Origin of the sequence: Virgisporangium aurantiacum (assembly GCF_016863635.1) — a bacterium.
GTDB classification, from domain to species: domain Bacteria; phylum Actinomycetota; class Actinomycetes; order Mycobacteriales; family Micromonosporaceae; genus Virgisporangium; species Virgisporangium aurantiacum.
In genome coordinates this window covers 57672-169219 of sequence record NZ_BOPG01000061.1, presented here as the reverse complement: position 1 = coordinate 169219, position 111548 = coordinate 57672, and the positions used below count along the sequence as shown (strand labels likewise).

Genomic DNA, 111548 nt, shown 5'->3' with positions numbered 1-111548 from the left:
GCGGAACTCCATCCGCTGCTCCGGGTCGAGGCCGACGGTCGGCTCGTCGAGCAGCAGCACGCGCGGGTCGTTGACGATCGCCTGCGCGATGCCGGCCCGCCGCACCATGCCGCCGGACAGCGTCTTCATCTTCGTGTCGGCCCGGTCGGCGAGGCCCACCCGCTCCACCGCCCGCTGCACCGCGCCCGGGATCACCGACTTCGGCATCTCCTTGAGCCAGGCCATGTACTCGACGAACTCGCGCACGGTGAACCGCGGGTAGAACCCGAAGTGCTGCGGGAGGTAGCCGAGGCCGCGGCGCAGCATCCGCAGGTCCCGCCGGCCGGCGACATCGGCGCCGAGCACGGTGAGCGTTCCGCCGGCCGGCTTCACCACCGTGGCGAGCGCGCGCATCAACGTGGTCTTGCCGGCACCGTTCGGCCCGAGCAGGCCGTGCACGCCGGTGTCGAGGGTCAGGTCGAGACCGTCCACCGCCAGGTGGCGTCCGGCGCGGACCCTCAGGTCACCGGCCCGCACCGCCCAGGCATACGTATCGGGAGCGGTCTCCGTCGCGCTCACTGCGCGCATGAAAGTTCTCCGTTCGTCACAAAAAGATCTTTCAGGACGGACCGACGCGCAGCCGCCGGTGATCGGCGGCCCGGGCCACGACAAGAGCCGAGAGGACGCACGTGAGCGCGGCCCAGGCCGGCCAACTGCCCCCGGTGAGCAGCACCGGGAGCCGGTCGAGCACGAGGCTCGGCACCACCACGCCCACCGCCCAGGCGCCCGCCAGCGCCACCGCGGCCCGGTCGACGCCGATCAGCCCGCCCAACGCGAGGCTCCCGGCGGTGAACGCGAGCCCCGGCAGCACCCAGAGCGCCGGGGAGTAGCCGGTGAGCCAGCCGGCGGCCGCGAGCACCGGCAGCACCGCCGCCAACGCGGCGAACGTGCGGCGCAGCAGCATCCACAGCCCCGTGCGGGGCGCGGCGGCCAGCAGTTCCCAGGCCGGATCGGTGCGCCGGTTCCACGCGGCGACCACCGGCAGCAGCGGTGCCACCGGCGCGACCAGCAGCACCACCGACCGCAGGTGGTCGAAGGCCAGTTCGAAGGCGACCGCGGCGAGCATCAGCCCGGCCGCGACCGCCAGCCACGGCAGGACCTGTGCCGCGAACCCGGTGCGCCGCAACCGGCGCCGCCGCACCGGACCGGGGCCGGCGGCGATGCCGGCGCCGACCCCGTCGGCCACCCGGTCGAGCAGGTTCCGGGTCTCGCCGTCGACGGCGCCGGCCAGCACCGACCGGCAGCCCCGGCAGGTCTCCAGGTGCGCCTCGACGGCCCAGACGGTGGCGTCGTCGACGCCGGTGGCCCCGGTGGCGTAGGTGGCGATCAGGGCAGGAGTGGGATGGTTCATGACAGCGCCTCCCGCAGCGCGATCCTGGCCCGCCGCGCACGGGTCTTCACGGTTCCTTCGGGCATGCCCAGCAGCAGCGAGGTCTCCCGCGTGGTGAGCCCGTCGAGGACCATCGCGCAGAGCACCTGCCGCAGTTCCGGCGGCAGCGTGAGCAACGCCCGTTCCAGGTCGGGCCCGATGCCGCCGGCCAGCGCCTGGTCCTCGGCCGCGGGCGCGACCGACTCGACGACCGGCACCGCCGGCACCCGCTCCTGCCGCGCCCGGCGGCGGAACGCGTCGACGAGCCGGTGCGCGGCGATCGTCCACAGCCAGCCGAGCGCGCTGCCGGTCGCCGCGTCGTGCGCGTGGCTCGCGGCCGACCGCCACACCGCCAGGAACGTGTCCTGCACGACCTCGGCGACCACGTCGGGATCGGCGCAGCGCCGCCGGAGCCGCACGGTGAGCCACGGCGCGGCCCGCCGGTACAACTCGTCGAAGGCGGCGCGGTCGCCGCGGGCGATGCGCTTGAGCAGCGCGCCCTCGTCGAGTGTGTCCAGCCCTCGTCTCACACCTGGCAAGACGACGACTCTGCCGCCCCCGGTTCTTCATTGGCTGTGACGCCGGTCACATAGGTAGGATCGGGGCGAGTTCGTGGTCACGAACTCCCGGACGAGGGGTGCCGTACCCGGCGAGCGACAAGACGGCCCGTGGAGGCTGTGATGTCGTGGCTCGTCCTCGTTCTTTCCGGTGTGCTCGAAGCGGTGTGGGCCACCGCCCTCGGCCGGTCGGAGGGTTTCAGCCGGCCCGTTCCGTCGATCGTCTTCGTGGTGGCCCTGCTCGCGAGCATGGGCGGCCTCGCCTACGCGATGCGCGACCTACCGGTGGGCACCGCGTACGCGGTGTGGGTGGGCATCGGCGCGGTCCTCACGGTCGTCTACGCGATGAGCACCGGCCAGGAACCGGTGTCGACGCTCAAAATCGTCTTCCTGACGATGATCGTCGGCGGCGTGGTGGGTCTCAAACTGGTGTAGTTCGCGGCGGGCGCGGCGGGGAAGGCTCGGGATCATGTCGAATTCCCTGTCCGCGCTCGTCCTCGGTTGCTCCCTCAAGCGCTTCGACCGAACCGTCCAGTTCGGAACTCCTGGGACGCGAGGTGCATCCCCGCGGCCGGCGGTACGTACTGGGTGGGCGAGGCGATGGGCGGCGTCGACTACAACGAGGCCGGCCCGAAGCCCGACACCACCGGCAAGGCCACGAAGACCCTGGCCGCCAACGCCGCCCACCCGGCCCACCTGCTGTCCGCGGACCCGTACCCCGCCTCCTGAGTGCCCGACTTACGGATCTTGGACTCCCAGCGGACCCAACGTCGCCGATCTTGCAGTTGTGCTCGCCGAAAAACGGGCGAATTCCGGCGAAAGGGCGGGCACAACTGCAAGATCGACTCGGGTCAGGGGGTGGGGTGGCGACCCTCCGCCAGTTCCTCGATCATCTTGGCGCAGAACGCCGGAAGGTCGTCGGGGTTGCGGCTGGTCGTCAGGCCGCGGTCGGTGTGGACCTCCGCGTCGACCCAGGTGCCGCCCGCGTTGCGGATGTCGGTCTGCAGGCTCGGCCAACTCGTGAGCGTCCGGCCGCGGACGACGTCCGCCTCGACGAGTGTCCACGGGGCGTGACAGATCGCCGCGACCGGCTTGCCCGCCGCGACGAACGCCTGGACGAACGCGACCGCGTCCTTGTCCATGCGCAGCGCGTCCGGGTTGGCGACGCCACCGGGCAGCACCAGCCCGATGTAGTCGGCCGGGTCGGCCTCGGCGACGGTGTGGTCGACCGGGAACGTGTCGGCCTTGTCGAGATGGTTGAACGCCTGCGCCTCGCCGCTCTTCGGAGCGATGAGTTCCGGCTGGGCGCCGGCCTTCTCCAGGGCCTTCCACGGCTCGGTCAGTTCGATCTGCTCGATTCCCTCGTTGGCGACCAGTACGGCCACCCGTCCCTGAATTGTCGACATGCAAATCGGCTACCCGGGGTCGCCACCCTCAAACGAGCCCAGCTCCTGGAACACCGTGATCTGCAGGCCGGCCGGTGCCTCCAGCCGGGAGTTGAGCGAGTTCCACGGCGTGCGCGTCGGCGGTGCGACCTCGGTGGCGCCGGCGGCGACGAGGTGGGCGGTCACCGTGGGTCCGTCGTCGACCTCGAAGGCGACCCGCAGCCGCGGTGCCACGTCGCGGCCGACCTCGACCTCGTCGATGTAGCGCTTCTGCGCGGGATTGGCGATCTCCAGCGTGGCCCGGCCGGCGTCGAGAATCGCGACGCGGGCCGCACCGGTGATTATCTCGGCCTCTTCGGGAAGCCCGAGGACGTCGCGGTAGAACGCGACCGCCGCGTCGTAGTCCTCGGCCTCCACCACCAGGCGCAGTTGTCGAACAGTCATGTACCGAAGTCTCCCGCCTCGATCCGTAGTTCGCGGAGCACGTCGACCAGGGTACGAAGCGAGGCGGGCGACAGGCCGGGGTTGCTGAAGACGCGGTCGTTGAGGCGCTTCGTGGCCTCGCCGGCAAGCGTGCGGCCGGCGTCGGTGATCTCCACCAGCACGGTGCGCCGGTCGGACGGGTGCTGCCGGCGCACCACGAGGCCGGCGCTCTCCAGCCGGGCGGCGGCGTTGGTGATGCTGGTCGGGTGCACCTGGAGGCGCACGCTGGCCTTCGACATCGGCATCGCGCCGCGGCTGCTGAACGACAGCAGCATGAGCAGTTCGTACCGGGCGAACGTCAACGCCAGGGGGCGGAGCACGTCCTCCACCCGGGCCAGCACGATCGCCTGTGCCCGCATGATCGAGGTGACCGCGGCCATGCCCTCGGCGGCCTCCGCCCAGCCGTGGTCGCGCCAGTGCCGGGCCGCCTCGGCGATCGGGTCCACCGGGAGCGGATCGTTCATGCGGAGCCCAGCACGGTGTCGAGGGCGAGACGCAGGGTGACGCGTTCGCCGTCGCGGCCGCCCTCGCCGAGCACCAGGCGCGGGGGGTCCGGTTCGAGCGTCACGCCGGTGACGAGCGCGCGCAGGGAGCCACGCACCGCCATGACGTAGAACCTCGCGTCCTCGGCGACCGCGATCCCCTCGTCGGGACGCAGGTACCAGCCGCGCAGACCGGTGCGGTACCGGTGCCGCCCGTCGTAGGAGCGGGCGACCAGCCGCACCGGCGCCGGTCCGCGGGAAGCGGCCACCGCCACGAACTCCCGGAGCATCTCGGCGGCCTTCTCCGACTCGGCGGCCGCGCGGCGGGCGAGGTCGGCGGCGTGCGCGTCGATCGCGCGCGCCCGCTGCTCGCTCCAGTCCGTCACGCCTCTCACCCTAGTGCGGCCTACGATCACGCGATGGACCTGCTCGCCGCGGCCCGACGCGGAGACCACGACGCGTTCGCCGGGCTGGTGGATCCGCTCCGCACCGAGTTGCACGCCCACTGCTACCGCATGCTCGGCTCGCCCCACGACGCCGACGACGCCGTCCAGGAGACGTTTCTCCGGGCGTGGCGCGGCCTGGACCGCTTCGACGGACGCGGGCCGATCCGCCCGTGGCTGTACCGGATCGCCACGAACCGCTGTCTCACGATGATCGAAAATAGGGGACGCCGTGAGCTGCCGGCCGATCTCGGCAGCGACGCGCCGCTCACCGAGGTCACGTGGCTGGAGCCCTACCCGGACGTCGAGGGCGACGTCGTCACCCGGGAGAGCGTCGGGCTGGCGTTCGTCGCCGCGGTGCAGCATCTGTCGGGGACGCAGCGCGCGGTGCTCCTCCTGCGCGAGGTGCTCGGTTTCCCGGCCCGGGAGGTGGCCGATCTGCTCGACACCACCGTCGCCGCGGTCAACAGCGGGCTGCAGCGGGCCCGGGCCAGGGTCCGGGCCACTGTGCGGGCCACAGCCGGCGACCGGCCGCCCGCGACCGGCGACCCGGACGACCCGGCCGTGAAGGACCTCGCGGCGCGCTACACCGCGGCGTGGGAGGCGCGCGACGTCGACGCGATCGTCGGCCTGCTCACCGACGACGCGCGCTACTCGATGCCGCCGCTGCCCGAGTGGTACGCGGGGCACGCGGACATCCGGGCCTTCCTGCTCGCCGGTCCCCTCGACCTGGAGTGGCGGTTCCTGCCCACCCGCGCGAACGGGCAACCCGCGTTCGCCACGTACCGCCTCGACGTCCACCAGGATCTATTCGTTCCGGGCGGCCTGGACGTGATCACGGTGCGCGACGGACGGATCGCCGAAGTGGTGTCGTTCCTCGACGCGGATTTCGCGTACTTCGACCTGCCGACCGCGATGAGTTCGGGCCGCGCCCCGGGTTAGACAGGCATGACCGAGAAACACATCAGGGCACTGATCGAACGCTGGGTCGCCGCGGTGCACGCCGGCGACCTCGATACCGTCCTCGCCGACCACACCGACGACATCGTGATGTTCGACGTGCCGCCGCCGCACGACGGGGTCCGCGGCATCGACGCCTACCGGGACACGTGGCCGCCGTTCTTCCGCTGGCAGGCGAGCGGCGCCGTGTTCGAGCTCGTCGACCTCGACGTCACCGCCGGCGACGACGTGGCGTTCGCGCACGCGTTGCTGCGCTGCGACACACCGGACGGGCTGGCCCGCAACCCGGAGACGCGGCTGCGGCTCACGCTCGGGCTGCGCAAGGAGAACGGACGGTGGGTGGTCAGCCACGAGCACCACTCGTTCGCTGATGAAAGTGGCGACGAGCAGGAGGTCCGCGACCTTCTCGACGGGTGGTCGCGGGACACGGCGGCGCGCGATCTCGACGGGCTGATGGCAACGATCGACGACGACGTCGTGTCGTACGAGTTGGGGGCGCCGCTGCGGTACGTCGGGATCGACGAGGTGCGCGAGGTGTGCCGGGCCGGGCTGGAGGCGCCCGGCGACGTGACGTTCGAGCTGCCCGACGTCGCGGTGCGCGTCCACGATGATCTTGCTGTGACGTGGGGGCTCGATCGGGTGACCGTGGACGGCGCACCGACGTGGTCGCGCGGAACCCGGGTGTTCCGGCGGACGGCTGCCGGGTGGAAGCTCGTCCACCAGCACCTGTCGTATCCGATGGACCCCGCGACCGGTTCGGCCGCGACCGACCTCACGCCCTGAGTTTTACGTCCGGCGCCGGCGCTGACCCCGCCGGCGCCGGACGGGTCAGCGGCGGTCCACCGTCAGCGACGACATTCCGGCGGTGGCCACGATGTCGAAGCGGTCGGCGGCCGCGTCCCAGCCGTCGCCGGTGACCGTGGTTCCGGCGGCGACGCCGTTCCGGGTGGTCCCGTCGACGGTGACGGCGCCCGCGCCGCTGCCGGCCGTCACCCGCACCGGCACGTCGGCCGGCAGGTGCGTCGCCCACGAGCCGGTGCCGCCGGTCATCCGCACCTCGACGGTCCCGGACGGGCGCGGCAGGGTCAGGTCGATGCTGCCCACGCCGCCGACGAACTCCACGCCGGAGACCCGCGCACCGGACAGGTCGACCGTGTCGCGCGTGGCACCGGCGACGAGCCGTACGCGCCAGGTCGTTCCGGTCCTGACGACAATCTCCACGGCCGAGGGACCGCTCTCGCCGGAGTCGCCGAGCTCGACGTGCACGACCGTGCCGGACCGGCTCACCAGGGGGCGCTGGCGGGCGCCGTCCGGGGTGCTCACCCGGTACAGGTGGCCGTCGAGGTCGGCGGCCCGGACGGTCACCGACGTCGCGCCGGTGAGCAGCTCGACGGTCGCCTCTTCGGGGTTCTCGACGGGTCCGGTCACGGTGTGACCGCCCGTTGCCCGCGTTCCGTCACCGGCGCTCCCGATCGCCGCGAGGATCAGCGCCACCACCAGGATCAGCACGAGCGCGGCCGCACCGGCGATCAGCCACTTGCGGTCGAAGCCGCGCTGTTCCGGTTCCTGATGCTCTGCCGGTTCCTGATGCTCTGCCGGTTCCTGATGCTCTGCCGGTTCCGGCGGGCGCGTCGACGTGAGCGTCATTCCGCTGAGGTACCCCATTTCGCCCGGTACTGAACCGATCTTCTTCGATTCTCAGTACGCACGCGGCGTTGTTACGGTGCCATCCATGTCGGTCGCCTCTTCTCTCGCCGCCCGGATCTCGCGCCTGACATTCCTGGACCGGACCGCCGACGAGGTCACCGAGCTCCTGATCGAGACGGTCGTCGACTGGGCGGTCGGGCAGAACTGGCGGGTGTACCGGCGGGCACGCAGCGTCGTCCCGTTACCGCCGCCGATGCACTTCTCGACGCTCGACGTCGCGTGCGCGCGTCCCGCCGGTCCTCCGGTAGTGGTCGAGGTCGACCGCTCCGACCGTCGCCGCACGCTGGACAAGCTCCGCGCCGAGGCCGAGGCCGGGCGGATCGCGGTGTGGTTGCGCTGGGGCACCGGCGCGATCGCGCCGGTTGACGGCCCGGTCCACCTGGTGACCTGCGGGGTGACGGCGAGGAGCGGCCCGAACGGCCGCCGCTTCGACCGCGTGGTGGCGACCCACCGCCCCCCACCGGACCACACCGTCTAGTCACTCACCGCTCACTCAGTTCAGTGAACGACTGTCGATCTGTTCATCTCCCTACCGTCCGTAGTCAGGGAGGCAACAGTGCTCAGACTCCGTACGGCCGCCATCATCGTCATCGTCCTGTTCGCGTTCGTTCCGCCGGCCCCGGCCGGCGCCACCGCGCCCACGTACGTGGGTGCCACCACCTCCGCCGGCGACACCGTGGGTAGCGGCAACACCTGCGCCGGCTTCCTGGAGGAGCGCGGCCATCTCGGTCCGCTGGAGATCCGCCGGGTGTTCACCTCGACCGGCGCCACGCCGCCGGCCGACGCGGTCACCTGCCACACCACGCACGGCGCGATCCTCTGGTACTCGTTCAAGACCTCGTGCACGCCGACCGCGGTCGCGGCCGGCACGTGCGATGCCGAGATCCAGGCGATCGCGGGGGCGATGCCGTCCGGAAGCTATCTGACGTACTTCCACGAGCCCGAGGACGACATGACGGGCGTGCAGTTCGTCGCCGCGTTCACGCGCGTCTATGTGGTGGCGAAGGCGGTCAACGCGGCCGTTCGCATCGTGCCGGTGCACATGTCGTACCAGTGGCGGCCGGGGTCGACGAAGGTCACCAACAACGGCACCGGCGGCGACCGGGAGATCCAGGACTGGATCGTGCCGGCCGCGTACGCCGACGCGTACGGGTTCGACCTGTACTGGCAGGCCAGCACGCGCGGCAGCGAGCCCGACGACCCGGTGTCGGTCGGGTCGGACCCGCGGATGCTGCGCTGGTACGCCGCCTTCGGCGGGCTGGGCGAGCCGCTCTCGCTCACGGAGTGGGGAATCGACGACGACATGGGCACGCGGGCGTCGCGCGGGCCGGCGATCCGCGCGTCCCGGATCTGGTTGGAGTCGCACGGTTTCGACACGATCCTGTACTGGCAGCACGACAACTGGTACCTGGGAACGGGTACCGTGCCGGCCGGCGGCTACGCCGACCCGGACGGTGTCGCGGCATACACCGAGTTCGTGACTGGAACATAGGTCCGGGGTCGGACGTTGGCCCCGGATATGACCGACAAGCCAGTGAAGATTCCCGGGCCCGACCACCCGATCACCGTCACGCCCGCCGCGTCGCGCGTCGTGGTGCGGGTCGGTGACCGGGTGGTCGCCGACACCACGCAGGCGTTGAGCCTCAAGGAGGCCACGTACCCGGCGGTGCCGTACGTACCCCGCGCCGACGTCGACATGGCCCTGCTCGAGCGCACCGATCACCAGACATACTGCCCGTACAAGGGCGACGCGTCGTACTACAGCATCGCCGGTGCGGGCGAGAACGTCGTCTGGACCTACGAGGCGCCGTACGAGGCGGTCGCGCCCATCAAGGAGTACGTGGCGTTCTATCCGAACAAGGTGACCGTCGAGGAGCTGCCGTTGTAAGGCCGACGATAACGGTGGAGCAACGAGCCGGACTCGGTGCGGTACAACGGGTTTCGATTTGATTCCCGTTCGCTGCGAACACTCGGATCTTAATCGCGTCGATACGGACGGTTCCGCATCCTGCCGGTATGCGGGGCCACTCCGAATTCACTGCCGACAATGCGCCGGGAAACAACGAGCTGGTTCACCTTGATGTTCGCCTCGCGGGCCTCGGCGCCCGCCTGGACGAGGTCGACGGCGAGATCGCGCGCCTCGGCAAGCGTGTGACGCTGCTCAACCGCGAGCGGACCGCGCTGGTCGAGGAGCGCGGCGTCCTGAACAAACGTCGCACGATTCTGGCGATCGCGCTGAGCCGCCGGTCCACCGGCACGCCGCACTGGCAGCCGGTACCGGCGCCCCGGCCCGCGCCCCAGGCCATACCACCACAACCCGTGCCGCCTCGGCCCGTGCCGCATATTGCCGCGCCGCGCATCACCGCGCCACCCGTTGTCCGGCCGCCGCAATCTCCGCCGCACACCGCCGCGCCGCCACGGGCCGCGGCGCCGCAGGCCGCGCAGCCACAGGCCGCTCCACCGCAAGCCGCGGCGCCGCAAGCCGCGCAGCCGCAAGCCGCGCAGCCACAGGCCGCGCAGCCACAGGCCGCGCAGCCACAGGCCGCACCGCCACAACCCGCGCCGCCACAACCCGCGCCGCCACCGGCCGATGAGGCGTCGGCGCTGTCGGTTCAGGCTGTGTTGCTGACGCTCGGCGGGCTGCTTCTCGGCGTCGCGGCGATCACGTTCACCGCCGTCGCGTGGACGACGTTCGGGCCGGCGGGTCGCGCCGCCATCCTCGGGACCGTCACCCTGATCGCGCTCGCCGTCCCCTGGTTGCTGAACCGGCGCGGCCTGGCCGCGACGGCGGAGACCATCAGCGCGGTGGCCCTGCTCCTCGTGGGCCTCGACGGCTACGCCGCGCACTCCGTCGGCCTGTTCGGGGTCGACCGGTTGCTGCCCGCGCCGACGTTCGCCGGCCTCGTGCTGCTCGGAACCGCGGCCGTCGCCGCCGGCTACCGGAGGCTCGCGCCGCTCCATACGCCCGGGTACGTCGCGCTGCTGGCGATGCAGCCCGTGCTGCCGCTGCTCATCGCCGGCGTCGGGGCGGGCTCCGGCGGCGGATCGGGTCACCACCCGGCACCGGCGTTGCCCGTGCCCGGGTCGGCGGCGGGCACGGTCGCGTACGCGGGGATCGGCATGCTCGCGGCCACCGTCGCGGCCCAGGACGTGGTGACGCTCCGGTGGTTGCGCCGGTCACCGGGCACGGCCGTCGACGCGGGACGCCGTGTGCTCGCCTGGCTGTTCGTCGCCGTGACGGGCGCGGTGGCGTGGGTGGCGGCGCTGCTGGCACTGGTGCCGGCTCCGTCGGCGGGAGTGGCGCTGCCGGCGAGCCTCGCGCTGGTGGCGGCAGCGACGGTCGGCGTGGCGGTGGCCGCGCTCACCAGGCCGGCGGGCCGCATGGCCGAGCTTGCGGGCCACACGGCCGGGCCGGCAGGCAACGCGGCCGGGCCGGCGGGCACCATTGCGCGTGGCCTCGCCGCCGGGGCGGCTGCGGTCGCGATCGTCCTGGCGGTGGGGGTCCCGGCGGCGTTGGCCGTGCCGGGCGTCGGGGCGCTGCCGTTCGCGATGCTCGTCGCCGGGCTCGCCCATGGGGTCCGACGGGTGCCCGGCGGCTGGCGGCGGGGCGCGGAGGTCGGCACCGCGGCGGTCGGCGGGGTGTTGTTCGTCTGGGCGCTGGTGCAGATTCCGCTGGGCGGCGACGGCCCGGCCCTACCCGCGACACTGCTCTGCTTGACAGTGGCGGCAACCGCCCTTCCCAAGAGGGCCGCCCGGCACCACGCCACCGTGGCCGGCCTGGTGGCGACCGTGCTCGCGCTCCCGTCGATGCCGCTGGTCACGGTGGCGGCGGCGCTCGCGTTCGGCGTGTCCACTCTGCTCGCCGCGGACCGTCGGGAGGAAGCGGTTCGCGGGGGCGCCGGCCTGGTCCTGGCCGTGGCCGCCGTCGGTGCGGGGCTGGCCGACGTGCGGACGACCGCGGCCGTGCTCGGTGCCCTCGTCGTCGGTGGAGTGGCGATCGCCGTCGCCGCGAGTCGGTGGCGCCCGGCACCGGACGTCGCGGGTGCCGCCGTCGGCGTCGCCGTCGCGGCCGGGCCGGGTGCGGTCGTCGCGCTGATGATCAGCGTCGGGGTGCCGGGGCACGGGGTTCGGGCGGCGGCGCTGGTGTCGGCGGCGGCGGCGGTGCTGGTGGCGGCCGGACTCGGGGCCGCAAAAGCAGCAAGAGCTGCAAACGCCACAAAAGCGATCAACGCGGGCGCGCTGGTCGGGTCCCTGAGCGTCCTCCTCGCCGGAGACCACGCCGGAGCGCTCGACGTTCTCGCCGGGGCGCTGCCCGCCGTCGCGGCCGTCGCCGGGCTCATCGCCCTTGCCGACCGCCGCCATTACGCGCACCAGGTGCTCGTCGCGGGTGCCGTCGCCGCGGGGATCGCGGTCGGGGCCGACCTCGCGGCGGGCACCCTGCCCGGCACCGGGCTGGTCGCGGCGGCGGGGCTGGTCGCCGGGGTCGCGTGGGCCGGGCGCCGCCTGCGGAAAGAGGTGCGGGCGGGCGTGTGGGTCGGTGCGGGCATCGCCGGGGCGGTGGTCGCGGCCGTCGCGGTGCCGCTCGCGGGCGGGTCGGCGTGGGCGGCGGCGCTCACGGCCGTCCGTCCACCGTGGACGTCGGACCTCGGCGCCTGGCACGGGCTCGCGGACGACGTCGCCGTCCTGGGTTGGCAGGTGCCGGTCGCGCTGGCACTGGTCGCCGTCGGTCTCATGGCCCGGGACCGGCGGTTGCCGGCACTCCTCGGCATCGCCGCCGTGGCGTTCGCGGCTCCGGCCGCGTTCGGGCTTCCCTGGTGGAGTCCGATGCTCGTCAGCGGGGTCGCCGGCGCGGGGCTCGCGCTGGTCGCCGTGCGAAAGGACAGCGAAGTCACGGCCGGCGTCGCGGCCCTGCTCGGGCTGCACGCGGCGGTCGCCTCGCTCGGCCGGCCCTGGACCACGGCCGCCGTCCTCGGTGGCACCGTCGTCGTGTGCGTGCTGGTGGCCGTCCGCTCGAGATTGGACAAGCTGCGCGACGCCGCCGTCGGCGGCGCGCTCGCCGCGGTGCCCGGTGCCGCCGCCGCGACCGCCGCCGCGTTGTCGGCGCGGCCGGCGCTGGTGCTGTCGCTCGGCCTCGCCACGGCGAGCCTGGCGCTGGGCGTCGCGTCGTTGATCGGCCTCGCGCGGCGCGCCGAACTGCCCGCGTTGGGCGCGGTGGCCGGTGCGCTCGTCTGCGTCGCCGTGTCGGCGGTGGTGCCGACCGCGACCGGTTGGGACCACCTCGCCGCCGGGCTGCTGCTCGTCGGCGCGTTGTCGCGGGTGTGGCGGCGGCGCCGGGAGAGCCGGGGCGCCGGCGGGGCGACGCTGGCGTTCGTCGCCGAGATGTCGCAACTGGTCGCGCTGCTCGTGCCGGGCGTGCCGGTGCTGACCACCGCGGCGGTCGTCCTGGCCACCGCGCTGGTGGTGCGGCGCCTGCCGGCCGGCTGGCGGTCCGGACCCCTCGGCGGCCTCGCGATCGCCGCCGCGGCCGTCGCGCTCGTCGCAGGGTTGGCCACGGTGGTGGACGCGGCCGGCACCGTCGCCACGCTCTCGCCGTGGGGCGCCGACCTCGGCCGCTGGCTGCGTCCCGAGCCGCCGGGCGTGGCGCTGCTGCACTGGCAGCCGGCTGCCGCGCTGGTGGTCCTGGCCGTCGCGGCCCTCCTGGTCCGCCGCGCATCACAAAGCGAGGGGACGCACACCGCACGGGCCGCGCCGGCATTCGTGCTCCTGGTTCTGGGTCTCGCGGCGGTGCACGCCCCGATCGGCGCCGGCCTCCCGTGGTGGACCCCCGCCCCCGTCGCGACGCTGGCCGCCGCCGGCTTCGCGCTGGCCGCCGTCCGGATCACCGACCCCGGCACCGCCCGGTTCACCGCCGGCCTGGCGGCCGTGCTGGCGGGCTACGCCGTCGCCTCGTCGCTGGCCCGCCCGACGTCGACCGCGATCGTCCTCACGGCCCTGGTGGCCATGGGCGCCGCGATCGCCGCGTTCGCCGCCCGGACAGCCGGGCCTGCGGCGCAGCCGGCCAGTGCCGACACGGCCGGAACAGCACGGCCCACGGCGGGGGAAACCGGCGCCGACGCACCGGCCCGGCCCGCGGCGGAGGGCACCGGCGCCCACACCGCCGCAACGGCCCGGCCCGCGGCGGGAGTCACCGGCGCCGCCACACCAGCCCGGCCCGCGGCGGGGGTGGTCGGTGGGGGTGCGCTGTTCGTCGCCGTGGCGCTGGCGCCGGGTGCGGCGGCGGCCTGGGTGCGGGCGTTCGGGCTCGCGGTGGCGGTTCCGCACGTCACCGTGGTGGCGGCGGGGCTGGTTCTCGGCGGGGCCATCCTCGGGCGGTACCGGTATCCGCGGTGGGCCAGGAGCGGCGTCGCCGTCGCGACGGCGAGTGTGCTGGCCATGCCGCCGGCGGATCCCGGCGCGCCGACGCTGCTGCATGCCGCGGCCGCGGCGTTGATCGGCATGGTGGCGGCCGTCCTCATCCGGACGTCCAGGGCCGCGAAGCCCGGCGTCGTTCCGTGGGTGGTTCCGGCCGCCGTCGTGGGGCTGAGCGCGGTGCCCCCGCTCGTCGACGCGCTGGTCGAACCGGGTCGTCCGGAGGGCATCGGGCCGGTGGACGGGATCCTGCCGGCGCTGGCCCTGGTGACGGCCGGGTTGGCCGGGCTGATGTGGTTCGGCGGGATGCGGCGGTGGTTGGCCGCGGCGGTCCTGACGCCGGCGGCGGCGACCGTGCTCATCGCGCCGGAGGCGCTGGCGCTGCCGTGGCCCGCCGGGGTGCTGGCGCTGCTGCTGGTGGCCGTCGCCGGCGGGATCGCCGCCGCCCGGGTGAACGTCACGGACCGGGCTGGGCTCGCCGTCGTCGTGCTTTGCTGCGCTCACGCGGTCACCGCCGGCGGAGCCGCTCTTGCCGGTTCCACCGCGAGCCGCGCGACCACCTTCACCACCCTCGGCGTCGCGGCCCTGGCCGGTCTGGTCGCCGGCGCGATCGGGCGGTACCCCGCGGGCCGGACGGTCGGCTGGTTGGTGGCCGCCGGGCACGGCCTCGCGCTGGCGACGCTGGTCGCGGCCGATCTCGGCAGCCCGCCCGCCGGGCCGTTCGCCGTCGCGGTGCTGCTGCTCGCCGGCGCGGCGGCGCTCGACCGACTCGGCCGGCACCGCGCCGAGATTGTCGCGCTGGAGGTCGGGTCGGTGGTCGCGGCCATCGGGGCGCTCGTCGCTTCGGCGGGCCTTCGGGGGACGGCCACCGCGCTGATCGGCTACGGCGCGGTGCTCGGGCTGTCGGCGCTGCGCGGCGGGCGACGGTGGTTCGCGCCGGTCGCCGGTGCGGTGGAACTGCTGGCGTGGTGGATGCTGCTGTTCGCCGCCGACATCGGGCTGATCGAGGCGTACACGTTGCCGTTCGCGCTGTTCGCCGTGGTCGGCGGCGCGCTCGGGCTGCGGCACCGGCCGGCGCTGCGCAGTTGGGTGGCGTACGGACCGGCGCTCGCGGCGGCGTTCCTGCCCAGCCTCGCGCTGGTGCTCGCCCAGCCGGGTGAGCCGCTGCGCCGCCTCGTCGTCGGCGCGGGCGCGATCGCGGTGGTCGTGGTGGGCGGGGCGCGGCGGCGGCAGGCACCGGTGGTCGTGGGCGCGGTGGTACTGGTACTGGTTACGCTGCACGAACTGGTCGTGTGGTGGGACCTGCTGCCGCGCTGGATCCCACTCGCCGCTGGCGGCCTGGTGCTGGTGACGGTCGGGGCCACCTACGAACGGCGCCGGCGGGACGTGCGGCTCATCCGGGTTGCCGTACAGGAGATGCGCTGACCGTCGCATCAGTGAAGTCACCGGCGCGCAGGATCAGCTCCGCCCGTGAGGTGAGATCGAGCTTGGTGAACACCTTGCGCAGGTGGTAGTCGACCGTGCGCGGGCTGAGGAACAGCTGGGCGGCCACCTCACGGTTGGTGGCGCCGGTGCTCACCATCCGCACGATCTGCACCTCCTGCGGCGTCAGCCGGGTCGGCGTGCCCGGCTCGCGCCTGCGCGCCGTCTCGCCGGTGGCGCGCAGTTCGGCGCCCGCCTGGTCGGCCCAGGTCGGCAGGCCGAGCCGCTCGAACGTCTCGTGGGCGGCGCGCAGGTGCCGGCGCGCGTCGGCCCGCCGTCGACGCCGGCGCAGGTGCTCGCCGAACAGCAGCTCGGTGCGGGCGGTGTCGAACGGCCGGCCGCCGCGGGCGTGCGTGGCCAGCGCGTCGGCGAAGTGGCGGTCGTCGGCGTCCAGCAACCCCCGGCACCGCGCGACCAGCGCGCTCCCCCAGGCCGAACCGGAGTGCGCGGCCCAGGTTTCGAGCCGGCCAAGCGCCTGCCGGGCGGTGGCCGGTTCGTCGGTGCGGACGGCCGCCTCGACCAGGTCGGCCGCGGAGAAGATGCCGACCATCGGGTGGGACTCCCCCGGGCCGGCGACGGCCAGCGCCGCCAGCCGGTCGCGGGCCTCGGCGGGACGCCCGGCGCCGAGATCGAGCAGCGCCAGCGCCCAGGACGCGATGCCCGCCGCCGGGCCGAGCCGCTGCCCCAGCGCCCGGGCCAGGGCCGCCGTGGCGTGCGTCCGGCAGTCGTCCTCGTGCCCGTGCACCGCGGCCAGCCAGGCAAGCACGGCCCGCAGGTGGGCGGCCGGGTTCTCCTGCCCGGTCTCCTCGGCGATCCGCAGCCCCTCGGTGACGTCGCCGGTCGCCGCCGCGTAGCGGCTCGTCCAGGCGCCGAGCGAGGACAGCGGGGCGAGCAGCCACGGCAGGGCGGTCATCGCACCGGCCGACCGGGCCCGGGTGACGGCCGCGGTGAACAGGGCGATGGCGACGGCGTCGTCGCCGAGGAAGGTCGCGCCGGTGGCGATGAGCATCGCGGCCCGGGGATCCGCTGGCGGCCCGGCGGCGGCCGGCGTTGCGGTGGCGGCCGGCGGCCCGGCCTGGCCATCCGCGGCCGGCGGGCCGGGCGGCGCGGCCGGGCCGCCGGCGCCGGAGCCCGCGCTTGCCACGGCCCGGAGGTGCCGGGCGGCCTCGGCGGGGTCGCCGCTGAGCAGGTTGTCGAGGCCGCGCACCAGTTCCGCGCTCAACGGCACGGCGCCGTCCAGCGCGGCCAGCCGCCGGCCGACCTCGTGCAGGCCGGGCGCGTCGCCGCCCAGCCAGGCCGCCTGCCCGGCCTCGGTCAGCATCCGGGCGGCGAGGTCCGGCGCGAGCGCCGCCACCGGTTCGGCGCCGGCGACCAGGACGGCGAACGCGGTCGACGGCGTGCCACAGGCGGCCTCGATCGAGCCGCGGAGGTGCTCCAACCGGGCCCGCAGCAACGGATCCCGGGCCAGCGGGCCGGCCCGGTCGAGGAGGGTCCGGGCCCGGTCGGGGGTGCCGGCCAGCCAGGCGGCGTCGGCCGCGTCGGCCAGCCGGGCGGCACGCAGTTCAGCGGACGCGGTGAGCGCCGCCGACCGTTCGTAGGCCGACGCCGCGGCGGCGTGACCGCCCCGTTGCCGGGCCCGGTCGGCCGAGTGGCACAGCTCCGCCGCCACCGACTCGTCCGGACCGAGGGCGGCCGCCGCCCGGTGCCAGGCGCGCCGGTCCCGGTCGTCCTCGCCGGTCAGCGCGTCGGCCAGCGCCTCCTGCGCCTGCCGGCGCTGCCAGAAGGTCGCGCCGCGGTACACCGCCGTGCGGACCAGCGGATGGCGGAAGGCGACGCGGTGGGCGTCCACCCGAAGGAGCCCGGCGCTTTCGGCGGCGTCGAGGGCGCCGGCGGCCGCGCCCAGCGTGGCCGCCGCGCGCAGCACCAGGGCCAGATCGCCGGTCTCCTCGGCCGCCGCCACCAGCAGCAGGGTCTGGGTCGGCGCGTCCTGGCGGCGGACCCGGTCGAGGAACACCTGCTCGACCTCCGCGCTCACCGGCAGCCGGTCGGGCAGCGGCGAATGGCCACTGAGCTGGGCCTTCGTCAGCGCGGCTGGCAGTTCGAGCAGCGCCAGCGGGTTGCCGGCCGTGCTGGCGACGACGCTGTCACGCACCGCGTCCGGAAGCTCCACCGCCGACCGCTCGGCCAGCAGCGCGCCCGCTTCGGCCCGATCGAGGCCGGTCACGGTGAGCTCGGGGAGACCCGGCGCGGCGAACCCGTCGCGGGCGGCGAAGACCAGCGCGACGCCGTCGGCGTCGAGGCGGCGGGCGACGAACGTGAGCGCGTCGGCGGACGCGCCGTCGAGCCAGTGAGCGTCGTCTATCAAACACAGCACCGGCCGCTCCTCGGCGGCCTCGGCGAGCACGCTCAGCACCGCCAGCGAGACGAGGAACCGGTCGCCGCCGGCAGCCGGTGCCGCTCCGAACGCGGCCCGCAACGCCTCGGCCTGCCGGGCCGGTATCGCGTCGATCAGGCCGGTGAGCGGCCGCAGCACCTGGTGGACCGCGGCGAACGGGAACTCCGACTCCGACTCGATCCCGGCGCAGCGCAGCACCCGCAGGTCGGCCGCCGCCCCGGCGGCGTACGCCAGCAGCGCCGACTTGCCGATGCCGGCCTCGCCCCGCAGCACCAGCGCGCCGCTGCGGCCGGACCGGGCCGCCGCCAGCAGGTCGTCGAGGACCGTGCGCTCCCGCAGCCGGCCGTGCAGCATGGCCCGATCGTACGGGGTCCATCGACACCGGTGGTTTCGCTGATTCGAGCGTCCGTTCATTTTCGACAGCATCGGTGGCCTCAAACCATGAAGGAGGAGCCATGAATTCCGCCGATGTCATCGTGGTCGGCGCCGGGCCCACCGGTCTCGCGCTGGCGTGCGAACTCGCGCTCGCCGGCGTGCGCTGCCGGGTGCTGGAGCGCCGCGCCGAGGAGCCCAACATCACCCGGGCGTTCGCCGTGCACGCCCGCACCCTGGAACTGCTCGACGCCCGCGGGATGGCCGACGACGTGCTGCTGCGCGGCGTGCGCATCGAAAACCTCGCACCCGTGCCGGGCGCGTCGCTCGACCTGGAGATCCTCGACAGCCGGTACCCGATGCTGCTCATCGCCCCGCAGAGCGCCACCGAGCGGGTCCTCCAGGCGCGGGCGAAGCGGCTGGGCGTCGAGATCGTGCGCGGGGTCGAGGTCGTCGCCCTGGAAGAGGACGCCGACGGCGTCACGGTGCAGACGACCGGTGCCGCCGAGCGGGCCCGGTACGTGGTCGGCTGCGACGGGTCCCGCAGCGCCGTGCGCCGGCTGCTCGGGGTGCCGTTCGCCGGAAAGCAGTACGAGACGCACATCCTGCTCGCCGACGTGCAACTGTCGGAGCCGCCGGAGGAGGCGATGTTCGCGCGGACGAACACCGAGGGCGCCGTCATCTCCGTGCCGTTCGGCGACGGCTGGTTCCGCGTCATCGCCTGGGACCGGGCCCGCGAACGGGCGCCGCTGACCGAGCCGGTGACCCGGGCCGAGATGGCCGACGCGTTCCGGCGCATCGCCGGTGGTGACCTCGGCATGGGCGAACCCCGGTGGACGACGCGGTTCCTCAGCGAGCGGCGGCAGGCGGCACGGTACCGCGTCGGTCGGGTGTTCCTCGCCGGCGACGCGGCGCACGTCCACTCGCCGCTGGGCGGGCAGGGCATGAACACCGGGATCCAGGACGCCATGAACCTCGGCTGGAAGCTCGCCGAGGCCGTGCACGGCACCGCCCCGGAGTGGCTGCTCGACAGCTACGAGGGGGAACGGCACCCGGTCGGTGAGCAGGTGCTCCGGCTGACCGACATGTTCAACCGGCTGGTCCTCGGCCAGTCGCGAATCCGCAACGCGCTGCAGGCGACCGCCATCCGGACCATCCTGCGGTTCCACCGCAGCCGCCTGGCGATGGCCGAGCGCATGAGCGGCATCGGCATCCGGTACCCGCGCCGGGGCGGCCACGCGTGGGTCGGCCGCCGCATGCCCGACCTGGACTGCGAGGGCACCCGCCTCTACGAACTGCTGCGCGACGGTCGCTTCGTCGCGGTGGCCCGCGAGGCCGTGCCGGGCGCGGTGACGTCGGCGCAGCTGACCGGCCCGGCGGCGGTGCTCGTCCGCCCGGACGGGTACGTGGCGTGGGCGTCCGACCGCACACCGACACCCGCCGACCTCGACGCGGCGCTCGGGGAGTGGTCGCATACTGGTGCGCGTGCCGCATCCTGAACCCCGCACCGCCCAACAGCGCAAGGCCGACACGCTCGCCCGCCTGACCACCCCCGTCCTCGACGGCTGGGTGGCCACGGCGGGCCCGGCCGGCGCCCACCTCGTCCCCCTGTCCCTGTACTGGACCGGCGCCCGCCTCGCGATCGCCGTGGACCTGGCCTCGGTGACGGCCCGGAACATCGCCGCGTCCGGACGGGCCAGGATCGGCCTCGGCACGACCCGCGACGTGGTGATGATCGACGCGACGCTCGACACCGCCGTGCCGGTGGCCGACGCCCCCGCCGACCTGGCCGACGGGTACGCCACCCAGTCCGACTGGGACCCGCGGCAGTCGCCCGACGGGTACGCGTACCTGGTTCTCGCGCCGCAGCGGATCCTGGCCTGGCGCGAGGTCAACGAGATCGCCGGCCGCACGCTGATGCGCGGCGGAATCTGGGTGATCTGACGGGAACCGCGTCGGGGTGACGCGCGTCGTAGGGCCATGAGACGCGCGCTCGTCGCTGTGCTGGTTGTGCTCGCGGCCGCCGGATGCGGTCGGCCCGCGCCGATCGTCGACTACGGTCCGTCGCCCGCCCCGTCGTCGTCCCCGCCGGTGTCCGGATCCGACCCGGTCGACGTCTACGCGGCGGCGATCAGCCGCTACCTCACCGGCTCGGAGAACTCCTTCTCCGGCACCACGTTCCCGGTGGTGTTCGTGCTCGACCGGCTCGATCCGGCGGCGGCCTCACCCCAGGCCGCCAATGAAGCCACAACCCCCCTCTCGGCCGAACAGCAGCAGCGGATCGCGACCCGTGTCGGCGGGGACGTGCGGTTCGTGTCGAGCCTCGACGCCGCCACCACCCCTGGTGAGGATTCCTGCAAGGTGGTGCGCGAGAACGGCGTCTTCATCGCGCTCGGCCCGGCGAAGGCCACCGGTGCCGACACCGGCTCCGACACCGCGGAGGTCGCGGTGCACGGGTTCGTCGCCTGCCTGGGCGCGACCTGGTTCACCTACGTGCTGCGCCGTGACCCCGCCGGCTGGACCGTCACCGGAACGACGGGCCCGATGGCGATCTCGTAGCCAGCGTCTCCGCCGCCGCGGTGAACTCGTCGGCGAACTGCAGCTTCGCGACCCACGCGGACGGGATCGCGGCGGCGCCGTCGCGGATGCCCAGCAGGCCGCCGGCGATGGCGCCGTTGGTGTCGGTGTCGCGGCCCACCCGCACGACGTCGATCACCACGTCGGGGTACGGGCGGGGGTCGAGCACGGCCGCGACGGCCAGGGTCAGGGACTCCAGCACGTAGCCGCCGGCCCCGCCGGGGAACGCGTCGCCGGGCCCGGACGCCGCCAGCACCGCCGGCCGCATTGCGCGGCCGGATTCGATCGCGTCGGCGACCACCGGGGCGTCGAGGGCGGCGGCGGTGTCGCGGCCCTCGGTGACCGCGTCGGCCGGGGACGCGCCGGCGAGCAGCGCCGCCGCGATCTCGTTGTACGCGGCGCACGCCACCGTGCAGCGCTCGTCGTCGTGGGTGATCGCGGAGATCTCCATCGACTCGCGCACGCGGCGGTCGCGGTCCGTCACGGCAAGAGCGGTGGGGACGCAGCGCATCAGCGAGCCGTTGCCGGCCTTGCCCCGGCCCGCACCCGCGTCACGCGGATCGCCGGTGCGGACGTACTTCCGCAGTCCCCAGGCCGTGGCGTTGCCGACGTCGGCCGGCCGCTGCCCCGGTTTCCGGCCCGGCCAGGCACCCTCGTACCAGTCGACCATGTGGTCGGCGGCGGTCCGCACCAGATCCGCGCCCGGCTCCAGGTACGCGAGCAGCACCGCGCGGGTCAGATCGGTGTCGTCGGTGGCATGACCGGCCGGCCAGTTGAACGGCCCGCCACCGACGATGTCGCGCACCCCGTCCGGGTACTGGACCCTGATCTCGCTCCACGCCTTGAACTCCACGGTCGCACCGAGCGAGTCCCCCGCGTGCACCCCGAGCAACCCGCCCGCAATCCCGTCCCTCGTCACCGGGCCGATCCTGCCATGAGGGAATAGCATTCCCGGATGCCGGGCATGTCGTACCCGATCGAGCGGCGTCGGTTCGTCGCCGACGCGGGGAAGGTGGCCCTGGGGGTGTTCGCCGGTCCGGCTCTGCTGGCCGGCGACGTGCTGCGCGCCGTCCCCCGGCCGGGGCCCGACGAACCGCTGCCCGCCGGCCTGTTCACGCTCGGCGTCGCGTCCGGGGACCCCGCGCCCGACGGCGTGGTGCTGTGGACCCGTCTCGCGCCGGAGGGCCGCATGCCGTCCCGACCGGTCGACGTGCGCTGGGAGGTCGCCCACGACGAGCGGTTCACCCGCCTCGCCGCCCGGGGCACCGCGACCGCCGAGCCGCGCCTCGGGCACTCGGTGCACGTGGAGGTCGCCGGCCTCGACGCGCACCGCTGGTACTTCTACCGCTTCCTCGCCAACGGTGAGGCGTCACCCACCGGTCGCACCTGGACGGCACCTGCTGTGGGCGTCCAAAAAATCCGTTTTGCTTTTGCCAGCTGCCAGAATTACCAGGCCGGCTATTACACCGCGTACCCGCACCTCGTCGCCGAGGAGGTCGACTTCGTCGCGTTCCTCGGCGACTACATCTACGAGGACCGGGCCGATCCGAAGGCCCTCCGCCGGCACGACGGCACCGACGAGCCCGCCACCATCGCCGGCTACCGGGCGCGATACGCCCACTACAAGGCGGACCCCGAACTCCAGCGGGCGCACGCCGCCGCGCCGTGGATCGTCACCCTCGACGACCACGAGGTCGACAACAACTGGCAGGGCGAGTACCCGCAGGACCCCGACCAGCAGACGCCCGAGGGCTTCAAGGCCCGGCGCACCGCCGCCCTCCAGGCGTACTGGGAGCACATGCCGCTCCGCGCGTCCGCCAGGCCGCGCGGGTCGAGCGCCCGGATCTTCCGTCGGCTCGCCCTCGGCGACCTGGCCACGCTGCACGTCCTCGACACCCGGCAGTACCGCTCCCGCCACGCCGGGTCGATCGGGGTCGCCGAGGAGCCGGGCCGCACCATGACCGGCGACGAGCAGGAACGCTGGCTCCTGGACGGCCTTCACAGCTCTTCGCGGTGGAACCTGATCGCCAACCAGACCCAGCTGGCCTCGGTCGACCACCAGGCCGGCCCGGAGGAGTGGTGGGAGTGGGACAACTGGGACGGCTACCGCGCCCAGCGCCGGCGCCTGCTGGAGCGGTTCCCGGCCGTGAACAACCCGGTCGTCATCACCGGCGACCGCCACGCCACCTGGGTCAGCGACCTGCGCCCCGACTTCGACCGCCCCGACACCCCGGTGGTCGGCGCCGAACTCGTCGGCAGCTCGGTGACCTCCGAGGGCGACCCCGACCGCGCCGCGTTCGCCAGGCACTGGACGCCGATCATGGCCGAGAGCCCGCACTGGCGCTACATCGACAACCGCCGCGGCTACTTCGTCTGCGACCTCACCCCGGACGGCCTCGACGCCGCGCTCCGCGTCGTCGACACGGTCCGCGCCCCCACGTCGCCGATCCGCACCGCGGGCCGCTTCCACGTAACCGCCGGTGTGCGGGGAATCGAGCCGGTTTAATGTTTCTTTCGCACGTTTCGGAGGTCGGGCGGTTCCAGGACGAGATCCGCCGCCGGAACCTCGGCACGCTGCTCCGCCTGGTGCACCTCGGCGGGCCCGCCTCGCGGTCCACGCTCGCGCGGCGGATGGGGCTCAACCGCAGCACGATCATGGCGCTGACCGCCGAGCTCACCGCCGCCGGCCTGGTCGAGGAGGAGCGCCCCCGGGTCACCGGACGCGCCGGGCGGCCGTCGCTCGTGGTCCGGCCGGTGCCGGAACGGGCGTACGTGCTGGCCTTCGACGTGGCGGTCGACCGGCTGGTGGCCGCCCGGGTGGGGCTCGGCGGCAGGGTCCTCGACCGGCGGGTCGCGGTGCGCCGGCGGGCGGGCGCCGACCTGGACGAGGTGGTCCGGGTCCTGGCGGCTTTCGGCCGCGAACTGTTCGCTTCCGCTTCCGCTTCCGCTGGCGCCTCCGCCGCTGGCGTCTCTGCCTCTGCCGCCTCTGCCTCTGCCGCCTCCGCCGTTGGCGCCTCCGCCGCTGGCGCCTCTGCCGCTGGCGCCTCCGCCGTTGGCGCCTCCGCCTCTGCCGCCGCTGGCGCCTCTGCCGCTGGCGCCTCCGCCGTTGACGCCTCCGCCTTTGCCGCCGCCCCCGCTGCCGGTAGCGCCTGCGTTGGAATCGCCGCCTCCTACTGCGGAATGATCCGGCCCGACGACGGAATGGTCCGCCTCGCCCCCGACATGGGCTGGGTCGACCAGGCCTTCGGCACGGAACTCGGCCAGGCCCTCGGCCTCGGCCTTCCCGTCGCGGTCGGCAACGAGGCGCATCTCGGCGCGCGGGCCGAGCACCTACGCGGCGCCGGCATCGGCTACCAGAACCTGGTCTACCTGCACGGCGACGTCGGCATCGGCGGCGGGATCATCGTCGGCGGCCGGTTGCTCGACGGCGAAGCCGGCTACGGGTGCGAGCTCGGACATATCATCGTGAACCCGGCGGAGAACGGCCGGCCGTGCAACTGCGGCTCGCGCGGCTGCCTGGAGGCCGAGGTCGGCGAGCGCGCACTCCTCGACCGCGCCGGCCACCCGACGAAGGAGGGACGCGACGCGATCCGGGACGTGATCGCCGCCGGCGACCCCGCGGTCCAGCACGTCGGCGACTGGCTCGGCATCGGCGTCGCCAACCTGATCAACCTGTTCAACCCCGGCGTCGTCATCTTCGGCGGCATGCTCCGCGACCTCTACCCCGCGGCCGCCCCCCAGGTGCAGGCCCGGATCGCCACCAACGTCCTGGCCGTCTCCCGCGAGGTCCGCCTCTGCGTCCCCACCCTCGGCGACGACGCCTGCCTCATCGGCGCGTCCGAACTCGCCTTCGAGGACCTGATGACGAACCCGCTAGCCGTCTAGCCTCGCCACCCGCCGCGGCCCCGCCGTCCGGCGGTAACTGGCGTCGAGCAGTTCGCTGATCTCGTCCCAGTCGGTGTCCTTCGACAGGTCGATCCCGAGCCACCCACTCGGCCCCAGGTACGCCGGCACGTAGCAGCGCTCGTCGGCGAGCAGCGACTCCCGCTCGTCCGGCGGCAGCAGAACCACCACCGAGTGCTCGTGCTGCTGGTAGACGCCGTCCACCTTCACCGACCCGCCGTAGTACGCGAACACCTTGGTCGTGTAGAAGGCCGGATGCCCGTGCGAGACCTTCTCCGCCGCGTCGGGAAAGGCCAGCGCGAGTGCGCGGACCCGCGTCAGCAACGGATCCCTGTCGTCGAACATGATCGGATGACCCATGGGATCAGCTTGCCGCATGCCCGGCGATCAGGCGGGTCGACTCCTCCGGCCGTTCCAGCGGCGGCAGGTGCCCGGTGTCGGGCAGGTCGACCCGGCGCGCGCCCGGCACCGACGCCGCGATGTGCACCGACAGGTCCTGCAGCCACGGCGCGTCGGACAACCCGTTCACCACGAGCGTCGGCGCCCGCACCTCCGCCAATCGCGCGACCCCCGGCGGATCCGGCACCTCCTCCACGGCCGGCGGCCCGCTCCACATCCGGTGGAACACGCCGGTCGCCATGTCCATCGCCTTCGCCCACACGTCGGCGTCCACAGTGGACGGATCCCGCCCCGGCCCGGCCACCAGCAGCCGCCCGTGCGCCAGCGCCATCGCGCGGGCGTCCTCGTCGAGCACCGCCCCGCCTTGCGCGTACGAGGCGAGCCGCTCGGCCGGCACCACCGGACGCACGTGCTCGCGCACGTACTCCTGCATCGGTTCGGGCCACACGTGCCCGGTGAGCCCCGAACAGAACAGCACCAGGCCGGCCACCCGCTCCGGCGCCGCCACCGCCACGTCGACGCAGTACGCCCCACCCATCGAACACCCGACCAGCACCGCCCGCTCGATGTCCAACGCGTCGAGCATCCCGAGCAGGTCGCGCGAGTGCGAGTGCACCCCCTCCGCGTCGACGGACCCGCCGTACCCGCGCCAGTCGTACCGCACCACCCGGTGCGTGGCGGCGAGATGCTCGAACTGGTGGTCCCACATCCGCCGGTCGGCGATCCCGGCGTGCGAGAACACCATCGCCGGACCGGATCCGCGCTCGTCGTACGCCAACCCCTCCATGCCGCGACGCTATCCGCACGTCCGGGCCGCACCCCGCCCCGTCCGCTGACAGCGCAACGCCGGGTTCGCTGTGAAATTCCTCGAATACGCCCACCGCGTCCAGCCCAGCCACAACGCAAAGCCCAGCCGCGACTACGCCCGCCACGCCCCGCCCCGCCCCGCCCCGCGACTATGCCCGCCGCGCCCTGCCCAGCCACGACCCCAGCCGCGAACACACCCGCCACGCCCTGCCCCGCCACGACCCCAGCCGCGACTACGCCCGCCGCGCCGAGCCCCCGCCATGATCCGACGCCCAGCCGCGAACACACCCGCCGCGCCCAGCCCAGCCACGGCGCCAAGCCCAGCCGCGACTACGCCCGCCGCGCCCTGCCCAGCCACGACCCCAAGCCCAGCCGCGAACGCACCCGCCGCGCCCAGCCCAGCCACGGCGCCAAGCCCAGCGTGGCGAGTACGAGCACGAGCGGCACCGGCCACCACAGCGGAAGCGCGCGCGGCGGCGCCTCCGCGGGCCGGCCCACCCATCCGCTGGACGCCTTCGACCACACGATGAACGCGTCACCCACCGGAACCAGGCCGAAGCCGTACCGCCGGGTCCACGGCGTCGACGCCGGGAAGCCGACGAGGTCGCCGTACCCGGCCAACGCCGTCGCCAGCCCGAGGTCGCCCTGCACCCGCGCGGCGCCGATGGTCACCACGGTCGCCGACAGGCTGGCGCCGAACACCAACGGACCCGAGTCCACGTCCCCGGCACCGTCCGTGCCGAGCGGAAACTCCCGCACCGCCGGCCCCAACCCGAGCGGACGCGTGACGAACAGGTCGCGGAACCGCAGGTACTGCGCCCGCCCGAAGGCCGGGTCGATCTCGAACAGGAAACGCGTGATCATGCTCTGCGACGTACCGCGCGCCACCTCCGCCGGCGCCCCCGTCCCGGGATCGACGCGGTGCGGCAGCAGCCCCGTCGCCGGATCCAGCCGCGACCTGACCCCCGCCAACCACCGGTCGGCCGTGGCGCCGAACCGCGCCGGCAGTAGAACGTCGTGCAGCCGCAGCGACGCCATCGCCACCGTCGAGTCCACCGGCCACGCCTGCCCCGGATACGCCTCCAGGTACGGCGTGCCCGCCGCGTCGAACGCGCGACCGATCCCCGCCGAGTCGGCGGCGAAGCGTTCGGCCTCGCGAGCATCGCGCCGGTCGGCCGGCTGCAGGCTCAGCACGCCTCCACGCAGCCAGTTCGTCCAACCCGCGTAGAAGATCCCGTACGACGGCGTGAGCGTGGCACTGAACGGCGCCCGCCCCTGCGGCGTGTCGAGCCGGTCGAGCGCCCAGCGCGCCTCCCGGAGCGCCTCGGCCCGCTGGCCAACCGGCTCCCGCCGCCCGACGTCCACCCACGTGAGCCCGTAGAGCGCGTGCAGGAAGAAGTACCCCTCCGGAAACGACCGTTGCGCGTCCTCGGCAGCGCCGCCGCCCAGCGCGTCCCGGATGAACGCGAGCTGCGCGCGAACGCCACTCTGGGCCGAAACGGCCGGAGCCGCCAGCCGAACCATCCCCCCGACGGACATCACGGTGACCAGCACACCGATCACCGCACCCACCCGCCGCACGCCGCCGATGCTAGCCGGGCTCGCAACCACCTCCTCCCCGTCGTCGAATGCCGCCGAGTGCCCGCCGCCACGTGCGACAAGTCACCCGGAATGGACCACCCGGCACGCTTATGTTGGCCACGTGATCAAGAACCGCCGCCGCCTCGCCCTGGTCGCGCTGCTCCTGGGCGCGGTCAACATGCGCCCGGCGGTCACCAGCCTCGGCCCGGTACTCGCCGAGGTCCGGGCCGCCCTCGGGATGGGCGCCACCGTGGCCGGCCTGCTCACCTCCGTTCCCGTCGCGTGTTTCGCCGTGGTCGGGACCATCGCCCCGAGGCTGGCCCGCCGTTTCTCCGCCCCGACCGTGGTAGCCGCGGGCCTCACCGCCGCCGTGGTCGGCCTGGGTGCCCGCGTGCTCACGAGCGGCACCGTCGGCTTCGCGGCGTCCACGGCACTGGCGCTGGCCGGGATCGCCCTGGTCAACGTCCTGCTCCCGGCCGTGGTCAAGGACCGGTTCCCGGACCGCGTCGGCACCGTCACGGGCTGGTACTCGATGGCGCTCAACGCCGGCGCGACCGCCGCCGCCGGAGTCACCGTCCCCATCGCCGGCGCCTTCGGCGACAACTGGCGAATCGGCCTGGGCGTGTGGGGCATGCTGGCGGCTCTGTCGGTCCCACCATGGGTCCTGCTCAGCCGGACCGTCACCCCAACACGTCCCGCCGGACGAGCAACTCTCACCTCCAATCCCGACGCCCGCCCGACGCCCGCCTCCGACAGCCGTCCGACCACCACTCTCCAGCCCGACGCCCGCGACTCGACCACCACACCCGGCTCCGCCACACCCGGTTCCACCACACCCGGCTCCGCCACACCCGGCTCCGCCACATCTCGTTCCGGCACATCTCGTTCCGGCGCGCGCCCGAGCGCCGGCACCGCACCCGCGCCCACTCCGGCGGGACCGATGGCCCGCAACCCGGTCGCGTGGGCGCTCGCCACCTACTTCGGTCTCCAGGCCACCTCCGCATACGTGATGATCGGCTGGCTTCCGCAGATCTTCCGGGACGCTGGGCTGTCCGCCGCCACTGCCGGCCTCCTGTTCGCTGTCACCTCGTTGCTCGGGGTGCCGTTGTCGATCGTGCTGTCGTCGCTGGCCGGGCGGCTGCGCAGCCAGAGCGGTATCGCGGTGGGAATGGCCGTGGTCGGCCTGGTCGCCTACGCCGGCCTGTGGTGGGCGCCCAACGGGGGCGCGTGGGTGTGGGCGGTTCTGTTCGGCGTCGCCAACTGCTCCTTTCCCCTGGCCTTGACGATGATCGGGTTGCGTGGCCGCGACGGCGCGACCGTGGTGCGGTTGTCGGCGTTCGCGCAGAGTGCCGGCTACCTGCTGTCGATTCCCGGACCCGTCCTGGTCGGAGTGCTGTACGACCACACGGGCGGGTGGTCGGCACCATTGATACTCATGATGCTGATCATGTTGGCGCAGATGGTCGCCGGACATCTCGCCGGACGCGACCGCGAGGTGGGATGAGATGTCCGTTCGGTCAGCCTGACACCGGGAGTACGGTTCGATTCGCTAACGGCAAGGGATCGATGGATGTAGGGGCGTCGGCGCATAGTGCAAACTGACGCAGTGGATGCGGCAGACATGCTCGGCGGGCGCTACCGGCTCGTCGAACGGTTGGGCGAAGGGGGCATGTCGGTCGTCTGGCGGGCGTGGGACGAGGTGCTCGACCGCCACGTCGCGGTGAAGCTGCTGTCGCCCCGGTTCGTCGCTGATCCCCAGTTCCGCCAGCGCATCCGGGCAGAGGCGCAGGCCGCCGCCCGGCTCGCGCACGCGAACATCGCCGGAATCTTCGACTACGGCGAGTCGCTGCGCCCCGGTGGCGAGCGGGTGCCGTACATCGTCATGGAGCTGCTCGGCGGCCAGACGCTCGCCGAGGTGCTCGACGACGGTCCGCTGCCGCTGGCCCGGGTACTGCGCATCGCCGCCCAGGTCGCGAGCGGGCTCGCCGCCGCCCACGACGAGGGCATCGTGCACCGCGACGTGAAGCCCGCCAACATCATGATCGCCACGAACGGCACGGCCAAGGTCGTCGACTTCGGCGTGGCCGCCGTCATCGGCGACCTCACCGAGCAGGGCGGCGTGCTGTTCGGCACCCCGGCCTACGTGGCACCGGAGCGGCTCTCCGGCGGCGCCGTGGTCGCCGGCACCGACGTGTACGGGCTGGGCGTGCTGCTGTACCGGATGCTCACCGGGTACATGCCGTGGTCGGCCGACTCCACCACGCAGATGCTCGTGGCGCACATGTACACCGAGCCCGACCCGCTGCCGCCGCTCACCGGCCTGCCCGACGGCGTAATCGCCGTGTGCGAGGCATGCCTGCACAAGGACCCGGAGGAGCGGCCGGCCGCGGCCGAGATCGCCGAGATCCTGTCGGCCGCCGCCACCACGGTCTCCGCCGACGTCACCCCGGTGCCGGTGGCGCGCCCGCGGCAGCGACCCGTGTCGGAGCGCACCCGGCGGGTGCGTCGACTCACCATGGCCGGCGCCGCCCTCGCGGTGGTGATCGCCGCCGCGATCGCGGCCGCCAGCGTGGGCGCCGACGACGGGCGGACGGCGTCCGGCCCCACCGACGGCGGCAACGTGCCCACCGCCGGCCAACCCGGCGGCACGCCCACCACGGTCGGCGCCGGCGGTGTCGTCGGCAGCCCGCCGCCCGGCGGCACCGCGAACACCCAACCGAACGGCGCCGCCGGACCGGGTGGTGTCCTGCCGCCCGTGACCGGCACCCTCCCGCCGACCAACCCGGAGGCACCGGCGACCGTCACCCCGTTCACCACCCGACCCGACAACGGCCAGAACGGCGGCCCCGATCCGCAGTGGCAGGAGCGGTCGGCGTCCGAGTACGGCAACGCGGTGACGGTCAGGTGCGAGGGCGCGGTCGCGAAGATCGTCGCCTACACGGCGGCCGACGGCTGGTCGGTCACCCGGTACAACCCCGGCCCGTCCGACCAGGTCAACATCAAGTTCGAGTCGGCCACCGTCGCACCCAACCGGGTCACGTTCAAGAGTCGCTGCAAGGACGGCGTGCCCCGCATCAACCCGGATGTCGCCTCCCCCTGAACCCCGGGCCGCCGAGCCGGGCCGGCCGGCCGCGACGGTGGCACTATCGAACACATGGTCGGAATCCGCCCCGAGACCGTCAGCCGCCCCTACCTGGGCGCGACGATCGACGTCGTCGACGCCGACGTGCTGTTCGCCGCCGCCCGCCAGGGCCGGATCGCGCTGCTGCACGACGTGGACCTGCCCGCTTCGGTCACCGGGATCGGGGTGACGATGGCGCTCGACCCGGGCGGATCGGCGTTCCGGCTCACCGGCACGGTCACTGCGGTCCCGCGCCAACCATTCCCCCGCTCGGAGGACATCGGTCGCGCGGTTCTCCCGGCGACGGCGGTCGCGATGCTGCTCGGCGGGGTGGCCGGGCTGGTCACTCTGACCGTTCTTGGCGTCTCGGCGTACCGCGACCGGCGCGACGCGGCAGCCGGACGCCACGGGTCCGCCGCTGATGCCGTTTCCGTCGACAAGCCCGCCCCACCGTCGACCAGCACCGCGGCCGACGCCGACACCGGCATGGTCGCGACGCTGAGCGCGACCGGGCCGCGGACCCTGACCGCCTCCGCGATCGTGCCGGCGGCCGAGGCCGACGCCGTCCAACTCGCCGCGTTCGTGCGGATCCTGCTGACCGTCGCGGTACGGATGGCGAACGCGGGCGACGACACCACCTTCTGGACCGGCCGTCGCCTGCGGCTGAGCCGCTACCCGGGCGGCCGGTCGATCCTGCCCGGATCCGACGTGTTGCGGCTCGACCAGATCGGCGGCATGGACCGCGTGGTCGCCCAGCTGCGCGAGGTGGCCCTGTCGTTCAACCACCCGGCGGCGATGGCCCGCTGGGGCACCCGCCGTCCGCAGGGGCTGCTGCTGTACGGCCCGCCCGGCACCGGCAAGACCACCCTCGCCAAGGCGCTGGCGCTGGAGATCGGCGGGCAACTGCGGGAGGTGCGTACCCCCGACATCCTCAACAAGTGGGTGGGCAGTTCCGAACGGAACATCAAGGACATCTTCGCCGAGGCGCGCCGCTACCGGACCCCGACCGTGCTGCTGTTCGACGAGTTCGACAGCATCATCAGCTACGTCGGCGCACCCGACCACTCCGCCGACCAGATGGTCAACTCGATCGCGGGCATCTTCAAGCAGGAGATGAACACGCTGATCGCGGAGAACCCGAACGTCATCGTGGTGGCGACCACGAACTTCCCCGACAAGGTCGACGAGTCGCTGACCCGGTCCGGGCGGTTCGACGTCAAGTTGTCGGTGCCGCTGCCCAGCGTGACCGGCCGGGCCCAGATCCTCACCGGCATGCTGCGCCAGCTCGTCGCCGACCACGAGACCGATGGCTTCCGGATGTTCGCCGACGACGTGGACGTCACCGAACTGGCCCACGCCACGCCCAGCATGACCGGCGCCGACCTGCGTGAGTTGCTGCGACGGGTGCGCATGGCCAAGGCGATGGCCGAGGCCAGGAACGGCGCGACGGCCCCGATCAGCCAACAGGACCTGCTCGACGCGCTGGCGGGGATGCGACGGCACGTCTGATCTCCTCTCAGCTCAAGGTGAACCGGTCTGGCGCGAACAGCCCGATCGGGTGACGGGTGGTACCGGTGGTCGCCAGGTCGGCCAGGATCTCCCCCACCACCGGGACGAACTTGAACCCGTGCCCGGAGAAGCCACACGCCACCGTCACGTGTTCGTGCTCCGGATGCGCCGCGATCACGAAGTGCTCGTCGGGCGTGTTGGTGTACATGCAGGTGAGCGCGTGCAGGAACCGGTGCGGCAGATCGGGTATCCGGCCGCGCAACTGGGCGGCCATCGCCTCCACCTCGGCGTCGGCCACCGCCCGGTCGACCGTGTCGGCGGTGCAGGTTCGGCCACCCCGGAAGAACGCCACCTTCGCGCCGTCGTCGGGGCCGCCGATCGCGGGGAAACCGTAGAACTGGACGCCCGCCGCGTCTTCCCAGATGTAGATCGGATGCCGGTCGGGCCGGAACGGATCGACCCCGCCGGCCGGCGCGAACCAGTACAGCACCTGGCGCTCGATCGTGAACGGCACCTTCAGATCGGCGAGCAGGTCGGGCGCCCAGGCGCCGGGGCAGATCACGAGGTGGCCCGCGGTGTAGGTGCCCTTGGCCGTCGTGACCCGCACACCAGTTCCCGACGCCTCCCACCGTTCGGCGGGTTCGTGGAAGCGCAGATCGGCACCGCTCCGATCGGCCCCTTCGAGGTGCGCCTTCACGGTCTCCTCCGGGCGGACGAAGCCGGCGTTCGCCTCGTAGAGCGCGATGTCGTCGGGGCCGGGCGCCAGCGTCGGGAACCGACGGCGGATGTCGGCCGCGTCGAGCATCTCGTGCGGCAGGCCCCATTCCTCGGCGCTGCGCCGACTGCCGGTGACGGTGACGCTGGTCGGCGGCCCGATCATGATGCCGCCCGTGAGGGTGATGAGGTCTCGGCCGCTCTCACGCGACAGCGCCGCGTACATGTCGTGGGAACGCAGAAGCAACGGGACGTACGCGGGGTCTTCGAAATACGCCTGACGCGTTACGCGTGACTCGCCGTGGCTGGAGCCCCGGTCGTGTGCGGGGCCGAACTGCTCCAACCCGAGCACGCGGGTTCCGCGCCCGGCCAGGTGGTACGCAGCAGCGCTGCCCATCCCGCCCAGGCCGATCACGATGACGTCGTAGCCGGTCATGGCGAGCACGGTACCGGCGCGATCTGTCGCTGCCATCATCCCGTGGGATGTGTGGAAAACCCCACCAACGAGCCGGAGTTTGCCCTACCGACGTCGATGCGTTCGCGCGAAAAGCTTTACGGGACGCGCATCCGCGAGCGACTGGGAGGAAGCGACATGAGACGACGGACCCGGTGGTGCGTAACCGTTCTGGTCACCGTGCTGGCCGTTGGGACACCGACGGGTTGGGCGGCTGCCGACACCCGACCGGCTGCCGGTGAAGCGGCGCTGGCGCGATTCCATCAGCAACGCCTCGACTGGAAATCATGCAAGGAGAACGCCGACGACGCGGTGGGCACGTCGCTCGACGAGGCAGGTGCGCGGTGTACGCGCGTCACCGTGCCCGTCGACTATCACCGCCCGGGCGGGCGCACGCTCACCGTGGCGATCGCGCGCATCGCGGCGTCGGATCAGGCGGGCCGCATCGGTCCGCTCATCATCAACCTCGGCGGCCCGGCGTTGTCGCCGTTCCCGCTGCTGCCCGACGCGCGCGCGGCGATGGGCGCCACGGGCGCGAAGTTCGACCTGATCGCGATGGACCCGCGGTTCGTCGGTCGCAGCACGCCTGTCGACTGCGGTTGGCCGCAGAGCTGGCTGCCCCGGTCAGCGGGCGCCGACCGGGAGAGCTTCAACCGCATGACGGCGCTTTCCCGCGACCTGGCGCAACGGTGCGCCCGGAAATACGGCGACGTGCTGCCGCACGCGTCGACAAACAACATCGCGCGCGACATGGACGTCATCCGCGGAGCCCTGGGTGCGCCGAGGCTGTCGTACCTCGGCTACTCGCAGGGCACCTACCTCGGATCGGTGTACCTGCAGATGTTCCCGGGACGTGCCGACCGGTTCGTGCTCGACAGCGCGATCGATCCCGACCGTCCGGGTTTCGACATCGTCCGCGACAACGCACCGGCGCGGGCGGCGGCGCTGCGGGAGTGGGCAGAACTGGTGGCCCGGTTCGACGACACGTTCCATCTCGGCGCCACCACGGAGGCAGTACTGTCCACTGTGGACCGCGTCTACGAGGTGTCGGCCGAACGTCCGTTGCGTGTCGGCCGGTTCCAGGTCGACGACACCGCGATCGCGCCGCTGTTCTCCGGTGGGCTGGTCAGCGACAGCGAGGCGACGGCCGCCGATCTCGCCACCACGGCGGGTTTGCTGGCCCGTGCCGCGAACGGCGAGACGGTCGAACCGGGTAAATCGCTCGAGGCCACGCTCACCGGGATGTTCACCGGTGACGGGTCGGCGTTCCGCAGCCAGCAGACCGCTCTGATGTGCGGCACCGCCGGGCAGAGCCGCAACGTCGAGTGGTACTGGCGCGACATCCAGGCGCACCGGGCGGCCGGGCCGCTGTTCGAGCCGCAGAGCCGGAACATCACGCCGTGCGCGTTCTGGCCGGCGCCGGCCGAGCGTCCGGTTCGGGTGCGCAACGGAGCGCCGGCGCTGATCGTCAACGCGGCCGGTGACATCGACGCCCTGCTACCGATGGGACAGGCCATGCACCGGGCACTGAGCGGCTCACGCATGATCACGCTCGACGGTGTCCGCGAGCACATGGTGTACCTGCTCCGCGGTGCCCCGTGCGTCGACGACGCGGTGAACGCGTACCTGAACACCGGCCAACTACCGCCGGCCGACACGACCTGCGCCGAGTGACCTGGCCGTAGCGGGGACGGCGGGACGGCGGTACCCGCTGCGCGGGCGGGTACCGCCACGGTCGGCCGACGCCGCGGCGAGGACCCGCAAAGACAGGAGGTTACAGTGCGAACCGCTCCCGTTCATGATCCACCAGCACCTCGCGGATCACCTTCCGCTGGACGGCGGCCTCCGCGTCGTCATCGCTCTCCAGAGCGCGTTCCAGCACGAACAGCGCCTTCCACAGTGCCCATCCGCGTCCGCGGGCCCACGTGTCGGCGTCGAGGCCCAGTGTGGACCGGTAGGCGTCGCGACTCGGGCCGGTGAGCATCGTCCAGGCCAGGACCAGGTCGCATGCCGGGTCGCCGACGCCGGAGGTTCCGAAGTCGATCACGGCGGACAGCGTGCCGTCGCGGACGAGCAGGTTGCCGAACGCGACGTCGCCGTGGAACCAGACCGGGCCGGCCTGCCACTTGCTCTCCGTGGCGTCCTCCCAGACGCGCCGGGCGGCGCCGGCGGGCACCTCGTCGCCGAGCTTTGCCAGGGCGCGCTCCACGTCCGGCGCGTAGAAGGACACGGGGCCGCCGCGGTGGAAGTTGTGCGGGCCGGGCCCGGGGCCGTCGGCGGCGTCACAGGCGCGCAGGGCCACCAGAAATCCGGCCACCGCCGTGGCGAAGGCGGTCGGGTCGCTCACGTTCCCGTCCGCGAACTGCGGGGACGCGGGTACGCCCTCCAGCCATCGGTACACCGACCACGGGTGCGGGTAGCCGAACTCCGGCCTGCCCTCGGCCACCGGCTCGGGAACCGGCAGGGGCAGGTGCGGGGCGAGCAGGGGCAGCCAGCGCTGCTCCTTCGCCACGGCGAGGGTGTAACCCTCGGCGCTGGGCAACCGGATGCTCAGCTCGTCGCCGAGCCGGAACGTCCGGTTGTCCCAGCCGTTGTGGTCGACCTTGCTCACGGGCAGGTGCGACCACTGCGGGAACTGGCTGTCGATCAGTCGGCGGGCGAGGTCCTCATTGATCTCGTGCACGGCGACAGTGTGCCAACAATCTGCCCCGATCAGGAGGGCGGGGCGAAGAACTCCAGCGCGATGTTGTCGGGGTCGCGGAGCGACAGGCCCGATCCGTAGTGTGCGTCCACGATTCCGCCGTGCGGAATGTCCAGATCGTCCAGGTGCTTACGCCATCCGTCGAGCTCAGCGCGGTCGGCGCACGTGAACGCGACGTGGTCGAGGCCGGCGCGGCGCTCGTCGAACTCGCCGGGGCGGGCGTCGGGGAACCCGTGCAGCCCGAGCAGCATGCCGCCGCCGATCGCGAACACCACGTGGTGGAACGGCCCGGTGTCCTCGTCGAGCACCGGCTCGGTGCCGAGCAGCCGGCGGTACCAGGCCACGCTGGCGGGCAGGTCGGTGACGGTGAGCGCGACATGGGTCACTGCGGGAAACTCGGGCATGGAGAACCTCCGTGTGCGAATCGATCTCGGCACACGATGCCGGCGGGCGTTGCAGTTCGGTTGCAGTACGCCGGCCGGCGAGCGGAAGCAGCGGTCAACAGACGGAAGCAGCGGTCAACAGACGGGAGCAGCCGGGGAAGGGGCAGCCAGGAAGAAGAAGTCAGAGAAGGGAGAGCGGCAGCGTCAGGCCTCGCCGCGGTTCACCACTCCGGCCTCGTAGGCGAACACCACGAGCTGTACCCGGTCGCGCACGCCCAGTTTGGCGAGGAGCCGGCCCACGTGCGCCTTGACGGTCGCCTCCGACAGGGTGAGCGTCGCCGCGATCTCCGTGTTCGACGAGCCGCGCGCCACCAGGACCAGGACCTCGTGTTCGCGGTCGGTGAGTCGGTCGAGGCGATCGTCGGTGCGGCCGGTCGCCGGGTCGGGCAGGTGGGGGGTGAACGTGTCGATGAGGCGACGGGTGATGCTCGGGGCGACCACCGCGTCTCCCCCGGCGACCGCACGGATGCCGGAGAGGAGGTCGGCCGGCGGCACGTCCTTGAGAAGGAAGCCGCTGGCTCCCGCGCGCAGCGCGGCGTAGACGTACTCGTCGAGGTCGAACGTCGTCAGGACCAGGACGCGCGAGGCGCCGGACGCGACGATCTCGCGGGTGGCGAGGATGCCGTCCATCACGGGCATGCGCACGTCCATCAGCACCACGTCGGGACGCAGTGCGCGGGTCATCGCCACGGCCTGCGCGCCGTTGCCCGCCTCGCCCACGACGTCGATGTCCGCCTGGGCCTCCAGCACCAGCCGGAACCCGAGCAGGAGCAGCGGCTGATCGTCGACCAGCAGCACGCTCACGCGACCGGGGCTGCTCTGCCCGGTCACGCGGGTCCCTCCGCTTCGAAGCGCAACCGGGCGCGGACCCGCCAGCCCGCGCCGGCGCGCGGACCCGCCTCCAGCCGGCCGCCGAACGAGGCGGCCCGCTCGGCCATCCCGGCGAGGCCGTGCCGGTCCGGGGCGACGGTGGCCTGTGCCGGCCGGCCGGCGCCGTCGTCGACGACCTCGATGTCGGCGCCGTCGGCCGTGTAGCCCAGGCGCACCCGGGCGACGGCCCGCGGACCGGCGTGCTTCAACGCGTTCGTGAGGGCCTCCTGCACGATCCGGTAGACGGCGAGATCGGCGCCCGGGCCCCACGCGCCCGGCTCACCGGACCGGGTCAGTTCGACCCGCATCCCGGCCGCCCGAACGCGGTCGATCAACGGATCGACGTCGTCGAGGCCGGGCTGCGGGCTCCGGGCATCGCTCGCGGAATACATGTCGGGCTCAGGGCTGCGGGCATCGCTCAAGGGAGGCACGCCGGGCTGGGCGCTCCGGGCACCGCCCGCGGAAGGCGGAACGGAAGACGAAGCGGGAGGCGAGACGGAGGACGAGACGGAGGACGAGACGGAGGACGAGACGGAGGACGAGACGGAGGACGAGACGGAAGGCGAAACGGAAGGCGAAACGGAAGGCGAAACGGAAGGCGAAACGGAAGGCGAAACGGAAGGCGAAACGAGAGGCGAAACGGAAGACGGACCAGAAGACGGAACGGGAGGCGAGACAGAAGGCAGAGAAGGAGACAGAGAAGGAGACACACCGGACTGCGGGTCGGTCTTCAGGACGCCGACCATCCGGCGCATCTCGACCAGCGCGAGCCGTCCCGTCGCCGCTACCTTTGCCATCGCGTCGGCCGCGCGGTCCGGGGCGGTCGGGGCGGTCGCGGCCGCGCCGTCCGCCAGAGCGACCATGACGACGAGGTTGTGCGCGACGATGTCGTGCAGTTCCCGGGCGATGCGGGCCCGTTCCGCGGCAGTGGCGAGCCGGGCCTGCTGGTCGCGTTCGCGCTCCAGTCTGGCGGCCCGCTCCTCCAACTGGTCGAGGTAGGCGCGCCGGGTGCGCAGGTTCATCCCGAGGAACACCACAGCGGCCAGCAGTGCGGACGCGGCCGTGATGTCCTGGGGGAGCGCGTCGTTGCGGAGCATGTTGATCAGCAGGCTCAGCTCGAAGACGGCGACCACCGGCCACAGCCAGATCCGCGGCCGGTAGCGGGCCACGGCGTACACGGCGAACAGCGGCGCGAACATGCCGGCCGGCACGTCGTTGTCGCCGAAGTCGACGATCCAGGCCGCGGCGGCGGCGCACGCGAACACCACCACGGGCGCGCGGCGCCGCCACAGCAGCGGCAGGCAGGCGACGATCGTCGCGATCAGTTCGCTGAGGCCGGATTGCTGGCCGGTGATGTCCTCGCGGCCGTCGAGCGCGACCATGCTGATCGCGAACGCCAGGGCGGTGACCATGATGTCCACCGCCCACGGCGGCCGGCGCGGAAACCTCATGACCACATCATGCGTCGCGACGCTTCAGCGCCAGCGCTCCCCCGGCCAGGATCGCGACGATCCACGCGGCCATCACCAGCGCCGCCGGGCCGGGCGACAGGAGCTGGAGTCCGCCCCCGCCGTCGGACTTGCCGATCGCGTACAGCGACTGGCCCGCGGCGACCGGCACCAGCGGGATCACGTCCTCCTCGAGCCGTTGCGACAGCACGGCCGGCAGCAGCGCCGGGATCACGAGCAGCACGGCGACGTACACGGTGATCGCGGCCGCGGTGTGCCGCACCATCGCACCGATGCCCATCCCGAGCAGCCCCAGCAGGACGGGCGCGCAGGCCGCGCCGGCGGTGGCGCGCAGGACGCCGTCGTCGCCCAGCCCGACCCGCTCCGCCGCGTCGGCGAACGCCTGGCTGACCAGCAACGATGCCACGCTCGCGACCGCCATCACGGGCAGCATCAGCCCGGCCAGCGCCAGCGCCTTCGCCGCCAGGACGGGCAGCCGCCGCGGCACCGCCGCCAGCGTCGACCGGATCGCGCCCGAGCTGTACTCGCCCGTCATGAGCAGGATCCCGAAGACACCCACGATCAGCGACGCCAGGTCGACGCTGAGGAACGCCCGCGCGACGGCGAGCGTCACCGTGTTCTCCGTGGCGGGGTCGAGGCTCGCCCGCCAGCCGATCAACCCGGCGACCGTCACCATCAGGACCGCGACGACACCGAGCAGGATCCAGGTGGACCGCAACGAGACCAGCTTCGTCCACTCCGACCGAAGGACGCGGCGAAATGTGACCTTCATGCCGGCAGCCCCTGTCCGTTCGTCAATTCCATGTACGCCTCCTCCAGTGACGCGCGTTGCGGCGTCAGTTCATGCAGCGCGAACCCGTGCTTGCGGGCCAGGTCGCCGATGCTCTCCGCGCTGGCGCCGCCCACGTCGAGCCGGCCGGGTTCGCTGCCGGTGACGGTCGCGCCGGTGTGCACCAGCGCGTCGCGGAGCGGTCCGGCGTCGGGCGAGCGCACCAGCACCCGCGACACCGCCACCCGCGCGATCAGGTCCGCGACGGACGTCTCGGCGAGCAGCCGGCCCCGGCCGATCACCACCAGATGCTCGGCGGTGACCGCCATCTCGCTCATCAGGTGGCTCGACACCAGCACCGTGCGCCCCTCGGCCGCGAGATCCTTCAGCAGCGTGCGGATCCAGCGGACGCCGTCCGGGTCGAGGCCGTTGACCGGCTCGTCGAGCATGACGACGGCCGGGTCACCGAGCAGCGCCGCGGCGATGCCCAGCCGCTGGCCCATGCCCAGCGAGAAGCCGCCGGCCCGGCGCCCGGCGACCCCGCTCAGGCCCACCGTCTCCAGAACCTCGTCGACGCGACGAGGCCCGATCCCGTGCGTCTGCGCCAACGCGAGCAGGTGGTTGCGGGCACTCCGCCCGCGGTGCACCGACTTCGCCTCCAGCAGCGCGCCGAGGACGCACAGCGGGGCGACGTGCTCGACGTAAGGCTTGCCGAGCACCGTGGCCGTGCCGGCGGTGGGCCGGTCCAGGCCGATGATCATGCGCATCGTCGTCGACTTGCCGGCGCCGTTCGGGCCCAGGAAGCCCGTCACCTGTCCGGGCCGGATCCGGAACGACAACCCGTCGACGGCGACCGTCGAGCCGTACCGCTTGGTGAGGTTCTCCACTTCTATCACGGGAACGACGTTATGAACGCCGAGCGCCGGGCAGCAGCGTCCACGGTCTTCGATAGCCGGGAGCGGACAAAGACCCCGGTATAACGGTCTACTCCTCAAGGAGGAGATCACAGCCGGTCGAGCGCCGACTCGATCGCCGCCAGCCGAGCCTTGACCAGCCGCACCGAGGCCGCCGGACTCAGCGCACCCTCCAACTGCCGCTCGAAGATCCGCCGGTAGCGGTCGACCATCGCCCCGTCGTCGAAGAACTCGTCGGTGATGCCCTCCCGGTACAGGACCGTGTCGCCGTCATCCAGTTCGACGAGCATGAACGGGTTCTCGAGACCGAACAGCGTGGGCGCGGTGAACGGAAGGATGCGGACGTCCAGCCGTTGGTCATCGACGGCCTCCAGCATGTCCTCGAGCTGGCTGGCCAGCAGCCGCAGGCCGCCGAACTCCCGCAGGACGACGGATTCGTCCAACACGACGGTGCACGTCGTTCCGGACTCGCGACCGATGGCCTGTTCCCGCAGACGCATGCGAAGTGTGAACCGCGCAGCTCGCTGCTCCTCCGTGAGGACGTCCGCGTAGTCGGCGAGAATGACCGCCGCCATTGCGTGCGTCTGGATGATTCCGGGCAGGATCGAAGGACCGAACGCCATGATGTGCGCGGCGTCGCTTTCGAACTGGAGCAGATTTGTCAGCGCCGGCGTGAGATGCGGCCGGATCTCGGACCGGTCCCACCATCCGCGACGTCGGGCGAGGCGGCAGTGCTGTGCGAGTTGCGCGGCCTTTTTCCCATCGGAAATGCCGAAGAAGGCCAGAATCGCCTCGAGGTCGCCGGCCGAGATCGTGACCTCGCCGGTTTCCATCCTGTTGACCTTGGAAAGTGACCATCGCAAATGCCCGGAGACGTCGGCCTGGGTCAGTCCGAGCGACTCCCGCAGGCGCCGAAGGGCCAACCGGAGGCGACGTCGAGCGACCGCGGGCGATTCGCCGTCATCCCGCTTCACCACCGGGTCAGCGATCACGGCCGACGCCCCTCCAAGGCGTCGGTGACCGCGCGCCGGATCTGAACGATGGTGTCCCTGTTCCGGCTCCGGACAAGGCACACATTGCCCGTACAGGTCACTGCCCACAGCTCGCCGACGGTTCCGGCGTTCCGGCCACCGGCGAGAAAGGCGAGTCCGGCGACGCCCAGAACGAGCGCCGGGATCAGGAACGGCGCCCCGGCACCGGACGTCAGGTCGTGGACAGCCACGGCGAAGGAGGCGAGCGTAGTGACGACGGCCTGCCCGGAACGCGGATCTGTCCACTGTGGAGCCAGCGGCAGGCGGACCTCGACGACATAGAGCGAGTCGAGGGTCGCGATCCGACGCGCCGGCCGCCCGTCGACGTGGATCACGTCGTCCGTGACGAGCACGGACGGAGTCTTGTAGTAGATGTGCACGCGCCCTCCCCAGGTGGCTTCCGCAGGGGAGGACAGGTGTCTAGTCTTAAGTTCTGCATTGCCGGTCCATCCCCGCGATGGGTCCGAAAGGCGGCGTCCGGCTCCACCCGGGCGCCGCCGCTTGGTTACACAAAGTATGGGATCGACTCCCCATTGATCACCATGCCTGAATAGCCGTACGGCTCGGTTGGCACTTCAATCCGCAACCTGCATTCCGGGCAGGTATCCATTCGCCATGTGTCAACGTGCGGCCTACCGTCGACGTTTCATGCGTCCGGCTTCCACCAGGGCAAATGGCAATTTGAATTGCCTTCGAACCAGCCATTTCTAAATGGTCACGGTTTGCGGCGCGGAGTAACCAGGAAACGGGGCACTCGTTGTAGGGTCGGACAGCCATGCAGCTGATCAACTGACCACAAGGAGCACGGGTTGAACCGAGAGGCCTTCTCCAACGAATGGAGGGTCAGTTCGCGCTGTGCGTCTGGCACATGCGTAGCCGCCTCGTATGTCAGCTCGGGCGTTGTCCTGGTCCGCGACACGAAGCTGGCAGCGGATGGTCCGATTCTCCGGTTCTCAACCGCCTCGTGGAGCGCTTTTACGGCTGGCCTCCGGCACGGGGATTTCGACCCTCGGAGACACTGACAACTAGCCCGACCCGGGCGGCCCGTCATCGCAACCCACACAACGTCAGGCTTGGCCGCTCCGCCACCATCACCGACGGCAACTGGATGAGTGCTTCGAGTGTCATCGCGCCGTCGCTGAATCCATCGACTATGGTCGATGTATGTCAAAGCGGCTCATCCTGATCGCAGCCACGGTCGCCGGCACGTTGGCCCTGTCCGCGCCGCCGGCCGCCGCACAGGCCGGTGGGTTCGACTATGCCCGTCCGGAGGTGGTGGCCTCCGGCCTGGCTGTGCCCTGGGGCCTCGGCTTCCTTCCCGACGGCAGCGCCCTCGTCGCCGAGCGCGACAGCGCCCGCATCCTGCAACTGCGGCCCGGACAGGCGCCGCAGGCGCTCGGCACCGTGCCGAACGTGGTGCCCGGCGGCGAGGGCGGCCTGCTGGGCCTCGCCGTCAGCCCCACCTATGCCCAGGACCAGTATGTCTACGCCTACTTCACGGCCGCGAACGACAACCGCATCGTGCGGTTCCGCCTCAACGCCATCGGCACGCAGCAGGTGGTGCTCGGCGGCATCGCGAAGTCGACCATCCACAACGGCGGCCGCATCGCGTTCGGGCCGGACGGGAACCTGTACGCGGGCGTCGGCGACGCCAACGTGACGTCCAACGCGCAGAACACGAACAGCCTCAACGGCAAAATTCTTCGGATGACGCCCACCGGCGGCGTGCCGGCCGGAAATCCGTTCGGCAACCTGGTGTACAGCTACGGCCACCGCAACGTGCAGGGCCTGTCCTGGGACTCGCAGGGTCGCCTGTTCGCGACCGAGTTCGGCCAGAATACCTGGGACGAAGTGAACCAGATCGTCGCCGGCGGCAACTACGGCTGGCCCACGGCCGAGGGGACGAGCACCAACCCGGCGTTCCGGAACCCGATCGTCACGTGGTCGACGGCCGTGGCCTCGCCCAGCGGCGCCGCGATCGCCAACGGCAACCTGTTCGCCGCGGCGCTGCGCGGCACGCGGCTGTGGGTGGTCCCGCTGGGTGGCGGCACGCCCGTCGCCGAACTGCAGGGTACGTACGGGCGCCTGCGTACGGTCGCGCTCGGGCCGGACGGCTACCTGTGGGTGGCCACCAGCAACCGGGACGGCCGCGGCACGCCGGCCGCGAACGACGACCGCGTGCTGCGGTTCCCGCCGACCGGCACCGGGCCGCAGCCCGGCACCGTCTACAGCGACACGTTCGAGACGGCCACCGGCTGGACCGCGAACGCCGCCGGCACCGACACGGCCACGGCCGGACGCTGGGAGCGCGGCGACCCGGCGCAGACCACGAGCGGCGTGACGCTGCAACTGGGCACCACGCCGAGCGGCAGCAACGACCTGGTGACGGGTGCCGCGGCCGGTGCCGCCGCGGGCGAGAACGACGTCGACGGCGGAACCACGTCGATCCAGTCACCGGCGATCGCGTTGCCGGCCGGCGCCCGCCTCACGTTGTCGTTCTCCTGGTACCTGGCACACCTGAACAACGCCGCCGCGGCCGATTTCCTGCGCGTCTCGGTGGTCGGCACGACGACGTCGGTGGTGTTCACCCAGGCCGGCGCCGCCAGCAACCGGGCCGGTGCCTGGGCCACGGCGACCGCCGACCTGTCGGCCTTCGCGGGCCAGACCGTCCGGCTGCGCGTCGAGGCCGCCGACGGGGGCACGGCCAGCCTGGTGGAGGCCGGCATCGACGACGTGCGGATCACGTCAGGCTAGAAAAGCCTCCACGGCCCGCGCCGCGCGAAGAACCCGGGCATCCGCGTGGCGCGGGCCGACGATCTGCAGGCCCACCGGCAGCCCGTCGGAGGAAAGACCACAGGGGACGCTCGCGGCCGGCTGCTGGGTCAGGTTGAACGGATACGTGTACGGCGTCCACGACGTCCAGTTCGGCGAGTGCCAGCCGGCCGGCACGTCGCGGCCCGCCTCGAACGCGGTGATCGGCAGCGTCGGCGTCACCAGCAGGTCGTACTTCTCGTGGAAGCGGCCCATCCGGGCCCCGAGGTCGACCCGCACCGCGGTCGCGTCGAGGTAGTCGGCGGCGGTGAGCGCCGCACCCAGGCCCGCGACCCGGAGCAGGCCCGGATCGTCGGCGCCACCAAAGCCGGCGACCACCTTCGCGGCGCCGGCGAACCACAACGTGTGGAACGCCTCCACCGGATCGTCGAAGCCGGGGTCGACCTCGTCGACCACCGCGCCCGCGTCGGCCAGCCCCGACACGGCCGCGCGCACCAGCGCGGAAACGGAGGGCGCGTTGCGGACGTACCCGAGATCCGGTGAGAACGCGATCCGCAGCCCGGCCACGCCGTCGTCGAGGCCGTCGAGGAACGACCCCGTCGGCGTCGGCATCGCCGACCAGTCCCGCGCGTCGAACCCCGACAGCACGTCGAGCATCAGCGCCGCGTCGGCGACGCTCCGGGTCATCGGGCCGGCGTGCGACAGCGTGCCGAACGGGCTGGCCGGCCACAACGGCACCAGCCCGTACGTCGGCTTGATGGTGACCGTCCCGGTGAACGCGGCCGGGATCCGCAGCGACCCGCCGCCGTCGGTGCCGACCGACCACGTCCCCATCCCGAGCGCGACCGCGGCCGCGCTGCCGCCGCTCGATCCGCCCGCGGTCCGGTCAGAGGCATGAGGATTCCGCGTGACCCCGAACCGCACGGAATCCGTGACGCCCTTCCACCCGAACTCCGGCGTCGTCGTCTTGCCGAGCAGCACGCACCCGGCCGCCCGCAGCCGCGCCACGGCAGGGGAATCGTCATCCGAAACGGAAGCAACCACGTGCGACGAGCCCCGCAGCGTCGGCCAATGAGACGTCAGCAGCAGATCCTTGACCGACGTCGGCACCCCGTCGGCCGGAGACAACGGAGCGCCGGAACGCCACCGCTCCGCCGACCGGCGCGCGTCGGCCAGTGCCCGGTCGGGATCGACGAGCACGAACGCGTTCACCACCGGGTCGTGCGCCGCTATCGCGGCCAGCGCTGCGCGCGTCACCTCGACGGGTGACAGCGTGCCCGACGCGAACGCCGCGCCCAGCGCGGCGGCCGAAAGAATCTCCACGCCATAGGATGTACCGGAGTCCAAGATCACGGAAAGGTCCACCCATGATCTTCATTACCGCCAAGTTCCGGATCAGGCCCGAGCACGCCGACCGCTGGCCGGAGATCTCGCGCGAGTTCACGCTCGCCACCCGGGCGGAGCCGGGCTGCCTGTGGTTCGACTGGTCCCGCAGCCTCGACGACCCCACCGAGTACGTGCTGGTCGAGGCGTTCCGCGACGACGAGGCCGGCGGTGCGCACGTCCGCTCGGAGCATTTCGCCACCGCGACCGCGACCCTCCCGACATACCTCGCCGAGACGCCGCGCATCGTCAACGTCACCGTGCCGCAGAGCGACTGGTCGGAACTCGGCGAGATGGCCGTGCCGGAAAGCGAATAGCCGGGAACGGATTACGGGCGCCGGGCGTGTACCCACGTGACATCCCCCGCGACCGATGAGAAGGCCCTCGAAACGGAGACCGACTTCGAGGGGTTCTACAAGGCCGAGGTCGACCGGGTCTACCGCGCGCTGGTGGTGACCCTCGGCGACCGCGACCTGGCCCGCGAGGCCACCGACGAGGCGATGGCGCGCGCGTACGCCCGGTGGCGAACGGTCTCGGCACACGACAACCCCGGCGGCTGGGTCTTCCGGGTCGGGCTCAACTGGGCCACGTCGTGGTGGCGCAAGGTCCGCCGGGAACGGCCTCTTTTCGTGGACGCCGATGCAGTGGACGCCGATGCGGCACACGCCTACTCCGCGGCGCCCGATCCGGCGGGCCTGGCGGCGTTCGCCGCGTTGCAGGCGCAACCGCGCGCGTTCCGGGCGGTGGTGGTCTGTCGTGTCCTGTTAGGACTATCCACAGTGGAGACAGCCGCCGTCCTCGGTGTCGCGGAGGGAACCGTCAAGAGCCGGCTGGCGCGGGCGCTGGCCGGCCTGCGCGAGACGTTGACGACCGAGGAGCGTGAGCCGTGAACGACATTCCCTCCGACCTGGCCGAGGCCGTACGACACGCCGCCGAGGTGGTGCCCGACGAGCGGCACAGCCTCGCCGACGTGCACCGGCGGCGCCGGCGGCACCAACGGCGTCGCGTCGGCACCGTGGCCGGCGTCGCGGCGGTGGCCGTCGCCGCCGGCGCCGCGGGCGTCCCGTTGCTGTCGCACCGGTCCGGGCCGGCGCCCGAACCGTTCGCGACCGCCTCGGCCACCGTTCCGGCCGGCCCCGCGCAACGCCTGCTGCTCACCAACGCCTACCAGGTCGTCGGCAACGTCGGCGTGCGCGGGCCGCAGGGCGTCGGAGAGGTCGACGCCGCCGGAAAGCTCGTCGGCCATCCCGTGGTGGGCGTCGACGCCGCGGACTCCGTCATCGGCCTGCCGGACGGGCGGCTGGTGATGCTCGGTCCCCACGACCTCAAGCCCGGGGTGGCCCGCGAGGACGGGGTGAACGTCACCGACCTCGAGTTCGTGCTCGTCGTCACCACGCCGGCCGCGCCCGGACCGGCGTACCACGTCAACGTCCGTACCGTCGGCGAGTCGGTGCGGCTCATCGGTGCCACGGCCACCGGCGCGTACCTGCTGCGCGACGGGAAGCGGGTGGTGTTCCACGAGTTCGGCTCCGGCGCCGAGCAGAAACTGGCGGCCGCGTCCGCCGCCGTGGTGAACACGAACCTCGGTGACGATCCCGGCCAGTTCGACGTGTCGGTGCAGGGCGGCCGCCTGCTGTTCAGCGGCGTGGCCGACGACGGGTCGGCCCAGGTGCGGGTGCACGACCTCGCCACGGGCGCCGACCTGCTCGGCGGGCCGGTCACGGTCGGCGCGCCGGGCACCGCCGTCCGGGCCGTCCGGCTCTCCCCCGACGGCCGCCACGTCGCCGTGGGGCTCTCCCGTCTCGGCGCCGACCGGACCGACTTCATCCTGGCCACGGTCCCCGTCGCGGCGAGGCCGCGGCCGCGGAGCACGGTGCTCGGGAGCACCGGCGACAACCGCAACACGCCCGGCGACATCCAGGGCATCGCGTTCACCGACGACCGCACCGTGCGGGTCGCCTGGTACGTGCTCCCGCCCGGCGCCGACCGCGTGTACGACCTCGCCGAGGTCCTGAAGGTCAACACCGCCACGGTCTGACTGGCACCAATCAGGGATTCCGGCATCGGCCGTATCCGTGAGGCTTCGAGGCACACTCACGATCGAGGAGCCAACGATGTCCTACGGATACGGCCAGCCCCAGTACGCCGCGTACGCGCCGCCGCCTTATGGCCAAGCCCGCCGGTCGGCTCCGCCGGGGGTGCACGTCCTCGCGATCCTGCAGTACCTCGCCGGTCTCCTGACCCTCGGCGTCGCCGCCCTGTTCGCCTGGGCCGCGGTCGTGTTCGCCAACGGCACCTACGAGGACTTCTCCGGCACCCCGATCGCCGACGACCTGATCGACAGCGAGGGCGCCGCCGTGGTGCTCGGTGTCATCGCCGGCACCGTCGCGTTCTTCGGCCTGATCACGATCTTCCTGGGCCGCAAGCTCCAGCGCGGACGCCAGTGGGCCCGGGTCATCGTGCTCATGCTGAGCATCATCAGCCTGCTGAGCCTGGCGGCCTCGATCGCGCTGACCCAGCGGGTCGACGTCTCGGTCGCGAGCGTGGCGTACCCCGTGCTGTGCCTGATCCTGCTGAACACGAGCGCCGCCCGATCCTGGTTCCGCTACCGCACCTGGTGATGCCGACCTCAGGACGCCCGCAGCGGTTGGACGATCGCCGCGATGCGCTTGGCGGCGTCGCGTAACCGGCCGGGTGGGTGGGCGGCGTAGCCGATCACGAAGCCCGGCACTCCGGGGCGCTGGCGGTGCCACGACAACGGATGCACCAGCACCCCCGCGGCGCGCACCTTGTCGACCAGATCCGTGTCGGCCATGCCCGCCAGGTCGGGTAGCTGGATCATCAGGTGCAGGCCGGCCGCCGCTCCCCGCACGCGGGAGAACGGCAGTTCCTGGCGCAGCGCGGTGAGCAGGGCGTCGCGGCGGGCCTTGTGCCGGGCCCGCACCAGCCGGACGTGACGGGCGAACTCGCCGGTCGCCAGCATCCGGGCGAACACCAGTTGCGGGATCGCCGGGCTGCCCAGGTCGCTGGCGTGCTTCGCCACCACCAGCTGCTCGTAGAGCCGTCGCGGCGGCAGCAGCCAGCCCAGGCGCATGCCGGGCGCCAGCGTCTTGGAGGTGCTGCCGGCGTACGCCACCCGGTCGGGGGCCGACGCCTTCAGCGCCGGGACCGGCGCCCGGTCGTAGCGGTACTCGGCGTCGTAGTCGTCCTCGATCACGAGGCCGTCGCCGGCGGCCCAGTCGAGCAGCGCGCGGCGGCGGTCGGGGGTCATCACGACGCCGGTCGGGAACTGGTGGGCCGGCGTCACGAACACGTTGCGCAGGCCGGAGGCGACCAGGTCGGTCACGCGGAGCCCGTGGTCGTCGACCGGCACGGGTTCCGGCGTGAGACCCCAGTGGGCCAGCTGGTCGCGGGCGCCGCGGGAACCGGGATCCTCCATCCCGATCGTGGTCGTGCCGGCGGCGCGCAGCACCCGCGCGAGCAGCGCCAGCGCCTGCGCCACCCCGGCGACGATGATGATGTCGTCGGGGTCCGCGCGGATCCCGCGACTGCGGGCGAGCCACCCCGCCACCTCCTGGCGCAGCACCGGCGCACCGCGCGGGTCGCCGTAGCCGAGGTCGGTGGGCCCCGCCGAGGCGAGCACGGCCCGTTCGGCGCGCAGCCACATCGCGCGGGGGAACAGGGACAGATCGGGCACGCCGGGCGAAAGATCCACCAGCGCGGTCGGTCGCTGGGGCAACAGCGGCACCGCCGGGTCCGTCGTCGGTTGGCCGGATTCCGGTGACGCGGTGAGCGGCGTCACCACCGTCCCGACGCCCGCCCGCGCGGTGACCACACCCTCGTCCGTCAGCCGGCGGAACGCCTCGACCACGACGCCGCGCGAGATGCGCAGCTCCTGCGCGAGCTCCCGGGTGGCCGGCAACCGCTGGCCGGCGGGCAGCCGCCCGTCGTCGATCGCGGTCCGGATCGCCCCGGCCAGCCAGGTGGTCAGGCCCTTCGGCGGCGCGTCGGCCGGCCGGAGCTGCAGGAAGTCGGTCCCGAGGCTGGATTGGTCCACTTCAAATGCCTGTCTGTGGTACTGGTAGTGGTCCACACTCTGGATCACGATGGTAGACATGGCCAACCCTGCGGTCTCCCCCGAGGTGAGCTCGGAGTTCGAGCGTTGGCTCGACGGCGAGTTCGTCGAGCTCAACACCCAGCTCGAGGAGGCGTACTTCCGGGCACACGTCGAGATCGTGCGCGGCGATCCCGACCTCGACGCCCGCAGAGAGGCGATCCTGTTCGACGGCGCGAAGTTCGCCGCCGCCGTGCTCGACGCGGGCGACCTGCCGACCGATCCGGTGGCCCGCTACCAGCTGCTCGGCTCGGTGGGCGGCTATCTCGCGTCGTGCCGCCGGCACCAGATCGACAAGGGTCATGCCGAGGTGCTCGCCCCCGCCTGGACGCTGGCCTGGACGCTCGCGGCCCCGCTCGGCGTGGCGCCGCGCTACGTGTTCGCGCACCAGTGCCTGTACGGGCACCGGCTGTTCACGTCGCTCGACGACGAGCGGATCTTCGTCACCTACAACGCGCTCGGCGTGCTGGCCTACCGGCGGGCCGCGCACGCGCTGCGGCAGATCCCGCCGATGGGCGTGGCCGCGCCGATGGCCGGCTACCTGCTCGCCGACGCCCGGAGCGCGCTCGACGACGTGCTCCGGTTCAACACCCAACTCGCCGCCGAACTCGACGTCGACCGGTTCTTCTACAACGTGCGCCCGTACTTCAAGTCGTACCGGGTCGGCACGGCCGAGTACCGCGGCGCCAACGCGGGCGACTTCGCCGGGATCAACGAGATCGACCTGCTGCTCGGCCTGTGCCGCCGCGACGACCCGTTCTACGGCCGGATCCTCACCGAGAAGGCGCCGTACGTGCCGCCGGAGGACCAGGAGCCGCTCAAGGCCGCGGGCACCGGCGAGTCGATCCTCGCGCAGTTCCAGCGGGCCGGGCGCACGGATCAGGTGCGCGAGAACGCCCGGATCTTCCTCGACGTGTGCCGCCTGCACGGCGCGGCCTACTCGTTCCACCACAACCGGCTGGTGCGTCCGTTCCTGGTGGAGCCGGCCGAGCACGCCCCGGACGCCGAGGACCTCACCGCGAGCGGCCCGCCGCTGCCGGTCGTCCTCGAATTTCTGGAACGGCTCGGTGACCTGCGCGCGGCGCGCAACCGGCCGGGGTTGGCCACCGCGCACGGTGACCTCGCCCGGCTCCGGGAGTCGCTCGATGCGGCCTGACGCCTTCCGCGGCCGCTTCCCCGGCCTGGCCACGATGACCCACCTGGCCTCGTGCAGCCAGGGCGCGCTCAGCGACGCGGTGGCCGGCGCCCTCGGCGAGTTCCAGAGCGCGCTCGTCGAGCACGGCAACCCGTGGCACGTGTGGATGGACCGCATCGACGAGGCGCGCCGGAGGTTCGCCGCCTTCATCGGCGCGCACGACGACGAGGTGGCGATCGTGCCGTGCGCGTCGGACGGCGCGTTCCAGGTGGTGTCGGGGCTCCGCGAGCCGGAGATCGTCTCCTGCGACCTGGAGTTTCCCTCGGTGGGCCAGGTGTGGCACGCGCAGCGGTCCGCGTCCGTGCGGATGGCGCCGCTCGACGGCGCCGGTTTCGCCACCGCCGAGGGCTTCGCGACGGTGATCGACGACTCGACCTCGCTGGTGTCGGTGCCGCTGGTCAGCTACCGGCACGGGCAGCGGCTGCCGGTGAAGGACGTCGTCGGGCTGGCCCGGGAGCACGGCGCGCAGGTGTTCGTCGACGCGTACCAGGCGGCCGGTGTGGTGGCCGTCGACGTGCGCGAGCTCGACTGCGACTACCTGGTCAGCGGCGCGCTGAAGTACCTGCTCGGGGTGCCCGGCATCGCGTTCCTGTACGTGCGGCGCGGCACCGCGCGCGATCTCGACCCGCAGCTGACCGGCTGGTTCGGCCGGGTGGACCCGTTCGCGTTCGACCCGACCGGGGTCGACTTCCCGCCCGGCGCCCGGCGGTACGAGACCGGCACGCCGTCGGTCGTCGCCGCCTACGCGGCCGCGGCCGGTCTCGACCTCCTGTCGGGCCTGGACGGCCCGGCCGTGCACCGGCATGTCGTCGAGATCACCGGAAAGCTCCACGCCGGGTTGGCCGCCGACGGCGAGCGGATCGGCTCACCCGCCGGCGACGACTCGCGCGGCCCGATGGTCGCGCTGTACGACGACGATCCCGCGAAGCTCGCGGCGTACCTCGCGGCCCGACGCATCGTCACCAGCCCCCGGGGCGACTTTCTGCGCCTGTCGGTGCACTACTACACCGACGACTCCGATGTCGACGCCGTCGTGCGGGCGGTCGCCGAATACCGTTAACTGTCGGCATGGACCTCGCGGAAAAGGTCGCGCTGCTCACCGGCGCGAGCATGTTCACGCTCGCCACCGATCCGGAACTGCGGCTGTCCGACGGTCCCACCGGCGTACGCGGGCTGAAGTTCCACGGCGGGCCGGTGGTGGCCCTGCTGCCGAACGCGACGCTCATCGCGTCCGCGTGGAGCGAGGACACCGCGTACGAGGTGGGCACGATCCTCGCCGGTGAGGCGGCCCGGCTGGGCATCCACGTGGTGCTCGGTCCGACGATCAACCTGCACCGCACGGCGCTGGGCGGCCGGCTCTTCGAGGCGTACTCCGAAGACCCGTTGCTCACCGGCAAGCTCGCCGCCGCGTACGTGCGCGGGCTGCAGGAGAACGGCGTCGGCGCCACGCTCAAGCACCTGGTGGCCAACGAGTCGGAGACCGACCGGCACACCGTCGACAGCGTGGTCGACGAGGCGACGCTGCGCGAGGTGTACCTGTTGCCGTTCGAGATCGCCGTCGAGGAGGCCGACGCGTGGTCGATGATGGCGGCCTACAACGACGTCAACGGCGTCGCCGCCACCGAGCACGACCACGTGAACAACCGCATCGTCAAGGGCGAGTGGGGCTACCGCGGCCTCATCATGTCGGACTGGTTCGCCACGAAGACCACGGCGGCGTCCGCGAACGGCGGCCTCGACCTGGTGATGCCCGGCCCGAACGGCCCGTGGGGCGACGCGCTGGTGAAAGCCGTGCGCGACGGCCTGGTCAAAGAGTCCACAGTGGACGATCACCTGGATCGGTTGCGGTTGCTGGCGTCCCGCGTGTCCCTTGAAGCGACCCCCGGCCCCGACCCCGACCACCCGACCCGCCGTCAGCAGCTGACCCGGATCGCCGCCCGCGGCATGACCGTGCTCACCAACAACGGCGCGCTGCCGCTGGCCCGCGACCGGTCGGTGGCGCTGATCGGGCGGCACGCGGTGGCCACGGTCTGCATGGGCGGCGGCTCGGCGCAGGTGAACCCGCCGTACCAGGTCAGCGTCGCCGAGGGCCTGGCCGCCGAACTGGGCGACGTCGAGGTGGTCGACGGGGTCGAGGTGCGCGAGCGTCCGGTCACCGCGCGGGGGTTCGTCACCACCGCCGACCACCGGCCCGGCGTGACGGTCACGCTGCGCGGGGCCGACGGCGCCGTCGTCGAGGTGCGGTACGCGCCCGACGCCACCACGGTCGTGGGCATGGACGACGACTTCGACACCCCGGTCGCCACGATCACGTTCACCGGCACGGTCAGCGCCGGCGGCGCGGCGGAGCTCGGCACGTTCGGCGTCGGCGACTGGACTCTTTTGCACGAGTCGTATTCGCTGCGGGCGTCGCGGGGCGGGTTCGGCGAGGAGATCCTCGCTCCGCCGTCGCGCACGTTCGTCGCGCCGCTCGATGACGCCGCGGTGGTCGAGGCCACGGTCACGCTCGCCGGCAGCGAGGGCCCGATGGCGGGCTTCGGCCGGTTCGGGCTCATCGCCCGTCCGGCGCCGCGGCCGGTCGCGGCCGTGATCGATGACGCGGTGAGCGCGGCCCGCCGTGCCGACGTCGCCGTGGTGGTGGTCGGTACCACCGAGGAGCAGGAGACCGAGGCGGTCGACAAGTCCACGCTGCGGCTGCCCGGTGAGCAGGACGCGCTGGTGTCGGCGGTCGCCGCCGCCTCGAAACAGACCGTGGTCGTGGTGAACGCGGCGACGCCCGTCCTGATGCCCTGGCTGGGCGAGGTCGACGCGGTGCTGTGGGCCGGCCTCCCCGGCCAGGAGGGCGGTCACGCGGTGGCGGCGGCGCTGCTCGGCGTCGTCGAACCGGCCGGCCGCCTGGTGACGACGTTCCCCGCCGCCGACGGCGCCGCGCCCGCCTGGTCGGTGACGCCGGTCGACGGCAAACTCCCGTACGCCGAGGGCCCGTTCCTCGGCTACCGCGGCCACTTCGCCAAGCGGGCACCCGAGCCGCTCTTCTGGTTCGGCCACGGCCTCGGCTACGGAACCTGGCGCTACGACGACGTGACGCTCTCCCGCGACCCGCTCGCCGTGTCGGTGACCGTCTCGAACACCTCGACGCAGACCAGCCGCGAGGTGGTGCAGGTCTACTTCGAGCCGGCCGAAACCGACCAGCCGGTGCGCCTGGTCGGCTGGCGGGCCGTCGAGGTGGTGCCGGGCGGGTCCGTCACCGTCGTGATCGAGCCCGACGCCCGGATGTGGCGCCGCTGGGACACCGATGCGAACCGCTGGGACCGGTTGCGGCCGGGCGGCCACCTCCTGGTCGCCCGTTCGCTCGACGACGTGGTCAAACGGTTGCCGCTGTCCTGACCCAGGTGCGCCCGCCCAGCGTCACCAGCTCACCGAGCAGGCTGACCCCGACCGACAGCGTCACCGGCCGGACCTCCGCCCGCACTCCCCCACGCACCGCCAGCCACCCGAGCCCCGCACCGACGGCGATCGACGCGGCCCAGGCCACGATCGTCCACGCGCTGTACCGCTGCCACAACGCGCCGTTCCGGACGAACAACCGCACCGTGCCGCCCCGAACCGCACCCAGCACCATGCCGGCCAGCGCCGAGCCGACCACCCAGACCACCTCGCGCACGCTCACCGGCCCGGCCCGCACCACGGCGTACCCGCCGACCGCCACCAGCACGACCGGCGGCACCAGCAGGTCGCGGGCCACCAGCGGCTCGCCCAGGAACCGCTTCACCACGAGCACCACGACCGCCACCGCGACCAGAACCGACAACCACATCTCGACCTCCTATTTAGCACGGCGATGCTAAAACAAAGTAGCACGGTCGTGCTACAAAGGAACGGTGCCGAAGATCGTGGACCCGGACGCCCGCCGCCGGGCGGTCACCGACGCCGTCTTCCGCGTCATCAGCCGCGACGGCCTGGAGGCGGCCTCGCTGCGCCGGATCGCCGACGAGGCCGGCCTGGCGATCGGCTCGGTCCGGCACTATTTCGCCAGCCACACCGAGCTGACGGTGTTCGCGCTCGCCGCCCTCCGCACCCGGATGACCGAGCGCATCCTGCGCCACGTCGACCGCCTCGCCGGCGCCGACCCGGCCCCGCCCCGCGAGGTCGCCGAGGCGGTCCTGGCCGAGTTCCTCCCGCTCGACGAGGCCCGGCACCAGGAGACCGTGGTGTGGCTCGCCTTCGTCACGGCGGCCCGCACCCGCCCCGAACTCCACGACGAGTCGACCCGCCTGCACGAGGGCACCCGCCAGGTGGTCCGCCGGGTCGTCGACCGCGCCGCGTCACTGGGCCGCGTCGCCGACGATTTCGACCCGGCCCTGGAGACCGAACGCCTGGCCGCCCTCCTCGACGGCCTGGCGATGAGCGCCGTCCTCCACCCCGACCTGGTCACCCCCGCGACGATGCGCCGGATCCTCACCCACCACCTCGACACCCTCCGAACGCCGGAACGGGGTAGTACTGACGTTCGAGAAACCGGTACGATGCGACCATGACCATGAGGGCCCGGGGGGAGCACCCGGTCACCGCGACCATGGCGACCAACGAGGAGCGCGCGCAGGCCCGCGAGCGCTTCCGCAGCAAGCTGGCCGAGGCCGAGCGGCGCGCCACGCCCGAGAAGCGGGCCGAACTCCGGGCCGCGCTCGGGTTCTCCTCTCCGGCGCCGTGAACTCCCTGGTCCTCGACACCTCGGCGATCATCGCGTACGCCACGGGCTCGGTCGACGTCGGCGAGCCGATCTCCGAGGTCAACGACGCGGGAGGTGTGGTCGTCGTCCCGGTGGTATGCCTGGTCGAAGCAGCACGGGAGGTCGACGACGGCATGCTGCACGTGCTCGCCGAGCACCCCGCCTCCGATCTTGAGCCCCTGGCCGACGACGGGTGGCCGATGGCCGCCGCCACCACGCGCATGCTCGGCCGGCTCGACCTGGCCGTGGCCCTGATCGCCGCCGCCTCCGGTGGCGGCTTCGTCCTCACCGGCGAGCCCGAGGCCTACGGCACCCTCGGCGAAGATGTGGTCATCCCGCTCACCCCTATGTAAGAATTCTGCTTATGCGAGTGACCCTCGGTGTCGCGGTCGTGCTGCGGATCTTTCTCGACGATGTCGCCCAGCCGCGCTACGGGTACGAGCTCATGCAGCGGACCGGCTTCGCCAGCGGGAAGCTGTACCCGATCCTGGCGAGGCTGGAGGCGTCCGGCTGGCTCGAGGGAGAGTTCGAGGCCGGCGATCCCGCGACCCTCGGCCGGCCGCAGCGCCGGTGGTACCGGTTGACCGATCATGGCGTGGCATCGGCCCGCCACGAGTTGGCGCGGCTGCACGCCCAGCTGTCCCCGTCGCCGGCGCCGTTGCGGCCGCAGGTGGGTCCGGCGTGATCGCCCGGGTCGGCTGGTTTCTCGCCGCGTCCGTGATGTGGACCGTCCTGCTCGGCGACGGAGCGCAGCTCACCTCGGTTCGCGGAGCGGCGGCCTGGTTCGTGCACGCTCCGCTGAGTCTCCTCGCCGGGTTCGCGCTGATCGAACTGGGGTTGATCGTGGCCGGCCGGTACAGCGCCCGCGCCCGGGCGCGGATCGACCTGCAGCTGCACGCCGCCCTGCGGCGCGCGGCCGACCGCCTTCCGGCCGACCGGCGAGCCGCCTACCTGCGCGAGTGGGAGGGCGAACTGCACGCGATCCTGCAAGGGCCACCGGTGGCCCGGGTGTGGCCGGCCCTGCGGTACGTCGCCGGGCTGCGGCGGGCGGCGCCGGCGATCGCGCGGGTGCTGGACCCGGGCCGGCCCGCCGGTCGGCTCCGGGCGGCCGGCCGGGGTGCACGCGCCTTCGCGCTCGGCGTCGTACTGATCCCGCTCGTGACGTCGGTGGTTCTCCTGTTCGTGGCGCTGATCGTCGTTGGCATGCTGCTGGTCGCGGTCTGGGCCGCCGCCGTCGCGACAACCGGTCGCCGGGCGTTCCGGGAGACGTTCGTGCGCGGCTGCCGCCGCACCGGGCTGTGCCTGTTCGGCTGGCCCGCCGCAGACGACGCCCCCGGCGAGCAGACCATCCTGTCCCTGTGACACTCACACTTGCCGATCGGTCGCCCGCGCGACCCGGTGCCGGGTGTACCCCGGTTTGCGGATCTTGGACTCGTTGCGGGGCTGTAGCACCTCGTGCAATCCAAGATCCGGAAACGTGCGAACCATTGTCGCGCCGACAGACCGACCACTGGGTGATTTGCGCGGTTTGACGGGCTTGCGCATGCCCAGTTTGCGGATCTTGGAATTCTATGGTCGTAATGACAGCAATAAGCATCCAAGATCCGGAAAGGCGCGGGCGACCTGCGTCAGGGGTGGTTCAGTTCGTAGAGGAGCAGGGCGGCGGCGACGGCCAGGTTCAGGGACTCGGCGGTGCCGACCATCGGGATGCGGACCCGGCGGTCGGCCCGCGCCAGGGCGTCGGCGGGTAGGCCGTTGCCCTCGGAGCCGAGCAGCACCGCGACCGGCCTCGGGTACGCCGTGCTCCAGTGTTCGTCCTCCGCCCGGCCCGACGTGGCCACGACGGTGACGCCGTGGCCGGCGGCCCAGCCGAAGAAGGCGTCGAGGGTCGGCGTGTGGGCGAGGTCGACGGCGAAGAGCGACCCCATGCTCGCCTTGACCGCCGACGGCGCGAACGGGTCGGTGGTGTCGCCGATCAGCACGACGCCGGCGGCGCCGGCCGCGTCGGCGGTGCGGATGATCGTGCCGAGGTTGCCGGGGTTGCCGACCTCGTGCAGCGCGACGAACACCCCGTCGACCGGGAACGTGTCGAGGCCGCCGAGGCGACCCTGGACGATCGCGGCCAGCCCCGGTGCGCCGTCGCGCTCGGAGATGCGTAGGAAGAGCTCGCCGCTGAGGCGGGCCACCCGCGTGCCCCGGGCCTCCTGCTCCTCGACCATCCGCATCGCGGGTGATCCGGCGAGCAGGTCCGGCGCCACGATCAGGGTCTCCACCCCGGCGCCGGCCTCGACGGCGCGCCAGACGGGCTGCACGCCGTCCACGAAAAATACGCCCTCGCGGCGACGGTGTCTGCGGTCCGCGAGCAGCCGGACCCGCTTCACCAAGGGGTTCGCCGCGCTCGTGATAACTTCCGCCAACACCGCTCCTCTCGAACAAAAGATCCTGGAGAACGTGAATGCCGAGCCTGCAGCCCATCGGGGCCCAGCACCCGAAGGTCCGCCAGGTGCAATCTATCCAGCGCAACTCGGCGCCGAACCCGCACCGCCTGTTCATCGCCGAGGGGCTGTGGGCGCACAACCTGCTGCTCGAGCACGACATCCCGATCGACACGTTCTTCTGGTCGCCCGAGGCGGCGTACGGCGACGAGGCGCACAAGCGGGCGGAGGAACTCGCGCACCGGGCGTACAACGCCTACGAGATCTCCGCGAAGACGCTGGAGCGCATCTCCGAGCGCGACCGTCCCGACGGCCTGCTCTCGCTGGCGCCGCTCCCGCAGTGGGACCCGGAGAACCTGGACCTGCCGCCGGACGCCCTGGTGATGGTCGCCGACGGGATGGAGATCCCGGGCAACCTCGGCACGCTGATCCGCACCCTCGACGCCTGCCGGGTCGACTGCCTGATCCTCACCAACCGCCGCACCCGGCTGACCCACCCGAAGGTGTTCCGGGCGAGCCAGGGCATGGTGCTGACCACCCCGATCGTCGAGTTCGAGCAGCCCGAGGGCGCGATCGCCTGGCTCCGGGCGAACAACTTCGACATCTTCCTCGCCGACACCGACGACGCGAAGAACTACCGCCGCCACCGCTACGGCGGGCGGCGCACGGCGTTCGTGCTGGGCGCCGAGCGGTACGGCATCCCGAAGGCCTGGTACCAACCGGAGTTCAAGCGGGTGTTCGTCCCCATGCTGGGCAAGGCGGACTCGCTGAACGTGTCGGTGTCGGCGGCGGTGCTGCTCTACGAGGCGCGGGCGCAGAAGGAGCAGTGGTGAAGCGGGCCCCGGTCGGATCGACCGGGGCCCGCCGATGTCTTCAGTTGAGGATCGCCGCCGGACCTGTGCGCCGCTGCGCGGGCGGGTCCGTCATGGGAACGCCGCGAGGTTTCCTGTCCGGCCCGGACGATCATGAGGTATCGCAGATCTTCAGGTCGTGAAGCATCACCCCCTTCCGGTCGGGCGGAGAGCGCTGCCGGCAGTACCACCGACGCGCCGGCGCCGGGAGCCTGGTACGCAAGGTCTTCGGGGGCCACGGCCCCGGCGACCCCGGCCGAGCGGCCGGACGGTCGCCGGGAGTGGCCGGTGCGGCCGGCGGGGGCGGTGCGGGCGGCTCCGGCCAAGCCGCGGCCACGATCGCGTCGAACTCCGCGCGCAGCAAGTCGTCATCGTGGAGGACCGCGTCGAGGAAGGCGTCGCGGGTCAGGGTCCGCATCGTGGTCACCCCCGTTCACACCGCGTCAGGCGGTCAGGCGTCGATGGACCGCGGAGCCTTGCTCCCCTCGACCGCCACCTGCACCTTGCGGGGCTTCGCCTGCTCGGCCACCGGGATGCGCACGACCAGCACGCCGTTGTCGTACTTGGCCTGGATCCGGTTGGTGTCGAGGGCGTCACCGAGGAACAGCTGGCGGGAGAACACGCCGTACGGGCGCTCGGTGACGTGCGCCTGGGCGCCGTCCGGCAGATCGAGCGGGCGCCGCTCGGCCTTCACCGTGAGCACGTTGCGCTCGATGTCGAGGTCGATGGCGTCCGGCGACACGCCGGGCAGATCGAAGGCGACGACGAACTCGTCACCGTTGCGGTAGGCATCGAGCGGCATCGACGTGGGACGCGACCACGTGCCGGCCGGCGTTCCGCCGAAGAAGTGCTGGGTCAACCGGTCGAGCTCCCGGAACGGGTCAGTGCGCATCAACATCGTTCCACCTCCCGAATCGTCGAACCTGTCGGGTCAATGCGCTTGATTCCGTTGTAGCATGTCATCGAAACGATGACAACCGGAACGTCATCGAAGATACGACTGAGGTGTGTGATGCACGATGCGACCCCGCTCGCGCGCGTGCTCGACGCGTCCACCGATCCCCTGGCCGCCCTCGCCGCGCTCCGCGCCCTCCGCGACCACCTCGACGCCCGCGAACCCGAGCTGATCGCCGCCGCCCGCGCCGCCGGGGTCAACTGGGCCGACCTCGCGCCCGTGCTCGGTGTCGCCAGCCGGCAGGCCGCCGAGCGCCGCTACCTGCGGCTGCGCCGGCCGCGGACGGGCGAGGCGGGGCTCACCGGCGACGAACGGGTGCTGGCCGAGCGCGACCGCCGGGCCGGCGACCGCGCGGTGACCGCCTGGGCCCGGTCGAACGGCGCCGACCTGCGCCAACTGGCCGGCCAGATCAGCGCGCTCACCGACCTCGGCCCCGACGCCCAGCCCAGCCTCGACCGGCTGCACGCCGCCCTCGGCGACGCCGACGCCACCGCGCTCCCCGATCTGCTCGCCCACGCCGAGGAGCACCTGCCCGCCGCGTGGGCCGAGCGGGTGCGGGCGGTCGGCGAGCAGATCGACGAGGTGCGGAGCAATACACATCGCGAACGGATCGACCACCGGAGGACGGCAGAATTGGCAGATGGTTCCAGTTAGGAACCGTCGCGCACGGCAACCTCGGCGTGCGAGTCTGGTTGAGGGCACGCGAGGCGGGTGAAGGGCGGCGCCGATGATCTCTACCGGCATACACTCCGACATCGTGATCGGCGTCGATGGCACAGCACCGAGTTGGGACGCCCTCTACTGGGCGGCCCGCGAGGCGCAGCGCCGGAGGGCCCGGCTACGGGTGGTGTTCGTCGACACCACCGAGCCGTCCGATCCCGCGCTTGCCAGCCGGAAGCTCGCCCACATGGTCACCGACGCGCGGCAACTGGAGCCGTCGGTGCGGGTCAGCGGAATGATCGTCGACGGCGACGCGGCCGAAGCGTTGAGCCTGGCGTCGTCGGGCGCGGCCCTCCTCGTCGTGGGCGATGAGGGAGAACCCGGCCGCACGCCGCTGGGCCGGGCCGGTCGCACGGTCGCCGACGCCTCGGCGGTGCCGGTGGTGGTGGTCCGGGGGCAGCTGCCGCCCGACCACAGCCCGGTGGTCGTGGGCGCCGACGGATCCGCCGGTACGCAGTCGGCGGTGGGGCTCGCGTTCGAGGAGGCCGGCATGCGCGGCTGCCCGCTGATCGCGGTCTCGTCGGCCGGCGCCGAACTCGACGAGTCGCTGGCACCGTGGCGCGACAAGTTCCCCCGGGTGCCGGTCCGCACCACCACGATCGAGGCCGAACCGACGCCCGCGCTGCTCGCCCTGTCGAGGCGGGCGCAACTGGTGGTGCTCGGCCACGGCGACGACGACCTGCTGGGCCCGGTGCCGAGCAGCATGCTCGACAGCGCACACTGCCCGGTGCTGATCAGCGCCTGACGTCGTTCACCGCATCGTTCACCGCATCGCGGCGGGGAACTGCGACTTCGCCCAGTCGGTGGGGATCAGGGCGCCCCCGTCGACCTTGTTGACCGAGATGAAGTCGCTCGTCAGCCCGTTGTGGTCGGTCTTGGAGTAGGCGTAGTAGCCGTTCGGCGTCACCAGCCTGATGTTCTCCAGCGCGTCCCGGACCTTGGCCCGGTCGATGCTCTTCGCCTGCTTCGCGGCGGCCGCGATCAGCTGGACGGCGCTGTAGCCGTCCTGGGCGAACTGCGGCGGCGCGTACTTGTAGAGCGCCCGGAACGACCGCGACAGGCTGGCGATCACCTCCTTCTGCTCGCCCTCGGGCAGGTAGGACCCGACGACGCCGATCGAACTGGCGATCGTCAGTCCCTCGGCGGCGGAGCCGGCCGGGTCGAGGAACAGCCGGCTGGCCTGCGCGCCGGTCATCACCAGCGGCAGGGCGAGCTTCGAGGTGGCGTACTGCTTGGTGGCCGTCACGGCGGGCGGGCCGGTGGCCCACACCGTCAGGACCTGCGCGCCCGAGTTCTTCACCCGGTTGAAGATCGCCGTGAAGTCGGAGATGCCGGTCTGGAACTCCTCGCTGGCCACCAGCGTGAGGCCGTAGTACCCGGCCTTGTCCCGCATGCCGATCAGCCCGGCGGTGGCGTACGAGCTGCGGCCGTCGAAGGCGACGGCGATCTTCTTGAGGTTCATCGCCTGGAAGTACTGCAGCAGGCGGTCGGCGTACTGGGCCGAGGTGGCGGGCACCACGAACGTGTGGGGCCGGATCGGCTTCACCTGCTCGTCGGCCGGTGCCAGCGACACGTACGGGATGCGGGCGTCCTCGGCCAACGGGATCGTCGCCAGCGCGGAGTTGGAGAACGCCGACCCGATGACGACGTCGACGCCGCCCTTGATGTCGTTGAAGGCGAGCGCCGACTGGTTGGGCTCGCTGCGGTCGTCACGCACCTGGAGCTCGATGGGGCGGCCGAGCACGCCGCCGGCCGTGTTGATCTCCTCGACGGCCAGCTCGACGGCCTTCTTGTGGTCGCGCCCGAGCTGCTCGTAGTTGCCGGTGAGCGGGGCGATCATGCCGATGCGGTACGGCCGGCTCCCGTCCTTGCCGGCACCGTCTCCGCCCGCACTGTCGTCGCCGCATCCGGCGGTGGCGACCACGACGGCGAGCAGCACGGACAGGGGCAGTAACCGGCGCACGAGATACCTCCGTGTACCTGCGCGGATGACAAGCGCGCCGGATGTTACCGGGAGTTCATCGACCGTTCGAGAGGGTGAACGGTCCATACAACCGCGCCCGATCGGACCCGTCAGAGTTCGCGCATATCGAGTAGAGTCGCCGCCTGCGCGCGGGCCGGCTCCTCCAGCGCACCGGCCAACCGGTGGAACGTGGCCTGCGCCCGCACCGCCGGCCAGTCGTCGGGCAGGTGCCGCACCGGCAGGCGCGGGTCGCGCCGGATCACGCGCAGCCAGTCCCCCACCACCAGCAGCCGGCTGGTCAGCGGGTCGGCGAGCGCCGGCAGCACCCGCTCCCACCGGTCCAGGAACGCGTGGTACCGGGCGGCCAGCCCGTCGAGGTCGTACGCGTCACCGATCAGTTGGCGCACGTCGGTCACCTCGTCGGCCTGGGCGCGGAAGACGCGCACGTGCGCGTCCAGGCCGAGGCCGCTGACCACGGCGCGCACCTCCACGTGGCCCGGCGCGATCCACAGGCCGCCCTGCAGCGGACCGAACCCGGCCCACGCCAGTTGCGACCGCAGCCCGTGCCGCTCGCGCTGCCACGCCTCGGGCAGCGAGAAGCAGAGCAGCGTCCAAGTGCCGTCCCAGTTGTCGTTCACCGCGCCGGTCTGCCAGATGCGACGCTGGCCGTCGCGCAGGATCTCGACCGCCCGCGGGGTGAGGCCGAAGTACATGCGACGCCCGTCGCGGCGGCGCTGGAGCAGGCCGCGGTTCACCATGCGGGCCAGCGTCGAGCGGGTGGCGTGCTCGGAGACGCCCAGCCGACCGAGCACGTCGATGGCGCTGCCGGAGAAGAGACTCCGGTCTCTACCGAGGATGTGGTCGCCGAAGAGCAGCAGCAGAACGAGTTGGGGACGCAACGCGGCCGCCTCGGGCGCCGCAACGCTTGTCACGCGCCGAACATAGTTGCGGGACGCGATATTCGGCAACCTCTTGACGGCTGCAACATCCGCGCCTAACTATGGTGCGGAACACAGCCCCGGTCACCCCTCCTTTTCGTACCGGAGGAACTCGTGCGCCGCCTCCTGCCCTTAGCGTTCACACTCACATTGGCCGTAGCAACCGCCGCCTGCGGCTCCGACTCATCCGACAACTCCGGTGGCGACGCCGGCCCGATCAAGGTCGGGCTGATCGTCTCGCTCACCGGCAACTACTCGTCCCTCGGCACCGAGGACAAGAAGGCCGTCGACCTCGCCGTCGAGGAGATCAACGCGGCGGGCGGCGTCGCCGGCCGCAAGATCGAAACCACGGTCAAGGACGACAAGAGCCAGCCCGATCAGTCCGTGCTCGCCTTCAACGAGATCAAGGGTGACGTCGACGCGGTCATCGGATCGCCCTTCTCCAACTCCGCGCTGGCGACCATCCCGCTCGTCGACCGGGAAGAGATCCCCTACATCTCGCTCACCCCGGCCGACGAACAGGTCAACCCCGTGCACCCGTACGTGTTCGTGGTGCCGGCCACCTCGGCCACCTACGCCGAGCGGATGCTCCAGTACTTCCAGGGCACCAACGTCAGCAAGCTCGCGATCGCCTACGACACCAAGAGTTCCTATGCGGTGGCGGGGTTCCGGGGCATGCAGGCGAAGGCCGGACAGTACGGCGTCACGCTCGTCGCCACCGAGGAGTTCCAGACCACCACCACCGAGTTCAGCGCGGTGTTCGCGAAGGTGCGCTCGTCGGGCGCGCAGGCGCTCACCGTCTGGGCCACCGGTCCTCCGGCGGTCGCGTTCACCAAGCAGTACGCCACCGCCGGCGCGGGCGTCCCGTTGATGCTCACCGGCGCGCAGGCGAGCAAGCTGTTCCTCGACCCGGCCGGTCCGGCCGCCGAGGGCGTCACCCTGTCCAGCTCGATCGGCGTGATCGGCCCGTCCCTGCCCGACGGGCCGCAGAAGGACGCCGTCACCAAGCTGCACTCGGCGTTCCAGGCCAAGTACGGCTACCCGCCGCCGCAGTTCGCGCAGGACGGTTACAGCGGCGTCAAGCTGCTCGCCGCCGCGATCGAGAAGGCCAAGGGCGCCGACAAGAAGAAGGTCCGCGACGCGCTGGAGACGCTCGACCTGGTGACGCCGAACGGCCGCTACGTCTACTCGAAGACCGACCACAGTGGGCTGAAGCCCGACTTCATCGCCGTGAACACGGTCAAGGGCGGCCAGTTCGTGCCGACCGAGTGGACGAAGTCGCAGCTGGCAAAGATCTCCGGCAAGTAAGTCGTGCTGACACTCGCCGGCGTCTCCCGGTCCTTCGGCGGTGTCTATGCCGTCCGCGACGTCGACCTCGACGTCGCGGACGGCGAATTGCGCGGGATCATCGGGCCCAACGGCGCCGGCAAGTCCACGCTGTTCAACGTGATCGGCGGCCAGCTCGCCGCCGACAGCGGCACGGTGACGTTCGGCGGCACCCGGATCGACCGGTTGCCGCCGCACCGTCGCGCCGCGCTGGGCATCGCGGTGGTGTTCCAGGGCGCCCGCATCTTCCGCGGGATGACCGCGCTGGAGAACGTGATGGTCGGCGCGCACGCGTCGTTCGACTCCGGCTTCCTCTCCGCGGTACTGCGCCTGCCGCGGCACTTCCGGGCCGAGCGCGCGATCCGGTCCCGCGCGGTGGAATGCCTGGAGCGCACCGGACTCGCCGACTGGGCCGACCGGCCGGCCGAGGCGCTGCCGCTGGGCCAGCAGCGGGCGCTGCAGGTCGCCCGCGCGCTGTGCGGGCAGCCGAAGCTGCTGCTGCTCGACGAGCCGGCGTCGGGGCTGCGCGCCGCCGAGCGCGAGCGGCTGTCCGTCCTCATCGGACAGTTGCATGTGGACGGTCTCACCATGCTGCTGGTCGAGCACGACGTCGGGTTCGTGATGCGGCTGGTCGACCGCGTCACCGTCCTCGACCTGGGCGCGGTCATCGCGGACGGCACGGCGGCCGAGGTGCGAGCGGACCCCAAGGTGGTCGCGGCGTACCTGGGGAAGACCTCGGAGGTGACCACATGATCGCGGTCGAAGGCCTCGTGGTCCGGTACGGGGCGGCCACCGCGCTCGACGGGGTGGACCTGTACGTCGACGCCGGCGAGCTCGTCGCGCTCATCGGACCGAACGGCGCCGGGAAGTCCACGCTCGTCAACACGCTCGCCGGGATCGTGCGGCCGGCTGCCGGTCGGTACGAGGTGCGGGGCCGGATCGCCGTGGTGCCCGAGGGCCGGGAGGTGTTCCCCGACCTGAGCGTCGACGACAACCTGCGGCTCGGCGGCTGGCGCAACGGGCGGCGCGGGCGGGACACGTCGGCGATCTACGAGCTGTTGCCCGACCTGGTGCGGGTGCGGCGGCAGAAGGCCGGCCTGCTGTCCGGCGGTCAGCAGCAGATGGTCAGCGTGGGGCGGGCGTTGATGGCCCGCCCCGACGTGCTGGTGGTCGACGAGCTGTCGCTCGGGCTGGCGCCGCTCGTGGTGGCCGACCTCGTCACGCACCTGCGCGAGCTCAACGCGTCCCGCGGCATCGCCGTGCTGCTCATCGAGCAGAACGCGCGGCTCGCGCTGGAGCTGTGCATGCGGGCGTACGTGCTGGAGGCGGGCCGGATCGTCCTCCACGGACCGTCGGCGGAACTGGCCGGTTCCTCCGCCGTCGCGGCGGCGTATCTCGGCGGAGCGACCACGTGAGCCAGTTCCTCGCCTATGTGCTCACCGGGCTCGGCATCGGTGCCGGGTATGCGTTGGTGGGCAGCGGCCTGGTGGCGATCTACCGGGTCACCCACGTGGTCAACTTCGCGCAGGGCGCGTTCGCGGTCGTCGCGGCGCTGTCGGCGTCGAGCCTGCTCGCCTCCGGGGTGCCGCACGTCGCCGCCGAGGGGCTCGCGGTCGTGGTCGGTGCGGTCGTCGGGCTCCTCGTCGGCCTGGTGGCGATCGGCAAGCCGGGCACCACGCCGGCCGCTTCGCTGATCGTCACGTTGGGGCTGGGCGTGTTCGCGTACGCGGTCGAGGTGCTCGTCTGGGGCGACCAGCCGCGCTCGTTCCCCGGGATCCCGGGCGCACTGTCCATCGGGGACGCCCGGGTGCCGTGGCAGTACCTGTTCGTCGTCGCGGTGACGGTTCCGGTCTTCGCGGCGATGGCGGTGTTCTTCGCGCGCACCGACGTGGGCAAGGCGCTGTCGGCGTGCGCGTCGAACCCGCACGCCGCGCGGATCGTGGGCATCGACGTCACCCGGATGGGCCTGGTGGCGTTCGCGCTCGGCGGCGCGCTCGGCGGCCTGGCCGGGGTGCTCGTCACGCCCGCGCAGCAGGTGACGTTCGACAGCGACGTCACGCTGATCGTCAACGGGTTCGCGGCGGCGATCATCGGCGGGCTGACCCGGCCGGCGGTCACGCTCGCGGGCGGGCTGCTGCTCGGCGTCGCGCAGACCCTCATCGCCGGGTGGGGCGGCGGGGCGTACCAGTTGGAGGTGGCGTTGCTGCTGATGCTCGCGGTCATGATCGTGCAGTCCGCGCGGCGGGTCGGCGTGGTCGAGGAGGTCACGTGAAAGCGCTGGCCGCCGTGGTCGTGGTGCTGCTCGTGGTGCCGGCGGTGCTGCCGGAGAAGCACCTCGCGGTGTTCATCCTGCTGGTGCTCGCGGCGATCGTCGTCGCCGGGCTCTCGTTGCTGATGGGCTACGCCGGTCAGGTGTCCCTCGGGCAGGCGTCGTTCTACGCGATCGGCGCCTACACCGCCGGTCTCCTGTCGACGCACGGCACCGCCCCGGTCCTGGGCCTGCTCGCCGCGCCGCTGGTCGCCGCCACGGCCGCGTTCCTCATCGGCCTGCCGCTGCTGCGACTGCGCGGCCACGCGCTGGCGTTCGCGACGCTCGCGATGCAGCTGATCCTGCTGTCGCTGCTGTCGAAGGGCGACTGGGCCGGCGGCGCGATCGGCCTGCAGGGCATCCCCCGGCTGTCGGTCGGCGGGTTCGAGTTCCGCGAGGACGTCGAGTACGCCTACCTCGCCGTCGCGGCGCTGGCGGTGACGCTCGTGGTCACCCGTCACCTCATCGACTCGCGGGCCGGGCGCGGGCTGCGGGCGCTGGCCACGAGCGAGACCGCGGCCGGCGCGAGCGGCGTGCCGGTGGGCCGCTACCGGCTCGCGGTGTTCGCCCTGTCGGCGGCCATGGCCGGGCTCGCCGGCGGCATCTACTGCTACTACCTCGGCTATCTCGGGCCGGCGTCGTTCCCGGTGCTGCTCTCGATCGAGTTCGTGGTGATGGCCGTGGTCGGCGGGCTGGGCACGATCGTGGGTCCGGTCGTCGGCGCCGCCGCGATCACGGTGCTGGTGCAGGTGCTCACCAACATCGGCACGCGGCCGGGGATGCCCGAGTACGCGCCGAGCGTGCTGTCGTACGCGGTCTACGCGTTGCTGCTCGTGCTCGTCGTGCTGTTCCTGCCGCGCGGTATCGTGCCCGCGATCGACCGACTGCGCCCCCGTCCGAAAGTTGCGGCGAAGTGATCAACCTGGACGACATCGTCGCCATCGACATGCACACGCACGCGGAGGTCTCCCGCGACGGGCACCCGTCACTGCCACCGTCCCTCATGGACGGTTCGGCCGCGCACTTCAAGGTGGCCGGTGAGCGGAAGCCGTCGATCGCCGACATCGCCGCCTACTACCGCGAGCGGCGGATGGCCGCGGTGGTGTTCACGGTGGACGCCGAAACCGCCACCGGGCACCCGCCGGTGTCCAGCGACGAGGTGGCCGAGGAGTGCGCGAAGCACGCCGACGTGCTGATCCCGTTCGCGAGCGTGGATCCGCACGGCCGGGACGCCGTCGCGGCCGCGGCCAGGCTGGCGGCGCTGCCGAACGTGAAGGGGTTCAAGTTCCACCCGAGCATCCAGGCGTTCCACCCCGACGACCGCGCGGTGTACCCGGTGTACGAGGTGCTGCAGGAGCACGGCATGGTCGCGCTGTTCCACAGTGGACAGACCGGGATCGGCGCCGGCCTGCCCGGCGGTGGCGGCATCCGGCTCAAGTACTCGAACCCGCTCGCCCTCGACGACGTGGCGGCCGACTTCCCCGGCCTGAAGATCGTGATCGCGCACCCGTCGTTCCCGTGGCAGGACGAGGCGCTCGCCGTGGCCACGCACAAGCCGACCGTCCACATCGACCTGTCGGGCTGGTCGCCGAAGTACTTCCCGCCGCAACTGGTGCGGTACGCCAACACGCTGCTGAAGGACAAGGTGCTGTTCGGGTCCGACTACCCGGTGCTGACGCCGGACCGCTGGCTCAGGGACTTCGACACCCTCGACATCAAGCCGGACGTGCGGCCCCGCATCCTGAAGGACAACGCCGCGCGACTGTTGGGACTGGTGCCGGATGCGTAACCACGGGGTGGGATCGTGGGCGGCCCGGCGGGCGCGGATGTCGCCGCACTGGGTGGCCGTGGTGCACGACGGTCGCGAGTGGACGTTCGCCGAGGTCTCCTCGCGCGCCAACGCCATGGCACACGTGCTCGCCGAGCGCGGCGTGACGAAGGGGGACCGGGTCGCCTACCTCGGCCCGAACCACCCGGCGTTCCTGGAGACGTTGTTCGCCACCGGCCTCCTGGGCGCGATCTTCGTGCCGCTGAACACCCGCCTCGCCGCCCCGGAACTCGCGTACATCCTCGCCGACAGCGGCGCCGCTGTGCTCGTCCACGCGCCTTTGTCCATTGTGGACGATCTCCGCGACGTCCCCGCGCGCCTCGCCCTCGACGGCCTCGATCTCGATGACGCACCCGCAGATCCGCTCGACGTCGACGTGGCCGACACCGACGTCTGCATGATCATGTTCACCTCCGGCACCACCGGACGCCCCAAGGGCGCGATGCTCACCCACGCCAACATCGCGTGGAACTCGGTGAACCTGCTGCTCGACATCGACCTCACGAGCACCGAGGTGACGCTCGTGAACGCGCCGATGTTCCACGTCGCCGCGCTGAACATGACCGTGCTGCCGACGTTCCTCAAGGGGGGCAGGTCGGTGCTCATGAGCGCGTTCGACCCCGCCGCCACGCTGGAGCTGATCGAGCGGTACGGCGTGACGTACACGTTCGGCGTGCCGGCGCAGTACCAGATGCTCGCCCGGTCACCGGGCTGGGACGCGGCCGACCTGTCGTCGCTGCGCTCCGTGTCGTGCGGCGGCGCGCCCGTTCCCGCCGCGCTGATCGAGACCTACCAACGACGCGGCCTGACGTTCCTGCAGGGCTACGGGTTGTCGGAGGCCGCACCCGGCGTGACGTACCTGCGCGCCGACGACAGCGCCCGGAAGGCGGGCTCGGCCGGCACGTCGGTGTTCTTCGGCGACGTGCGCGTGGTGCGCGCCGACGGGTCCATTGTGGACACCGGCGAGCCCGGCGAGATCCTCACCGAGGGGCCGAACGTGATGGCCGGCTACTGGGGGCTGCCCGACGCGACCGCCGAGGTCCTCTCCCCCGACGGGTGGCTGCGCACCGGCGACATCGCGGTGCTCGACGACGAGGGCTTCGCCTACATCCGCGACCGGGTCAAGGATCTGATCATCTCGGGCGGCGAGAACATCTATCCGGCGGAGGTCGAGGACGCGCTCTACGCGCACCCGGCGGTGGCCGAGTGCGCGGTGGTCGGCGTGCCCGACGAGAAGTGGGGCGAGGTCGGGCGGGCGTTCGTGGTGCTCGCCTCGCCGGCCGACCCGGCGGAACTGCTCGACTTCCTCGCCGGACGCATCGCGAAGTACAAGGTGCCGAAGTCGGTGGTGTTCGTGGACTCGTTGCCGCGCACCGGATCCGGCAAGGTCCTCAAGAAGCGACTGCGGTGATCCGTCCGTTTCGTGAGCAGGACGGCGGCCCTGACGGGCCGCCGTCCTGTCCCGATCCCGGAGTCGTGCCTGCCGGACGGGGCGCCTCCCCGCGCTGATCCATCCGGCCGACCCGGGTCGTCGGTAGGTTCGCCGCACCTCCGCCTACGATCCGGTGCCGGTCGCACGGCACGCGGTGTTCGTAGTCGGGGAACCGCAGGCGCACCTGTGTCGCGGCGGTGGCCGCCCGGTACGCCTCGAACAGGTCGTCGAGCAGGCGGCCCGTCGACGTCCCGTCGCAGAGGACGTGGTGCATGCTCAGGCCCAGCATCCGTTCGCGCTCGGCCAGCCGCAGCAGCACCGCGCGGAGGAACGGCGGCCGGGCCAGGTTGAACGGCCGTTCGAGCACCGTCGCCAGCACCGCCCGGGCGCGGTCGAGCCGCTGGGCGGAATCCACCCCCCGCAGGTCGATCAGGTCCAACGGGGCACCCACCGGCTCCACCTGCTGTCGACGCCTGCGGTTGACCATCACCGTGGTCAACCGCAGGGCGTCGTGCCGCTCGAGAACGTCGGTGAGTGCGGCCGCCAAAGCGATCGGATTCACGTCGCCGGTCAGGCGGAACGTGAACCCGTGCACCGATGCGACGCTGTCGTGGGTGGCGCGGTCCATGGTCCAGACCAGTTCCCGGACCGGTGCGGCGGGCGGCGTCCAGGTAGGCGGCAGGACGCTGTGATCCAGGGCAAGTTGATCCAGAGACATGGGTGGCTACCTCCGGCGGCGGGAGCGCTCCCATGGGAGCGCTCCCAAGGGATTCTGCCCGTGTTACGGGGAGGTGTCAACATCGGTTCGGGTTCGGACACACGGTCGTCGGCGAGTCGTTACCGACACGCCGTCGGACGTACGCTGTCGACCATGGACCCGTTGATCTTCAATGCATTGGCGGACGAGGGTGCGGCGTTCACCGCGGGCGTGGCCGCACTGTCCACAGTGGACTGGTCTAGACCGACCCGGTGCGCGCCGTGGACCTGCGGCGATCTCGTGTCGCACGTGCGCACCGGGTTCGCCCGCGTTCCGGAGATGCTCGCCCTGCCGGCGCCCGGCGCCGCCGAGGTCGATGCCGCCGGCTACTTCCGGCCCGATCACCGGTTCGACCCCGAGGTGGACGCCGCGCGCGTCGCGGCCGCACAATCGGACGCCCTGGCCGGCCCCGCCGAGGCGGCCGCCGACCTGGCGACGGTGTGCCGGCAGACGCTGGCGGCCGCCTCCGGCGCTCCCGAAGGCCGGCTCGTGCGTACCCGCCACGGCGACGCCATGACGCTGCCCGATTTCCTGGTGACCCGCGTGGTCGAGGTGGCCGTGCACGGCCTCGACCTCGCCGACGCGGTCTCCGCCGGGTCCTGGCTCACCGGGCCGGCGGCGGCGGTCGTGTTCCGGTTGCTGTTCGGTCCACAGTGGACGGAGGTGGTCCGTACCACCGGCTGGGACCACGCCCGACTCCTGCGCGCGGCGACCGGCCGGTCCGCGGACGACGTCGCGCCGGTGCGTCCCCTTACGCTCGGCTGAACCGGTCGACGGCCGCGCGGATCGCGTCGCTCATGGCGGCGCTGCCGGTGTGGCCGGCGTCGTCGACGACCACCAGGTCGGCCGCGGGCCACACCTTCGTGAGCTGCCAGGCGGTGTCGAGCGGGGAGCTCAGGTCGAGGCGGCCGTGGATCAGGACCGCGGGAATGCCGGCCAGCTTGTGCGCCTCGCGCAGGATGATGTCGCCGTCGAGGAACACGTTGTTCGAGAAGTAGTGGGCGCAGATGCGCACCATCGTCAGGAGGTCGTCGAGCGGCTGGTCGCTGTAGCTGTCGGGCTTGCCGTTCGACTCGTGGCCGATCACCGCGTCCTCCCACGTGACCCAGGTGACGGCGGCCCGCCGGCGCACCTCGGGATCGGGGTCGGCCATCAGCGTCGCGTACCCGCGCAGGATGGCGGGCAGGTCGGTGCGATCGGCGGGCGGCACACCGTCCCGGAAGCTTTCCCACTCGGCCGGGAGGAACCTGCCGACGCCCTGGTACAGCCACTCGCCCTCGGCCGGGCGCGACGTGGTGACGCCGATCAGCACGATCTCCGAGACCCGGTGCGGGTACCGCTCCGCGTAGGCCAGGATCAGCGTGGACCCCCAGGAGCCGCCGAACAGCAGCCACGTCTCGATGCCGAGGTGTTCGCGCAGCCGCTCCATGTCGGCGATGAGGTGCGCGGTGGTGTTGGACCGCATGTCGGTGGCCGGGTCGAGCGCGCTCGGCCGGCTCTTCCCGCAGCCGCGCTGGTGGAAGTTGACCACGCGGTACCGCGCCGGGTCGAAGTACCGGCCGAGGCCGTCGGACGGGCTGCCGGGGCCGCCGTGCACGATCAGCGCCGGCTTGCCGTGCGGACTTCCGCCGGCCTCCCAGAAGACGAGGTTGCCGTCGCCGACGTCGAGCAGGCCCTGTGCGTCGGGTTCCATCGGGGCGCCTCCAGGTCGGATGTATAAGCGCTGTTATATTAGCACTGTGACATCTCGCCCCGGTCCCGAATTTCTGGGGACCCGCCTCCAGCACCTCCTCGACGTGTTCGACCGCGACCTCGGCTCGATCTACGCCGACCTCGGGCTCGCCCACATCCGTCCCCGGTACGTGGCCTACATCCGCACGATCGCCGCGACCGGGCCGCAGTCGATCCGCGACCTGGCGACGGCGATCGGCGTCACCCACTCGGCCGCGAGCCAGACCGTCGCCCAGATGGCCCGCCAGGACCTGGTGACGCTCACCCCCGGCAGCGACGCCCGGCACCGCATCGTCGCCCTGACCGCCGAGGCCGAACGCCTGCTCCCCACGCTCGACGCCGAGTGGACCGCCACCGCGACGGCCGCGACGGCACTGGAGGCCGAGCTGTCCATGCCGCTGAGCGCGCTCGTCGCCGAGGTGTTCGACGCGCTGGAGCGCCGCTCGATGCGCGACCGCATCACCGACACCGGCCTGCTCCCCGGCTGACCGGGACTCCGATCACGACCGTCTTCGATACGCTGGCCGCACCTACGGCCGGAGGACCGATGATCACGGATTACGTCCGCGACACCGCCGCGACGGCGGCGATCTTCGGCTTCTTCGCCGCGGCCTGGTTCGGCTGGGCACAGGACGACCCGCCGGCGGGATGGGGTCCGCTCCTCCTGACCGGGTCGATCGGGTCGATGGTCATTGCCGCCGTCGGTGGCCTCCTCACGTGGCGGCTCTGGTCGGAGACCACCGCCTTCGACGAGGACACCAGCAGGGCGTTCGGCATCGTCGTCGGCATCGAGTTCGGCCTGGCCGCGCTCGGCGCGGTGCTCCTCGCGGTGTTAAAACGGTCCGAGCTCATCCCGCCGTGGGTCGCGCTGATCGTCGGCCTGCACCTGTTCCCGGTCGCGGTGCTGCTCGAGTACCCGTTGGTGCACGTGGTGGCCGCGGCGGTCACCGTGATCGCGATCGCGGCGGTTCCGGTGGCGGGGCGGTGGTCGATCCCGGTCAGCGCCGCCACCGGCGCGCCGGCCGGCACCGTGCTCCTGGCCGCCGCGCTCGTTTCGCTGGTCGCGGCCGTGGCCAGGGCCGGCTGACGCGTTCGTCCCGGCAGCACCCTCGCAGCCGTAGCCGGTGGCCTCGGCGCATACGGTAGGGCACATGGTGCTGAGCCGTGGGTGGGCGTTCTTCCTGGTCGGCGTCGGGGTGTGGACGTGGGTGATCTGGCCCCGGTTCGGGCTGGCGATCTGGAACGACGACCGGGCCTGGTCGGGGGACACACCGACCTCGTTCCTGTGGGTGCACGCATTGCTGATCGGTGCGTCGCTCGTCATCGGGACGACCGTGGGGGTGCTCGGGGTCCGGGCCCTGCGGGCGCGACGGGTCCAAGATCGCAGGTAGGGTGCTCAACGTGAAGCTTGCACGTGTGGGTCTGCCGGGTGCCGAGCGTCCGGTCGCGGTCCTCGACGACGGCCGCCTGGTCGACCTGTCGTCCGTCACCGCCGACATCGATCCGGAGTTCGTCGCGGCGGTCGCCGCGGGGAACGGTCCCGCCCTCGGCGATCTGCCGGTCGTCGACGCGGGTGGCCGGTACGGTCCGCCGCTGAACCGTCCCGGAAAGATCGTCTGCATCGGCATGAACTATCACGAGCACGCCGCCGAGACCGGCCAGCCGACGCCGACCGAGCCGGTGCTGTTCATGAAGGCCCCCGACACGATCGTCGGGCCCGACGACACGGTGCTCGTCCCGCGCGACAGCACGAAGACCGACTGGGAGGTCGAGCTCGGTGTGGTGATCGGCCGCACCGCGCGCTACCTCGACTCGGTCGAGGAGGGGCTCGCGCACGTGGCCGGCTACGTGCTGTCGCACGACGTCAGCGAGCGGGAGTTCCAGCTCGAGCGCGGCGGCCAGTGGGACAAGGGCAAGAACTGCGAGACGTTCAACCCGCTCGGCCCGTGGCTGGTCACCGCCGACGAGGTGCCCGACCCGCAGGCGCTGGGCCTGCGGCTGTGGGTCAACGGCGAGCGGAAGCAGAACGGGTCCACCGCCGACATGGTGTTCGGCGTCGGCGAGATCGTGCGGTACCTCAGCCGGTTCATGACGCTGTACCCGGGCGACCTGATCAACACCGGTACGCCGTCCGGCGTCGCCCTCGGGCAGCCGGAGCCCAAGCCGTACCTGCGCGCCGGCGACGTGGTGGAACTGGAGATCGACGGCCTCGGCCGGCAGCGCCAGACGTTCGGAGCCGCTTGATGACCGGGGAATTCGACGGGCTGGCCGCGATCGTCACCGGTGGGGCGTCCGGTATCGGCCTGGCCACCGCGACGTTCCTCAGCGCGCGCGGTGCGCGGGTCGCCTGTCTCGACCTGAACATCGACGGCCTGCCCGAGCCGCTCATCGGGATCGTCGCCGACGTCACCGACGACGCGACCGTGCGCGCCGGCGTGGCCGAAGCCGTCGAGCGGCTCGGCCAGTTGGACATCCTGGTCAACAACGCCGGGATCGGAGCCGTCGGCACGGTCGAGGACAACTCCGACGAGGAGTGGCACCGGGTGCTCGACGTCAACGTGGTCGGCATGGCCCGGGTCAGCCGGGCGGCGCTGCCGCACCTGCGCCGGTCGGAGCACGCGGCGATCGTCAACACGTGCTCGATCGCGGCGCACACCGGCCTGCCCGACCGCGCCCTGTACAGCGCCAGCAAGGGCGCGGTGCAGTCGCTGACGGCGGCGATGGCGGCCGACCACGTGCGGGAGGGGATCCGGGTCTGCTGCGTGAACCCGGGAACCGCCGACACCCCGTGGATCCGGCGGCTGCTCGCGCAGGCCGACGACCCCGACGCGGAACTGGCCGCGCTCAACGCCCGCCAGCCGACCGGCCGCATGGTCTCGGCCGACGAGGTCGCCGCCGCGATCGGCTACCTGGCCAGCCCGCTCGCCAGCGCCACCACGGGCACCGTGCTGTCGGTCGACGGCGGAATGCACGGACTACGCCTGCGCCCGCAGAACTGAGTCAGAGGCCGGCGCGGCGGCGTTCGAGGTGCTCGCGTTCGGTTCCGGTGCGGACCAGGGCGAGCGCCTTGTCGAACTCGGCCGCCGCTTCGTCGCGACTGCCGATCCGGAGGAGGACCTCGGCCCGCGTCGCCGGCACGAGGTGATTGCGGGGCAGTGCGGCGTCGAGGCCGTCGAGGAGGGTCAGGGCCGCCTCGGGCGACCCGGCCTCGGTGACGGCCACCGCGCGGTTCAGCCGCACCACCGGTGAACCGGTGCGGCGTTCCAGGTCCGCGTAGAGCAGGGCGACGCGGTGCCAGTCCGGGCCGTCCGGGCGCACGTGTTCGGCGGCGATCAGGGCCTGCAGGTGGTACTCGCCCGTCGGCGCCCCGTTTCCGAGCGCGTCGAGCAGGCCGAGACCGCGGGCGATCTCGTCGTGGTGCCAGCGGACGCGGTCCTGGTCACCCAGGCGCACGAGCCGGCCGTGAGCGTCGGTGCGGGCGTCCCGCCGCGCGTTCTGCAGGATCATCAGCGCGAGCAACGCGACGGTCTCGCCGTGCGCCGGCAGCAGCTCACCGAGCAGGTAGCCGAGGCGGATCGCCTCCGCGGCCAGCCGCGGCCGGTGCAGATCGGTACCGGTGGTTGCCCGGTACCCCTCGCTGAACAGCAGGTACACCACGGCCAGCAGCACGTCGAGGCGGGCCGGCAGGTCGGCGGCGGTCGGCTGGCGAAGCGGGATGCCGGCCTGCGCGATCTTGGTCTTGGCGCGGGTCAGGCGGGCGGCCATGGTCGGCTCCTGCACCAGGAACAGGCGGGCGATCTCGGCGGTCGTCAGGCCGGCGCCGAACCGCAGCATCAGCGCCGCCCGGGCGTCGGCCGGCAGCGCGGGGTGGCAGCAGGCGAAGAGCAGGCGCAGGCGCTCGTCGGTGATGCCGTCGGGATCCTCCAGTTCCATCGACGGTTCCACCGGGACCTCGTCGGTGACGAGCAGCGGCAGCCGGCGGCGGTCGGAGTCCTCGCGGCGCAGCAGGTCGAGGGCGCGGCGGCGGGCGGCCGTCATCAGCCAGCCGGCCGGGTTCGCCGGGACGCCCTGGTCCGGCCAGGTGCGGGCGGCGGCGACGTACGCGTCCTGGAGGCTCTCCTCGGCGAGGTCGAAGCGCCGCAGCCGGGTGACGAGGAGGGCGAGCAGGCGTGCCCAGTGCTCCCGGTACGCCTGCTCCACCGCGTCGGTCATCAGGCGATCGGCCGGATCTCGATCGTCGCCTCCGGCAGCACGCGGACCCAGGCGGTCACCTCGTCGAGGTCGGCCGCCTCCACGAGGTACAGGCCGCCCAGCACCTCGGCGGTCTCCGCGAACGGCCCGTCGGTGACGCTCACCCCGTCTCCCTGCTTGCGCACCGTCGTGGCCGAGGCCACCGACGCGAGCTCGCGCCCCGCGCGCATCGTGCCCCGCTCGGCGACCAGCGCGGCGAACCGCTTGTGCCGCGCGTCGAGGTCCCGCAGCTCCTCCTCGGTGCGGGCCGCCCACGCCTTCTCGTCGCCGTAGATCAGCACTGCGTACTCCATGACGTCATCCTTCCTCGGTACCGATGGTCGGGGTCATGACGCACGGCCCGACCCGGATTCGACAAACCGGCTCAGGAATTTATGTGCCAGAGGTGGACGCTGCCGTCGGCGTCGAGCGAGGCGACCCGGTCGGTGCCCGGCTGCCAGGCCAGGCCGTAGCCGCCGGCGCCGGGCTGCCCGTGCCCCCGGTAGCCGCCGACGTAGCGGCCCTGCGTGCCGGTGACCTCCCAGATGCCGACCGGACCCTGCTGGAAGCCGATCACGACGCGCTTCCCGTCGGGCGAGAACCGCATCGCGGTGACGGTGGAGGCGCCGGCCGGCAGGTCGAACGGCGGCCCGAACGTGACGAGGTCGGGGTTGTAGACGCGGATCAGGTCCCGGACGTCGGGTGGTGCCGCTCCCCCGCTGGGTCCGGGAGCGCCCTGCGCGGGCCGGGCCGCGACGACCACCCGACCGTCGGGCGCCACGGCGACCGACCGCCACACCCGCACGGCCGCGTCGGTGAGCGTCGCCGTCGGCGGGCCGGACGGGACCGGGTTGCGGGTCACGCCGCTGACGCCGGCCGCGTAGTACGAGGCGCCGTCGGGTGCCCACGCGATCTCGTAGAGCACCTCGACCTTGGTGCCGGCGACCGGCGTACCCGGTGCGCCGGCCGAGACGTCGACGACCATGGGGGTGTTGCCGGTCGAGACGGCGAGCAGCTTCCCGGTCGGCGACCAGCGCACCACGCCGTGCCGCTCGACGCCCTTCAACTGCAGCGATCGGGTGGGCGCGCCGTCGGCGCTCCAGAACTGGAGGACGCTGTCGGTGCCGACGGTCACGAAACGGCTACCGTCGGGCGCCCAGGAGACCGAGTTCGCCATCGACGTCCCGTGTGCCTTTGCCGCGACCACCGCGGCGCCGCCACCGGCCGGGAACAGCGCGATCTGGCCCGGCCCGGTGACCGCGAGCAGGTCACCCGTCGGGTTCCAGTCGAGCCCCCCGGGCGCGCCCGGACTCGGCAGCCGGAACTGGGCGACCCGTTCGGCGTCCGGGCCGGCCGGCGCGGCGGGGACGACCTGCCCCGCGGCGGACGCGGACGGCGCGGGGCTGGCACCGGCAGCGGGTTCCTCGTCGTCGCCGCAGGCCGCGCCGGACGCGGCGACGAGCCCGGCGGCACCGGCGAGCAGGAGGGAACGGCGGCTCAGCATCAGGCCGATCCTCCCCTATCCCGGCGGGCGGACATAGCCGGGTGCCTCGTCGTCGGCCACCGGAACCTCCACGAGCACCGGGCCGTCGGCCGCGAGCGCGGCGCGCAGCACCGGTTCCAGGTCGGCCGCGCCGGTGACGCGGTGCCCGGGGCAGCCGAGCCCGCGCGCCACCCCGACGAAGTCGATGCCCTCGAGCTCCGTACCCGGCGGGTCCTTGACGTCGAGCCGCTCGCCCAACTGCCGCACGGCCGCGTAGCCGTGGTTGTTCAACACGACAAACGTCACCGGGACGCGGTGCCGTGCGGCCGTCCACAGCGCCTGCACCGAGTACATCGTCGACCCGTCACCGAGCAGGCACACCACGCGCTCACCGCCCGATGCGAGCGCCCGCCCGACGGCCACCGGAAGCCCCCAGCCCAGCGACCCGCTGCCCGTCGTGACGAACCCGCCGGGACGGGTGACCGGCAGCCGCCGGTGCAGCACCTCCCGGTGGCTGGGCGCCTCCTCGACCAGCACGGCGCCTGGCGGCATGAGCCGGCGCAGAGTGTCGACGACGAACGCCGCGCGCACCGGGTCCTCCGCACGTGCCGGCTCCGGGCGCGCCCGGACCGGCGGGTCCGGCCGGTCGCGCTCCGCGACCAGGTCGAGCAGGACCGCCAGGCCGGCCTTCACCGTGGTGAGAATGCTCGTGCCGACCGGTGCCCACGCCGCGTCGGACGGGTCGCAGTCGAGCTGGAACAGGCGGGTGCCGTCGGGGAGGAACGGCCCGCCGGCGTGGACGTGGTACCGGAACACCGGCGCGCCCAGCGCCACGACGACGTCGTGGTTCTGCAGGGCCGTCGCGAGTTGGTCGCGCACGGGCGGCAGGAAGCCCTGGAACAGCCGGTGGTCCTCGGGGAACCCGGACCGGCCCGACATCGGTCCGATCCACACCGCCGCGCGGGTCCGCTCGGCGAGGGCGACGGCGAGGTCCTGCGCGCCCTCCTGGTCGACGCCGGCGCCGATCACCAGCGCCGGCGCCTCCGCCCGGTCGAGCGCGTCGGCCACCGCGCGCAGGCCGGCCGGATCGCCGACGAAGTCGGCGTGCACGGCGCGGACCGGAACCGGCTCGGCCGGCGCGTCCCAGTCGTCCTCGGGCACCGACAGGAACACCGGGCCGCGCGGCGGCGTCATCGCGACCCGGTACGCCTCGGCCAGCGCGGCCGGCACGTCCTCGGCCCGGCTCGGCTGGGCGCTCCACTTGACGTACGGGCGGGGAAAGGCGGCCGGCTCGTCGGCGGCGAGGAACGGGCGCGTCGGCAGCATCCCGCGGGTCTGCTGGCCGGCGAGGATCAGCAGCGGCACCCGGTCGCGGTACGCGGTGAAGACCGATCCGAGCGCGTGCCCGACGCCGCCGGCCGAGTGCAGGCTCACGAACGCCGCGCGGCCGGTGCCGATCGCGTAGCCGGCGGCGGTGGCGACCACCACCGACTCCTGCAGCCCGAGGACGTAGGTGAGGTCGTCCGGCCAGTCCCGCAGCATCCGTAGCTCGGTGGAGCCGGGGTTGCCGAAGATGGCGTCGACCCCGACGCTCCGCAGGAACCCGATCACCGCTTCGCGCACCGTCACGTCACTATGTTGACCACCTTCGGCGCCTTCACCACAACCCTGCGTACCGCGGCGCCGTCGATCGCCTGCCGCACCCGCTCCGACCGCAGGGCCAGGACGCGCAGGTCGGCGTCGGTGATGCCGGGTGGCACCGACAGCCGGTCCCGGACCCTGCCGTCGACCTGCACCACGCACGTCACCGCCTCCTCGGTCAGCAGGGCGGGGTCGGCGTCGGGCCAGCCGGCGGCCAGCACCGGGGGCGGGTGACCCAGCCGGGCCCAGCACTCCTCGGCGGTGAACGGCGCGACGCAGGCCAGCATCCGCAGCAGCGCCTCGACCCCGTCGCGATCGGGGATGTCGGCCCGTGCCAGCAGCGTGGTCAGCTCCATCAGGCGGGCGATCGCGACGTTCAGCCGGGTGCGCTCCATCAGCCCGGTGACGTCGGCGATCAGCCGGTGCACCGCGCGTCTCGTGGTCTCGTCGCTCGTGGCGGCCGGGCCCACCGATTCCACGGATTCCACGGATTCCACCAGGCGCTCGACGCGGGCCAGCCACTTCACCGCGGCGGCCGGCGCCACGTCGGCCCAGTCGATGTCGTCCTCCGGCGCCCCGGCGAACAGCATCGTGACGCGCACCGCGTCGGGGCCGTGGCGGTCCAGCTGGTCGCCCAGGTTCACCACGTTGCCCAGGGTCTTGCTCATCGCCTTGCCGTTCATGGTGACCTGGCCCGGGGTGGTCAGCCGGCGGAACGGTTCGGTGAACGGCAGCAGGCCCAGGTCGTGCAGTACCTTCGTCATGAACCGCGCGTACAGCAGATGCGCGGTCGCGTGCCCGCGGCCGCCGACGTAGTGGTCCACCGGCAGCCACCGGTCGATGCCGGCCGGGTTCGCCGGTCCGTCCACATAGGACGGATCGGGGTAGCGCAGGAAGTACCACGACGAGTCGACGAACGTGTCCATGGTGTCGGTGTCGCGGCGGGCGTCACCGGCGCACGCGGGGCAGCTCACGTGGACCCAGTGCTCCGCGCTCGCCAGCGGCGACCGGCCGTCGGGCGGTCGCAGGTCGTACCCCTCGTCCGGCAGGCGCACCGGCAGCGCTTCATCGGGGACGGGCACCTCGCCGCATCGTCCACAATGGATGATCGGGATCGGGGTGCCCCAGTACCGTTGCCGCGACACCAGCCAGTCCCGCAGCCGGTAGGTCCCGGTGTCCTCGGCGTAGCCGATCCAGTTGCGCTGCATGGCCAGGACCTCGGCGGGCCAGCCGGCTTCCAGTTGGGTCATGTCGTCCAGCAGCCGGCGGGCGTACGCGGTGATGCGGAAGAACCACTGGGTCAGGCTGCGCTGCGTCACCTCGGCACCGCACCGTTCGCAGTGACCCCGCACCACCTGTTCGTTGGCCAGGACGGTGCGGTCGACCGGGCACCAGTTGACCGGCGCCTCCGCGCGGTAGGCCAGCCCCCGCTCGTACATCCGCAGGAACAGCCACTGGTTCCAGCGGTAGTACTCCGGGTCCGACGTGTGCAGCCGGGTCCGCGGGTCGACCGAGATCCCCAGCCGCCGGAAGCCCTCCGCCTGGGTGTCGATGTTGGCGTAGGTCCACGCGCGGGCGTCCAGGCCACGGCGTACCGCGGCGTTCTCGGCCGGCAGCCCGAACGAGTCCCAGCCGATCGGGTGCAGCACGTTCGCGCCGCGCAGCCGGGCGTACCGCGCGATGGCGTCGCCGATCGGGTAGACCTCCCCGTGTCCCATGTGCAGGTCGCCGGACGGGTACGGGTACATGCTCACGACGTAACGGCGCTCGCGGGGATCGTCGGCGCCGCCGGCCTCGTGCGTCCCGTGCTCGTCCCAGTAGCGCGTCCAGCTGTCGAAATCCATGGCTCCCCCTCGTTTCTGGGTACAAAAAAGCCCCTCTTCGCGCTTCGCGGGAGGGGCCGGCCGTGCGGATCAGGAGATCAGCACGGCCCGCGGAGAAGGAGGGTTCCGAAGGAGGTCATGACCGGAGGGTACCGCCGCGTCACCGGGTTGTCGCCACGGTTTTCAGGCGCTCCAGCGACCGGCGCATCGCCGCCGCGAGGTCGCCGTCGCCCGGCCCGGCGACCCAGCGCTCGAACGCGACCCGCATCACCACGATCCCGGCCTGGGCGGCGAGGCTCGCGTCGGGCTCGCCGACGCCGCGCCCGCGCAGGCCGTCGGCGAGGGCGTCGGCGAGCGTCGCCAGCTTGATCAGCTCGCGCTCGCGCAGTTCGGCGTTGGCCTCGATCACCCCCTGGCGCCGGCTGGAGAACGCGTGGTTCTGGCCGAGGATCTCCGCGGCGGCGTCCAGGGCCGCCGCGACGGCCTCCATCGGTGACGCGGTGAGCGGCGCCGCCGCCAGCGCGCCGACGAGCCGTTCCGTCAGCGCCGACGAGTTCGCGAACAGCACCTCGCGCTTGTCGGCGAAGTGCCGGAAGAACGTGCGCGCGGTGAGCCCGGCCCGCTGGGCGATCTCGGCCACGGTGGTCTGTTCGTACCCGCGCTCGACGTAGAGGTCCAGCGCCGCCTCGCGGAGCCGGCCACCCGCGTCTGGCTCCCAGCGACCCACGCCACAATCCTAGGCCATGTCACAGCGTGACATCACCTGGTACGGTGATGTCATCAAGTGACATCATCTCTTCACGGGAGCGTGCCATGCGCATCTTCGTCACCGGGGCGTCGGGCTGGATCGGGTCCGCCGTCGTCCCCGAACTCCAGCGGGCCGGCCACAAGGTCCTCGGCTTCGCCCGGTCCGACGCCGCCGCCGCCCGCGTCGCCGGCCTCGGTGCCGACGTGCACCACGGCGACCTGGCCGACCTCGACGCCCTGCGGGCCGGCGCGGCCGCCACCGACGGCGTCGTGCACCTCGGTTACAACCACGACTTCTCGAACATGGCGGGCGCGGCGCAGACCGACCGGACCGCGATCGACGCGTTCGGCGAGGTGCTCGCGGGCACCGACCGCCCCCTCGTCGTCGCCGCCGGCACGGTGGGCCTGGCCCGCGGGCGGGTCGCCACCGAGGCCGACGTGCCCGACCTCGCCATCCACCCGCGCGGCGCCAACGCGCTGGCCGCGCTGGCCCTGGCCGACCGGGGCGTGCGCGCGTCGGTGGTCCGGTTCGCGCCGACCGTCCACGGCGCCGGCGACCACGGCTTCGTCGCGACGCTCGTCGGCATCGCCCGCGACACGGGCGTCTCCGCGTACGTCGGCGTGGGCGCCAACCGCTGGCCGGCGGTGCACCGGTCGGACGCCGCCGTGCTCGTGCGGCACGCGGTCGAGAGCGCGCCGCCCGGCACGGTGCTGCACGCGACGGCCGAGGACGGCGTCCCCACCCGGGAGATCGCGGAGGCGATCGGCCGCGGCCTGAACCTGCCGGTGGCCCCCGCGCCGGCCGACCACTTCGGGTGGCTCGGCATGTTCTTCGCGGCCGACGTCCCGGCGTCGAGCGCGATCACCCGGGCGGCCTTCGATTGGACGCCCACCGGGCCGGGCCTGATCGCCGACCTCGACGCCGGTCACTACTTCTAGACTTCCCGTCGATGGGATGGTTGCACTGGGTGGCACCGGTGGCCGGCGTCGTGTTCCTCGGCTACCTGTGGCTGCTGCTCGACGGTGTGATGCGCGATCCCGACCGCCGCCGGCCCCCGCTCGACGGTCCGGCGCTGTGCCTGCTGGCGTCCGGGCTCTACGTGACGCTGGCCGACCCGCCGGGCACCGTCCTGCCGATCGTCGACCGGGTGCTGTTCGGGCTGCTGGTGCTGGGTTCGGTGGTCGCGGCGCTCGCGTGGTTCCGCGTCGTCACGCTGCCCCGCCTGCGCTGGCGGCCACCCGGACCGTGGACGGTGCTGCTGTTCGGGCTGCCCGAGCTCGTCACGCCCGTGCGGTGGATCGTGGCGGGGTGGCGCCGCACGGCACCGCTGCGGTGGTGCATGAGCCACCCGTACACGGAGCAGGAATTCCGCCGGCTGGGCTACCGCGGGCCGCGGGTGATCGCGACGGTGGCCCGCTGGTTCAGCCCGGACCAGGTGCGGCGCCTCGGCTGGACGGCGACCGCCGTGGCGGCGGCCACGGAGCAGATGGCGTTCGTCTCCCGTCAAGGTTGGGATGCGGAGGCGTTCGTCGACGCGGTGCGGGCCAGCGGCCGGGACCACGCCGATCAGCTCGGCAACTGGGGCGACCTGTACCGCCTCGGCCGCCACGACCCGGCCGAGTACCTGCGCTACCTCGCCGCCGGCGCCGACATCGCCCTGGCGCTCCGCTACGCGCTCGGCCCGGACCGCGTCCCGTACGAGGTGGTCCTGGCGTTGACGCGGCGCGGGGTCGCGAAGCCGTGGCCGCACCTGTACTCGTTGCAGCGGGAGTACCGGACCCACCGCACGTGCTACCGGGGCGGCTGGGCGGACATCGTCGCGTGGGTCGAGTACGACGAGACCCGGCCGTTCACGCGGGCGCTGGCCGCCCGGTTCACGGCCTGGGACGACGACACGTATTTCCGCCGCTGGCGGGAGTGGGCACCCGTCGGCGAGCGGGCGCCGCACCCGGAGCCCGCGCTGTGGGCGGCGGCCGGCTTCACCGTCGACGAGGCGCTGGCCGTGCTCGACACCGGTGCGGAGCCCGACGCCGAGGCCCTGCGCGGGCTGGCCGCGCTCCGCCGCACCGCCTGACCGGGGCGCACTCCTTCGCTGCATATACGACGCTCGATCGGCGCGCGGGGCGGGGGGCCCGGCGGTGGCTGGGGTGGGGCTAACTTGGCGGGGTGGCGTGGCAGTGGCTGACCGCCCTCGCGGGGTTGGTGCTGCTCGGCGTCCTCTGGTGGGTGTTCGTCAGCGGGGGGCGGTGGTCGCGGCCGCTGTTGTGGTGCCTGCTCCGGCCGCGCGCGTACCGGGGGCTGCGGCGGGCGGGCGTCCGCGGGGTGCGGGGGGTCAGCCTGGTCGGGCAGTGGTTCACCCCGGCGCAGGTCCGGCGGCTCGGCTGGCCGGGTGCCACCCTGCAGTTGCTGGTCGGGGGCTCGGGCCGGCGGAGCGCCGTGGGCTTCGACACCTCCGGCTGGGACGCGGACGCGTTCATCGACGCGGTGCACGCCGGCGGGCGCCGGTGGAGCGACTACACGGCGTCGACGACCTGGTTGAGCCTGTTCCGGCTCGGCGTCGAGGACGCGGACGAGTTCGTCCGGTACGCGAGGGCGCGTGAGCCCCGGGTCGACATCGACGTGGCGCTCCGGTACGGGCTCGCCGAGCAGCGGATCCCCTACGACGTGTTCCCGACGATGCTCCGCGGGCTGGAACGGGGCGGCGCGAAGGAGCCGGCGCTGATGCGTCGGCTGCTCGACGAGCTCGCCCTGGCCGGGCGCCGCGACCACGACGGCTACCAGGGTGGCTGGGCGGGCCTCGCCGCCTGGGTGGACCTCGACGGGGAGGCGTACGTCCGGGCGCTGCGGCGGTCGGCCTGGGAACCCGACGAGGTGTTCGAGCGCTGGCTGTCGTGGCGGGAGGTCGGCGAGCGGGCGCCGGACCTGCAGCCGGCGCTGTGGCACGCGGCCGGGTTCGGCGTCGAGGAGGCGATGGAGATGCTGGACGCCGGCGAGCCGCCCGACGTCGACACGCTCGCCGGGCTCGCGGCCCTGAGGCGCGACGGCTGACACCCACCGACACGCGGCGTGACGGGTTTCGATACCCTAGGCGATCATGGACCGGTACGAGGCAAGCTGCGCCGCGCTCGGCATCTGCCTGGCCGCCAACGTTCCCGTGGTGCTGTGGGGGCCGCCCGGCCAGGGCAAGACCAGCGTCATCGAGCAGCTCGCGGCCGACCTCGGCCTGCACCTCGAGACGGTGATCGCGTCGATCCGGGAGCCGAGCGACTTCGCCGGGCTGCCCGTGGTGGACGCGGGCGCCGGCACCGTGACGCTCGCCCCGCCGCGGTGGGCCCGCGAGCTCGCCGCCGCCGAGCGCGGCGTCATCTTCTTCGACGAGATGTCGACCGCGCCGCCCGCGGTGCAGTCGGCGATGCTGCGGGTGGCGGTCGACCGGATCGTCGGCGACCTGCCGTTGCCACCGGCCACCCGGGTGGTCGCGGCGGCCAACCCGCCCGGTGTCGCCACCGACGGCTGGGATCTCACCCCGCCGCTCGCCAACCGGTTCTGCCACCTCGACTGGTCGCTGCCCGCGACGACGCTACGCGACGGATTTACGTACGGCTGGCCGCGGGTGCCCGTCCCCCATTCAGACCTTGCGCCCGACGGGCCGCAACCCGCGCCCGGGCCCGGAGTTGCCGACGCCATGCGGCTCGTCGGGATTTTCCTGGGGACGCGGCCGGAGTTGGTGACGCGGCTGCCCGACAGCGCCAGCGCGGCCGGTTTCGCGTTCCCGACGCCGCGGTCGTGGGAGATGGCCGCCCGCCTGTATGCCGCCGCCACGTGGGCCGACGCGCCCGGACAGGTACGCACGATGCTGGTGGGCGGATGCGTCGGCGGGCCCGCCGCAGGCGAGTTCCTCACCTATGTGTCCACATTGGACCTTCCCGATCCGGAGGAGCTGCTCGCCGATCCGGACTCCGTGCGGATCGCCGGGCGACGCAGCGACATCGTGCACGCGGTCGCGTCGTCGGTGTGGGCGGTGACCGACGCGCGGAACACCCCGGAGCGATGGAACGCCTGCGGGCGCGTGCTCGCGCGCATCGCCGACGCGGGCCACGCCGACATCGCGTTCGCCACCGCGCGGTACTGGGCCCGGTCGCGCCCGCACGGCACGCTGCCCGACGTGGCGGCGATGCGGTCGCTGGCACCGATTCTCCGCGAGTTGGGCCGCCTGGCGGAGGCATGACGGACGAGGCGTTGCGCATGGCCGCGGCCCGGGCGCGGGCGGCGGAGCTGATGCCGTACCTCGCGACGGCGTTGTTCGCCTGCACGCCGGTCCGCAGCGAGCGGGTGCCGACGATCGCGGTCGACGAGCGGTGGCGGTTCTACTGGAACCCGGCGTGGTGCGGGCGGCTGTCGGTGCCGGAACTGGCCGGCGGGTGGCTGCACGAGGTGGGACACCTGCTGCGCGAGCACCTCGACCGCTTCACCGAGTTGGGCGAGCCGTCGGCGAAGGCGCCGCTGTTCAACGTCGCCGGTGACGCGGTCATCAACGCCGACCTCGTCGAGCACGGCGTCACGCTGCCGCCCGGCGCCGTCCACATCGGACAGATCCCCGGCGCCGAGCGGACCATGGGCGCCGAGCAGATCTACCGGCTGCTGTCCGAACCACCGGCGACTCCTCAAGCAGCTGGTCTGTCGCCGAGTGAGGCGACTGGGGACTGCGGATCGGGGGTGACGCCGGGCCGGCGGCCGTGGGACCTCGGACCGGCGGGCGCGACCGAGGCGGAACGCGGTCTCGACGCCGACCGCGCCGACCAGATCCGGCGGCAGGTCGCCGGCGAGATCCGCGCCCTCGGCACCGCACCGGCCGGGCTCCGCCGCTGGGCCGAGGAGATCCTGGAGTCCCGCGTCGACTGGCGGGCCGAGTTGAACGCCGTGGTGCGGCGCAAGGCCGCCGAGGTGGCCGGCGTCCGCGACTACACGTACTCCCGGCCGTCGCGGCGCACCGTGCCCGGCGTGATCCTGCCCGCGATGCGCCAGCCCCGGCCGCCGGTCGTGTACGCGATCGTCGACACGTCCGGGTCGATGGACCGGCAGCGGCTCACCCGTTGCCTGTCCGAGATCGACGGCATCGTCCAGCGCACCGGCCGGCTCCGCACGCCGGTACAGGTCGTCTCGTGCGACACGGTCACCGGCGACCTCCACCCCGTGCGGTCGGTGGACGACGTCGTGCTCACCGGCGGCGGCGGCACCGACCTGCGGCCGGCGGTCGCGACGGTGGCCCGCGCCCGTCCCCGGGCGGATCTGGTGGTGGTGCTCACCGACGGCGACACGCCGTGGGCGCCGGTGCCGCCGCGCGAGAACCGGACCGCCCGCTACGTCGCGGTGCTCGTCGCGGGTGACCGCCTCACGGTTCCGGGCTGGTTCACGAAGATCGTCGTACCGTGACGGCATGACTGAGCACGGTGTGGCCCTGGTGGAGCTGGTGATCGGATCGGTGCGGGCCGACCCGGGCCGGCTGCTCCACCCGTACAACACGTGGGACGGCCCGTGGGTGGCCGGCGAGCCTTCCCCGGTCACCCCGCCGGACGCGTTCCCGAGCGGGCGTCCGCTGTCGCCGGCCCTGCGCCGGTGGCTGGAGTTCGACGCCGGCTTGCTGCGCCGCTTCGGGTGGTTCGACGACGGGGGCCGGCTCACCCCGCGTCCGCTGGCGGAGATCGCGGCCGACGCGTTCGGACCGATCGGGAAGACGTACGACAGCCCGGCCCTCGCGGAGCGGTTCGCCGAGTGTTTCCTGCTGCCCGGCGGCAGCGACTCGCGGCGCGTCCTCGCCACCGGCCCGGCCGACGCGCTGGGCGAGTACCCGGTGTTCGCGCTCGACGTCGACGACCTGCCGTGCGTCGAGTTGATGTACCCGGGGCTCGACGTGTACCTCGCCGAGACGGCCGGGGTGATCGAGGTCGACCGGGCCGGCAAGAGCTACTCGGCGCTGAAGGAGGACGCCCGCTACGCGCAGCGGATGCGGGAGCACGCCCGGGGGTTCCTCAACGGCGAGTACCACGAGGACTTCACCGCGTGGTGAGTGGTCACACGCGACCGGGGCGGGCGCGCCGGATCCGTTCGTGCGCAACGGATTCGGCGGCGGTGCCGGGCAGGATGCCACGCTCGCGGGCCAGGGTGAGGACCTCCGCGGTCGTCTCGTAGATCTTCTCGAGCCGCGCGGGGACGTCGTCGGGCGGGAGCTTGCGGTACTCGTGGAACCCCGTGGTGACGCCGCCGGCGCTCGCGACGAAGTCGGGGACCCAGAGGATGTCGCGGTCGGCCAGTGCCCGCGCCGCCGCCGGGGTGGCGAGCTGGTTGTTGGCCGCGCCGCACACCACCGCGGCCCGGATCGTCGGCACCGACGCGGTGCTCAGGCCGGCGCCGAGCGCGCACGGCGCGTAGACGTCGACGGCGGCGTCGATCACGCGGTCGGCGAGCACCACGGCCGGCAGGTCGCGCCGCACCCGGTCGCGCGCGGGTCCGGAGACGTCGGACGCGACGACGGTCGCACCGGCGTCGAGCAGCAGCCGGCTCAGGTGGTAGCCGACCTTGCCCAGCCCTTCGACGCCGACCGTGCGCCCGTCGAGGTCGGGTGTGCCCCAGCGCGCCGCGGCGCCGGCCCGCAGGGCGTGGAACGTGCCGAGCGCGGTCATCGGTCCGCTGTCGCCGAAACCGCCGGTGGCTCCCGTGACGTGGCTCGTCGTCCGGCTGATCACGTCGAGGTCCTCGGCGCTCGTCCCGACGTCGCCGGCGGTGACGTAGCGGCCGCCGAGGCCCTGCACGACGCGGCCGAACGCCTCCAGCAGCGCCTCCGTCTTGGCGGTCGACGGGTCGCCGATGATGACGGTCTTCGCGCCGCCGCACGGGAGCCCGGCCACCGCGGTCTTGTAGGTCATGCCGCGCGACAGGCGCAGGACGTCGGTGAGCGCGGCGGCCTCGGTCGGGTACGGATGGAACCGGGTGCCGCCGAACGCCGGGCCGAGGCTGGTGTCGTGGATGGCGACGATCGCGCGCAGCCCGGTGTCGGGATCGCGGACGAAGGTCACCTGCTCGTGCGGAAACTCCGGGAAGCGGTCGAGGACGTCGTTCATGGAACGCGATTGTGCGTCACACGGCGGTCAAGCGGCGATCGGGGAGCGGGTCGGCACGGGTCAGGGCGAGCACGAGGGAGGCCAGGACGCCGATCGAGAGGATCGCCAGCCCGTACTGCTGGAGCGGCAGCCCCAGCAGGAACGAGGCCGCCTCGCCGGTGCCGGCGCCGGAGATCAGATCGTACGCGGTGACCATGGCGACCTGCGCGCTGATCAGGGCCGTCATGATCAGCGCGGGCAGCGCGGTGACCAGCATCGCGGTCCGGCGGCCCGGGCCGTGCCGCCGGTACCGCCGCAGCGCGAACGCGGCCAGCCACCAGCCGAGCAGCGCTCCCGCCGCGGCGCCGGCCGCCGCGGCGGGCAGGGTGGCCGGTGGGAGGTCGTGGTGGACGACGAACGCGACCGCGGGGCTCTCGGGCTGGGTGGTGCCGCGCCCCTCGAAGCGCAGCGTCAGGTCGCCCTTGGTGGCCCAGAACAACCGCATGTCGTAGTAGGTGCGCACCGGTGTGACCCGCCAGCCGGCCGCGGCGAGGCGGTCGTGGGCCTGGCCCGCGATCGTCACCATGTCGGCGTGCGCCATCGCGAGCGGCAGGTAGACGCGGTTCGCGGCCGGGTTCGTGGTGCGCGGACGGTCGGCGGTCCACTCCGGCATCAGGTCGTCGCGGACGTACGGGCCGCGGAACACCACCATGTCGTCCGACGGATTGCCCAAGCAGTGCCAGTCGCAGTTCCGCTGCCGCGCGGGCAGGTACCGGCCGGCGTCGGGGACGGCGACGGTCGCGGCGGCGACCACCTCCCCGGTGGTGGGCAGGCTGGTGCCCCGCTGCCAGCCGGCCATGGCGCCGGACCAGGCACCGATCCCCGCCACCGCCATCGCGGCGAGGCAAGCGACCACGACGTACCCGGGGTGGTTCGGCACGCTGAGCCGGCAGCGCAGGCCGCGGACGACGAGGTTCAGCGCGTCCCGGAACGCGGGCCGGCGCCGGCCGGGTTCCGCGGCGTCGAGCAGCGTCGTGAGCATCTCGGTGCCGCGCGCCCGCCGGTAGTCACGCGGGTACGCCCAGAGCAGTCGGCGGTAGGCGCGGGCCAGTCGCGTCTCCATCACGCGGTCCCCAGCGCGGGCCCGGCGGTGCCCTTGTTGCCGGCCGTCCGGATCCGGGCGGCCGCGAGGTCGGCGTTGGTCCGCAACCGTTCCACCTCCGCCCCCAGCGCGCCGACGCCGTGCCGCGTCAGGCGGTAGTACCGACGCAGCCGCCCGTCGACGGCCTCCTCCCGGTCGACCACGAGCAGACCGTCGGCGGCCAACCGGTCGAGCGCGGCGTAGAGCGTGCCGGCCCGGAGCGTGATCCGCCCGTCGGACAGGTCGGCGACCGCCCGCATGACGCCGTACCCGTGCCGGGGCTCCTCGGCGAGCGCCGTGAGGATGAAGAACGTCGGTTCCTGCATGGCCATGAGGCTCAATGTACCGATCGTCGGCATATACCGCCACCCGGCCATGCCTCCTCGACCAGGGTGGCCACCTCGGCGACGTCGCGGGCGTCGGTGTCGACCGCCACGTCGCCCAGCGCGGACGCGTCCAGGGTCCCGGCGGTGCGGACGATGTCGGCGGCCCGCCCGCGCAGTTCGGCCTCCGGACGGCCGCGGAGATCGTCACCCATGATGCCGGGGCCTCCGCCGCGGCCGCGGAGCATGACGCGCTCCGTCAGCGTCGCGGCGTCGGCGCGCAGGCGGCACACGATCCAGTCGGCGGCGGGGATCGCGGCGCGGTAGCGGGCGAGGGCCGCCCGGTCGGTGACGTTCCCGGTGACGATCAGGTGGCTCGCGCCGGCGGCCCGGTGCCCGGCCCAGACGCGCCCCAGGTTGTGCGCCGTGAGGGTGCCGTCGGGTGGCGCCGGGCGACAGAACCCGATCTGGGCGAGGTCGACGTACGCGACCGGCACGTCGGCGCCGATCTTCCGGAGGTACACCTCGAACCCGACGGTCGACTTGCCGACGGCGGGTGGGCCGCACAGGAACAGCACCGACCCACCGGCGGCGGCCGGCAGCTCAACGGCCGGCAGCTCAACGGCCGGCAGTTCAGCGGGCGGCGCATCGGCGAGCGGCGCAGGGGCGGGCGGGGGCCAGCCGGTGGCCCGGACCTTGGCGACCACCTCGGGCACCGCCAGGCCACTGGTGTCGACGACCAGGTCGGCGAAGTCGGTCCGGTCGAGGTCCCGCCCGTTCCGGACGCTCTCCTCCAGCAGGTTCAGCAGCCATCCGCGGCGTTCGAACCTGGCCCGCAGCTGGTCGGTGTCGGCCCGCAGGCGGCACACCGTCACGTCGGCTCCGGGCAGGCGGGCGACGTGGCTGGCGACCCCAGCCGCGTCGTCGACCAGGCCGCTGATCACCAGCTGCCGGGTACCCGCGGCGCGGAAGCCGGCGTGGACGCCGCCCAGGTTGCGCGCCTTCAGGCGGTGGTTGCCCGGATCGTCGGCGGGCGCCGGGTGGCACAGGCCGAGCTGGTCGAGGTCGACATAGGCCGCGTGCGGGCCCAGCTGCTCGAACAGCGCATACCCGACGGAGGACTTGCCCACCCCGGACGGGCCGCACAGCCACAGGATCTCGACCATCCACGCGACGGTAGCGGCACGCTAAGGTGAGCGTCGATACGATTACGGGGGAAGGAATCCCATGATCTACCTGGCTGTCGGCGTCGTCATCGCCGTCGTCCTGACGTTGTTGAACCTCGTGCTCATGTTCGGCGTGATCCGCCGGCTGCGGGAGTTGCAGAGCCGTGTCGACGCCGCTCCGTCGGTGCTGCCCGACGCCGGCCTGCCGGCGGGGTCGCCCGCGCCGGAACTGACCGCCACGACCGTGTCCGGCGCGGAGGTGTCGTCGGTGGACCCCGCGCGGCCGACGCTGATCGGGTTCTTCTCGCCCGGCTGCGCGCCGTGTGCCGACCGCATTCCGGAGTTCGTGGATTATGCGGGGACGGGCGTGGCGAAGGTCGCGGTGGTCGTCACCGATCTGCCGGCGGAGGGCGACGACTACGTGCGCCGGCTGTCGGCCGTCGACGTGACCGTGCAGCCCGGGCAGGAGGCGTGGGTGCAGGGGTTCGCCGTCACCAGCTACCCCACGCTCTGCCTGGTCAGTTCCGACGGCGTGGTGCTCGGCAGCGGCAACACGTTCGGCGACCTGCCCACGCTGTCGACCGTCTAGTGCCCGCTCCGGAGAGTGTCCCGGTACGCCGGCTGCCGGGACACCTGTGGGCCGCCGCCCGGCTCGCCGCCGGCGCGGCACCCGGCGTGCTGGTGACGTACGGCGTGCTCGCGATCGTCGCCGGCGTCTGCCCGGCGCTCGCCGCGGCGCTGCTGAGCGCCACCATCGACGCGCTCACGTCGGGCCGGCCGGCACTGCCGACCGCGTCGGGGCTGGTCGCCGTCGGGCTGGTCGTCGGGCTGGTGCCGGGTACGCGCAACTACCTGCACGGGCGGCTCATCCGGGCGGTGGGCCTGCGGGCGATGGACCGCCTCTACGCGGCGATGGAGCGGATCACCGGCCTCGGCGTCCTGGAGACGCCCGCGTTCCGCGACCGGCTGCAGATGGCCCAGCAGTCCGGCCGGTCGGGGCCGGGCCAGCTCGTCGACGACGGGCTCGGCTCGGTCGAGGCGGTCGTGTCGCTGACGGCGTTCCTCGGCGCGCTCCTGACGCTGAACCCGGTGCTGGCCGCGCTTGCCGTCGCCGCCGCCGTTCCCGCCGTGGCGGCGCAGGCCCGCCTGAACCGCCGGCGGGCCGGGATGCTGTGGCGGGTCAGCGCCCGGGCCCGGCGGGAGATGCACTACGCCGACCTGCTGACCAGCCTGTCGGCCGCGAAGGAACTGCGGATGCTCGGGCTCGGCGGGCTGTTCCGGGGCCGGATGCGCACGGAGATGACCGCGGTCAACGACGAGCACACCGCGCAGGACGGTCGTGAGCTGCGCGTCCGCTCCGTCCTGACCATGCTGACGGCGGCGGTCGCCGGTGTCGGGCTGCTGTGGGCGGTGACGCAGGCGTCGCACGGGCGGCTGTCGATCGGCGACATCACGCTGCTCGTCGCCGCGCTCGCCGGCGTGCAGTCGGCGCTGGGCGGGCTGGTGGAGCGGTTCATGTCGGCGCACGAGAACGCGTTGCTGTTCGACCACTACCGGGCGCTGGTGATGGCGTCGCCCGACCTGCCGCTCGGCGACGGCGCGGCCGAGCCGTTGCGCGCGGGGCTCGTCCTGCACGACGTCTGGTTCCGGTACGGGCCGGACAAGCCGTGGGTGCTGCGCGGGGTCGACCTGAGGATCCCGCACGGACAGGCGATCGCGATCGTCGGGCTCAACGGCGCCGGCAAGAGCACGCTGATCAAACTGCTGTGCCGGTTCTACGACCCGACCCGCGGGCGGATCACGTGGGACGGCGTCGACATCCGCGACGTCGAGGTGGCGGCGCTGCGCGACCGGATCGGCGCGGTGTTCCAGGACTACATGACCTACGAACTGTCGGCCGCCGAGAACGTCGGCGTCGGCGACGTGGCCCATCTCGGCGACGTCGCCCGGGTCGAGGACGCGGCGCGGCGCGCCGGTGTGCACGACGTGCTCGCCGCGCTGCCGAAGGGCTACGACACGTTGCTGACCAACGCCTGGTACGACGAGGCCGACCGCGACGACCCGACCACCGGCGTCGTGCTCTCCGGCGGGCAGTGGCAGCGGGTCGCGCTGGCCCGCGCGTTCCTCCGCGACGACCGGGACCTGCTGATCCTCGACGAGCCGACCGCGGGCCTGGATCCGGAGGCCGAGTACGAACTCCACCACCGGCTCAAGCGCCACCGGGCCGGCCGCACGAGCGTCCTCGTCTCCCATCGCCTGAACACCATCCGCGACGCGGACCGGATCGTCGTGCTGGCCGACGGCGTGGTGGTCGAGGAGGGGACGCACGCCGAACTGCTGCGGCACGACGGCGGGTACGCCCGCCTGTTCCGCATGCAGGCCGACGGCTACCAGCCGGTGCCGACGCCGTGATCCGCCTGCTGGGCGACCTGCTGCGCCGCCGTCTCCTGCTGGTGACGGTGGAGGGCACGTCGATGACGCCGACCTACTCCCCCGGCGACCGCCTGCTCGTGCGTCGGGTGGCGTTCGAGACGCTGCGCCGCGGCGACGCGGTGGTGCTGCGGTCGCCCGGTCCCGAGTTCCCGGGTGAGCCGCGGTACCTGGTGAAGCGGGCCGCCGCCCTGCCGGGTGATCCGGTGCCGGCCGGTGTTCCGGCCCCGGACCCGGTGGTGCCCGACGGACGGCTGGCCGTGCTGGGCGACAACACGGGCGGAAGCGCCGACTCGCGTCACATGGGGTTGTTGTCCTCCGCCGCGGTGGTGGGCGTGGTGCTCCGCCGGATGACGTGACGGGCGGCACGTGCGTGTGGTGATTGCGGGGTCCGGAGGCGGGCTGTTAGCGTCTCCGGCAATTATTCGCGCCGAGGACGGCGCAATGCAGGCGAGAGGCGCTGCGACGGAACCTGGCCGCTCGGCCACGGTGCCGCCACGCTCGCCCTGCATGGGGTTCCTTCGGGAACCGTGAAGGGCGCCTCCCCCGAAACCGGAAGGGGCCGGTGGCCGGTTGCCGTACGCCCCTTCCATCTCGCGAAGGGAGATCAGCATGATCGAGAGCTTCATCCGCGACCTGCCCAAGGTCGAGCTGCACGTCCACCACATCGGTTCCGCGCTGCCCGCCACCGTGGCGCGCCTGGCCGCCCGGCACGCCGGCTCCACCACCGTGCCGACCGACCCGGAACGCCTCGCGGAGTACTTCACGTTCCGCGACTTCGCGCACTTCATCGAGGTGTACCTGACGGTCGTCGACCTGGTGCGCGATCCGGAGGACGTCGAGACGCTCACGTACGACATCGCCACCGAACTGGCCCGGCAGCAGGTGCGCTACGCCGAGCTCACGTTGACGCCGTACTCGTCGATCCGGCGCGGGATGGCCGCCGAGGCGTTCTGCGAGGCCGTCGAGGACGCCCGCGCGCGGGCCGCCCGCGAGCTCGGCATCGAGCTGCGCTGGTGCTTCGACATCCCGGGCGAGGCCGGCATCCCGGCCGCCGACGTCACGCTCGACGTGGCGCTGCGGCTGCGTCCCGACGGGTTGGTGAGCTTCGGGCTCGGCGGCCCGGAGATCGGGGTGCCGCGGCCGCAGTTCGCCGACCACTTCGCCAAGGCCCGGGCGGCCGGGCTACGGAGCGTGCCGCACGCCGGCGAGTCCACCGGTCCGCAGACCGTATGGGACGCGCTGGAGCACCTCGGCGCCGAACGCATCGGCCACGGGATCGCGTCGGCCCGGGACGAGCGGCTGATGGCGCACCTGCGCGACCACGACATCCCGCTGGAGGTGTGCCCGACGTCGAACGTGTGCACGCGGTCGGCGCCGTCGCTGGCGGAGCACCCGCTGCCCACCCTGGTGGCCGCCGGGGTGCCGGTCGTCATCAACTCCGACGACCCGCCGATGTTCTCCACGACGCTGAACGACGAGTACGCCGTGGCCGCCACGCTGCTGGGCCTCGACCGGGCCGGTGTCGCGGAACTGGCCCGGCAGGGCGTGCGCTACTCGTTCCTCGGCGACGCCGGCAAGGCGGCGCTCCTGGCCGAGATCGACGCGTACGCCGCCGCCGCGTAGCGGTCAGCCCGCGAGCTTCGCCCAGGCGGCGCGGGAGTCGGCCAGGTGCTCGGCCATCGCCGCCTCGGCGCCGTCCGGGTCGCCGGCGGCGATGCGGTCGAGGATCAGGGCGTGCGCCCGCAGCGAACGGGCGGGCCGGCCCGGCGAGCCGAGCGTCCGGCGCCGGATGTCCAGCAGCGCCGGCTCGATCGAGTCGATGATGACCACGAACAGCGGGTTGCCGGTGGCGACGGCGATCTCGCGGTGGAACGCCACGTCGAGCACGGCCGCCCGCTCCACGTCGGCCTTCGCCGCCTTCAGCTGCTTGTGCAGGTCGCGCAGGCGGTCGAGGTCGGCGGGCCGCGCGGCGCTGGCGGTGGTGCCGGCGCTGGTGCCGGCGGCGGCGCGGGCGGCGGCGAGGCGGGCGGCGCGCGCCTCGAGCATCTCCCGCACGTCGTTGATCTGTTCGTCGCCGTCGGGGCCGCCGCGGGAACCCTGCACGAACAGCCGCAGCGTCTGGCTCGCCGTGTCGGGCCCGACGCGGGCGACGATCGCGCCGCTGCCCGACCGCACGTCGAGCACGCCCTTGGCGGCCAACGACCGCACCGCCTCGCGGACGACCGTGCGGGAGACGCCGAACCGCACCCCCAGATCACGCTCGGACGGCAGCCGGTCGCCCGGTTTGAGCGCGTTGCTCGTGATCAGCTGGAGCACGCTCTCGGTGACGCGGTCGGACAGGGTCGGCGCGCGCTCCAGCACGGGGTACCGGACGTCCTCGGTGGTCACGGGCGGGGCCTCCTTGGCATGTGGTATCCACCATGCCGCCGCGCAGCCCGTTGAAGTATTTCAATACGGAGGTACGACGTCCTACGGAACGAGGTGGATGCGGACCTTGCGGGCCGCCACCGCCGCGTCCCGCAGTACCTCCAGGCGCGGTTCCGGCGTGTCGAGCAGGTGCGGATGGCGCAGTTCGACCAGTGGTGCCAGCCGCCGGTCGGCCAGCACCGCGTCGACCATCGCCCGGTCGCCGCCGCACACCAGCGCCCGGAGTTCAGGCACGTGCGGCAGGAGCACCCGCGCCACCACGTCGGCGGCCTTCTGCGCGGCGTGGTCGGCCTGGTTGTCGCGCCGCCGGGCGTAACGCTGCTGCGACCAGCCGCCCGCCGCGGTGCGCCCCTGCACGTAGAAGCGTTCCACCTTGGACGTGCTCACGTCCGTCCCCTCGACGACCCCCACGGCGAGCGCGCCCTTGCGCGCGAGCACCAACCCGATGCGCGGCGGCCGCGCGATCGCCGCGAGCAGCGCGTCGAGGTCGGCCGGCGCGCCGAGCCCCGGCGGCGGATGCAGGGTGGCGGTGTCGCCGTCGCTGGTGCCGGTGAGGGTGAGCCCGTCTTCGGTGGCGCCGTCGTGCCGCCCGTAGAACCCGTCGAGCCACCCCCGGAGCCGCTCCGGCGAGATCTCCACCCACCGACCCCCGCCGGCAGCCGGCCGTGCCTTCACCACCGCGTACCCCTCCAGTCTTGAGGAGACTCCATAAGCCCGTTTGTGGGACCCTCACAAAGGTCGACCACGTTCTTCGTCATGGTGCCACCCGACACCTCCCACCACGATGGGCGACGATCGTGAACGACCCAGTGTCGTGCGGAAGGGGAATCGAGGGCGGATGTTCGGTCGTGTCGCCATCATCAATCGCGGTGAGGCCGCGATGCGGCTCATCAACGCCGTCCGGGAGTTGGTTCTCGAGACGGGGTCACGGATAGAGACCGTCGCACTGCACACCGACGTCGACCGTAACGCCATGTTCGTGCGCGAAGCGGACGTCTCCTACGACCTCGGTCCCGCGTCCGCCCGCCCCTACCTCGACCTGAAGATCCTCGAAACGGCGCTGAAGGACACGAAGAGCGACGCCGCCTGGGTCGGCTGGGGCTTCGTCGCCGAGGATCCCGCCTTCGCCGAGTTGTGCGAGCGCATCGGCGTCACCTTCATCGGGCCCAGCCCCGACGCGATGCGCAAGCTCGGCGACAAGATCGGCGCGAAACTCATCGCCGAGGAGGTCGGCGTCCCGGTCGCCCCGTGGAGCCGCGGGCCGGTCGAGACCCTGGACGCGGCGAAGAAGAAGGCGACCGAGATCGGCTATCCGCTGATGCTCAAGGCCACCGCGGGCGGCGGCGGCCGGGGCATCCGCGTCGTCCACGACGTCGAGGAGCTCGAGGACGCCTACGAGCGCACCAGCCAGGAGGCGGCCCGGGCGTTCGGCAGCGGCGTCGTCTTCCTGGAGCGCCTGGTCACCGGCGCCCGGCACGTCGAGGTCCAGGTGATCGCGGACGGGCAGGGCACGGCCTGGGCGCTCGGCGTGCGCGACTGCTCGGTGCAGCGGCGCAACCAGAAGATCATCGAGGAGTCGGCGTCGCCGGTCCTGTCGCCGGAGCAGGCCGCCGAGCTCAAGGCGTCAGCGGAACGGCTCACCGTCGCCGTCGGCTACCGGGGCGCGGCGACCGTCGAGTTCCTCTACCACCCGGTCGACCGGATCTTCGCGTTCCTGGAAGTGAACACGCGGCTGCAGGTCGAGCACCCGATCACCGAGATCACCACCGGGTTCGACCTGGTCAAGGCGCAGCTGCACGTGGCCGCCGGCGGGCGCCTGGAAGGGGATCGCCCGGTCGAGCGCGGCCACGCCATCGAGGCCCGGCTCAACGCCGAGGATCCCGACCGCGACTTCGCCCCCTCCCCCGGTCGCATCGCGCGGTTCAGCGTGCCGACCGGGTCGGGCATCCGGGTCGACACCGGGGTCAGCGAGGGCGACACGATCCCGGGCGACTTCGACTCGATGATCGCGAAGATCATCGCCCACGGCCGCGACCGCGAAGAGGCGCTCGGCCGGCTGCGCCGCGCGATGGCGCAGACCACCGTGGTCATCGAGGGCGGCGTCACCAACCGCAGCTTCGTCCTCGACCTGCTCGACCAGCCCGAGGTCGTCGACGGCAGCGCCGACACCGGCTGGATCGACCGCGTGCGCGGCGAGGGCCGCCTGGTGTCGGCGCGGCACTCGGCCGTGGCGCTCGCGGCGGCGGCCATCGACGAGTACGAGGAGCAGGAGCGCGTCGAGCGGCAGCGGCTGCTGTCGACCGCGTTCGGCGGGCGTCCGCAGGTGCGGCACCAGAGCGGCCGGCCGCTCGACGTGAAGTTGCGGGGCGTGGGCTACCGCGTCCGGGTCGCGCGCGTCGGCGCGTCGCGGTTCCGCGTCGGCATCACTTCCGGTGACGCAGTAGGAACGGCGGACGTCGAGCTCGAACGGTTCGACCGGCACACCGGTCAGATCGTCGTCAACGGCATGCGGTACCGGCTGCTCACCGACACCCACGGGTCGATCCACCTGGTCGAGATCGACGGCGTCACGCACCGGATCATCCGCGACGAGGGCGGCGTCGTCCGCTCCCCCGCGCCGGCGCTGGTGGTGGCGACGCCGGTGGCGGTCGGCGCCGAGGTGGAGGCCGACGCGCCGGTGCTCGTCCTGGAGAGCATGAAGATGGAGACGGTGCTCCGCGCGCCGTTCAAGGCCCGGTTGACGGAGTGCCTCGTCTTCGTGGGCAGCCAGGTGGAGACCGGCGCCGCGCTGCTGCGGCTGGAGCCGCTGGCCGCCGCGTCCGAAGCCGATGCCGCCGCTTCGCCGGCCCGGACGGCGACCGAACTCGACCTGCCCGCTCCCGGCGAGCTGCCGGTGCGGGACCGCATTCGGCGCGGCCGGGAGGACCTGCGCAGCCTGCTGCTCGGCTTCGACGTCGACCCGCACGACGAGCGCCGCACGCTCGACGACTACCTCGCCGCCCGGCAGTCCGTGGTCGATCCCGGCGCGCGGCCGTTGGGCGAGGAGCTCGAACTGATCGAGGTGTTCGCCGACCTCGCCGAGCTGAGCCGCAACCGCCCCACCGGCTCCGACGGCGACGACCAGATCCGCAGCGCCCGCGAGTTCTTCCACGTCTACCTGCAGAGCCTCGACGTCGAGCGGGCCGGCCTGCCGACCGCGTTCCAGGGCCGGCTGGCCCGCGCGTTGCGCCACTACGGCGTCACCGATCTGGAACGCACCCCGGAGCTCGAGGCCGCGGTGTTCCGGATCTTCCTGGCGCAGCAGCGCGCGCTCGCCGACTCCGCGGTCGTCACCGCGTTGCTGCGCGCGTGGTTGCAGGAGCCGCCGCCGGACGAGACGCTGCGGGAGCCCGCCGGGCTCGCGCTGGAGCGGCTGGTGGCCGCGACGCAGGTCCGCATCCCGGTGGTGGCCGACCTCGCCCGCGGCGTGGTGTTCGCCTGGTTCGCCCAGCCGCTGCTGCGCCGCACCCGTGCCAACGTCTACGCCGAGGTCCGCCGGCACCTGCGGCACCTCGACGCCCACCCCGACGCGCCCGACCGCGCCGACCGGATCGCCGCGATGGTGCGCGCCACCGAACCGCTGGTGCGGCTGCTCGGCCAGCGCTTCGACCGCACCGACCGCGACAACACGGTGCTGCTTGAGGTGCTGACCCGGCGCTACTACGGGAACAAGGGCCTCACCGGCGTGCACACCGCCGAGGTGGCCGGCTGCTCGTACGTGGTCGCTTCGTACTCGGCGACGCAGCAGGCCGGCCGCGTCGTGTCGGCCGCCGTGCGGTTCGAGGCGCTGGGCGGCGCGCTGCACGGTCTCGCCGAGCTCGCCGCCGCGGGCGAGGACGGCGCGATCGACGCCGACATCTACCTCGCCTGGGAGCGGCAGCCCGCCGACCCGGACGCGCTGGCCGCCGCGCTGCACGAGGTGATCGGCGGGCACCCGCTGCCGCGCCGGGTCCGCCGGCTGACCATCACCGTCGCCGGCCGCGCCGGTGCGGTGATGCACCACCACTTCACGTTCCAACCGTCGACACCCGGGATGACCGAGGAGCGGCTGATCCGCGGCCTGCACCCGTTCATCGCGCGCCGGATGCAGCTGGAACGGCTGAGCAAATTCGACCTCACCCGGCTGCCGTCGGCCGACGAGGAGGTCTACCTGTTCCGCTGCGTGGCGCGGGAGAACCCGTCCGACGACCGGCTCGTCGCGTTCGCGCAGGTGCGCGACCTCACCGAGCTCCGCGACCAGGACGGCCGGCTGGTCGCGATCCCGACGGCCGAGGACGTCATCGCCACGTGCGCCGACTCGATCCGCCGCGCGCAGTCGCAGCGGGCGTCGAAGAACCGCTTCAACACCAACCGGATCGTCCTCTACATCTGGCCGCCGAGCGGCATCACCCGCGGCGAGCTGGAGACGCTGGCCCACCGCGTGCTGCCGACCACCGCGGGCGCCGGGCTGGAGGAGATCCTGTTCATCGGCCGGCTGCGCGACAAGGAGACCGGCGCGCTGGTGAAGACCGCCGTGCGCATCTCGTTCGACGCCACCGGCATCCGGATGACGATCGGCGAGCCGTCCGACGAACCGGTCGAGCCGCTCGACGACTACCGGCAGAAGGTGCTGCGCGCGAGCAGCCGCAACACCGTCTACCCGTACGAGCTGACCGATCTGCTCGGCACGTTCGTCGAGCACGACCTCTCGTCGGAGAACGCGTTGGTCCCGGTGGACCGGCCGAAGGGGCGCAACAGCGCGGCGATCGTCGCCGGTGTGGTGACGACGGCGACCGCGCGGCACCCGGAGGGCGTCACGCGGGTGGTGCTGCTCGGTGACCCGATCAAGTCGCTCGGCGCGCTGTCGGAACCCGAGTGCCGGCGCGTGATCGCCGCCCTCGACCTGGCTGCCCGGATGGGCGTGCCGCTGGAGTGGTACTCGCTGTCGGCCGGCGCGCGCATCTCGATGACCTCGGGCACCGAGAACATGGACTGGGTGGCCGCGGCGTTGAAGCGGATCGTCGAGTTCACCCAGGCGGGCGGCGAGATCAACATCGTCGTCGCGGGCATCAACGTCGGCGCCCAGCCGTACTGGAACGCCGAGGCGACGATGCTGATGCACACCCGCGGCATCCTGGTGATGACGCCGGACTCGGCGATGGTGCTCACCGGCAAGCAGGCGCTGGACTTCTCCGGCGGCGTGTCGGCCGAGGACAACTTCGGCATCGGCGGCTACGACCGGGTGATGGGACCGAACGGGCAGGCGCAGTACTGGGCGCCGAACCTGGCCGCCGCGCACGACCTGCTGATGACGTACTACGACCAGACGTACGTCGCGTCCGGCGAGGCGGCCCCCCGGCGGACGACGACCACCGACCCGGTCGACCGCGACGTGAGCGGCTTCCCGCACGCGGTCGAGGGCAGCGACTTCACCACCGTCGGGCAGATCTTCTCGGCGTCGCACAACCCCGACCGCAAGAAGGCGTTCGACATCCGCACGGTGATGAAGGCGCTCAGCGACCAGGACCACCCGGTGCTGGAGCGCTGGGCCGGCATGGCCGACGCGGAGACCGCGGTGGTGCAGGACGTGCGCCTCGGCGGCATCCCGGTGTGCCTGCTCGGCATCGAGTCCCGCGCGGTGCCGAGGCGCGGCTTCCCGCCCGCCGACGGCCCCGACACGTACACCGCCGGCACGCTGTTCCCGCAGTCGTCGAAGAAGGCCGCCCGGGCGATCAACGCGGCGAGCGGCAACCGGCCGCTCGTGGTGCTCGCCAACCTGAGCGGCTTCGACGGGTCACCGGAGTCGATGCGCAAGCTCCAGTTGGAGTACGGCGCGGAGATCGGCCGGGCGATCGTCAACTTCCGCGGGCCGATCGTGTTCTGCGTGATCTCGCGCTACCACGGCGGCGCGTTCGTCGTCTTCTCGAAGGCCCTCAACCCGAACATGACGGTGCTCGCGCTGGAGGGCTCGTTCGCCTCCGTGCTGGGTGGCGCCCCCGCCGCGGCGGCGGTGTTCGCGGGAGACGTGGCCGCGCGCACGGCGGCGGACCCCCGGGTGCGCGACCTGGAGGCCCGCGCCGGCGCGGCGTCCGGCGTCGACCGGGCCGCGCTGACGGCGGAACTGGACGAGCTGCGCACGTCGGTGCGCGCCGAGAAGCTGAACGAGGTCGGCGCCGAGTTCGACCGGGTGCACGACATCCGGCGGGCGGTCGACGTCGGCTCGGTCGACGCGGTCATCAACGCGGCCGACCTGCGTCCCCGGATCATCGCGGAGATCGAGGCCCGGTTGTAGCGTCCCTATGCCGCGACGTCCAACAGGTCGCCGTTGTTCAGCACGGAGCGCAGCGACGTCAGGTCGACGCCGCGGTCCTGGAACATCTTCACCAGTTCCGCGGCGCTGTTGACCTTGCGCACCTCCTCGACGTCGGTGTCGAGCAGGGCGCTGATCTCCGCGGCCTTGCCGTCGTCGGTGGACAGTCCGCTCAGCTCGCCCTTCGGGGCGCCCGGCGGCGGCGGTACGGGCGGCGGGCTGTTCAGCTGGCTCTGCGGGCGTCCCTGGTTGTTCGCGGCGGCCGTCGGGGAGCCGCCGGCCGGCTGCGACGACTTGATCGTGGCGAACAGGTCGTCGCGGGAGACTTCCTGCGCGTCGGCGACGGCCTTCACCGGGTCCTCGCGGCGGGCCGGCGGCTGCCCCTGCCGGGCGGCCGTGGCGCTCGACGTTCCTGCGGAGATGTTCATGTCGGTCCCGTCCCGTGGTTCTTCGTGCTCGTCGTGTTCGTGCGGCAGATCGGCTCGGCCCCGGGCGACCTTCGCCTTTGACCGCTGATCCACGGCAATGTGCCGGTTCGGTTGACCCGCCCCATCGAAGCTCTTAAGTTTATCGATACGACAAATTTAGTCTGGTCGCCCGACGCGGCGGGTGGCCCGCTCGTGGAAGGCGGACAACCATGCGAAGGCGAACTCCCGTCCTCATGGCGGGGACGGCGGCCCTGCTGGCCGGCCTCGGGGTGGTCGTGGTGACCGCTCCCCCGGCGCTGGCGGCGACCGGCTGCCGCGTCCAGTACGCGGTCAGCTCCACCTGGCCGGGCGGCTTCGGCGCCAACGTCACGATCGTCAACCTCGGTGACGCCGTCACCAGCTGGACGCTCGTCTGGTCCTACTCGGCCGGGCAGACCGTGACCCAGGCGTGGAGCGCCACCGTGAGCCAGAGCGGCGCGCAGGTGACCGCGCGCAACGCCGGCTACAACGGGTCAATCGCGACCAACGGCTCGGCGTCGTTCGGTTTCAACGGCTCGTGGACCGGCAGCAACCCCGTGCCCACGGCCTTCACGCTCAACGGCACCGCCTGCACCGGCAGCGTCACCGGCCCCACCACCCCGCCGACGTCACAGCCGCCGTCGAACCCGCCGACGAACGGCGTACCGTCGGACGCGGTGTGGGTCGCCTCCGGGCAGTGGGACACGTGGCAGAGCAACGGATACACCGTCTACAACAACATCTGGGGCTCCGGCGCCGGCAGCCAGACGATCTGGGCCCGGACGCCCACCAACTGGGGCGTCATCGCCAACCACCCGATGACGTCGGGCGTGAAATCGTACCCGCACACCGTGCGCGGCTCGGTGAACCGCACGGTCAGCTCGCTGTCCACGTTGACCAGTTCGTTCAACGTGAGCGTCCCGGGCAGCGGCAACTACGCCACGACGTACGACATCTGGGCCAACAACTGGGCCTACGAGGTCATGCTGTGGATGAACTGGAACGGCCAGGTCGGCCCGATCGCCGAGTCGTACGACCAGAACGGCGCCGTGCCGAACTTCCGCAACGTCAGCCTCGGTGGCCACACCTGGAACATCTACCGCGGTTCGAACGGCGCCAACGCGGTGTTCTCGTTCCTGCGCGTCGGCAACACCAACTCCGGCAACGTCGACGTGCGGGCCATCCTCAACTGGCTGCGCACCCAGAACTGGTGGGCCGACGTCACCGTCGGCGAGGTCCAGTTCGGCTTCGAGATCAGCGGCACCAACGGCAGCGCCGCGTTCACCGACAACAGCTTCGCGATGACCGTCGCCTAGCCACACCCCACGCACCTGGATGGGGATTGTGGGATAGAAAGGTCGGTTGCAACAGACCTTTGTCTCCCAGGATCCGGCTCGCCCACCATCCCGGCTACGGGCGGTGGCCGATGGAGTTGATCGAGGAAGAAAGGGCCTGTGCTGACAAGCCTCTTCTTCCTCGATCAACTTTGCGCGTGACTCCCGGTGACCAACGACGCCCTTCAAGCGAGGCGCGCCGGATCGGCGGCGTAGCGGCTGCGACTCTCCTCGGCTTCCGCGCGCCGCGTCCCGGACCCCACGGCGAAAGGTGAACGCCTCAGGTTGACGCAACCGGCGGGTTGCCATATGTTGGATGGCAACCAGATGGTTGCTACTTGAGGAGACACTCATGGCCTTCCCCGATCGTATCGAGCGCACCCTCGACCTCGCCCACCCGCCGGAGAAGGTCTGGAACGCGCTGACCTCCGCCGACGGCCTCGGCACCTGGTTCGGCAACCGCGCCGAGGTCGACCTGCGGGTCGGCGGCCAGGCGACGCTCAGCTGGGACAGCGGCGACAGCGCCGTCCTCACCATCGAGCGGGTCGAGCCGCCGCACGTCTTCGCCTACACGTGGCCGATCTACGGCCTCGCCGACGCCGATCCGCGCCGCACCTACGTCGAGTTCACGCTCGAACCGAACGGCGCCGGCACCACGCTGACCATGGTGGAAACCGGGTTCGGCCAGCTCGGCGAGGACGAGCACAAGGCGGCCTTCCGCGGCAACACCGACGGCTGGACGAACGAACTGACCGAGTTCTGCGCTTACCTCGATGGACAGGCCTGACCCGGAGGCGGTGGCCCAGGAGGTCTTCGCCGCGCTGGCCGACCCGAGCCGGCGGGGGATCCTCGCCGCGCTCGCGGCCGGCGGCCCGGCCACCGCGACCGACCTCGCCGGCCGGCTGCCGATCACCCGGCAGGCCATCGCCAAGCATCTCGCGTTGCTCGCCGAGGCCGGCCTCGTGGTGGCCGAGCCGGGCGAGCGGCGCCGCGTCCGCTACCGGCTGGACTCCGCACCGATGAAGGTGGCCCAGCAGTTCCTCGCCGCGCTGGCCCGGGACTGGGACGGCCCGCTGGCCGCCCTCCGCGACCGGTTGGACAGCGACCGATTGGAGCAGGACCGATGAAAGCTCTCGCCACACTGTTCTTCGGCATGTTCGTCATGGGCAGCACCGAACTGCTCGTGGTCGGCGTGCTCGACCTGATCGCCGACGATCTGAGCATCTCCGTGCCGGCGGCCGGCTCGCTCGTCACGGCGTACGCGCTCGGGCTCGCGATCGGCGGTCCCGTGCTCACCGCGTCCACGATGAAGCTGGACCGACGGATCGTCCTGACCACCGCGCTCTTCCTCTTCATCGCCGGCACCGTCGCCACGGTCGTGACCACCAGCTTCGCCGTGCTGCTCGCCGCGCGCGTCCTCACCGGCGCGTTCCAGGGTGTGTTCATCGCCGCGGCGTTCGCGGCCGGCACCGCGGTGGTTCCGGCGGAACGCGCGGGTCGCGCGATGGCGGTGGTGATTTCGGGGACCGCGGTGAGCGGCGCGGTGGGTGTGCCCCTCGGCACGTTCGCCGGCCAGGCACTGGGCTGGCGCGGGTCTTTCGTCGCGGCGGCGCTGCTCGCCGTCGTGGCTCTGGTCGCCACGCTCGCGCTGGTGCCGTCGGTGCCGAGCACCGGAACCGGTGTGGGCGGCCAGCTGCGGTACGCGCTCGCCCCGCGCGTGCTCGCGTTGCTGGGCCTGACGTTCCTCGTCTTCTCGTCGGTGTACGCGGCGCTGACCTACATCGTCCCGTTCCTGGACAGCGTCACCGGGATCTCCGGCGCGCCGGTGAGCGTGTTCCTGTTGGCGTACGGGGGCGCGTGCGCGGTGGCGTCGTTCGGTGGCGGCCGGTTCGCCGACGCCGATGCCGCGCGGACGCTCGTCGTCGGCACGGTGGGTGTCGCGGCGAGCCTGGCCGCGTTGTACTTCTTCGGGACCGTGGGCGTGCTGGTCGCCGTGCTGCTGTTGGCGATCGGCGGGTTCGCGATGGGCATGGCGCCGTCGCTGCAGTACCGGGTCACCGTTCTCGCCGGCCCCGGATCGGCGTTCGCGCAGTCGTTGCCGGCGTCGGCGGCCAACGTGGGCATCGCGTTCGGCTCGTTCGCCGGCGGCGCGGCGGTCGGCGCGCTGAGCGTCTCCGCCGCGGTGCTCGCCGGCCTCGCGATCGCGATGGTCGCGGTGCCGGTCGCGTGGGCGTCCGGTCTCCTTGTTGCGCCGGCGGTCCCCGAGACCCCGGCGTCCGAATCCGTCCTTTGTGGAGTGTGACATGACCCCGCTTCGGGAAGCGTTCCGCACGCTGCTGGAGGCCGCTGCCACCGACACCTTCCGCGCGCCGCCCGACGGCGAGTGGAACGCGGACCAGATCCTGGCGCACGTCGCGCTCGTCAACGCCGCCACCATCGGGGTTGTCGCCGCGGTCGCGTCGGGTGCGGTCACCACGTACGACAACCGCCTCGCCCAGGACGCATGGACGATCGCGCGGGTGGTCGCGCTCGCCGGTGGTCCGGACGGCCTCCGGGACCGGATCCGCGCACAGGGCGAGGCGCTGTGCGCGCTCACCGGCCCCGCCCTCACCGACGCGGAACTCGACACCACGGTGCCCGCGCTGCTGCTGTCGAACGGCGCGGCGCTGGTCGACGGGCCGCTCCGGGTGCGCGACATCCTGTCCGGGCTCGCGGAGGTGGAACTCCCCGGGCACACGGGGCAACTTCTGGCACTGCGCGCCAGCGGCGGTACGGGCGGCCCCGGTGGTCCGCCACCCGGTCAGTAGGGCTCTCAGCGGTCCAGGCGGTTCGCCAGCCAGGCCAGCGACAGCGGATAGCGGTAGTCGATCGCGGCGTGGCCGGCGTCGAACAGTTCGAAGTGGACGGTGTCCGCCGGGACGCCGATCCGCTCCAGACCGGCCCGGAACGCCTCCGCGCCCAGGTCGAGGAAGTAGTCGTCGTGGGTGCCCGCGTCGATCCAGATCGCGCGCAGGGACCGGAGGGCGTCGGCGTAGCGGTCGACCATCCGCACCGGGTCCCAGGCCAACCACCGCTCCCACACGTCCGGCCGCAGTTCGGCGGAGCGCGGGTCGAACGGCAGCACCGGGACGCCGTCGTCGGCGGCGGAGAAGCACGCCGTCACGCCGAGGACGCCCAGCAGGACGCCGTCGGCCTCGTTGGTGAACGCGGTGCGCGACCGGAAGTCGCGCCACCACTCGGCGATGTCGTGGTCGTACGCGCGGAGGTGGCGGGCCGCCTTGCCGAAGTCGGGCACGTAGCACAGCTCGTACAGGGTGTCCCCGGCGTGCGTGGCCAGCGCCCCGAACAGGTCGGGACGCAGCATCGGCGTGATCATCGCGCCGAAGCCGCCGGACGACTTGCCGCTGACGGCGCGGGATCCCGGCGCGGCGATGGTCCGGTAGCGGGCGTCGACCCAGGGCACCACCTCGTCGCAGAGGTACGTGTGGTAGCGGCCGGTGCCGGGCGAGTCGACGAACTGCGAGCCGCCGTACGCGGTCCACGCGTCCACGAAGACCATGACGCAACCGGGCGCGGCGCCGGAACCGAAGACCTCGTCGGCCGTCTCGATGAACGGCTGCCGGAACGGCATGCGGTTCGCCCACATCGCGACGTGGCCGGTGTACCCCTGCAGCACGTAGACCGTCGGGTAACGGGTGGCGTCGTCGTCGTACCCGGGCGGCAGGTAGACCCAGATGGGACGCTCGTGCGGGTCGTCGAGCGGATTGCCGCGCAGGACGTCCGAAATGATCGTGGTCTGCTCGAGCCGGCCGGCCAGTTCGGTCCCCCACGGAAGCATGGCCGCAAGTCAACCACGCGGCCGGCGGCGGAACACCTGCCGGTACGTCTGCGGCGACACGCTCGTGACCCGGTGGAAGTGCTGGCGCAGGTTGGCCGCCGTTCCGAAGCCGACCCGGGCGGCGATGCGCTCCACCGGTTCGTCGCTGGTCTCCAGCAGTTCCTGCGCCACCCGCACCCGCTGCTGCACCAGCCAGTTCAGCGGCGTGATGCCCAGCGTGTCGCGGAACCGGCGGGCGAACGTGCGCGGGGTCAGGTGCGCCGCCGCCGCCATCCGGTCGACCGTGAGCCGCTCGGCGAGGTGCGCGCGGGCCCACTCCAGCGCCGGCGCGAGGTCGCCGTGCGGATCGGACCCGGCCACCGGGTGGGCGTACTGGGCCTGGCCGCCGTCGCGGTGCGGCGGGACGACCATGCGCCGGGCCACCTCGTTGGCCACCGCGGCGCCGTGGTCGAGACGCACGATGTGCAGGCACAAGTCGATCGACGCGCCGGTGCCGGCCGACGTCAGCACGTCTCCCTCGTCGACGTACAGCACGCCCGGGTCGACCTTGACCGCCGGGAACCGCCACGCGAAGTCGGGCGCGTTCATCCAGTGCGTCGTGGCCCGTCGGCCGTCGAGCAGGCCGGCGGCGGCGAGCAGGTAGGCGCCCGTGCAGATGGACACCATCCGGGCCCCGTTCCGGTGCGCGTCGCGGAGGGCGTCGAGCAGGTCGGGCGGCGGTTCCAGCTGCGACGCGCGGTAACACCCGGGAACGACCACCGTGTCGGCCTTCGTGATCTCGTCGAGCCCGTACGGTGCGTCGATCCGCAGCCCGATCGTGGTGCGGAGGTCACCCGGCTCCCCGGCGCACATCCGGAGGTCGTACCAGGGGTCGGCGAGGTCGGACCGGTCGATGCCGAAGACCTCGCACGGGACCGCGAACTCGAAGACCGGCAGCCGGTCGGTGAGCGCCATCGCCACCGTGTGGGCCATGGCAGGATCCTATCGCAGAACGTCTTTCCTGCCACTGTCCGCTGCGTTCCCGGCGAGGCACAGTCGTCCCCGTGACCATCACGAAAGCCGGCGGGCTGACCGTTCCGCAGGGTGCCGCCCTCTACATCGGCGCCGTGCTCGGCACCGGCGTCGTCGCCCTGCCGGCGCTGGCCGCCGAGGCCGCCGGTCCGGCGTCGCTGCTCGCGTGGCTGGCGCTGGTCCTCCTGTCGGTCCCGCTCGCGGCGACGTTCGCCGCGCTCGGCTCGCGCTATCCGGACGCCGGTGGCGTGTCGACGTACGTCCGGTACGCGTTCGGCGCCCGGGCGTCGGCCGTGGTCGGGTGGTGCTTCTACTTCGCGGTGCCGGTCGGCGCGCCGGCCGCAGCGCTGTTCGCGGGCGAGTACGTGTCCGACGTCCTCGGCGGCGGCCGGACCGCGACCGCACTGGTCCTCATGGGCGTCGTCACCGCCGCCAACCTGGCCGGCGTCCGCGTGTCCGGCAAGTTCCAGCTCGGCCTCGCCGGCCTGCTGCTGACGCTGCTCCTGCTGGCGACCGTCACCTCGCTTCCGCACGCGCGGCTGTCGAACCTCACGCCGTTCGCGCCGCACGGCTGGCCCGCGGTCGCGACGGCCGCCGCGCTGCTGGTGTGGAGCTTCGCCGGCTGGGAGGCGATCACCCACCTGGCCGCCGACTTCCGCCGGCCGGCCCACGACCTCCCGCGCGCCGCCGCCATCGCGGTGGTCGTGGTGGGCATCCTGTACCTCGGGGTCGCGTCGGCGACGGTCCTCGTGCTCGGCCCGGCCGCGTCGCGGTCACCCGCGCCCCTGGCGGACCTGCTCGCCGTCGGCGTGGGCGGTCCGGCCCGCGCGCTGGCCGCCGCCGCGGCCGTCTTCCTGACGCTGGGCACGATGAACGCCTACTACGCCGGCGCGGCCAAGCTCGGCGCCGCCCTCGGCCGCGACGGCGCGCTGCCCGCCTGGCTGGCCGAGGGCAGCCGCGCCGGCGAGGTCCCCCGCCGCAGCCTGGCCGCGGTGTCCGGCGGCGGCGCGATCAGCCTGGCCGTCGTCACCGTCGCGGACGTCGGGGTGCGACCGTTGGTGCTGCTGACCACCGGCTGCTTCGTGCTCGTCTACGCCCTCGGCACCGCCGCGGCGATCCGGCTGCTGCCGCGGGGCAGCGTCACCCGTCGGCTCGCGTTCGTGGCGCTGGTCGCCGTCGCCGCCCTCCTGGCGGCGACCGGCGTCTACCTGCTGTGGCCGCTGTTGCTGGCGGCCGTCGCGCTGGGCTATCAAAGAGCTTTCGGACGGGTGACGCGCGACTGAGCGACCGCGGTGTCC

Annotated in this window: 111 protein-coding genes and 1 riboswitch (2 of these 112 cut by a window edge); of the genes, 64 read left to right on the top strand and 47 right to left on the bottom strand. The window is 72.9% G+C overall.

Going from position 1 to position 111548, the window contains the following annotated elements:
* The 3 genes in view from Vau01_RS42420 to Vau01_RS42410 are tightly spaced (at most 31 nt apart) and all read right to left on the bottom strand, a layout consistent with a single transcriptional unit that may run on beyond the window.
* Nucleotides 1–567 carry the 5' portion of an ABC transporter ATP-binding protein gene (locus tag Vau01_RS42420; RefSeq protein ID WP_204005673.1) on the bottom strand. 228 nt of this gene lie to the left of the window's left edge, so only the first 567 of its 795 coding nucleotides appear in the window; it begins with the start codon at nucleotides 565–567; its stop codon lies off the left edge, out of view.
* A gap of 31 nt (nucleotides 568–598) precedes the next feature.
* Nucleotides 599–1390, bottom strand: coding sequence for a hypothetical protein (locus Vau01_RS42415; RefSeq protein ID WP_204005671.1), 792 nt, complete (start codon nucleotides 1388–1390; stop codon nucleotides 599–601).
* The gene (locus Vau01_RS42410; protein WP_204005670.1) at nucleotides 1387–1938 is read right to left on the bottom strand and encodes an RNA polymerase sigma factor; all 552 of its coding nucleotides are present in this window, start codon (nucleotides 1936–1938) and stop codon (nucleotides 1387–1389) included. Before Vau01_RS42410 ends, Vau01_RS42415 begins: the two co-directional genes overlap by 4 nt.
* A gap of 73 nt (nucleotides 1939–2011) precedes the next feature.
* Nucleotides 2012–2079, top strand: a riboswitch (guanidine-III (ykkC-III) riboswitch).
* Between the two features lie 9 nt (nucleotides 2080–2088).
* Here Vau01_RS42410 and Vau01_RS42405 point away from each other — a divergent pair.
* A complete protein-coding gene (locus Vau01_RS42405; protein ID WP_204005669.1) occupies nucleotides 2089–2400 on the top strand; it encodes a DMT family transporter in 312 nt (103 codons plus the stop codon).
* A gap of 153 nt (nucleotides 2401–2553) precedes the next feature.
* The gene (locus tag Vau01_RS42400; protein WP_204005668.1) at nucleotides 2554–2694 is read left to right on the top strand and encodes a hypothetical protein; all 141 of its coding nucleotides are present in this window, start codon (nucleotides 2554–2556) and stop codon (nucleotides 2692–2694) included.
* 122 nt (nucleotides 2695–2816) lie between these two features.
* Here the strand turns inward: Vau01_RS42400 and Vau01_RS42395 are convergent, their stop codons facing one another.
* Genes Vau01_RS42395 through Vau01_RS42380 form a run of 4 tightly spaced genes read right to left on the bottom strand, consistent with a single transcriptional unit; the run spans nucleotide 2817 to nucleotide 4701 of the window.
* On the bottom strand, nucleotides 2817–3371 hold the full coding sequence (locus Vau01_RS42395; RefSeq protein WP_204005667.1) for a type 1 glutamine amidotransferase domain-containing protein: 555 nt from the start codon (nucleotides 3369–3371) through the stop codon (nucleotides 2817–2819).
* Between the two features lie 9 nt (nucleotides 3372–3380).
* A complete protein-coding gene (locus Vau01_RS42390) occupies nucleotides 3381–3794 on the bottom strand; it encodes a VOC family protein (RefSeq protein WP_204005666.1) in 414 nt (137 codons plus the stop codon).
* The gene (locus Vau01_RS42385; RefSeq protein WP_204005665.1) at nucleotides 3791–4297 is read right to left on the bottom strand and encodes a MarR family winged helix-turn-helix transcriptional regulator; all 507 of its coding nucleotides are present in this window, start codon (nucleotides 4295–4297) and stop codon (nucleotides 3791–3793) included. The genes Vau01_RS42390 and Vau01_RS42385 overlap by 4 nt, the downstream gene beginning before the upstream one ends.
* Nucleotides 4294–4701 (bottom strand): hypothetical protein, encoded by a 408-nt coding sequence (locus Vau01_RS42380; RefSeq protein WP_239152292.1) that lies wholly within the window; start codon nucleotides 4699–4701, stop codon nucleotides 4294–4296. The genes Vau01_RS42385 and Vau01_RS42380 overlap by 4 nt, the downstream gene beginning before the upstream one ends.
* A 33-nt stretch (nucleotides 4702–4734) precedes the next feature.
* Between Vau01_RS42380 and Vau01_RS42375 the strand changes: the two genes are divergently transcribed.
* Nucleotides 4735–5700, top strand: a complete 966-nt coding sequence (locus tag Vau01_RS42375) for a sigma-70 family RNA polymerase sigma factor (RefSeq protein ID WP_204005663.1) — start codon at nucleotides 4735–4737, stop codon at nucleotides 5698–5700.
* 6 nt (nucleotides 5701–5706) lie between these two features.
* The gene (locus Vau01_RS42370) at nucleotides 5707–6501 is read left to right on the top strand and encodes a YybH family protein (protein ID WP_204005661.1); all 795 of its coding nucleotides are present in this window, start codon (nucleotides 5707–5709) and stop codon (nucleotides 6499–6501) included.
* A 45-nt stretch (nucleotides 6502–6546) separates the two neighbouring features.
* Here the strand turns inward: Vau01_RS42370 and Vau01_RS42365 are convergent, their stop codons facing one another.
* Nucleotides 6547–7365 carry a hypothetical protein gene (locus tag Vau01_RS42365; RefSeq protein WP_204005654.1) on the bottom strand — a complete coding sequence of 273 codons (819 nt, stop codon included), beginning with the start codon at nucleotides 7363–7365 and terminating at the stop codon, nucleotides 6547–6549.
* A gap of 85 nt (nucleotides 7366–7450) precedes the next feature.
* On the opposite strand from Vau01_RS42365, the gene Vau01_RS42360 reads away from it, so the two are divergent.
* The 4 genes from Vau01_RS42360 (at nucleotide 7451) to Vau01_RS42345 (ending at nucleotide 15258) form a co-directional block, all read left to right on the top strand.
* On the top strand, nucleotides 7451–7903 hold the full coding sequence (locus Vau01_RS42360; protein ID WP_204005652.1) for a hypothetical protein: 453 nt from the start codon (nucleotides 7451–7453) through the stop codon (nucleotides 7901–7903).
* 78 nt (nucleotides 7904–7981) lie between these two features.
* Complete coding sequence (locus tag Vau01_RS42355) at nucleotides 7982–8917, top strand: hypothetical protein (protein WP_204005651.1); 936 nt, start codon at nucleotides 7982–7984, stop codon at nucleotides 8915–8917.
* A 27-nt stretch (nucleotides 8918–8944) separates the two neighbouring features.
* Nucleotides 8945–9313, top strand: coding sequence for a DUF427 domain-containing protein (locus Vau01_RS42350; RefSeq protein WP_204005650.1), 369 nt, complete (start codon nucleotides 8945–8947; stop codon nucleotides 9311–9313).
* 128 nt (nucleotides 9314–9441) lie between these two features.
* Nucleotides 9442–15258, top strand: coding sequence for an SCO7613 C-terminal domain-containing membrane protein (locus Vau01_RS42345; RefSeq protein WP_204005649.1), 5817 nt, complete (start codon nucleotides 9442–9444; stop codon nucleotides 15256–15258).
* Here Vau01_RS42345 and Vau01_RS42340 read toward each other — a convergent pair.
* Complete coding sequence (locus tag Vau01_RS42340; RefSeq protein WP_204005648.1) at nucleotides 15227–18064, bottom strand: helix-turn-helix transcriptional regulator; 2838 nt, start codon at nucleotides 18062–18064, stop codon at nucleotides 15227–15229. The two genes, Vau01_RS42345 and Vau01_RS42340, sit on opposite strands and share 32 nt — an antisense overlap.
* 101 nt (nucleotides 18065–18165) lie before the next feature.
* Here Vau01_RS42340 and Vau01_RS42335 point away from each other — a divergent pair, with 101 nt between their 5' ends.
* From Vau01_RS42335 to Vau01_RS42325, 3 genes are read left to right on the top strand one after another with little or no spacing between them, the layout of a single operon-like run.
* Nucleotides 18166–19581: an FAD-dependent monooxygenase gene (locus tag Vau01_RS42335; protein ID WP_204005647.1), complete on the top strand. Its 1416-nt coding sequence runs from the start codon at nucleotides 18166–18168 to the stop codon at nucleotides 19579–19581.
* The gene (locus tag Vau01_RS42330) at nucleotides 19568–20026 is read left to right on the top strand and encodes a pyridoxamine 5'-phosphate oxidase family protein (protein ID WP_204005646.1); all 459 of its coding nucleotides are present in this window, start codon (nucleotides 19568–19570) and stop codon (nucleotides 20024–20026) included. Before Vau01_RS42335 ends, Vau01_RS42330 begins: the two co-directional genes overlap by 14 nt.
* Before the next feature lie 36 nt (nucleotides 20027–20062).
* A complete protein-coding gene (locus tag Vau01_RS42325) occupies nucleotides 20063–20641 on the top strand; it encodes a hypothetical protein (protein WP_204005645.1) in 579 nt (192 codons plus the stop codon).
* Here the strand turns inward: Vau01_RS42325 and Vau01_RS42320 are convergent.
* Entirely contained in the window at nucleotides 20607–21578 is a 972-nt protein-coding gene (locus Vau01_RS42320) for an ADP-ribosylglycohydrolase family protein (RefSeq protein WP_204005644.1), read from the bottom strand. The genes Vau01_RS42325 and Vau01_RS42320 overlap by 35 nt on opposite strands.
* 36 nt (nucleotides 21579–21614) lie before the next feature.
* On the opposite strand from Vau01_RS42320, the gene Vau01_RS42315 reads away from it, so the two are divergent.
* Both Vau01_RS42315 and Vau01_RS42310 read left to right on the top strand, forming a co-directional pair.
* Nucleotides 21615–23165, top strand: coding sequence for an alkaline phosphatase D family protein (locus Vau01_RS42315; protein WP_204005643.1), 1551 nt, complete (start codon nucleotides 21615–21617; stop codon nucleotides 23163–23165).
* Nucleotides 23165–24544, top strand: coding sequence for an ROK family transcriptional regulator (locus Vau01_RS42310; RefSeq protein ID WP_239152291.1), 1380 nt, complete (start codon nucleotides 23165–23167; stop codon nucleotides 24542–24544). The genes Vau01_RS42315 and Vau01_RS42310 overlap by 1 nt, the downstream gene beginning before the upstream one ends.
* On the opposite strand, the gene Vau01_RS42305 is transcribed toward Vau01_RS42310, so the two are convergent.
* The 3 genes from Vau01_RS42305 to Vau01_RS42295 form a co-directional block, all read right to left on the bottom strand.
* Nucleotides 24533–24922 carry an MmcQ/YjbR family DNA-binding protein gene (locus Vau01_RS42305; protein ID WP_204005642.1) on the bottom strand — a complete coding sequence of 130 codons (390 nt, stop codon included), beginning with the start codon at nucleotides 24920–24922 and terminating at the stop codon, nucleotides 24533–24535. The two genes, Vau01_RS42310 and Vau01_RS42305, sit on opposite strands and share 12 nt — an antisense overlap.
* A gap of 4 nt (nucleotides 24923–24926) precedes the next feature.
* Nucleotides 24927–25748, bottom strand: a complete 822-nt coding sequence (locus Vau01_RS42300; RefSeq protein WP_204005641.1) for an alpha/beta fold hydrolase — start codon at nucleotides 25746–25748, stop codon at nucleotides 24927–24929.
* A 350-nt stretch (nucleotides 25749–26098) separates the two neighbouring features.
* On the bottom strand, nucleotides 26099–27349 hold the full coding sequence (locus tag Vau01_RS42295; protein ID WP_204005640.1) for a hypothetical protein: 1251 nt from the start codon (nucleotides 27347–27349) through the stop codon (nucleotides 26099–26101).
* A 121-nt stretch (nucleotides 27350–27470) separates the two neighbouring features.
* Here Vau01_RS42295 and Vau01_RS42290 point away from each other — a divergent pair, with 121 nt between their 5' ends.
* From Vau01_RS42290 to Vau01_RS42280, 3 genes are all read left to right on the top strand, one after another.
* Entirely contained in the window at nucleotides 27471–28853 is a 1383-nt protein-coding gene (locus Vau01_RS42290) for a CynX/NimT family MFS transporter (protein ID WP_204005638.1), read from the top strand.
* 102 nt (nucleotides 28854–28955) lie between these two features.
* Nucleotides 28956–30449: a serine/threonine-protein kinase gene (locus Vau01_RS42285; protein WP_204005635.1), complete on the top strand. Its 1494-nt coding sequence runs from the start codon at nucleotides 28956–28958 to the stop codon at nucleotides 30447–30449.
* Nucleotides 30450–30503: 54 nt separating this feature from the next.
* Nucleotides 30504–31979: an ATP-binding protein gene (locus tag Vau01_RS42280; RefSeq protein WP_204005632.1), complete on the top strand. Its 1476-nt coding sequence runs from the start codon at nucleotides 30504–30506 to the stop codon at nucleotides 31977–31979.
* A gap of 7 nt (nucleotides 31980–31986) precedes the next feature.
* Here Vau01_RS42280 and solA read toward each other — a convergent pair whose 3' ends face one another.
* Nucleotides 31987–33129: an N-methyl-L-tryptophan oxidase gene (gene solA / locus Vau01_RS42275; RefSeq protein WP_204005630.1), complete on the bottom strand. Its 1143-nt coding sequence runs from the start codon at nucleotides 33127–33129 to the stop codon at nucleotides 31987–31989.
* A gap of 156 nt (nucleotides 33130–33285) precedes the next feature.
* On the opposite strand from solA, the gene Vau01_RS42270 reads away from it, so the two are divergent.
* Nucleotides 33286–34821, top strand: a complete 1536-nt coding sequence (locus Vau01_RS42270; protein WP_204005628.1) for an alpha/beta fold hydrolase — start codon at nucleotides 33286–33288, stop codon at nucleotides 34819–34821.
* 100 nt (nucleotides 34822–34921) lie between these two features.
* Here Vau01_RS42270 and Vau01_RS42265 read toward each other — a convergent pair whose 3' ends face one another.
* The 8 genes from Vau01_RS42265 to Vau01_RS42230 form a co-directional block, all read right to left on the bottom strand.
* Nucleotides 34922–35830 carry an aminoglycoside phosphotransferase family protein gene (locus Vau01_RS42265; protein ID WP_204005626.1) on the bottom strand — a complete coding sequence of 303 codons (909 nt, stop codon included), beginning with the start codon at nucleotides 35828–35830 and terminating at the stop codon, nucleotides 34922–34924.
* Nucleotides 35831–35859: 29 nt separating this feature from the next.
* Complete coding sequence (locus tag Vau01_RS42260) at nucleotides 35860–36252, bottom strand: VOC family protein (protein WP_204005624.1); 393 nt, start codon at nucleotides 36250–36252, stop codon at nucleotides 35860–35862.
* Between the two features lie 183 nt (nucleotides 36253–36435).
* The gene (locus Vau01_RS42255; RefSeq protein WP_204005622.1) at nucleotides 36436–37122 is read right to left on the bottom strand and encodes a response regulator; all 687 of its coding nucleotides are present in this window, start codon (nucleotides 37120–37122) and stop codon (nucleotides 36436–36438) included.
* Nucleotides 37119–38612 carry a sensor histidine kinase gene (locus Vau01_RS42250; protein WP_204005620.1) on the bottom strand — a complete coding sequence of 498 codons (1494 nt, stop codon included), beginning with the start codon at nucleotides 38610–38612 and terminating at the stop codon, nucleotides 37119–37121. The genes Vau01_RS42255 and Vau01_RS42250 overlap by 4 nt, the downstream gene beginning before the upstream one ends.
* Nucleotides 38613–38619: 7 nt before the next feature.
* Nucleotides 38620–39402, bottom strand: coding sequence for an ABC transporter permease subunit (locus Vau01_RS42245; protein WP_204005618.1), 783 nt, complete (start codon nucleotides 39400–39402; stop codon nucleotides 38620–38622).
* A complete protein-coding gene (locus tag Vau01_RS42240) occupies nucleotides 39399–40295 on the bottom strand; it encodes an ABC transporter ATP-binding protein (RefSeq protein ID WP_204005616.1) in 897 nt (298 codons plus the stop codon). Before Vau01_RS42240 ends, Vau01_RS42245 begins: the two co-directional genes overlap by 4 nt.
* A 107-nt stretch (nucleotides 40296–40402) precedes the next feature.
* Nucleotides 40403–41413 (bottom strand): helix-turn-helix domain-containing protein, encoded by a 1011-nt coding sequence (locus tag Vau01_RS42235; RefSeq protein ID WP_204005615.1) that lies wholly within the window; start codon nucleotides 41411–41413, stop codon nucleotides 40403–40405.
* Nucleotides 41302–41724 carry a DUF6232 family protein gene (locus Vau01_RS42230; protein ID WP_204005613.1) on the bottom strand — a complete coding sequence of 141 codons (423 nt, stop codon included), beginning with the start codon at nucleotides 41722–41724 and terminating at the stop codon, nucleotides 41302–41304. Before Vau01_RS42230 ends, Vau01_RS42235 begins: the two co-directional genes overlap by 112 nt.
* A gap of 429 nt (nucleotides 41725–42153) precedes the next feature.
* Here Vau01_RS42230 and Vau01_RS42225 point away from each other — a divergent pair, with 429 nt between their 5' ends.
* Together Vau01_RS42225 and Vau01_RS42220 are read left to right on the top strand one after the other, a co-directional pair.
* A complete protein-coding gene (locus tag Vau01_RS42225; protein ID WP_204005611.1) occupies nucleotides 42154–42366 on the top strand; it encodes a DUF397 domain-containing protein in 213 nt (70 codons plus the stop codon).
* Between the two features lie 142 nt (nucleotides 42367–42508).
* Complete coding sequence (locus Vau01_RS42220) at nucleotides 42509–44098, top strand: PQQ-dependent sugar dehydrogenase (RefSeq protein WP_204005609.1); 1590 nt, start codon at nucleotides 42509–42511, stop codon at nucleotides 44096–44098.
* Here the strand turns inward: Vau01_RS42220 and Vau01_RS42215 are convergent.
* Complete coding sequence (locus Vau01_RS42215; protein ID WP_204005608.1) at nucleotides 44090–45439, bottom strand: amidase; 1350 nt, start codon at nucleotides 45437–45439, stop codon at nucleotides 44090–44092. The two genes, Vau01_RS42220 and Vau01_RS42215, sit on opposite strands and share 9 nt — an antisense overlap.
* 44 nt (nucleotides 45440–45483) lie before the next feature.
* Here Vau01_RS42215 and Vau01_RS42210 point away from each other — a divergent pair, with 44 nt between their 5' ends.
* From Vau01_RS42210 to Vau01_RS42195, 4 genes are all read left to right on the top strand, one after another.
* Nucleotides 45484–45816, top strand: coding sequence for a putative quinol monooxygenase (locus tag Vau01_RS42210; RefSeq protein WP_204005607.1), 333 nt, complete (start codon nucleotides 45484–45486; stop codon nucleotides 45814–45816).
* Nucleotides 45817–45852: 36 nt separating this feature from the next.
* Nucleotides 45853–46389, top strand: coding sequence for an RNA polymerase sigma factor (locus Vau01_RS42205; RefSeq protein WP_204005606.1), 537 nt, complete (start codon nucleotides 45853–45855; stop codon nucleotides 46387–46389).
* Nucleotides 46386–47537 (top strand): YncE family protein, encoded by a 1152-nt coding sequence (locus Vau01_RS42200; RefSeq protein WP_204005605.1) that lies wholly within the window; start codon nucleotides 46386–46388, stop codon nucleotides 47535–47537. The genes Vau01_RS42205 and Vau01_RS42200 overlap by 4 nt, the downstream gene beginning before the upstream one ends.
* A 76-nt stretch (nucleotides 47538–47613) precedes the next feature.
* Entirely contained in the window at nucleotides 47614–48120 is a 507-nt protein-coding gene (locus Vau01_RS42195; RefSeq protein WP_204005604.1) for a hypothetical protein, read from the top strand.
* 8 nt (nucleotides 48121–48128) lie between these two features.
* Here Vau01_RS42195 and pdxR read toward each other — a convergent pair whose 3' ends face one another.
* The gene (pdxR, locus tag Vau01_RS42190; RefSeq protein WP_204005603.1) at nucleotides 48129–49616 is read right to left on the bottom strand and encodes a MocR-like pyridoxine biosynthesis transcription factor PdxR; all 1488 of its coding nucleotides are present in this window, start codon (nucleotides 49614–49616) and stop codon (nucleotides 48129–48131) included.
* Between pdxR and Vau01_RS42185 the strand changes: the two genes are divergently transcribed.
* The 3 genes from Vau01_RS42185 to Vau01_RS42175 are packed head-to-tail and all read left to right on the top strand — an operon-like array spanning nucleotide 49615 to nucleotide 54195.
* On the top strand, nucleotides 49615–50769 hold the full coding sequence (locus Vau01_RS42185; protein WP_204005601.1) for a monodechloroaminopyrrolnitrin synthase PrnB family protein: 1155 nt from the start codon (nucleotides 49615–49617) through the stop codon (nucleotides 50767–50769). The two genes, pdxR and Vau01_RS42185, sit on opposite strands and share 2 nt — an antisense overlap.
* Complete coding sequence (locus Vau01_RS42180; protein WP_204005599.1) at nucleotides 50759–51868, top strand: aminotransferase class V-fold PLP-dependent enzyme; 1110 nt, start codon at nucleotides 50759–50761, stop codon at nucleotides 51866–51868. The genes Vau01_RS42185 and Vau01_RS42180 overlap by 11 nt, the downstream gene beginning before the upstream one ends.
* An 8-nt stretch (nucleotides 51869–51876) precedes the next feature.
* Nucleotides 51877–54195, top strand: coding sequence for a beta-glucosidase family protein (locus Vau01_RS42175; protein ID WP_204005597.1), 2319 nt, complete (start codon nucleotides 51877–51879; stop codon nucleotides 54193–54195).
* On the opposite strand, the gene Vau01_RS42170 is transcribed toward Vau01_RS42175, so the two are convergent.
* Nucleotides 54173–54625, bottom strand: coding sequence for a DUF1453 family protein (locus Vau01_RS42170; protein ID WP_204005595.1), 453 nt, complete (start codon nucleotides 54623–54625; stop codon nucleotides 54173–54175). The two genes, Vau01_RS42175 and Vau01_RS42170, sit on opposite strands and share 23 nt — an antisense overlap.
* A 64-nt stretch (nucleotides 54626–54689) precedes the next feature.
* On the opposite strand from Vau01_RS42170, the gene Vau01_RS42165 reads away from it, so the two are divergent.
* Genes Vau01_RS42165 through Vau01_RS42145 form a run of 5 tightly spaced genes read left to right on the top strand, consistent with a single transcriptional unit; the run spans nucleotide 54690 to nucleotide 56899 of the window.
* The gene (locus Vau01_RS42165) at nucleotides 54690–55346 is read left to right on the top strand and encodes a TetR/AcrR family transcriptional regulator (RefSeq protein ID WP_204005593.1); all 657 of its coding nucleotides are present in this window, start codon (nucleotides 54690–54692) and stop codon (nucleotides 55344–55346) included.
* Nucleotides 55343–55519: a hypothetical protein gene (locus tag Vau01_RS42160; RefSeq protein WP_204005591.1), complete on the top strand. Its 177-nt coding sequence runs from the start codon at nucleotides 55343–55345 to the stop codon at nucleotides 55517–55519. The genes Vau01_RS42165 and Vau01_RS42160 overlap by 4 nt, the downstream gene beginning before the upstream one ends.
* Nucleotides 55516–55890, top strand: coding sequence for a hypothetical protein (locus tag Vau01_RS42155; RefSeq protein WP_204005589.1), 375 nt, complete (start codon nucleotides 55516–55518; stop codon nucleotides 55888–55890). The genes Vau01_RS42160 and Vau01_RS42155 overlap by 4 nt, the downstream gene beginning before the upstream one ends.
* A gap of 11 nt (nucleotides 55891–55901) precedes the next feature.
* Nucleotides 55902–56222, top strand: coding sequence for a PadR family transcriptional regulator (locus Vau01_RS42150; protein ID WP_204005588.1), 321 nt, complete (start codon nucleotides 55902–55904; stop codon nucleotides 56220–56222).
* Nucleotides 56219–56899: a hypothetical protein gene (locus Vau01_RS42145; protein ID WP_204005587.1), complete on the top strand. Its 681-nt coding sequence runs from the start codon at nucleotides 56219–56221 to the stop codon at nucleotides 56897–56899. The genes Vau01_RS42150 and Vau01_RS42145 overlap by 4 nt, the downstream gene beginning before the upstream one ends.
* Before the next feature lie 266 nt (nucleotides 56900–57165).
* On the opposite strand, the gene Vau01_RS42140 is transcribed toward Vau01_RS42145, so the two are convergent.
* On the bottom strand, nucleotides 57166–57954 hold the full coding sequence (locus tag Vau01_RS42140) for a TrmH family RNA methyltransferase (RefSeq protein ID WP_204005586.1): 789 nt from the start codon (nucleotides 57952–57954) through the stop codon (nucleotides 57166–57168).
* Between the two features lie 38 nt (nucleotides 57955–57992).
* Here Vau01_RS42140 and Vau01_RS42135 point away from each other — a divergent pair, with 38 nt between their 5' ends.
* Nucleotides 57993–58805 carry a TrmH family RNA methyltransferase gene (locus tag Vau01_RS42135; protein ID WP_373320383.1) on the top strand — a complete coding sequence of 271 codons (813 nt, stop codon included), beginning with the start codon at nucleotides 57993–57995 and terminating at the stop codon, nucleotides 58803–58805.
* A gap of 469 nt (nucleotides 58806–59274) precedes the next feature.
* Here Vau01_RS42135 and Vau01_RS42130 read toward each other — a convergent pair whose 3' ends face one another.
* Nucleotides 59275–59721 carry an Hsp20/alpha crystallin family protein gene (locus Vau01_RS42130; RefSeq protein ID WP_204005584.1) on the bottom strand — a complete coding sequence of 149 codons (447 nt, stop codon included), beginning with the start codon at nucleotides 59719–59721 and terminating at the stop codon, nucleotides 59275–59277.
* A gap of 114 nt (nucleotides 59722–59835) precedes the next feature.
* Between Vau01_RS42130 and Vau01_RS42125 the strand changes: the two genes are divergently transcribed.
* Both Vau01_RS42125 and Vau01_RS42120 read left to right on the top strand, forming a co-directional pair.
* Complete coding sequence (locus Vau01_RS42125; protein WP_204005583.1) at nucleotides 59836–60432, top strand: type III effector protein; 597 nt, start codon at nucleotides 59836–59838, stop codon at nucleotides 60430–60432.
* A gap of 103 nt (nucleotides 60433–60535) precedes the next feature.
* Nucleotides 60536–61243 (top strand): universal stress protein, encoded by a 708-nt coding sequence (locus Vau01_RS42120; protein ID WP_204005582.1) that lies wholly within the window; start codon nucleotides 60536–60538, stop codon nucleotides 61241–61243.
* A gap of 18 nt (nucleotides 61244–61261) precedes the next feature.
* On the opposite strand, the gene Vau01_RS42115 is transcribed toward Vau01_RS42120, so the two are convergent.
* Nucleotides 61262–62461 carry an ABC transporter substrate-binding protein gene (locus tag Vau01_RS42115; RefSeq protein ID WP_204005580.1) on the bottom strand — a complete coding sequence of 400 codons (1200 nt, stop codon included), beginning with the start codon at nucleotides 62459–62461 and terminating at the stop codon, nucleotides 61262–61264.
* A 110-nt stretch (nucleotides 62462–62571) separates the two neighbouring features.
* Entirely contained in the window at nucleotides 62572–63393 is an 822-nt protein-coding gene (locus tag Vau01_RS42110; RefSeq protein WP_239152290.1) for a PaaX family transcriptional regulator, read from the bottom strand.
* Between the two features lie 156 nt (nucleotides 63394–63549).
* Between Vau01_RS42110 and Vau01_RS42105 the strand changes: the two genes are divergently transcribed.
* The 7 genes from Vau01_RS42105 to Vau01_RS42075 are packed head-to-tail and all read left to right on the top strand — an operon-like array spanning nucleotide 63550 to nucleotide 70272.
* The gene (locus Vau01_RS42105) at nucleotides 63550–64707 is read left to right on the top strand and encodes an ABC transporter substrate-binding protein (protein WP_239152289.1); all 1158 of its coding nucleotides are present in this window, start codon (nucleotides 63550–63552) and stop codon (nucleotides 64705–64707) included.
* Between the two features lie 3 nt (nucleotides 64708–64710).
* Nucleotides 64711–65478, top strand: a complete 768-nt coding sequence (locus Vau01_RS42100) for an ABC transporter ATP-binding protein (protein WP_204005578.1) — start codon at nucleotides 64711–64713, stop codon at nucleotides 65476–65478.
* Complete coding sequence (locus Vau01_RS42095; protein WP_204005577.1) at nucleotides 65475–66140, top strand: ABC transporter ATP-binding protein; 666 nt, start codon at nucleotides 65475–65477, stop codon at nucleotides 66138–66140. The genes Vau01_RS42100 and Vau01_RS42095 overlap by 4 nt, the downstream gene beginning before the upstream one ends.
* Nucleotides 66137–66997 carry a branched-chain amino acid ABC transporter permease gene (locus tag Vau01_RS42090; protein WP_204005576.1) on the top strand — a complete coding sequence of 287 codons (861 nt, stop codon included), beginning with the start codon at nucleotides 66137–66139 and terminating at the stop codon, nucleotides 66995–66997. Before Vau01_RS42095 ends, Vau01_RS42090 begins: the two co-directional genes overlap by 4 nt.
* Nucleotides 66994–67950 (top strand): branched-chain amino acid ABC transporter permease, encoded by a 957-nt coding sequence (locus Vau01_RS42085; RefSeq protein ID WP_239152288.1) that lies wholly within the window; start codon nucleotides 66994–66996, stop codon nucleotides 67948–67950. Before Vau01_RS42090 ends, Vau01_RS42085 begins: the two co-directional genes overlap by 4 nt.
* Nucleotides 67947–68822: an amidohydrolase family protein gene (locus tag Vau01_RS42080; protein ID WP_444546050.1), complete on the top strand. Its 876-nt coding sequence runs from the start codon at nucleotides 67947–67949 to the stop codon at nucleotides 68820–68822. The genes Vau01_RS42085 and Vau01_RS42080 overlap by 4 nt, the downstream gene beginning before the upstream one ends.
* Nucleotides 68815–70272, top strand: a complete 1458-nt coding sequence (locus Vau01_RS42075) for an acyl-CoA synthetase (protein WP_204005575.1) — start codon at nucleotides 68815–68817, stop codon at nucleotides 70270–70272. Before Vau01_RS42080 ends, Vau01_RS42075 begins: the two co-directional genes overlap by 8 nt.
* Here Vau01_RS42075 and Vau01_RS42070 read toward each other — a convergent pair.
* Nucleotides 70253–71011 (bottom strand): condensation domain-containing protein, encoded by a 759-nt coding sequence (locus Vau01_RS42070; RefSeq protein WP_204005574.1) that lies wholly within the window; start codon nucleotides 71009–71011, stop codon nucleotides 70253–70255. The genes Vau01_RS42075 and Vau01_RS42070 overlap by 20 nt on opposite strands.
* Nucleotides 71012–71164: 153 nt before the next feature.
* Here Vau01_RS42070 and Vau01_RS42065 point away from each other — a divergent pair, with 153 nt between their 5' ends.
* Nucleotides 71165–71815, top strand: coding sequence for a maleylpyruvate isomerase N-terminal domain-containing protein (locus tag Vau01_RS42065; RefSeq protein ID WP_204005572.1), 651 nt, complete (start codon nucleotides 71165–71167; stop codon nucleotides 71813–71815).
* On the opposite strand, the gene pip is transcribed toward Vau01_RS42065, so the two are convergent.
* Nucleotides 71802–72743, bottom strand: a complete 942-nt coding sequence (gene pip / locus Vau01_RS42060; protein WP_204005570.1) for a prolyl aminopeptidase — start codon at nucleotides 72741–72743, stop codon at nucleotides 71802–71804. The genes Vau01_RS42065 and pip overlap by 14 nt on opposite strands.
* 46 nt (nucleotides 72744–72789) lie before the next feature.
* Between pip and Vau01_RS42055 the strand changes: the two genes are divergently transcribed.
* From Vau01_RS42055 to Vau01_RS42035, 5 genes are all read left to right on the top strand, one after another.
* Nucleotides 72790–73269: a MarR family winged helix-turn-helix transcriptional regulator gene (locus Vau01_RS42055; RefSeq protein WP_204005568.1), complete on the top strand. Its 480-nt coding sequence runs from the start codon at nucleotides 72790–72792 to the stop codon at nucleotides 73267–73269.
* 59 nt (nucleotides 73270–73328) lie between these two features.
* Nucleotides 73329–73868, top strand: coding sequence for a hypothetical protein (locus tag Vau01_RS42050; protein WP_204005567.1), 540 nt, complete (start codon nucleotides 73329–73331; stop codon nucleotides 73866–73868).
* Between the two features lie 64 nt (nucleotides 73869–73932).
* A complete protein-coding gene (locus tag Vau01_RS42045; protein WP_204005566.1) occupies nucleotides 73933–74172 on the top strand; it encodes an SCO4848 family membrane protein in 240 nt (79 codons plus the stop codon).
* A 10-nt stretch (nucleotides 74173–74182) separates the two neighbouring features.
* Nucleotides 74183–75025 carry a fumarylacetoacetate hydrolase family protein gene (locus Vau01_RS42040; RefSeq protein ID WP_204005565.1) on the top strand — a complete coding sequence of 281 codons (843 nt, stop codon included), beginning with the start codon at nucleotides 74183–74185 and terminating at the stop codon, nucleotides 75023–75025.
* Nucleotides 75025–75780 (top strand): SDR family NAD(P)-dependent oxidoreductase, encoded by a 756-nt coding sequence (locus Vau01_RS42035; RefSeq protein WP_204005564.1) that lies wholly within the window; start codon nucleotides 75025–75027, stop codon nucleotides 75778–75780. The genes Vau01_RS42040 and Vau01_RS42035 overlap by 1 nt, the downstream gene beginning before the upstream one ends.
* 1 nt (nucleotide 75781) lies before the next feature.
* Here the strand turns inward: Vau01_RS42035 and Vau01_RS42030 are convergent, their stop codons facing one another.
* The 6 genes from Vau01_RS42030 to Vau01_RS42005 form a co-directional block, all read right to left on the bottom strand.
* Nucleotides 75782–76993, bottom strand: a complete 1212-nt coding sequence (locus tag Vau01_RS42030) for an RNA polymerase sigma factor (protein ID WP_204005563.1) — start codon at nucleotides 76991–76993, stop codon at nucleotides 75782–75784.
* On the bottom strand, nucleotides 76993–77325 hold the full coding sequence (locus Vau01_RS42025; protein ID WP_204005562.1) for a YciI family protein: 333 nt from the start codon (nucleotides 77323–77325) through the stop codon (nucleotides 76993–76995). Before Vau01_RS42025 ends, Vau01_RS42030 begins: the two co-directional genes overlap by 1 nt.
* A 71-nt stretch (nucleotides 77326–77396) precedes the next feature.
* Nucleotides 77397–78515, bottom strand: a complete 1119-nt coding sequence (locus tag Vau01_RS42020; protein ID WP_204005561.1) for a WD40 repeat domain-containing protein — start codon at nucleotides 78513–78515, stop codon at nucleotides 77397–77399.
* Between the two features lie 15 nt (nucleotides 78516–78530).
* Nucleotides 78531–80123 (bottom strand): benzoylformate decarboxylase, encoded by a 1593-nt coding sequence (gene mdlC, locus Vau01_RS42015; RefSeq protein ID WP_204005559.1) that lies wholly within the window; start codon nucleotides 80121–80123, stop codon nucleotides 78531–78533.
* Nucleotides 80120–81979, bottom strand: coding sequence for a leucine--tRNA ligase (locus tag Vau01_RS42010; protein WP_204005557.1), 1860 nt, complete (start codon nucleotides 81977–81979; stop codon nucleotides 80120–80122). The genes mdlC and Vau01_RS42010 overlap by 4 nt, the downstream gene beginning before the upstream one ends.
* A gap of 139 nt (nucleotides 81980–82118) precedes the next feature.
* Nucleotides 82119–82685, bottom strand: a complete 567-nt coding sequence (locus tag Vau01_RS42005) for a TetR/AcrR family transcriptional regulator (protein WP_204005556.1) — start codon at nucleotides 82683–82685, stop codon at nucleotides 82119–82121.
* Nucleotides 82686–82771: 86 nt separating this feature from the next.
* On the opposite strand from Vau01_RS42005, the gene Vau01_RS42000 reads away from it, so the two are divergent.
* From Vau01_RS42000 to Vau01_RS41975, 6 genes are all read left to right on the top strand, one after another.
* Complete coding sequence (locus tag Vau01_RS42000; protein ID WP_204005554.1) at nucleotides 82772–83644, top strand: SDR family oxidoreductase; 873 nt, start codon at nucleotides 82772–82774, stop codon at nucleotides 83642–83644.
* Between the two features lie 11 nt (nucleotides 83645–83655).
* Nucleotides 83656–84780 (top strand): hypothetical protein, encoded by a 1125-nt coding sequence (locus Vau01_RS41995; protein WP_204005552.1) that lies wholly within the window; start codon nucleotides 83656–83658, stop codon nucleotides 84778–84780.
* Between the two features lie 92 nt (nucleotides 84781–84872).
* Nucleotides 84873–85754 (top strand): hypothetical protein, encoded by an 882-nt coding sequence (locus Vau01_RS41990; protein WP_204005550.1) that lies wholly within the window; start codon nucleotides 84873–84875, stop codon nucleotides 85752–85754.
* A gap of 46 nt (nucleotides 85755–85800) precedes the next feature.
* Nucleotides 85801–86934 (top strand): AAA family ATPase, encoded by a 1134-nt coding sequence (locus Vau01_RS41985; protein WP_204005549.1) that lies wholly within the window; start codon nucleotides 85801–85803, stop codon nucleotides 86932–86934.
* On the top strand, nucleotides 86931–88139 hold the full coding sequence (locus Vau01_RS41980; RefSeq protein WP_204005548.1) for a vWA domain-containing protein: 1209 nt from the start codon (nucleotides 86931–86933) through the stop codon (nucleotides 88137–88139). Before Vau01_RS41985 ends, Vau01_RS41980 begins: the two co-directional genes overlap by 4 nt.
* Nucleotides 88140–88143: 4 nt before the next feature.
* Nucleotides 88144–88773 carry a hypothetical protein gene (locus tag Vau01_RS41975; protein ID WP_204005547.1) on the top strand — a complete coding sequence of 210 codons (630 nt, stop codon included), beginning with the start codon at nucleotides 88144–88146 and terminating at the stop codon, nucleotides 88771–88773.
* 4 nt (nucleotides 88774–88777) lie between these two features.
* Here the strand turns inward: Vau01_RS41975 and Vau01_RS41970 are convergent, their stop codons facing one another.
* From Vau01_RS41970 to Vau01_RS41955, 4 genes are read right to left on the bottom strand one after another with little or no spacing between them, the layout of a single operon-like run.
* The gene (locus Vau01_RS41970) at nucleotides 88778–89824 is read right to left on the bottom strand and encodes a Glu/Leu/Phe/Val family dehydrogenase (RefSeq protein WP_204005546.1); all 1047 of its coding nucleotides are present in this window, start codon (nucleotides 89822–89824) and stop codon (nucleotides 88778–88780) included.
* 16 nt (nucleotides 89825–89840) lie between these two features.
* The gene (locus Vau01_RS41965) at nucleotides 89841–90926 is read right to left on the bottom strand and encodes a hypothetical protein (RefSeq protein WP_204005545.1); all 1086 of its coding nucleotides are present in this window, start codon (nucleotides 90924–90926) and stop codon (nucleotides 89841–89843) included.
* Nucleotides 90926–91270, bottom strand: a complete 345-nt coding sequence (locus Vau01_RS41960) for a PadR family transcriptional regulator (protein ID WP_204005691.1) — start codon at nucleotides 91268–91270, stop codon at nucleotides 90926–90928. The genes Vau01_RS41965 and Vau01_RS41960 overlap by 1 nt, the downstream gene beginning before the upstream one ends.
* Nucleotides 91271–91281: 11 nt before the next feature.
* Entirely contained in the window at nucleotides 91282–92433 is a 1152-nt protein-coding gene (locus tag Vau01_RS41955; protein WP_204005544.1) for an ATP-binding protein, read from the bottom strand.
* A gap of 61 nt (nucleotides 92434–92494) precedes the next feature.
* On the opposite strand from Vau01_RS41955, the gene Vau01_RS41950 reads away from it, so the two are divergent.
* From Vau01_RS41950 to Vau01_RS41935, 4 genes are all read left to right on the top strand, one after another.
* Nucleotides 92495–93022 carry a TlpA family protein disulfide reductase gene (locus tag Vau01_RS41950; RefSeq protein ID WP_204005543.1) on the top strand — a complete coding sequence of 176 codons (528 nt, stop codon included), beginning with the start codon at nucleotides 92495–92497 and terminating at the stop codon, nucleotides 93020–93022.
* Complete coding sequence (locus Vau01_RS41945) at nucleotides 93022–94845, top strand: ABC transporter ATP-binding protein (RefSeq protein WP_204005542.1); 1824 nt, start codon at nucleotides 93022–93024, stop codon at nucleotides 94843–94845. The genes Vau01_RS41950 and Vau01_RS41945 overlap by 1 nt, the downstream gene beginning before the upstream one ends.
* A complete protein-coding gene (locus tag Vau01_RS41940; protein ID WP_239152286.1) occupies nucleotides 94842–95222 on the top strand; it encodes a S26 family signal peptidase in 381 nt (126 codons plus the stop codon). The genes Vau01_RS41945 and Vau01_RS41940 overlap by 4 nt, the downstream gene beginning before the upstream one ends.
* A 253-nt stretch (nucleotides 95223–95475) precedes the next feature.
* A complete protein-coding gene (locus Vau01_RS41935) occupies nucleotides 95476–96489 on the top strand; it encodes an adenosine deaminase (protein ID WP_373320382.1) in 1014 nt (337 codons plus the stop codon).
* 3 nt (nucleotides 96490–96492) lie between these two features.
* On the opposite strand, the gene Vau01_RS41930 is transcribed toward Vau01_RS41935, so the two are convergent.
* Entirely contained in the window at nucleotides 96493–97254 is a 762-nt protein-coding gene (locus tag Vau01_RS41930) for a FadR/GntR family transcriptional regulator (RefSeq protein ID WP_204005541.1), read from the bottom strand.
* 81 nt (nucleotides 97255–97335) lie between these two features.
* Complete coding sequence (locus Vau01_RS41925) at nucleotides 97336–97971, bottom strand: acVLRF1 family peptidyl-tRNA hydrolase (RefSeq protein WP_204005539.1); 636 nt, start codon at nucleotides 97969–97971, stop codon at nucleotides 97336–97338.
* Between the two features lie 160 nt (nucleotides 97972–98131).
* Between Vau01_RS41925 and Vau01_RS41920 the strand changes: the two genes are divergently transcribed.
* Complete coding sequence (locus tag Vau01_RS41920) at nucleotides 98132–103603, top strand: ATP-binding protein (RefSeq protein ID WP_204005537.1); 5472 nt, start codon at nucleotides 98132–98134, stop codon at nucleotides 103601–103603.
* Between the two features lie 5 nt (nucleotides 103604–103608).
* On the opposite strand, the gene Vau01_RS41915 is transcribed toward Vau01_RS41920, so the two are convergent.
* Nucleotides 103609–104049 carry a hypothetical protein gene (locus Vau01_RS41915; RefSeq protein WP_204005535.1) on the bottom strand — a complete coding sequence of 147 codons (441 nt, stop codon included), beginning with the start codon at nucleotides 104047–104049 and terminating at the stop codon, nucleotides 103609–103611.
* Between the two features lie 209 nt (nucleotides 104050–104258).
* Between Vau01_RS41915 and Vau01_RS41910 the strand changes: the two genes are divergently transcribed.
* The 5 genes from Vau01_RS41910 (at nucleotide 104259) to Vau01_RS41890 (ending at nucleotide 108208) form a co-directional block, all read left to right on the top strand.
* On the top strand, nucleotides 104259–105383 hold the full coding sequence (locus Vau01_RS41910) for a glycoside hydrolase family 12 protein (RefSeq protein ID WP_204005533.1): 1125 nt from the start codon (nucleotides 104259–104261) through the stop codon (nucleotides 105381–105383).
* A gap of 370 nt (nucleotides 105384–105753) precedes the next feature.
* On the top strand, nucleotides 105754–106188 hold the full coding sequence (locus tag Vau01_RS41905) for an SRPBCC domain-containing protein (RefSeq protein ID WP_204005531.1): 435 nt from the start codon (nucleotides 105754–105756) through the stop codon (nucleotides 106186–106188).
* On the top strand, nucleotides 106175–106528 hold the full coding sequence (locus Vau01_RS41900) for an ArsR/SmtB family transcription factor (RefSeq protein WP_204005529.1): 354 nt from the start codon (nucleotides 106175–106177) through the stop codon (nucleotides 106526–106528). The genes Vau01_RS41905 and Vau01_RS41900 overlap by 14 nt, the downstream gene beginning before the upstream one ends.
* Complete coding sequence (locus Vau01_RS41895; RefSeq protein WP_204005528.1) at nucleotides 106525–107703, top strand: MFS transporter; 1179 nt, start codon at nucleotides 106525–106527, stop codon at nucleotides 107701–107703. Before Vau01_RS41900 ends, Vau01_RS41895 begins: the two co-directional genes overlap by 4 nt.
* Nucleotide 107704: 1 nt before the next feature.
* Nucleotides 107705–108208, top strand: a complete 504-nt coding sequence (locus tag Vau01_RS41890) for a DinB family protein (RefSeq protein ID WP_204005527.1) — start codon at nucleotides 107705–107707, stop codon at nucleotides 108206–108208.
* A 5-nt stretch (nucleotides 108209–108213) separates the two neighbouring features.
* Here the strand turns inward: Vau01_RS41890 and Vau01_RS41885 are convergent, their stop codons facing one another.
* Nucleotides 108214–109239, bottom strand: a complete 1026-nt coding sequence (locus Vau01_RS41885; protein ID WP_204005526.1) for an alpha/beta hydrolase — start codon at nucleotides 109237–109239, stop codon at nucleotides 108214–108216.
* A gap of 9 nt (nucleotides 109240–109248) precedes the next feature.
* Nucleotides 109249–110211, bottom strand: a complete 963-nt coding sequence (locus Vau01_RS41880) for a helix-turn-helix domain-containing protein (RefSeq protein ID WP_204005525.1) — start codon at nucleotides 110209–110211, stop codon at nucleotides 109249–109251.
* A 71-nt stretch (nucleotides 110212–110282) separates the two neighbouring features.
* Here Vau01_RS41880 and Vau01_RS41875 point away from each other — a divergent pair, with 71 nt between their 5' ends.
* Nucleotides 110283–111533, top strand: a complete 1251-nt coding sequence (locus Vau01_RS41875) for an APC family permease (protein WP_204005524.1) — start codon at nucleotides 110283–110285, stop codon at nucleotides 111531–111533.
* Here Vau01_RS41875 and Vau01_RS41870 read toward each other — a convergent pair.
* Nucleotides 111500–111548, bottom strand: partial view of an ArsC/Spx/MgsR family protein gene (locus Vau01_RS41870; RefSeq protein WP_204005523.1) — the 3' portion only. It continues 338 nt past the right edge of the window; only the last 49 of its 387 coding nucleotides appear in the window; its start codon lies off the right edge, out of view — the gene reads right to left on this strand; the stop codon is at nucleotides 111500–111502. The genes Vau01_RS41875 and Vau01_RS41870 overlap by 34 nt on opposite strands.

Excerpts from the sequence above, each read along its gene's own strand:
- Vau01_RS41905 (WP_204005531.1), top strand. The coding sequence starts at position 105,754 with ATGGCCTTCCCCGATCGTATCGAGCGCACCCTCGACCTCGCCCACCCG.
- solA (WP_204005630.1), bottom strand. The coding sequence starts at position 33,129 with ATGACCGGCTACGACGTCATCGTGATCGGCCTGGGCGGGATGGGCAGC.
- Vau01_RS41955 (WP_204005544.1), bottom strand. The coding sequence starts at position 92,433 with ATGGTCGAGATCCTGTGGCTGTGCGGCCCGTCCGGGGTGGGCAAGTCC.
- Vau01_RS42010 (WP_204005557.1), bottom strand. The coding sequence starts at position 81,979 with ATGGATTTCGACAGCTGGACGCGCTACTGGGACGAGCACGGGACGCAC.
- Vau01_RS41890 (WP_204005527.1), top strand. The coding sequence starts at position 107,705 with ATGACCCCGCTTCGGGAAGCGTTCCGCACGCTGCTGGAGGCCGCTGCC.
- Vau01_RS42050 (WP_204005567.1), top strand. The coding sequence starts at position 73,329 with ATGATCACGGATTACGTCCGCGACACCGCCGCGACGGCGGCGATCTTC.
- Vau01_RS41965 (WP_204005545.1), bottom strand. The coding sequence starts at position 90,926 with ATGGAGACGCGACTGGCCCGCGCCTACCGCCGACTGCTCTGGGCGTAC.
- Vau01_RS42220 (WP_204005609.1), top strand. The coding sequence starts at position 42,509 with ATGTCAAAGCGGCTCATCCTGATCGCAGCCACGGTCGCCGGCACGTTG.
- Vau01_RS41960 (WP_204005691.1), bottom strand. The coding sequence starts at position 91,270 with ATGCAGGAACCGACGTTCTTCATCCTCACGGCGCTCGCCGAGGAGCCC.
- Vau01_RS42160 (WP_204005591.1), top strand. The coding sequence starts at position 55,343 with ATGACCATGAGGGCCCGGGGGGAGCACCCGGTCACCGCGACCATGGCG.
- Vau01_RS42315 (WP_204005643.1), top strand. The coding sequence starts at position 21,615 with ATGCCGGGCATGTCGTACCCGATCGAGCGGCGTCGGTTCGTCGCCGAC.
- Vau01_RS42370 (WP_204005661.1), top strand. The coding sequence starts at position 5,707 with ATGACCGAGAAACACATCAGGGCACTGATCGAACGCTGGGTCGCCGCG.
- Vau01_RS42175 (WP_204005597.1), top strand. The coding sequence starts at position 51,877 with ATGGACCTCGCGGAAAAGGTCGCGCTGCTCACCGGCGCGAGCATGTTC.
- Vau01_RS42415 (WP_204005671.1), bottom strand. The coding sequence starts at position 1,390 with ATGAACCATCCCACTCCTGCCCTGATCGCCACCTACGCCACCGGGGCC.
- Vau01_RS42340 (WP_204005648.1), bottom strand. The coding sequence starts at position 18,064 with ATGCTGCACGGCCGGCTGCGGGAGCGCACGGTCCTCGACGACCTGCTG.
- Vau01_RS42125 (WP_204005583.1), top strand. The coding sequence starts at position 59,836 with ATGCACGATGCGACCCCGCTCGCGCGCGTGCTCGACGCGTCCACCGAT.
- Vau01_RS42390 (WP_204005666.1), bottom strand. The coding sequence starts at position 3,794 with ATGACTGTTCGACAACTGCGCCTGGTGGTGGAGGCCGAGGACTACGAC.
- Vau01_RS42210 (WP_204005607.1), top strand. The coding sequence starts at position 45,484 with ATGATCTTCATTACCGCCAAGTTCCGGATCAGGCCCGAGCACGCCGAC.
- Vau01_RS42030 (WP_204005563.1), bottom strand. The coding sequence starts at position 76,993 with ATGACCGACGCGGTGGAGCAGGCGTACCGGGAGCACTGGGCACGCCTG.
- Vau01_RS42025 (WP_204005562.1), bottom strand. The coding sequence starts at position 77,325 with ATGGAGTACGCAGTGCTGATCTACGGCGACGAGAAGGCGTGGGCGGCC.
- Vau01_RS42325 (WP_204005645.1), top strand. The coding sequence starts at position 20,063 with ATGAGACGCGCGCTCGTCGCTGTGCTGGTTGTGCTCGCGGCCGCCGGA.
- Vau01_RS42245 (WP_204005618.1), bottom strand. The coding sequence starts at position 39,402 with ATGAAGGTCACATTTCGCCGCGTCCTTCGGTCGGAGTGGACGAAGCTG.
- Vau01_RS42195 (WP_204005604.1), top strand. The coding sequence starts at position 47,614 with ATGTCCTACGGATACGGCCAGCCCCAGTACGCCGCGTACGCGCCGCCG.
- pdxR (WP_204005603.1), bottom strand. The coding sequence starts at position 49,616 with ATGTCTACCATCGTGATCCAGAGTGTGGACCACTACCAGTACCACAGA.
- Vau01_RS42385 (WP_204005665.1), bottom strand. The coding sequence starts at position 4,297 with ATGAACGATCCGCTCCCGGTGGACCCGATCGCCGAGGCGGCCCGGCAC.
- Vau01_RS42260 (WP_204005624.1), bottom strand. The coding sequence starts at position 36,252 with ATGCCCGAGTTTCCCGCAGTGACCCATGTCGCGCTCACCGTCACCGAC.
- Vau01_RS42280 (WP_204005632.1), top strand. The coding sequence starts at position 30,504 with ATGGTCGGAATCCGCCCCGAGACCGTCAGCCGCCCCTACCTGGGCGCG.
- Vau01_RS42395 (WP_204005667.1), bottom strand. The coding sequence starts at position 3,371 with ATGTCGACAATTCAGGGACGGGTGGCCGTACTGGTCGCCAACGAGGGA.
- Vau01_RS42250 (WP_204005620.1), bottom strand. The coding sequence starts at position 38,612 with ATGAGGTTTCCGCGCCGGCCGCCGTGGGCGGTGGACATCATGGTCACC.
- Vau01_RS41980 (WP_204005548.1), top strand. The coding sequence starts at position 86,931 with ATGACGGACGAGGCGTTGCGCATGGCCGCGGCCCGGGCGCGGGCGGCG.
- Vau01_RS42185 (WP_204005601.1), top strand. The coding sequence starts at position 49,615 with ATGGCCAACCCTGCGGTCTCCCCCGAGGTGAGCTCGGAGTTCGAGCGT.
- Vau01_RS41895 (WP_204005528.1), top strand. The coding sequence starts at position 106,525 with ATGAAAGCTCTCGCCACACTGTTCTTCGGCATGTTCGTCATGGGCAGC.
- Vau01_RS42405 (WP_204005669.1), top strand. The coding sequence starts at position 2,089 with ATGTCGTGGCTCGTCCTCGTTCTTTCCGGTGTGCTCGAAGCGGTGTGG.
- Vau01_RS42150 (WP_204005588.1), top strand. The coding sequence starts at position 55,902 with ATGCGAGTGACCCTCGGTGTCGCGGTCGTGCTGCGGATCTTTCTCGAC.
- Vau01_RS42135 (WP_373320383.1), top strand. The coding sequence starts at position 57,993 with ATGCCGAGCCTGCAGCCCATCGGGGCCCAGCACCCGAAGGTCCGCCAG.
- Vau01_RS42000 (WP_204005554.1), top strand. The coding sequence starts at position 82,772 with ATGCGCATCTTCGTCACCGGGGCGTCGGGCTGGATCGGGTCCGCCGTC.
- Vau01_RS41910 (WP_204005533.1), top strand. The coding sequence starts at position 104,259 with ATGCGAAGGCGAACTCCCGTCCTCATGGCGGGGACGGCGGCCCTGCTG.
- Vau01_RS42365 (WP_204005654.1), bottom strand. The coding sequence starts at position 7,365 with ATGACGCTCACGTCGACGCGCCCGCCGGAACCGGCAGAGCATCAGGAA.
- Vau01_RS42345 (WP_204005649.1), top strand. The coding sequence starts at position 9,442 with ATGCGGGGCCACTCCGAATTCACTGCCGACAATGCGCCGGGAAACAAC.
- Vau01_RS42095 (WP_204005577.1), top strand. The coding sequence starts at position 65,475 with ATGATCGCGGTCGAAGGCCTCGTGGTCCGGTACGGGGCGGCCACCGCG.
- Vau01_RS41995 (WP_204005552.1), top strand. The coding sequence starts at position 83,656 with ATGGGATGGTTGCACTGGGTGGCACCGGTGGCCGGCGTCGTGTTCCTC.
- Vau01_RS41970 (WP_204005546.1), bottom strand. The coding sequence starts at position 89,824 with ATGAACGACGTCCTCGACCGCTTCCCGGAGTTTCCGCACGAGCAGGTG.
- Vau01_RS42020 (WP_204005561.1), bottom strand. The coding sequence starts at position 78,515 with ATGCTGAGCCGCCGTTCCCTCCTGCTCGCCGGTGCCGCCGGGCTCGTC.
- Vau01_RS42305 (WP_204005642.1), bottom strand. The coding sequence starts at position 24,922 with ATGGGTCATCCGATCATGTTCGACGACAGGGATCCGTTGCTGACGCGG.
- Vau01_RS41880 (WP_204005525.1), bottom strand. The coding sequence starts at position 110,211 with ATGGCCCACACGGTGGCGATGGCGCTCACCGACCGGCTGCCGGTCTTC.
- Vau01_RS41935 (WP_373320382.1), top strand. The coding sequence starts at position 95,476 with ATGATCGAGAGCTTCATCCGCGACCTGCCCAAGGTCGAGCTGCACGTC.
- Vau01_RS42270 (WP_204005628.1), top strand. The coding sequence starts at position 33,286 with ATGAGACGACGGACCCGGTGGTGCGTAACCGTTCTGGTCACCGTGCTG.
- Vau01_RS42045 (WP_204005566.1), top strand. The coding sequence starts at position 73,933 with ATGGTGCTGAGCCGTGGGTGGGCGTTCTTCCTGGTCGGCGTCGGGGTG.
- Vau01_RS42065 (WP_204005572.1), top strand. The coding sequence starts at position 71,165 with ATGGACCCGTTGATCTTCAATGCATTGGCGGACGAGGGTGCGGCGTTC.
- Vau01_RS42070 (WP_204005574.1), bottom strand. The coding sequence starts at position 71,011 with ATGTCTCTGGATCAACTTGCCCTGGATCACAGCGTCCTGCCGCCTACC.
- Vau01_RS42180 (WP_204005599.1), top strand. The coding sequence starts at position 50,759 with ATGCGGCCTGACGCCTTCCGCGGCCGCTTCCCCGGCCTGGCCACGATG.
- Vau01_RS41975 (WP_204005547.1), top strand. The coding sequence starts at position 88,144 with ATGACTGAGCACGGTGTGGCCCTGGTGGAGCTGGTGATCGGATCGGTG.
- Vau01_RS41920 (WP_204005537.1), top strand. The coding sequence starts at position 98,132 with ATGTTCGGTCGTGTCGCCATCATCAATCGCGGTGAGGCCGCGATGCGG.
- pip (WP_204005570.1), bottom strand. The coding sequence starts at position 72,743 with ATGGAACCCGACGCACAGGGCCTGCTCGACGTCGGCGACGGCAACCTC.
- Vau01_RS41900 (WP_204005529.1), top strand. The coding sequence starts at position 106,175 with ATGGACAGGCCTGACCCGGAGGCGGTGGCCCAGGAGGTCTTCGCCGCG.
- Vau01_RS42075 (WP_204005575.1), top strand. The coding sequence starts at position 68,815 with ATGCGTAACCACGGGGTGGGATCGTGGGCGGCCCGGCGGGCGCGGATG.
- Vau01_RS42130 (WP_204005584.1), bottom strand. The coding sequence starts at position 59,721 with ATGTTGATGCGCACTGACCCGTTCCGGGAGCTCGACCGGTTGACCCAG.
- Vau01_RS42350 (WP_204005650.1), top strand. The coding sequence starts at position 8,945 with ATGACCGACAAGCCAGTGAAGATTCCCGGGCCCGACCACCCGATCACC.
- Vau01_RS41950 (WP_204005543.1), top strand. The coding sequence starts at position 92,495 with ATGATCTACCTGGCTGTCGGCGTCGTCATCGCCGTCGTCCTGACGTTG.
- Vau01_RS41985 (WP_204005549.1), top strand. The coding sequence starts at position 85,801 with ATGGACCGGTACGAGGCAAGCTGCGCCGCGCTCGGCATCTGCCTGGCC.
- Vau01_RS42360 (WP_204005652.1), top strand. The coding sequence starts at position 7,451 with ATGTCGGTCGCCTCTTCTCTCGCCGCCCGGATCTCGCGCCTGACATTC.
- Vau01_RS42335 (WP_204005647.1), top strand. The coding sequence starts at position 18,166 with ATGAATTCCGCCGATGTCATCGTGGTCGGCGCCGGGCCCACCGGTCTC.
- Vau01_RS42300 (WP_204005641.1), bottom strand. The coding sequence starts at position 25,748 with ATGGAGGGGTTGGCGTACGACGAGCGCGGATCCGGTCCGGCGATGGTG.
- Vau01_RS42375 (WP_204005663.1), top strand. The coding sequence starts at position 4,735 with ATGGACCTGCTCGCCGCGGCCCGACGCGGAGACCACGACGCGTTCGCC.
- Vau01_RS42310 (WP_239152291.1), top strand. The coding sequence starts at position 23,165 with ATGTTTCTTTCGCACGTTTCGGAGGTCGGGCGGTTCCAGGACGAGATC.
- Vau01_RS42035 (WP_204005564.1), top strand. The coding sequence starts at position 75,025 with ATGACCGGGGAATTCGACGGGCTGGCCGCGATCGTCACCGGTGGGGCG.
- Vau01_RS42170 (WP_204005595.1), bottom strand. The coding sequence starts at position 54,625 with ATGTGGTTGTCGGTTCTGGTCGCGGTGGCGGTCGTGGTGCTCGTGGTG.
- Vau01_RS41885 (WP_204005526.1), bottom strand. The coding sequence starts at position 109,239 with ATGCTTCCGTGGGGGACCGAACTGGCCGGCCGGCTCGAGCAGACCACG.
- Vau01_RS41915 (WP_204005535.1), bottom strand. The coding sequence starts at position 104,049 with ATGAACATCTCCGCAGGAACGTCGAGCGCCACGGCCGCCCGGCAGGGG.